Source organism: Acidisarcina polymorpha (genome assembly GCF_003330725.1).
In the GTDB taxonomy this organism is placed as follows: Bacteria; Acidobacteriota; Terriglobia; order Terriglobales; family Acidobacteriaceae; genus Acidisarcina; species Acidisarcina polymorpha.
Window position 1 is genome coordinate 5,983,132 of sequence record NZ_CP030840.1, and the last position, 115,343, is coordinate 6,098,474.

Annotated in this window: 83 protein-coding genes and 3 pseudogenes (2 of these 86 only partly in view); 38 read left to right on the plus strand and 48 right to left on the minus strand. The window is 56.3% G+C overall.

Annotated features, from left to right (window positions below):
- On the plus strand, nucleotides 1-418 hold the 3' end of the coding sequence (gene truB, locus ACPOL_RS25540; protein WP_114209555.1) for a tRNA pseudouridine(55) synthase TruB. Its footprint begins 458 nt before the window's first position; the window shows 418 of its 876 coding nt (coding positions 459-876); its start codon lies beyond the left edge, outside the window; its stop codon occupies nucleotides 416-418.
- A gap of 57 nt (nucleotides 419-475) precedes the next feature.
- Here the strand turns inward: truB and ACPOL_RS25545 are convergent, their stop codons facing one another.
- The gene (locus tag ACPOL_RS25545) at nucleotides 476-1,195 is read right to left on the minus strand and encodes an arylesterase (RefSeq protein ID WP_236657028.1); all 720 of its coding nucleotides are present in this window, start codon (nucleotides 1,193-1,195) and stop codon (nucleotides 476-478) included.
- 42 nt (nucleotides 1,196-1,237) lie between these two features.
- Between ACPOL_RS25545 and ACPOL_RS25550 the strand changes: the two genes are divergently transcribed.
- Together ACPOL_RS25550 and ACPOL_RS25555 are read left to right on the plus strand one after the other, a co-directional pair.
- Nucleotides 1,238-1,936: an ABC transporter ATP-binding protein gene (locus tag ACPOL_RS25550; protein ID WP_114209556.1), complete on the plus strand. Its 699-nt coding sequence runs from the start codon at nucleotides 1,238-1,240 to the stop codon at nucleotides 1,934-1,936.
- Complete coding sequence (locus ACPOL_RS25555) at nucleotides 1,933-4,653, plus strand: ABC transporter permease (protein ID WP_236657029.1); 2,721 nt, start codon at nucleotides 1,933-1,935, stop codon at nucleotides 4,651-4,653. The genes ACPOL_RS25550 and ACPOL_RS25555 overlap by 4 nt, the downstream gene beginning before the upstream one ends.
- On the opposite strand, the gene ACPOL_RS25560 is transcribed toward ACPOL_RS25555, so the two are convergent.
- Nucleotides 4,632-5,126 (minus strand): DoxX family protein, encoded by a 495-nt coding sequence (locus tag ACPOL_RS25560; protein WP_114209557.1) that lies wholly within the window; start codon nucleotides 5,124-5,126, stop codon nucleotides 4,632-4,634. The genes ACPOL_RS25555 and ACPOL_RS25560 overlap by 22 nt on opposite strands.
- Before the next feature lie 31 nt (nucleotides 5,127-5,157).
- Entirely contained in the window at nucleotides 5,158-6,501 is a 1,344-nt protein-coding gene (locus ACPOL_RS25565) for an FAD-binding protein (protein ID WP_114209558.1), read from the minus strand.
- A gap of 435 nt (nucleotides 6,502-6,936) precedes the next feature.
- On the opposite strand from ACPOL_RS25565, the gene ACPOL_RS25570 reads away from it, so the two are divergent.
- The 3 genes from ACPOL_RS25570 (at nucleotide 6,937) to ACPOL_RS25580 (ending at nucleotide 13,134) form a co-directional block, all read left to right on the plus strand.
- Nucleotides 6,937-7,248 (plus strand): co-chaperone GroES, encoded by a 312-nt coding sequence (locus ACPOL_RS25570; RefSeq protein ID WP_114209559.1) that lies wholly within the window; start codon nucleotides 6,937-6,939, stop codon nucleotides 7,246-7,248.
- A 115-nt stretch (nucleotides 7,249-7,363) separates the two neighbouring features.
- Nucleotides 7,364-9,034 (plus strand): chaperonin GroEL, encoded by a 1,671-nt coding sequence (gene groL / locus ACPOL_RS25575; RefSeq protein WP_114209560.1) that lies wholly within the window; start codon nucleotides 7,364-7,366, stop codon nucleotides 9,032-9,034.
- A gap of 365 nt (nucleotides 9,035-9,399) precedes the next feature.
- Nucleotides 9,400-13,134 (plus strand): TonB-dependent receptor domain-containing protein, encoded by a 3,735-nt coding sequence (locus tag ACPOL_RS25580; RefSeq protein ID WP_114209561.1) that lies wholly within the window; start codon nucleotides 9,400-9,402, stop codon nucleotides 13,132-13,134.
- A 56-nt stretch (nucleotides 13,135-13,190) separates the two neighbouring features.
- On the opposite strand, the gene ACPOL_RS25585 is transcribed toward ACPOL_RS25580, so the two are convergent.
- A complete protein-coding gene (locus ACPOL_RS25585) occupies nucleotides 13,191-15,710 on the minus strand; it encodes a TonB-dependent receptor plug domain-containing protein (protein ID WP_114209562.1) in 2,520 nt (839 codons plus the stop codon).
- Nucleotides 15,711-16,161: 451 nt separating this feature from the next.
- Between ACPOL_RS25585 and larE the strand changes: the two genes are divergently transcribed.
- From larE to ACPOL_RS25605, 4 genes are all read left to right on the plus strand, one after another.
- Complete coding sequence (gene larE / locus ACPOL_RS25590) at nucleotides 16,162-17,046, plus strand: ATP-dependent sacrificial sulfur transferase LarE (RefSeq protein ID WP_114211059.1); 885 nt, start codon at nucleotides 16,162-16,164, stop codon at nucleotides 17,044-17,046.
- Nucleotides 17,043-18,425, plus strand: a complete 1,383-nt coding sequence (gene larC, locus ACPOL_RS25595; protein ID WP_114209563.1) for a nickel pincer cofactor biosynthesis protein LarC — start codon at nucleotides 17,043-17,045, stop codon at nucleotides 18,423-18,425. Before larE ends, larC begins: the two co-directional genes overlap by 4 nt.
- Nucleotides 18,422-19,177, plus strand: coding sequence for a nickel pincer cofactor biosynthesis protein LarB (gene larB / locus ACPOL_RS25600; protein ID WP_114209564.1), 756 nt, complete (start codon nucleotides 18,422-18,424; stop codon nucleotides 19,175-19,177). The genes larC and larB overlap by 4 nt, the downstream gene beginning before the upstream one ends.
- Before the next feature lie 65 nt (nucleotides 19,178-19,242).
- Nucleotides 19,243-20,265: an aldo/keto reductase gene (locus ACPOL_RS25605; protein WP_114209565.1), complete on the plus strand. Its 1,023-nt coding sequence runs from the start codon at nucleotides 19,243-19,245 to the stop codon at nucleotides 20,263-20,265.
- 38 nt (nucleotides 20,266-20,303) lie between these two features.
- Here the strand turns inward: ACPOL_RS25605 and ACPOL_RS25610 are convergent, their stop codons facing one another.
- Both ACPOL_RS25610 and ACPOL_RS25615 read right to left on the minus strand, forming a co-directional pair.
- Nucleotides 20,304-21,179 (minus strand): aldo/keto reductase, encoded by an 876-nt coding sequence (locus ACPOL_RS25610; protein WP_114209566.1) that lies wholly within the window; start codon nucleotides 21,177-21,179, stop codon nucleotides 20,304-20,306.
- Between the two features lie 198 nt (nucleotides 21,180-21,377).
- The gene (locus tag ACPOL_RS25615) at nucleotides 21,378-22,436 is read right to left on the minus strand and encodes an LLM class flavin-dependent oxidoreductase (RefSeq protein ID WP_236657030.1); all 1,059 of its coding nucleotides are present in this window, start codon (nucleotides 22,434-22,436) and stop codon (nucleotides 21,378-21,380) included.
- A gap of 149 nt (nucleotides 22,437-22,585) precedes the next feature.
- Here ACPOL_RS25615 and ACPOL_RS25620 point away from each other — a divergent pair, with 149 nt between their 5' ends.
- From ACPOL_RS25620 to ACPOL_RS25630, 3 genes are all read left to right on the plus strand, one after another.
- Complete coding sequence (locus ACPOL_RS25620) at nucleotides 22,586-23,587, plus strand: aldo/keto reductase (protein ID WP_114209567.1); 1,002 nt, start codon at nucleotides 22,586-22,588, stop codon at nucleotides 23,585-23,587.
- Nucleotides 23,588-23,662: 75 nt separating this feature from the next.
- A complete protein-coding gene (locus ACPOL_RS25625; protein ID WP_414633392.1) occupies nucleotides 23,663-24,826 on the plus strand; it encodes an aldo/keto reductase in 1,164 nt (387 codons plus the stop codon).
- Between the two features lie 119 nt (nucleotides 24,827-24,945).
- Entirely contained in the window at nucleotides 24,946-25,854 is a 909-nt protein-coding gene (locus tag ACPOL_RS25630) for an SDR family oxidoreductase (RefSeq protein ID WP_114209569.1), read from the plus strand.
- 10 nt (nucleotides 25,855-25,864) lie between these two features.
- Here the strand turns inward: ACPOL_RS25630 and ACPOL_RS25635 are convergent, their stop codons facing one another.
- The 4 genes from ACPOL_RS25635 to ACPOL_RS25650 are packed head-to-tail and all read right to left on the minus strand — an operon-like array spanning nucleotide 25,865 to nucleotide 28,874.
- On the minus strand, nucleotides 25,865-27,346 hold the full coding sequence (locus ACPOL_RS25635; protein ID WP_114209570.1) for an MFS transporter: 1,482 nt from the start codon (nucleotides 27,344-27,346) through the stop codon (nucleotides 25,865-25,867).
- 45 nt (nucleotides 27,347-27,391) lie between these two features.
- Nucleotides 27,392-27,835 carry a DUF421 domain-containing protein gene (locus ACPOL_RS25640; RefSeq protein ID WP_114209571.1) on the minus strand — a complete coding sequence of 148 codons (444 nt, stop codon included), beginning with the start codon at nucleotides 27,833-27,835 and terminating at the stop codon, nucleotides 27,392-27,394.
- A gap of 5 nt (nucleotides 27,836-27,840) precedes the next feature.
- Nucleotides 27,841-28,380, minus strand: a complete 540-nt coding sequence (locus ACPOL_RS25645; protein WP_114209572.1) for a hypothetical protein — start codon at nucleotides 28,378-28,380, stop codon at nucleotides 27,841-27,843.
- 35 nt (nucleotides 28,381-28,415) lie between these two features.
- Nucleotides 28,416-28,874 carry a DUF421 domain-containing protein gene (locus ACPOL_RS25650; RefSeq protein ID WP_114209573.1) on the minus strand — a complete coding sequence of 153 codons (459 nt, stop codon included), beginning with the start codon at nucleotides 28,872-28,874 and terminating at the stop codon, nucleotides 28,416-28,418.
- Nucleotides 28,875-29,214: 340 nt separating this feature from the next.
- Here ACPOL_RS25650 and ACPOL_RS25655 point away from each other — a divergent pair, with 340 nt between their 5' ends.
- Nucleotides 29,215-29,658, plus strand: coding sequence for a DUF1440 domain-containing protein (locus ACPOL_RS25655; protein ID WP_161557568.1), 444 nt, complete (start codon nucleotides 29,215-29,217; stop codon nucleotides 29,656-29,658).
- Nucleotides 29,659-29,756: 98 nt separating this feature from the next.
- Here ACPOL_RS25655 and ACPOL_RS25660 read toward each other — a convergent pair whose 3' ends face one another.
- The 3 genes from ACPOL_RS25660 to ACPOL_RS25670 all read right to left on the minus strand — a co-directional run bounded on the left by ACPOL_RS25660 (nucleotide 29,757) and on the right by ACPOL_RS25670 (nucleotide 34,882).
- Nucleotides 29,757-30,797, minus strand: coding sequence for a glycosyl hydrolase family 18 protein (locus tag ACPOL_RS25660; RefSeq protein ID WP_114209575.1), 1,041 nt, complete (start codon nucleotides 30,795-30,797; stop codon nucleotides 29,757-29,759).
- Nucleotides 30,798-30,951: 154 nt separating this feature from the next.
- Nucleotides 30,952-33,297 (minus strand): GH92 family glycosyl hydrolase, encoded by a 2,346-nt coding sequence (locus ACPOL_RS25665; RefSeq protein WP_114209576.1) that lies wholly within the window; start codon nucleotides 33,295-33,297, stop codon nucleotides 30,952-30,954.
- Between the two features lie 172 nt (nucleotides 33,298-33,469).
- Nucleotides 33,470-34,882: a flavin monoamine oxidase family protein gene (locus tag ACPOL_RS25670; protein ID WP_114209577.1), complete on the minus strand. Its 1,413-nt coding sequence runs from the start codon at nucleotides 34,880-34,882 to the stop codon at nucleotides 33,470-33,472.
- A gap of 242 nt (nucleotides 34,883-35,124) precedes the next feature.
- Between ACPOL_RS25670 and bioB the strand changes: the two genes are divergently transcribed.
- The 5 genes from bioB to ACPOL_RS25695 are packed head-to-tail and all read left to right on the plus strand — an operon-like array spanning nucleotide 35,125 to nucleotide 40,379.
- Nucleotides 35,125-36,339 (plus strand): biotin synthase BioB, encoded by a 1,215-nt coding sequence (gene bioB, locus ACPOL_RS25675; protein WP_236657031.1) that lies wholly within the window; start codon nucleotides 35,125-35,127, stop codon nucleotides 36,337-36,339.
- Nucleotides 36,340-36,374: 35 nt separating this feature from the next.
- On the plus strand, nucleotides 36,375-37,481 hold the full coding sequence (locus tag ACPOL_RS25680) for an 8-amino-7-oxononanoate synthase (protein WP_201758957.1): 1,107 nt from the start codon (nucleotides 36,375-36,377) through the stop codon (nucleotides 37,479-37,481).
- The gene (gene bioD / locus ACPOL_RS25685) at nucleotides 37,478-38,116 is read left to right on the plus strand and encodes a dethiobiotin synthase (RefSeq protein WP_114209579.1); all 639 of its coding nucleotides are present in this window, start codon (nucleotides 37,478-37,480) and stop codon (nucleotides 38,114-38,116) included. Before ACPOL_RS25680 ends, bioD begins: the two co-directional genes overlap by 4 nt.
- Nucleotides 38,116-39,393: an adenosylmethionine--8-amino-7-oxononanoate transaminase gene (locus ACPOL_RS25690; protein ID WP_114209580.1), complete on the plus strand. Its 1,278-nt coding sequence runs from the start codon at nucleotides 38,116-38,118 to the stop codon at nucleotides 39,391-39,393. The genes bioD and ACPOL_RS25690 overlap by 1 nt, the downstream gene beginning before the upstream one ends.
- Nucleotides 39,390-40,379 (plus strand): beta-ketoacyl-ACP synthase III, encoded by a 990-nt coding sequence (locus tag ACPOL_RS25695; RefSeq protein ID WP_114209581.1) that lies wholly within the window; start codon nucleotides 39,390-39,392, stop codon nucleotides 40,377-40,379. Before ACPOL_RS25690 ends, ACPOL_RS25695 begins: the two co-directional genes overlap by 4 nt.
- Nucleotides 40,380-40,556: 177 nt before the next feature.
- On the opposite strand, the gene ACPOL_RS25700 is transcribed toward ACPOL_RS25695, so the two are convergent.
- The 3 genes from ACPOL_RS25700 to ACPOL_RS35800 all read right to left on the minus strand — a co-directional run bounded on the left by ACPOL_RS25700 (nucleotide 40,557) and on the right by ACPOL_RS35800 (nucleotide 43,276).
- Entirely contained in the window at nucleotides 40,557-42,341 is a 1,785-nt protein-coding gene (locus tag ACPOL_RS25700) for a CRTAC1 family protein (protein ID WP_161557569.1), read from the minus strand.
- A 37-nt stretch (nucleotides 42,342-42,378) separates the two neighbouring features.
- Nucleotides 42,379-42,552, minus strand: a complete 174-nt coding sequence (locus tag ACPOL_RS33730) for a hypothetical protein (protein WP_161557570.1) — start codon at nucleotides 42,550-42,552, stop codon at nucleotides 42,379-42,381.
- 295 nt (nucleotides 42,553-42,847) lie between these two features.
- Complete coding sequence (locus ACPOL_RS35800) at nucleotides 42,848-43,276, minus strand: DUF3291 domain-containing protein (protein WP_114209583.1); 429 nt, start codon at nucleotides 43,274-43,276, stop codon at nucleotides 42,848-42,850.
- Nucleotides 43,277-43,464: 188 nt separating this feature from the next.
- Between ACPOL_RS35800 and ACPOL_RS25715 the strand changes: the two genes are divergently transcribed.
- On the plus strand, nucleotides 43,465-44,883 hold the full coding sequence (locus ACPOL_RS25715) for an MATE family efflux transporter (RefSeq protein ID WP_236657032.1): 1,419 nt from the start codon (nucleotides 43,465-43,467) through the stop codon (nucleotides 44,881-44,883).
- 669 nt (nucleotides 44,884-45,552) lie between these two features.
- A pseudogene (locus ACPOL_RS35805) lies at nucleotides 45,553-46,250 on the plus strand (glycosyltransferase family 4 protein).
- An 18-nt stretch (nucleotides 46,251-46,268) separates the two neighbouring features.
- Here ACPOL_RS35805 and ACPOL_RS25725 read toward each other — a convergent pair.
- The 4 genes and pseudogenes from ACPOL_RS25725 to ACPOL_RS25740 all read right to left on the minus strand — a co-directional run bounded on the left by ACPOL_RS25725 (nucleotide 46,269) and on the right by ACPOL_RS25740 (nucleotide 51,266).
- Nucleotides 46,269-46,754: a bifunctional nuclease family protein gene (locus ACPOL_RS25725; RefSeq protein ID WP_114209584.1), complete on the minus strand. Its 486-nt coding sequence runs from the start codon at nucleotides 46,752-46,754 to the stop codon at nucleotides 46,269-46,271.
- A gap of 31 nt (nucleotides 46,755-46,785) precedes the next feature.
- Nucleotides 46,786-48,111 (minus strand): tRNA (N6-isopentenyl adenosine(37)-C2)-methylthiotransferase MiaB, encoded by a 1,326-nt coding sequence (miaB, locus tag ACPOL_RS25730; RefSeq protein WP_114209585.1) that lies wholly within the window; start codon nucleotides 48,109-48,111, stop codon nucleotides 46,786-46,788.
- 78 nt (nucleotides 48,112-48,189) lie between these two features.
- Nucleotides 48,190-49,529: pseudogene (gene nhaA, locus ACPOL_RS25735) on the minus strand (Na+/H+ antiporter NhaA).
- Between the two features lie 270 nt (nucleotides 49,530-49,799).
- On the minus strand, nucleotides 49,800-51,266 hold the full coding sequence (locus ACPOL_RS25740; RefSeq protein ID WP_114209586.1) for a sensor domain-containing diguanylate cyclase: 1,467 nt from the start codon (nucleotides 51,264-51,266) through the stop codon (nucleotides 49,800-49,802).
- 242 nt (nucleotides 51,267-51,508) lie between these two features.
- On the opposite strand from ACPOL_RS25740, the gene pdxS reads away from it, so the two are divergent.
- The 6 genes from pdxS (at nucleotide 51,509) to ACPOL_RS25770 (ending at nucleotide 56,873) form a co-directional block, all read left to right on the plus strand.
- Nucleotides 51,509-52,474 (plus strand): pyridoxal 5'-phosphate synthase lyase subunit PdxS, encoded by a 966-nt coding sequence (gene pdxS / locus ACPOL_RS25745; RefSeq protein WP_114209587.1) that lies wholly within the window; start codon nucleotides 51,509-51,511, stop codon nucleotides 52,472-52,474.
- 41 nt (nucleotides 52,475-52,515) lie between these two features.
- The gene (gene pdxT / locus ACPOL_RS25750) at nucleotides 52,516-53,169 is read left to right on the plus strand and encodes a pyridoxal 5'-phosphate synthase glutaminase subunit PdxT (protein ID WP_114211063.1); all 654 of its coding nucleotides are present in this window, start codon (nucleotides 52,516-52,518) and stop codon (nucleotides 53,167-53,169) included.
- 125 nt (nucleotides 53,170-53,294) lie between these two features.
- Complete coding sequence (locus tag ACPOL_RS25755) at nucleotides 53,295-53,984, plus strand: cupredoxin domain-containing protein (RefSeq protein WP_114209588.1); 690 nt, start codon at nucleotides 53,295-53,297, stop codon at nucleotides 53,982-53,984.
- The gene (locus ACPOL_RS25760; protein ID WP_236657038.1) at nucleotides 53,981-55,828 is read left to right on the plus strand and encodes a cytochrome c oxidase subunit I; all 1,848 of its coding nucleotides are present in this window, start codon (nucleotides 53,981-53,983) and stop codon (nucleotides 55,826-55,828) included. The genes ACPOL_RS25755 and ACPOL_RS25760 overlap by 4 nt, the downstream gene beginning before the upstream one ends.
- A 23-nt stretch (nucleotides 55,829-55,851) precedes the next feature.
- The gene (locus tag ACPOL_RS25765; protein ID WP_114209589.1) at nucleotides 55,852-56,613 is read left to right on the plus strand and encodes a cytochrome c oxidase subunit 3; all 762 of its coding nucleotides are present in this window, start codon (nucleotides 55,852-55,854) and stop codon (nucleotides 56,611-56,613) included.
- Nucleotides 56,610-56,873, plus strand: coding sequence for a hypothetical protein (locus ACPOL_RS25770; RefSeq protein WP_236657039.1), 264 nt, complete (start codon nucleotides 56,610-56,612; stop codon nucleotides 56,871-56,873). The genes ACPOL_RS25765 and ACPOL_RS25770 overlap by 4 nt, the downstream gene beginning before the upstream one ends.
- A 97-nt stretch (nucleotides 56,874-56,970) precedes the next feature.
- On the opposite strand, the gene ACPOL_RS25775 is transcribed toward ACPOL_RS25770, so the two are convergent.
- Both ACPOL_RS25775 and thiS read right to left on the minus strand, forming a co-directional pair.
- Nucleotides 56,971-57,963, minus strand: coding sequence for a metallophosphoesterase family protein (locus ACPOL_RS25775; protein WP_150133133.1), 993 nt, complete (start codon nucleotides 57,961-57,963; stop codon nucleotides 56,971-56,973).
- Between the two features lie 56 nt (nucleotides 57,964-58,019).
- The gene (gene thiS, locus ACPOL_RS25780) at nucleotides 58,020-58,235 is read right to left on the minus strand and encodes a sulfur carrier protein ThiS (protein WP_114209591.1); all 216 of its coding nucleotides are present in this window, start codon (nucleotides 58,233-58,235) and stop codon (nucleotides 58,020-58,022) included.
- 158 nt (nucleotides 58,236-58,393) lie between these two features.
- On the opposite strand from thiS, the gene ACPOL_RS25785 reads away from it, so the two are divergent.
- Nucleotides 58,394-61,048, plus strand: coding sequence for a mechanosensitive ion channel family protein (locus ACPOL_RS25785; protein WP_150133134.1), 2,655 nt, complete (start codon nucleotides 58,394-58,396; stop codon nucleotides 61,046-61,048).
- 98 nt (nucleotides 61,049-61,146) lie between these two features.
- Here the strand turns inward: ACPOL_RS25785 and ACPOL_RS25790 are convergent, their stop codons facing one another.
- The 7 genes and pseudogenes from ACPOL_RS25790 to ACPOL_RS25820 all read right to left on the minus strand — a co-directional run bounded on the left by ACPOL_RS25790 (nucleotide 61,147) and on the right by ACPOL_RS25820 (nucleotide 69,101).
- Nucleotides 61,147-62,334, minus strand: a complete 1,188-nt coding sequence (locus ACPOL_RS25790) for a glycosyltransferase (protein WP_161557571.1) — start codon at nucleotides 62,332-62,334, stop codon at nucleotides 61,147-61,149.
- 5 nt (nucleotides 62,335-62,339) lie between these two features.
- Nucleotides 62,340-62,702: a glycosyltransferase family 2 protein gene (locus ACPOL_RS36560; RefSeq protein WP_414633410.1), complete on the minus strand. Its 363-nt coding sequence runs from the start codon at nucleotides 62,700-62,702 to the stop codon at nucleotides 62,340-62,342.
- A 126-nt stretch (nucleotides 62,703-62,828) separates the two neighbouring features.
- Nucleotides 62,829-63,212 (minus strand): annotated as a pseudogene (locus tag ACPOL_RS36565) (glycosyltransferase family 2 protein); the annotation flags it as partial.
- A gap of 67 nt (nucleotides 63,213-63,279) precedes the next feature.
- Nucleotides 63,280-64,119 (minus strand): glycosyltransferase family 4 protein, encoded by an 840-nt coding sequence (locus ACPOL_RS25800; protein ID WP_161557573.1) that lies wholly within the window; start codon nucleotides 64,117-64,119, stop codon nucleotides 63,280-63,282.
- 293 nt (nucleotides 64,120-64,412) lie between these two features.
- On the minus strand, nucleotides 64,413-65,303 hold the full coding sequence (locus ACPOL_RS25805) for an O-antigen ligase family protein (RefSeq protein WP_161557574.1): 891 nt from the start codon (nucleotides 65,301-65,303) through the stop codon (nucleotides 64,413-64,415).
- 479 nt (nucleotides 65,304-65,782) lie between these two features.
- A complete protein-coding gene (locus ACPOL_RS25815; RefSeq protein WP_114209598.1) occupies nucleotides 65,783-66,892 on the minus strand; it encodes a glycosyltransferase family 2 protein in 1,110 nt (369 codons plus the stop codon).
- The gene (locus ACPOL_RS25820) at nucleotides 66,879-69,101 is read right to left on the minus strand and encodes a GumC family protein (RefSeq protein ID WP_236657040.1); all 2,223 of its coding nucleotides are present in this window, start codon (nucleotides 69,099-69,101) and stop codon (nucleotides 66,879-66,881) included. The genes ACPOL_RS25815 and ACPOL_RS25820 overlap by 14 nt, the downstream gene beginning before the upstream one ends.
- Nucleotides 69,102-69,511: 410 nt before the next feature.
- On the opposite strand from ACPOL_RS25820, the gene ACPOL_RS25825 reads away from it, so the two are divergent.
- Together ACPOL_RS25825 and ACPOL_RS25830 are read left to right on the plus strand one after the other, a co-directional pair.
- A complete protein-coding gene (locus tag ACPOL_RS25825; RefSeq protein WP_114209600.1) occupies nucleotides 69,512-70,909 on the plus strand; it encodes an MBOAT family O-acyltransferase in 1,398 nt (465 codons plus the stop codon).
- Nucleotides 70,910-70,923: 14 nt separating this feature from the next.
- Complete coding sequence (locus ACPOL_RS25830) at nucleotides 70,924-71,922, plus strand: hypothetical protein (RefSeq protein ID WP_114209601.1); 999 nt, start codon at nucleotides 70,924-70,926, stop codon at nucleotides 71,920-71,922.
- On the opposite strand, the gene ACPOL_RS25835 is transcribed toward ACPOL_RS25830, so the two are convergent.
- From ACPOL_RS25835 to ACPOL_RS25880, 10 genes are all read right to left on the minus strand, one after another.
- Nucleotides 71,919-72,566 carry a flavin reductase family protein gene (locus ACPOL_RS25835; protein ID WP_114209602.1) on the minus strand — a complete coding sequence of 216 codons (648 nt, stop codon included), beginning with the start codon at nucleotides 72,564-72,566 and terminating at the stop codon, nucleotides 71,919-71,921. The genes ACPOL_RS25830 and ACPOL_RS25835 overlap by 4 nt on opposite strands.
- Nucleotides 72,563-73,930, minus strand: a complete 1,368-nt coding sequence (gene zwf / locus ACPOL_RS25840; RefSeq protein ID WP_114209603.1) for a glucose-6-phosphate dehydrogenase — start codon at nucleotides 73,928-73,930, stop codon at nucleotides 72,563-72,565. The genes ACPOL_RS25835 and zwf overlap by 4 nt, the downstream gene beginning before the upstream one ends.
- Nucleotides 73,931-74,027: 97 nt before the next feature.
- On the minus strand, nucleotides 74,028-74,756 hold the full coding sequence (locus tag ACPOL_RS25845) for an MIP/aquaporin family protein (protein WP_114209604.1): 729 nt from the start codon (nucleotides 74,754-74,756) through the stop codon (nucleotides 74,028-74,030).
- Nucleotides 74,757-74,799: 43 nt separating this feature from the next.
- On the minus strand, nucleotides 74,800-76,368 hold the full coding sequence (locus ACPOL_RS25850) for a glycerol-3-phosphate dehydrogenase/oxidase (protein WP_114209605.1): 1,569 nt from the start codon (nucleotides 76,366-76,368) through the stop codon (nucleotides 74,800-74,802).
- A 110-nt stretch (nucleotides 76,369-76,478) separates the two neighbouring features.
- Nucleotides 76,479-77,180, minus strand: coding sequence for a mechanosensitive ion channel family protein (locus ACPOL_RS25855; RefSeq protein ID WP_114209606.1), 702 nt, complete (start codon nucleotides 77,178-77,180; stop codon nucleotides 76,479-76,481).
- 72 nt (nucleotides 77,181-77,252) lie between these two features.
- Nucleotides 77,253-78,518: a hypothetical protein gene (locus ACPOL_RS25860; protein ID WP_114209607.1), complete on the minus strand. Its 1,266-nt coding sequence runs from the start codon at nucleotides 78,516-78,518 to the stop codon at nucleotides 77,253-77,255.
- Nucleotides 78,519-78,586: 68 nt separating this feature from the next.
- A complete protein-coding gene (gene treS, locus ACPOL_RS25865) occupies nucleotides 78,587-81,898 on the minus strand; it encodes a maltose alpha-D-glucosyltransferase (RefSeq protein WP_236657041.1) in 3,312 nt (1,103 codons plus the stop codon).
- A gap of 117 nt (nucleotides 81,899-82,015) precedes the next feature.
- Nucleotides 82,016-83,983, minus strand: a complete 1,968-nt coding sequence (locus tag ACPOL_RS25870) for a maltotransferase domain-containing protein (protein WP_114209608.1) — start codon at nucleotides 83,981-83,983, stop codon at nucleotides 82,016-82,018.
- A 37-nt stretch (nucleotides 83,984-84,020) separates the two neighbouring features.
- A complete protein-coding gene (locus tag ACPOL_RS25875) occupies nucleotides 84,021-85,412 on the minus strand; it encodes a mercuric reductase (RefSeq protein ID WP_114209609.1) in 1,392 nt (463 codons plus the stop codon).
- A gap of 170 nt (nucleotides 85,413-85,582) precedes the next feature.
- Complete coding sequence (locus ACPOL_RS25880; protein ID WP_114209610.1) at nucleotides 85,583-86,059, minus strand: DUF4126 family protein; 477 nt, start codon at nucleotides 86,057-86,059, stop codon at nucleotides 85,583-85,585.
- A 435-nt stretch (nucleotides 86,060-86,494) separates the two neighbouring features.
- Here ACPOL_RS25880 and ACPOL_RS25885 point away from each other — a divergent pair, with 435 nt between their 5' ends.
- Entirely contained in the window at nucleotides 86,495-88,393 is a 1,899-nt protein-coding gene (locus ACPOL_RS25885; protein WP_114209611.1) for a hypothetical protein, read from the plus strand.
- A 45-nt stretch (nucleotides 88,394-88,438) separates the two neighbouring features.
- Here the strand turns inward: ACPOL_RS25885 and ACPOL_RS25890 are convergent, their stop codons facing one another.
- Together ACPOL_RS25890 and ACPOL_RS25895 are read right to left on the minus strand one after the other, a co-directional pair.
- Nucleotides 88,439-89,887: an arabinose isomerase gene (locus ACPOL_RS25890; RefSeq protein WP_114209612.1), complete on the minus strand. Its 1,449-nt coding sequence runs from the start codon at nucleotides 89,885-89,887 to the stop codon at nucleotides 88,439-88,441.
- 110 nt (nucleotides 89,888-89,997) lie between these two features.
- Nucleotides 89,998-93,417: a glycosyl hydrolase gene (locus tag ACPOL_RS25895; protein WP_114211067.1), complete on the minus strand. Its 3,420-nt coding sequence runs from the start codon at nucleotides 93,415-93,417 to the stop codon at nucleotides 89,998-90,000.
- A gap of 204 nt (nucleotides 93,418-93,621) precedes the next feature.
- Between ACPOL_RS25895 and ACPOL_RS25900 the strand changes: the two genes are divergently transcribed.
- Nucleotides 93,622-94,584, plus strand: a complete 963-nt coding sequence (locus tag ACPOL_RS25900; RefSeq protein ID WP_114209613.1) for an amidohydrolase family protein — start codon at nucleotides 93,622-93,624, stop codon at nucleotides 94,582-94,584.
- Nucleotides 94,585-94,615: 31 nt separating this feature from the next.
- Here ACPOL_RS25900 and ACPOL_RS25905 read toward each other — a convergent pair whose 3' ends face one another.
- The 5 genes from ACPOL_RS25905 to ACPOL_RS25925 form a co-directional block, all read right to left on the minus strand.
- Nucleotides 94,616-96,151, minus strand: a complete 1,536-nt coding sequence (locus ACPOL_RS25905; protein WP_236657042.1) for a glycosyl hydrolase family 39 — start codon at nucleotides 96,149-96,151, stop codon at nucleotides 94,616-94,618.
- Nucleotides 96,152-96,306: 155 nt separating this feature from the next.
- Nucleotides 96,307-97,506, minus strand: a complete 1,200-nt coding sequence (locus ACPOL_RS25910) for a tetratricopeptide repeat protein (protein ID WP_114209614.1) — start codon at nucleotides 97,504-97,506, stop codon at nucleotides 96,307-96,309.
- A 68-nt stretch (nucleotides 97,507-97,574) separates the two neighbouring features.
- A complete protein-coding gene (locus tag ACPOL_RS25915; RefSeq protein ID WP_114209615.1) occupies nucleotides 97,575-101,168 on the minus strand; it encodes a TonB-dependent receptor in 3,594 nt (1,197 codons plus the stop codon).
- Between the two features lie 249 nt (nucleotides 101,169-101,417).
- On the minus strand, nucleotides 101,418-104,885 hold the full coding sequence (locus ACPOL_RS25920; RefSeq protein WP_161557575.1) for a glycosyl hydrolase: 3,468 nt from the start codon (nucleotides 104,883-104,885) through the stop codon (nucleotides 101,418-101,420).
- A 239-nt stretch (nucleotides 104,886-105,124) separates the two neighbouring features.
- On the minus strand, nucleotides 105,125-106,135 hold the full coding sequence (locus ACPOL_RS25925) for a hypothetical protein (protein ID WP_114209617.1): 1,011 nt from the start codon (nucleotides 106,133-106,135) through the stop codon (nucleotides 105,125-105,127).
- A 310-nt stretch (nucleotides 106,136-106,445) separates the two neighbouring features.
- Between ACPOL_RS25925 and ACPOL_RS25930 the strand changes: the two genes are divergently transcribed.
- Complete coding sequence (locus ACPOL_RS25930) at nucleotides 106,446-106,952, plus strand: GlcG/HbpS family heme-binding protein (RefSeq protein WP_114209618.1); 507 nt, start codon at nucleotides 106,446-106,448, stop codon at nucleotides 106,950-106,952.
- A 106-nt stretch (nucleotides 106,953-107,058) separates the two neighbouring features.
- Nucleotides 107,059-108,603, plus strand: a complete 1,545-nt coding sequence (locus tag ACPOL_RS25935) for a glycoside hydrolase family 1 protein (protein ID WP_114209619.1) — start codon at nucleotides 107,059-107,061, stop codon at nucleotides 108,601-108,603.
- Nucleotides 108,604-108,664: 61 nt separating this feature from the next.
- Here ACPOL_RS25935 and ACPOL_RS25940 read toward each other — a convergent pair whose 3' ends face one another.
- Both ACPOL_RS25940 and ACPOL_RS25945 read right to left on the minus strand, forming a co-directional pair.
- Nucleotides 108,665-109,018: a DUF6632 domain-containing protein gene (locus ACPOL_RS25940; protein ID WP_114209620.1), complete on the minus strand. Its 354-nt coding sequence runs from the start codon at nucleotides 109,016-109,018 to the stop codon at nucleotides 108,665-108,667.
- A 71-nt stretch (nucleotides 109,019-109,089) separates the two neighbouring features.
- Nucleotides 109,090-110,064: an NAD(P)-dependent alcohol dehydrogenase gene (locus ACPOL_RS25945; RefSeq protein WP_114209621.1), complete on the minus strand. Its 975-nt coding sequence runs from the start codon at nucleotides 110,062-110,064 to the stop codon at nucleotides 109,090-109,092.
- Nucleotides 110,065-110,274: 210 nt separating this feature from the next.
- Between ACPOL_RS25945 and ACPOL_RS25950 the strand changes: the two genes are divergently transcribed.
- The 4 genes from ACPOL_RS25950 to ACPOL_RS25965 form a co-directional block, all read left to right on the plus strand.
- Nucleotides 110,275-110,601, plus strand: coding sequence for a PadR family transcriptional regulator (locus ACPOL_RS25950; protein WP_114209622.1), 327 nt, complete (start codon nucleotides 110,275-110,277; stop codon nucleotides 110,599-110,601).
- Between the two features lie 9 nt (nucleotides 110,602-110,610).
- Nucleotides 110,611-113,253: an ABC transporter permease gene (locus tag ACPOL_RS25955; protein ID WP_114209623.1), complete on the plus strand. Its 2,643-nt coding sequence runs from the start codon at nucleotides 110,611-110,613 to the stop codon at nucleotides 113,251-113,253.
- Nucleotides 113,254-113,349: 96 nt separating this feature from the next.
- Nucleotides 113,350-114,498: a WD40/YVTN/BNR-like repeat-containing protein gene (locus tag ACPOL_RS25960; RefSeq protein WP_201758959.1), complete on the plus strand. Its 1,149-nt coding sequence runs from the start codon at nucleotides 113,350-113,352 to the stop codon at nucleotides 114,496-114,498.
- Between the two features lie 194 nt (nucleotides 114,499-114,692).
- Nucleotides 114,693-115,343: the 5' portion of a type II secretion system F family protein gene (locus ACPOL_RS25965; protein ID WP_114209624.1), read on the plus strand. It continues 549 nt past the right edge of the window; the window shows 651 of its 1,200 coding nt (coding positions 1-651); its start codon is at nucleotides 114,693-114,695; its stop codon lies beyond the right edge, outside the window.

Consider the following 115,343-nt stretch of genomic DNA (forward strand, 5'->3'; position numbering starts at 1 on the left):
CTGCTCGGGCGATCTGGCGGAATTTGCGATCCGTGTTTCGGCCGGCGGCTATGTCCGGTCGGTCGCGCACGAATTAGGGCAACGGCTGGGTTGCGGCTCCCACCTCGCCAGCCTGCGGCGAACCGCGGCGGGCCGGTTCACGCTGAAGGACGCCTTGACATTAGATCAGCTTGCCGAACTCGCACAAGACAGCAATCTGGAGGCATGGTTGCCGCACCCTCGATCGCTGCTACCGGATCTGCCATCGGTGACCGCCGACCTGGTCACCGCTGGGCGACTACGGAATGGGGTCGCTGTAAATCTCCCGGATTTTTCCGCCGCTCCTCTGGTGAAAGTATTTTCCAATCAGCGCAATCTGGTCGCGATTGGAAAAAGGATTGCGGGAACCCTGTTTCAGCCGATGGTGGTGGTCGGGTGATGCTCTAAGACCCGGGTCGCCTCATCAGGATTTCTCTCGGGTCCGTTGCCAACGGGATCACTTCTTGAGCAGTGGTGTGATCAGCGGCAAGAGGTTTTTGGCGACTTGTTCGTTGCCCTGCGCTGTGGCATGGATCCCATCCTCCTGCATGCCGCCAGGTGTGCCGTAGACTTTGATCAGGAGAAAAGGCAAGAGCGGCGCATGGAACTTACGCGCGAGCAGTGCGTAAGTGTCATTGAACTGGCGAATGTAGTCGGGACCGTAATTTGGCGGGAGAGTAATGCCACCGAGCACGACTTTGACGTTCGAGGTAGTGAGAGTGGAGACGATCTGGTCGAGGTTGTTGCGGGTGGCCTCGATCGGGAGGCCGCGCAGGCCGTCATTGCCGCCAAACGCGACGATCACCACCTTCGGCTTAAGGGCGAGAACGTCTTTGAGGCGGTCAACGCCGTCTTTAGTAGTGTTGCCGCTTACCCCAAGGTTGGCGACTCTATAGTGGTAGCCGCTGCGATCGAGCTCGCGCTGGAGGTAGTCGGGATAGCTTTCGCCGGGAGCAGCGCCGTAGCCAGCGGTCAGGCTATCGCCAAATGCGACGATTACCGGGCGGCTATCCCGGGGGTCAATGATCCTGCTGTCGGCAGGCGGACTGGATGTGTCGGGTTCGTCCTCAGCGCTCTTCGGCTTGGTGGAGCTGCAACTGGCCAGAACAAGAGCGAAGACGAGCAGAATCGAAAGCAGTGAGAACCGGCTTGGAGTCGAGAGCGAGCGCAAGGTCACAAGGCCACTGTAGCAACGGTAACAGCTAGGGATGGGCGGAAGATGATTGAAGTTCGGCAATTGAAGAAGTCTATCCGGAACGGAAACCGGACTGTCGACATTCTGAAGGGAATTGACCTGACGATCCCGGCCGGGCAGTTTGCGGCGATCATGGGCGCCTCTGGCAGCGGGAAGAGTACGCTTCTAGGACTGCTGGCTGGTCTTGATTCGCCCAGTGAAGGGGAAGTGCTGCTCGATGGCACCGCGATCAGCCACATGGCGGAAGATGCACTGGCCCAGGTGCGGGGACGCAAGATCGGATTTGTCTTTCAGTCCTATCAGCTTATTCCTACTCTTACCGCCTTCGAGAATGTTTTGTTGCCCTACGAACTTAACGGAGAGGGCGACGGGAAGCCTCGGGCGCGGACGTTGCTTGAGTCCGTGGGGCTGGCGGACCGAATGAACCACTACCCCGTGCAGCTTTCGGGTGGGGAACAACAGCGGGTTGCTCTGGCGAGAGCGTTTGTCCTGGAGCCGCCGATTGTGCTGGCGGATGAGCCGACCGGAAATCTTGATTCCGTGAATGGCCAACATGTTCTTGACTTGCTCACCAGCCGAAATCGGGAGGCTGGAACAACCCTGGTTTTGGTGACCCATGACAAGCAGCTGGCAGCGATTGCTGACCGGACAATCGTTCTCCGCGATGGATTGGTCGTCGCCGATGAGTACCGGGCGGTCGGTGAACTGCAGGTTACGTTATGAGCGATTTCGATGAGGACGGCGGAATCACTTCTTCCCAGTCTAGCCGCAATGAAGCTGCTTTCGAATCGGGGCACCCTGATCCGCAGGTGCGTCCCGATATGCTTGGCGGGACCGTGAGACATTCGAATTCGTCACATGCGTTGCCCCTGCGGACGGCGGCTACGATTGCGTGGCGCGAGTTGCGGGCTTCGAAGGCGAAATTCTCTTTTGTAATTCTGTCCGTTGCAATCGGCGTTGCTGCATTAATCGGAGTGCGCGGCTTCAGTGAGTCTTTTCAGAAGACCATTCTCGCGGAGGCGCGGACGATTATGGCAGCCGACCTTTCGGCGCGCATGTTCCGTCAACCGACACCACTCGAAGCAAAGCAATTGGACGAGCTCGCTACATCGGGCATTCGACGCACCTGGATCACGGAAACGGTCTCGATGGTCTCCGCTCCCGGCGACCCGGTGCCATTGCTCGTCTCGCTCAAGGCCGTAAATCCAGCGGAATGGCCTTTTTACGGCTCCGTACAGCTACTAACTAGCGGAGGTACACAAAGCATTGATCTGAAGGGCCTTCTGAATGATTCGACGGTCGTCGTTGGCGACGATCTACTGATTCGCTTGCACGTGAAGATCGGCGATTCGTTAAAGATAGGAGCTCAATCCTTCCGGATCGCGGCGATCGTTCAGAAGGAACCGGACCGCATGAGTTCGTCGATGGGGTTAGGGCCGCGCGTTTTGATTTCTCGAGGAGGTCTGGAAAAGACCGGGCTCTTGCAGCCTGGCAGCCGTTCCGGCGAACGATTTCTCTTCAAGCTGACTCCGCAAAGCGGCAGCATTGCCAAGATGCGGGCGCAGTTGGAAAAGATCCTGCCCGAGGCGCAGGTTACCGATTTTCGCGAGACCAGCCCGGCGCTCACCGAAGGGCTTAACCGGGCTACTGGGTTGCTGAGCTTGATCTGTCTGGTGGCGATGGTGCTTGGCGCGATCGGGGTTGCGATGGCGATGCGCGCCCACTTGCAACAGCGCATCGACATTCTCGCGATCATGAAATCGATCGGCGCAAGGTCGTCCGACATTTTGCGAATCTATCTGTTGCAGACCCTCTTTCTCGGATTGGCTGGCGGACTGCTCGGCGTGTTGCTCGGCGCCGGCGTCGAGTGGATCTTCCCGGCGGTGCTGGGTAAGCTTTTGCCGATCCACGCTCACCTGCGGCTGCCGGTGCAATCGATCTTTGCCGGGCTTGGCACGGGTATTCTCACCACGCTGTTGTTTTGCCTGCCGCCGCTGCTCGACGTGCGCAAGATTCGACCCAACCTAGTGTTGCGGCGTGCTGTGGATGACGGTAACGGGGAGGGTCCTGTCTCTTTTTGGACCAAGATTCGTCAGAACAAACTGCAGTGGTGGACATCGTTGCTGATTGTCTTTGGACTCGGCGGAATTGCCGCCGCGTTGACCGATTCTCTGACTGTCGGCGCATGGTTTGGCGCCGCTTTGTGTGCCTTGCTGTTGTTCACGCTGGGATTATCGGCATTGACACTGCGCGGTCTCCGGGCGTTTCTGAACAAGACCCGCCTGCATCTGCCCTCGGCCGTGCGCCATGCCCTGGCAAACCTATACCGTCCAGGCAATCAGTCTTCTGCGGTGCTTGCGGCGTTGGGTACGGGCGTCATGTTGATCCTCGTTGTTTTTCTAATGCAGGAGTCAGTACTTCGCGAAATGAAACAAGGCGCCGCTCCCGACACCCCTAACATCTTCCTGATCGATATTGCCAGTTCGGAGCTGGATGGCGTTCGCGATCTGCTGAAGAAGCAGCCCGGCGTGCAGGGCAAGTTCGAGGCGCTGCCGGTTGTTTCCGGTCGAATCGAATCGATCGACGGCATTCCGGTCGAGAAGCTGAAGGTAAAAAACTATCCCAAGCGGCTCCTGCAGTCCGTCTCACTCACCTGGTCGGACCAGCTTCCCGAGGGCGCCAATATGGTCTCTGGCCATTGGTGGGCGCCAGGCGATGGCGAGAACGGCCCCGCTGGCCTGGCGGTTGTCGACCATGCGGCGGCACGGCTGCATCTGCACCCAGGCTCGGAGGTCTTCTTCGACTCGGATGACAAACTGATCAAAACGAAGGTAGCGGCTATCTACCGGAGCGATGGACAACACGTCTACGGCCGCAGTGAGTTCATTCTGCCGCAGGCTGCGCTGGCCGGCATGCCGGTGATTTGGTATGGAGCAGCGCACGTTGATGGGCCGCAAATCGCTGCCATGCAGAGGGCGCTCTACGCCATCTATCCGACCGTGACGGTCATCAATATCGCCGATATTCTCGACACGATTCAGGGCTTCGTCGGCCAAATTACGCAAGTGGTTCGGTTCCTCGCCGGCTTCTCAATGTTGTCAGGAATCGTGATCCTGGCATCCAGCATTGCGAGCACGCGGTATCGCCGGATTCGCGAAGTCGTAGTGCTTAAGACCATCGGGGCGACGCGTGGCCGCATCGCGACCGTCTTCAGCGTAGAGTTTGTGGTGCTCGGGCTGCTCTCCGGCATGGTGGGAGTCATCTTTGCGAACTTGCTGACGCGTGTCTTGGTGCACAAGCTTGATGTGGCCTTCCATCTCGATTGGCTGGCTGGGCTCATCGCGCTGGTTTCAAGCGCTTTCCTGGCGATCGCAACGGGCTGGGTGGCCAGCATCCGTATCCTCGGCCAGAAGCCGCTTCAGGTGCTGCGGGAAGAGTAGTTTGCTTCGGTCTTCTTTGCGTTCCCTGGAAGTCCGTAACCAGCGAGCAAGACCATCCAGATGAAGATCACTTGCATGATGAGCCGAACCGGGACGCCCGGCATTTGCAGGCCCATATAGGTCTGGCCTGCGACAAAGACGTTCACCGGGAAGATCAATACCATCATCACCGCCAACCAGAACGCCGCAGGGCGCTGGGTTCTAGCCACGAGGAGGCCAACCGCACCGAGAACCTCGAGCACCCCGGTAGCCAACACCCAGAAGGCGGGCCCATGAAAGATAGGGGGAAGCATGCTGGTCGCTTCGTTGGTCCTCAGGAAGTGCAATGCCACGGCCGACCCCAGGAGCGGGAGTGCAACAACGATCCGTAAGACGACCTGAATCGCGCCGAAGCTCCTGCAGCCGTTCCGTGACAAAGCGAAGAACAACAAAATCGACGCGACCAGAACGATGAAGGAAATCAGGTAGCTCATTCGACGGTCCTCGGGAATGCGTTTCAATCAGTTAAGCGCCGAAGATATTCGAATCGATGAACTGGTTGCGGAACTTGCCCCCCGCGTCGTACTGCTTCAGGAGTGCTTGATATCGGGGCGTATTTCCGTAGACCTGCTGAACGCGAGAGGGCGGCATGGTGAAGACCTTGCCCCAGTGCGGCTTGGCATTGAACGGCGCAAGCTTTGCTTCAATCAGTGGCAAGACAGCGTGGATCTCGTCCGACTCCGGCTTCCAGGTGAAGTGGATCGCCATGCAGTCCTGTTGATAGGCGGGGCTCATCCAGAGGTCATCCGCCGCAATGGTGCGAAGTTCGGTGATGAAAAGGTGGGGAGTGATCTTGTCCTTGAGTTGCTCGACCGCGAGGATGGCTTCGTAGCCTTTGGCGCGAGGAACGAAATATTCCGTCTGGATCTCGGCGCCGCTCGAAGGAGTGAAGTTCATCCGGAAGTGCGGCAGCCGTTCGTACCAGGGGCCGGGAATGCCCATCTGCTCGGTGCATGGGGTGGCATCATGGCCGGGAAGGGGATGAAGCTTCTGCTTCGCGGCGGTGGCCCCGTAGAACAACGGAGGAATAGCTGAGGAATCCGACTGGTCGACACGGCTCTTGATCCAAACCTGACTGATCCGATGGTCCTGCCAATTGGTGAACAGGCTGACGCTGTAGCCGCTCGAAAAGATGGCGTCGAGGTTGTGCTCCAACTGGCCCATCGAGAGGTTCTCGTAAACCACCTGCTTTACCTGATAGGTCGGCTGGACCTTCAAGGTAATCTTGGTGACCACGCCGAGGCCGCCGAGATGGACGACCGTGCCAAGGAAGCTTTCGCCGTCCTTGTCTTTCGATAGGTGAAGGAGCTGTCCATCGGCGCTTACGATTTCCATGCCGGAGACGGCAGTGGAGAGATTGCCGTTCTTGACTCCAGAGCCATGGGTCGCGGTCGCACAGGCGCCGACGGCGGTGATGTGCGGCAGGGAAGCGAGATTGTGCAGCGCGAAGCCCTGCTGATCGATATAGGGCGCGAGAGTTCCGTACCGGACTCCTGCTCCGACAGTGACGGTCTTCGCCTGCGGATTGAGCACCATGGAATCAAGAGCAGTGAGCGAGATCTGGGCTGCGGTGCTATCGGCGATGGTGTTGAACGAGTGCCGGCTGCCGAGGGCGCGCAGCTTTGGCGTGTTCTTGACCATTTGTTGGACTTCTTCGACCGTCTCGGGGGCCAGCAGTTTGTCGGTGTGATAGGTGAGGTTTCCCGCCCAGTTAGTGCGTGGCGTGGCGCTGTCGGCGGAAGCCAGATGGGACAGCAGAGAAGTTGTCAGAAATGCGCCGGAGGTCTTCAAGAACTGTCTCTTGTCCATATTGTCTACCAACGGTACGCGAGGACGTTTGGCTGAGGCAATAGGGACATCGTCGAACGAGGTTCACCGAAACCTGGAGAGCTTTAGGGTAGGTGGCCTCCATGTCATCGAGTACCTAGGGATGCGGGTGTTACCTACCGCTTTGGGATGTGAGGGTTAGACTCCGCTCACTGCTTGAAGCCGCCCACTGCAGCACAAGCTCCGACAATCCGACACTCAAGAGAATCTTAGCGGATCACGCTCAGATAGTTTCTAGAGCTGCTTGACAAGCCCCCAAAGGCTGGCCTACATTAGCAATCGAGAGGCGACACTGCTAATGAGCGTTTTGAACGATCCGGCAGCCGCCTTCGTCCCTTTGAACAGTAGCAGCATTCACTAGACAAAGTTCAGCAAAGCAGACGCGTGGTGAAACCCGCGCGAAGGAGAAGCACCGAAATGGCAACAGCTACCGTAGCAACCACCTTCACTCCTCTTCACGACCGTATTCTGGTCCGTCGCGTGGAAGAGGGCGAAACCGTCCGTGGCGGCATCATTATTCCTGACTCGGCTAAGGAAAAGCCGCAGGAAGGCGAAGTGATCGCCGTAGGTAAAGGAAAGTCGAACGACGAAGGCAAGGTTTTCCCCCTCGACGTTAAGGCGAAGGACCGCATTCTCTTCGGAAAGTACTCGGGCACGGAGATCAAGATTGACGGCGAAGAGTTTCTCATTATGCGTGAGGAAGAAGTTCTCGGAATTCTGAAGTCGTAGTTGTTGCCTCCTAATGGAGGCATTTTTGTTTCAGCAGGGAAGTATGTGATTCCACTTCAGCCATGGCGGCTTGAATGGAACACCAAATGATTTGAGTACTAAGGAGATTTAAGCAATGGCAAAGCAAATTCTGCATGGAGAAGATTCCCGTCAGGCGATTCTGCGTGGCGTGAACACCCTGGCCGACGCGGTCAAGGTGACCCTTGGACCCAAGGGACGCAATGTGGTCATCGAGAAGAAGTTTGGTTCGCCGACCATCACCAAGGACGGCGTGACCGTCGCCAAGGAAATTGAGCTCGCGAACGCGCTCGAGAACATGGGCGCGCAGATGGTCCGCGAAGTCGCTTCGAAGACCTCAGACGTTGCCGGCGACGGCACCACGACTGCGACCGTGTTGGCGCAGGCAATCTATCGCGAAGGCGTCAAGACAGTTGCCGCCGGTGCGAACCCGATGGCGCTCAAGCGTGGCATCGACAAGGCAGTTGCCGCCATCGTTGGCGTTCGCGACGAGCATGGAGTCGTGACCGGTGGAGCGTTGGCCCGCTTCTCGAAGCCAGTGACCGGCGAGATGATCGCCCAGGTCGGCACCATCTCGGCGAACTCCGACTCGACCATCGGCAACATCATTGCCGAGGCGATGAAGAAGGTTGGCAAGGACGGCGTCATCACCGTTGAAGAGTCGAAGACCCTGGAAACGCTGCTCGAAGTCGTCGAAGGCATGCAGTTCGATCGCGGCTACCTGAGCCCCTACTTCGTCACCGATCCCGATCGTATGGAAGCTTCGGTCGAAGATCCCTACATCCTGATCCACGAGAAGAAGATCAGCTCGATGAAGGACCTGCTGCCGCTGCTCGAGCAGGTTGCCCGCAACTCCAAGCCGCTCGTGATCATCGCTGAAGATGTTGACGGCGAAGCGCTTGCGACCCTGGTGGTCAACAAGCTCCGCGGCACCCTGAATGTGGCTGCAGTAAAGGCCCCTGGCTTCGGAGATCGCCGCAAGGCCATGCTCGAAGACATTGCCAAACTGACCGGCGGTAAGGCCATCACGGAAGACCTCGGCATCAAGCTTGAGAACGTCAAGATTGAGGATCTGGGCCGTGCGAAGCGCGTGACCATCGATAAGGACAACACCACCATCATCGAAGGTAAGGGCGAAGCCAAGGCGATCGAAGGGCGCGTCAAGGAGATCCGCAACCAGATCGACAAGACTACCTCTGACTACGATCGTGAGAAGCTCCAGGAGCGTCTGGCCAAGCTGGTTGGCGGCGTCGCCGTCATCAAGGTCGGTGCGGCTACCGAGACCGAGATGAAGGAAAAGAAGGCCCGCGTTGAAGACGCCATGCACGCCACCCGCGCTGCTGTTGAAGAAGGCATCGTGGCTGGTGGTGGTGTTGCGCTGGTCCGCTCGTCTAAGGAAGTCGATGCGCTTATCGCTACGCTCGAAGGCGATGAGAAGATCGGCGCCCAGATCGTTCGCCGCGCCATCGAAGAGCCGCTTCGCCAGATCGTTGGCAATGCGGGCGTCGAGGGTGCAGTGATCGTTGGTAAGATCCACGAGAGCAACGACGACAACTACGGCTACAACGCTGGCACCGACAAGTTCGAAGACCTGGTTGCGGCCGGCGTCATCGATCCGACCAAGGTGACCCGCACCGCTCTGCAGAACGCAGCCTCGATCGCCGGCCTCATGCTGACGACCGAAGCGATGGTCTCGGAGATTCCTGAGAAGAAGGAAGCAGCCGGCGGTGGACATAACCACGGCGGCGGCATGGAAGGCATGTACTGAGCTACGCGCTCGGCGACACGCTCCTTCGGAGCAAAAAACAACGGCAGAAAGCCCCGCAGCGATGCGGGGCTTTCTGTTTGTGGGATCTTTCATCGTTCTGACGTTTATCTTTTCATTACTCTTCTGACGCATGGCGTTTCCTGAATCTGTCCTTAAGACGCTCTTAAGTTTCGGTGAGAAATAGCGCTCGGATTAACAGCCACGCACCTTTTGTTGACCCATCGACATCTCTCATTTCCGAGCGCCAGGGTTTTATTTTTCGTTAACAGTTGCACTGATAAATAGAGGTGGGAGGGTGCGCTCCTGAGAGCCCCAGAAGCGCAGCCAAATTCATCACCCAATTGTTCCAAGAGGAGATCGTTTTCATGCGATCCAGGCAATACATTGCGGTACTTCTTGCAATTCTCGCCAGTGTTTCCGCGTCATTTCCTAAACGCGCTTCAGCGCAGCAGACTCTGGGGACCATTAACGGAACGGTGACAGACGCTTCCGGCGCCGTCATACAAGGTGTTCAGGTCAACGCGGTCAACAGCGGCACCGGTTTAGCTCGCCAAACCTCAACATCGGGAGCAGGCACTTATGCCTTTCAGGATCTCCCGATTGGCACCTACGCCTTGAGCTTCATTCGCGATGGATTCGATACTCAGAACTATCCGGCAATCGTAGTCCAGGCAGACAGAACGGCCACACTCAATGCGCAACTCAAAGTAGGTGCGACGAGCACCTCAGTCCAGGTGGAAGCCACCCCGCTGCTGAACTCTACTGACACCACGAACGGTTACGTTCTGGACAGCGCTCAGATCCAGGAAACTCCGCTCGGAACGGGCAGCTTCACTCAGCTGGCATTGTTGAGCCCGGGCGTGAACGCGGACTTTCTTGCCGATACCGGAACCAACACTGGACTAGGCAACCAGAACATCTGGGCGAACGGTCAGCGACTGAGTAGCAATACATTTACGATGAACAGCGTTCTTGCGAACAACTTATTCAATGGAGCCTCATCGAGCCAGGTCGCAGCGAATCGCGCAGTGTTGAACACGGGTGAGAACTTCCTCCACCGGGGCGGAACTATCCAGACGAATACGTCCATCTACGATGCGATTGGTCAAGCGCTTCCTTCGCCGCCACAGGAAACGATAGAAGAGATCCGGGTCAACACATCGATGTTTGACGCACAGCAGGGAACCACTGCCGGTGCGCACATCGATGTCACCACCATGTCGGGGACGAATGCCGTCCATGGCTCTCTCTATGGAAAGCTTGCTAATGCCTCGTTAAATGCGGCCCCTTACTTCTTCAATCAAGATGTCACCATCCCAGAAAATCAAAAGGTTCCGGATCTGCACCGGGAGCTCTTCGGCGCTACTCTAGGCGCGCCGATCATCAAGAACAAGCTGTTCTTCTTTGGCTCGTATCAGATGACGCGAGTACGTGACAAGCTGAACTCCATCTCGTCGGCTTATGTACCCACCGCGTTGACTAACGATCGGAGTACGGCAGGTCTCATCAATGCCGCGAATACCTACTGTGCCGCAGCCTTCAATCCGAGCAATCCTACTGCGATACCGACATGCTCGGCAACGGGATATACCGGCACGGTCGATCCAATTGCCGCGAAGTTGCTTTCGACTCAGCTGCCAGGCAACCAGTTTCTGGTTCCATCCTTCCAGTCGGCGGATATCAATGGAGGCAATGCGAATATCTTTGGACCGGCGTCAACCTTCGATGCCACCCAGATTAATGGAAACCTCGATTACAACGTGACCAGTACCGATGTTCTCTCGGAAAAGTATTACTTCCAGCGCGACCCGACAACCACGCCATTTCCCAGCCAATCTACTTCGCTTTTGGGCTTTCCGCAGCGCTTTGGCGTAGGCAGCCAGGTAGCGTCGATCGAGAACAACAAGATATTCTCGCCTAATCTTTCCTGGGACCAGAAGGTCGGTTTCATTCGCATGAACGTGCAATCCACAACTGGTCAACCTTTCAATGCGGCTGACGCCGGCATTAATGTCTTCGGCAGCCCCTATTTTCCGGGGATCAATATCAACGACGTAGATGGAAGTGGCGATAGTCTCGGGATCGGACCCACGTCCAACTTCGCTAATACGGGCTTTGTTCAAAATACATTTGAGGGGACGACTGATCTCAATTGGGTCCTGGGTAAACACACCCTCTCCTTTGGCGGCAATGGGGATTTCACCCAGATGAACATCATCAACCGTGCCAGCCAAGTCGCGAATCTCAGCTTTTCAACTTTCAGCGACTTCTTGTCGGGAACGCCGCTTCGCCTGGGGGAAGGCAATAGCGTTTACTTCCAGGGAGCCAGCAATCGCTATTACCGAGCGCCTCAAGTTGGATCGTATGCGCAGGACAGGTGGAAGGTCCTCGATAACCTGACCGTGACTCTCGGTCTGCGGTACGACTGGGACGCAGGTCTTTATGAAAAGAACGGCAACCTGGTGAACTTCAATCCAGCACAATATCAGTACAACCTGAGCACCGATACAGTCGCAGCCAGTGGTTTGGTGGTCGCCGGCAACAACAAGCTGTATCACACTGCCGGCGCCAGCGACTCAACATTGACGGCCCGCCAGTGGGGATTTGGACCGCGCATCGGCCTGGCATGGAGCCCCAAGCAAAACCATGGCTCCGTCGTCTTTCGGGCGGGGGCAGGAATGTATTACGATCGCGGCGAGTTCTTTACGAACTTTTCGCCGAGTGCTGGAGACGGCTTCAATGGGCCATTCGGAGTGACGCTGCAGCCGCCTTTTGTGCAGCCTGTGCTGGCGACGGCCAGCAGCACTCTTGAGAATCCTTTTGGCACGACGCCCCCACCGATCGACACCAACCCCGCCGACTTCATCAACAACCTGCCCAATCAGACCGAACTCATTGCGGGTACAACCCCGTATCTCTTCGGGGCCTATAACGCTGCCAACAAGCTACCGTATACCGAGAACTGGAGCCTCGATATGCAGTGGCAGGCGCGTCCGGATCTCGCCATCACCATTGGCTACACCGGCAATCATGGCGTTCATCAGACGGTCCCATTGCCGTTCAATCAGCCCCTAATCGCAACGACCGCAACTCCGGTTAATGGACAGACCTACTCTTATGGCTATCAGGTGACAGACGCGAGCGGCAACCCAATCCCGAACGAGCCAGTTAACACACCGACCGGTGGCAACACGGATTTGCGCGTACCCTACATCGGTTACAGTCCTAACTCGGTGTTGTGGACGGCATCCGGGATCTCGCACTACAACGCATTGTTGACGTCAGTGAAGAAGACCTTTAGTCACGGTTTGCAAGGCGGCGTCTCCTATACGTTCTCTCACGGTCTCGACGAGAGCAGCGGCTACGGTCTCTTCTACAACGGCAACAATGCTCGGGATCTTCGCTCTGGATATGCCACCTCGGACTATGACCGGACGCATGTACTCACACTTAACTACGTGTATCAACTGCCGCAAATGAACATCAACAATCGCACATTGAGCAAGGTAGCGAACGGTTGGGGCTGGGTCGGATTGGCTACTCTGGAAAGCGGTCAGCCCTACAATGTTTATGACTTCAGCGGTTCCATCGGAAGTCTTTATTTCTCCGATAATGACTTCCTAACAAATCCCGTGCTTCCCTTGGCGCCCGGCTTTTCACCACGACAGGCGCTCACCGGCCACAGTGGAGCCACGCTGGGAGTTTCGGCCTTCAATCCGAACGCGTTCGCCTTGCCTCGCGTCGCCCCAGGGACCGAGGGTGTTCCTCTCGGTGATGATACCGAGTCGGACTTCGGAGTTGGAGGGAGGAACATCTTCCGGGGAGACTTCCAGAAACGCGCCGATATGTCTCTTGTCAAGGAGACCCAGTTCGCCGATCATTATGACGTCCGGTTCAGTTTCGACGTCTTCAACATTACCAACACGCCCAGCTTCGACACCCCGAACAACAACGTTTCTACCAACTACAACTTCAGCGCGCCACCGACGAACTTCAACATCGGCACGGCGTTTTCCCAAAGCAGCCAACAGATCGGCATCATTCAACACACACTGGGCAGCCCCCGGCAAGTACAGTTCGCCGCTAAGCTGACGTTCTAAGTCAGCCCTGCTTCGAGAAGGAGCCAGTCTCGGCTGGCTCCTTCTCTTGGATGGCGCTATTGTTTCGAGTGTCCGCCAATAGCTACCTTCACCCCTGACTGTACGGTCAATGGTTGTGACGGGTAGCCGATGGGAGCGATATGGCTCTGGTTCAATATGTTATTTGTCTGGGTGTATATGCTGAGCCACGAACTGACCCGGTAGGTGAGTCCCACGTCGACTTTCTGATAGCCATAATCCAGATTTCGATTTGGCAGCAGCAGCGAATTGCCCGCTGCTAGATCGTATCCGCCGAGAAAAGTGCTGTCATCGCTCCGGCTGCTGTAAGCACTCATCACTGTTGCGGTCAGGTTGGACCGGATGTAAGTGGCTGTCAGGAAGCCGCTATGCGGAGGACGGCGAAAAGGGCGTGCTCCCACCAGCGGAGAGATGGAACCGATGGGGATGTTGGCAAACGAAGGCGGAGCACCTCCAGGCAAGCCGGTATTAAAGCTGGGACTCAATGCATCTGAAGAAAAGGACCGCTGCACCTTGGCGTCGAGATAGGTGTAGCCACCGCGCAGAAAAAGATGGGCCACCGGTTGATATTGGATCTCCGACTCGAATCCCTGGGCCTTGAAGTCGAGTGAGTTTGCGTAGGCGCCGCCAGTGTTCTGCAAGACTGTGATAAGTCCCTGCTGTTCGGCAGGCGTAAGCGTCGGCAGCAGCTGGGGCAACGCAAACGGGTCAATGAATTCAATCTGGTTACCGAACTCATTATGGAAATAGGTGCCGCGAACCAGCATCTTTTCGTTGAGCAGACTTTGTTCGACTCCGCCGTCATAGGTGCGGGTGCGCTCGGCGCCAATCTGTGCAATCTTGTCTTGAGCGATAGCTTCCGGTCCTCCAGGTTTGCCGACCAGTATTCCATACAGAGAATTGAATTGTTCGGGAAGCGACGGCTCACGAACTCCTTGAGCGAAACTGAAGTTCAATTTTGTTCCCTGAATAGTGCCAGCGCCGGGCCGCCGGAGGTAGTACACAAGCGACGCCCTGGGAGTGCCCTCTAGGCCGTACAGGTGGTTCTTCTGGATCCCGCCGCCTAACTGATAGAACATCCGATTCCTGAAGTCGCCGACCAGCTGCGTGGTGTAATCAAAATTACTGCGCTCCAGCGACTGCCGGAGATGGTACGTAGAGTAATTGCTGGAGCCGCGCTCATCTTCGTATCGAAAGCCACCAAGAGCGGTGAGATGCCCGGTCAGCCTGTAGTTTGTCTGTCCGGAGACCTGGTCGCGGTTTGAGGCAGAGTCTGCCGAATTCGGGTAAGTGGCAAAGCCGGAGTTGAGCTGCGCCCGGCCGCTCACAAAGAAGCCGTTGGCGCCCTTGATCTCCGCGGGTTCACCATAGTAATTGAGTGTCGGAGCGCCAAATTGTTCGGTGACGATCGGGATGCCGGCCGGGTACCACTGGGCGCTCTGTTCGCGTTTCCTAGCCAATGCGTAGCGCACCGTGTTGTGCCAATTCTCCGAAGTCTGGTTATCGACAACGGTGCTCGAGTACAGGTTTTGATCGGACTGCTTACCATCGTTTGGAATCAGGAAAAAGTTGTAGGCTCCAGGTAACCCGACTGCAGCGGTTGTATTTCGGGCCGTCGAGCGGATTTGAGTATTCGCGGTCGGGAACCAGCCCAGGTTCAGACTTGAGGCGACATTATGGTATTGATCCATCGCGATATCGTTCGAGCTGTTCATCCGCGAAAACGCACCATAGTAGTCGACTTTATTTCGCGTTCCTCCGGTCTGAAATTCGTTTCGATAGGTGTAATAGTTGCCGGCGTCTCCCTGATAGAAGAACGAGGGCGTAGGCGTGCTTCCGGAGGGAGTAGTAATGCTCAAGACGCCTGCCTCCGCATCCGAACCGTACAGGACGCTGTCGGGTCCGCGAAATGCCTCGACCGAGGCAATGCCCGTCGTGGATACGTTGCCGAGATCGAAGCGGCCGCCAATGTCTTCGGCTGGCGCGCCGTCGATCAGGACCTTATTGGCGTCGGAGTTTCCACCGCGCGAGAAGATGGAGGTGACACTGCCATTCTGCCCGTTGCTCACAACGTTCAGGCCGGCCACCTGACGCAGAGCATCAATCAACGTAAATCTGTTTTCCAGGTCACCTGCCTGCAACACCGTGACCGCTGAACTGGTCTGAGCCTGGGGAGTTGATAGTCCGGTCGCAGTGACAACCACGTTCTGGCGGACGGGGTCCGGCTCAAGAACCACATTCTGCTCAACGCTGTCGAGCCGGCCAGCATAGAAGCCGGTACTGGTCACTTGCCGGAAGGACCGGCCCCCGGCAAGCACATAGAAGCGGCCACCGCTGCCGCAACTCAAGGTGAAACCACCAGCAATGTCGGTGTGAGTATTCGTCACCACCTTGCCGTTTTGAACGAGGGCCACCGCGGCGCCCGCAACCGCCGCTCCGAGCGGGTCGGTCACCGTACCGTGCACGATGGCAGCAGCCGCATAGCCGGAGTACGTGAGCAGCATCAGGAAGCAAGCGAACAGATCAATGCGGCTAATCTTCCCGCGGCGAACACGCATGACACTCCTTCATCGCCCTCGGACGGATGTCATTCAAACGCAAAAGCACTCCTCCTGAAAGGCAGACCCGTGCGAACTGCTGCTTCACGCTTATCTCCGAAAACCAGTTTTAGATTAACCGCATGGCTCCGCCTACTCACCAGACGCACGACCAACCACTTTCAGTTGCGGACTAACATCGATCTTGAGTGCGACTCCCTGGCAGAGAATCCCCATGCACCCAAAATTTTGTTTATAGAAGAATGAAGCAATATAGTCAAAGATGTTGATGACATGAAAGATCGCCCCGTCTTCCTCGCACTCGGATTGCTTGAATAGACAGCAGGTGGGGAAGTGTCTCCTCTCGTAGCGCGAGGGAGTCGAGCTTGATGACCGTCTGCCGTGAATGCGGCATCCTAACCGAGAAAGCGAAACGGAAAGCTTTACTATGGAAGTGTCCAGAGAAGGGCGCATGGAAGAACACTCTTTTGAAGAAGCGCTTGAACGCAAACGTGAATTCCTTTTTGCCCGGCTGAGGGAAGTGGGCCGGGTGATGATCGCCTATTCCGGAGGAACTGATTCAGCGTATCTCTCCTATGCTGCTCATCAGATTTTGGGAACCGAGATGCTCGCGGTTCTGGCTGACTCGCCAAGTCTCTCGCGCAGTCATCTGCGCGACGCCGTCGCCTTCGCTGAAAGTCAAGGAATGCCCCTCAAGGTGGTTGATACCTTTGAGATGGAGAATGCCGACTACGTCAAGAATGACAGCACTCGCTGCTTTCACTGCAAGGATGAACTCTTCCGGGTGATGTCGGAGGTCGGTACCCCATTGAACTTTGCCGCCGTGGCTTACGGAATGAATGTGGATGACCTTGGCGATTTTCGCCCGGGACAGAAGGCCGCGGCCCAACACCGGGTGCTGGCTCCTCTCGCCGAGGCCGGTCTTACCAAAGACGGTATCCGGCAGCTGGCCCGGGCGGAAGGCCTTCGCATCTGGGATAAACCAGCTTCGGCTTGCCTTTCTTCTCGCATCGCGTATGGGTTGCCAGTGACCCGAGAGACCCTGGATTCCGTCGAAAGAGGAGAAGAGGCGTTATTCAGGCTAGGCTTTCGAAAGTTCCGTGTACGGCACCACGGTGAGCTGGTTCGGATTGAGATTGCCCGCGACGAGTTAGGCAGGATGCTCTCTCTGGCAATGTTCGAACAGGCAAGCGCCGACCTGAAAAAACTTGGGTATAAATACGTGACACTCGATCTGGAAGGTTATCGCTCCGGATCCATGAATGCGCTTCTTCCGATCTCGGAGATCGGGTTTGGCAAGCCGGAGCAACCCGTCTTACGCGAGAGTGCGAAGTGAAGATAGCTTATCTGGACTGCTTTTCTGGAATCAGCGGAGACATGTTCTTAGCTGCTTTGGTGGATGCCGGCGTGCCGATCGGCGTACTGCAGAGTGCCGTGGATTCATTAGGGGTAGACGCACACCTCGTGCTGAGACGAGTCGACCGAAGCGGTATCAATTCCGCCAAAGTCGATGTCCTTACTGCGGGCGGCAAGCTTGCTGAGACCAGCGAGCACGAACCTTCCGCGGTGGAACACACCCATGATCACTCTCACAGCGTAGAAGGGCACGAGCATAGCGGAGAGCCTGACCACGGTCATTCCCAGCCTCATGAACACTTACACACTCACGCTGACGGAACCACCCACTCCCACAGCCATTCCCACGATCTGGACCATGCACACGTGCATGGGCGTTCGTTGACCGATATCCAGGGCCTTATCCGTGGCTCTGCATTGCCAATCGAAGTGCAGACTACCGCGTTGCGTGCGTTTCAACTATTAGGCGAAGCGGAGTCGAAGATCCACAATGTTCCGGTAGAGACCATTCACTTCCATGAAGTTGGATCGGTCGATGCGATATCGGATATTGTTGCAACGGCGGCAGGATGTCACTGGTTGCGCGTGGATCGCTGGATTTGCTCGCCGCTCAACGTCGGCGGAGGCCATGTGCATTGTGCGCACGGCAAGTTTCCAGTTCCGGCGCCTGCGACGCTGCAGCTTCTCCGTGACCTGGCAATCTACTCTTCCGGAGTGCAGAAAGAACTGGTCACACCCACGGGCGCTGCGCTTTTGCGCGCACTGGACGCTCAGTCCTCCGTGTTCCCAACTATGAGCATGACTTCGACCGGCTACGGAGCCGGGTCCCGAGATATTCCTGGGCAGCCGAATGTGTTGAGGCTGGTCGTAGGAGAATCGGCGGAACGTGTGAGTGGATCCGGTTCGCAGGGGCGAGTAGGCATCATCGAGACCACCATCGACGATGCCACGCCCGAGGTTCTTTCCTATGCGGCTGACAAACTGCTCGCGGCCGGAGCTTCTGATGTATACCGAATTCCTGTTCAGATGAAGAAAGGCCGCATCGGCATTCAACTGACCATATTATGTTCGCCGGAGCGCGCCGAGGAATTGCAAAAAATCGTATTCCGGGAAACAACTACCCTAGGACTTCGTTACCGGGAAGAAGAGAAAACGTCGCTGACGCGCAGCTTTATTTCGGTCGACACGGAATGGGGAGCAGTGCGCATCAAGGTCGGATCTCTGGAGAACGGGGAAGTCGTTAACTACGCCCCCGAATACGAAGAGTGCCGATCGATCGCGGAGAAACATGCGGTGCCTTTGAAGCAGGTCATGCAAGCGGCCGCCAACGCCTATCTTGCCCAGGGAATGAGCGCGTGAATCCTGAGCAACTGCAAAAACTGATGGAGGCGGTTCGAGAAGGAATGGTCTCTCCGGAGGAAGCTTGTGGCCGTCTCAAGACCCTTCCATTCGAAGACTTGGGATTTGCCAAGGTCGACCACCATCGCTCGCTTCGTACCGGCATGCCGGAGGTGATTTATGCGAAGGGGAAGACATCCAACCAGGTCGCCCGCATCTTTCTCAGCCTGACTGCTTCGGGGGTGAATGTACTCGCGACTCGCGCTACCAGAGAACAGTATGAAGCGGTGAAGCAGGTTGAGCCCAGAGCTGAATTTCATGAGATCGCTGCCTGCATCACCTTGAACCAGAAGGGCGATCCGACGCAGACCGGGATCATTGGTGTCGTGTGCGCCGGCACCAGCGATTTGCCGGTAGCCGAAGAGGCCGCAGTTACCGCCGAGTTGATGGGCAATCGAGTAGAACGAATTGTAGATGTGGGCGTCGCCGGGCTACACCGGCTACTGTCTCAGCATAGCCGCCTGCAGGAGGCATCCGTGCTTATCGTCTGCGCCGGCATGGAAGGCGCGCTGCCTTCCGTAGTGGGTGGTCTGGTCGGAGTTCCGGTGATCGCAGTTCCGACGAGCGTCGGCTATGGCGCGTCGTTCTCCGGACTGGCTGCTCTCCTGGGTATGTTGAATTCGTGCTCTCCTAATGTAACCGTGGTAAATATCGACAATGGCTTCGGCGCCGCATACGTGGCGACGCTAATCAACCGTCGGCAATCAAGCTAGCGTGCCTCCCTTGTGAAGCACTGGTACTGGCCTCTTTATGAAACTTGGATGGACGGGAGTTACCCATGGAACGTAGAAGTTTTCTCAAATCAGCTGCAGTTGCAGGAGCCGGCCTCGCAGCGGCAAACAGCGGTCTGGGTCAGTCCTCGGCAGCTCCTGCTGGGGCGACAACACGACCAATGTCACCCGACATGCAATATCGGGATCTGGGCAAGACGGGCGAAAAAGTCTCGGCAATTGGGTTAGGCGGTTATCACATTGGCAAGCAGCAGGATCCACAAGAGAGTATTCGCCTGATTCGCTCTGCTCTCGATCGCGGAATCACGTTTCTCGACAACTGTTGGGACTATAACGACGGGCTGAGCGAAGTACGCATGGGGCAGGCTCTGCGCGACGGCTATCGCGCGAAGGCCTTCCTGATGACCAAGATGGATGGCCGCACAAAGGATTCCTATAACAAGCAGCTGGAGCAATCCCTCGGTCGCCTGCAGACGGATGTGATTGACCTCGTCCAATTTCATGAGATTATCCGGATGGAAGATCCCGACCGGATTTTCGCGGAGGGCGGAGCCATGGAAGCTGCGGTTGCTGCGCGCCAGGCAGGAAAGATTCGATACATTGGCTTCACCGGACACAAAGACCCTCTCGTCCATTTAAGGATGCTCGAGGTAGCCAAGCAGCATAACTTCCACTTCGACACGGCCCAGATGCCAATCAATGTGATGGATGCTCACTTCCGCTCGTTTGGAAAGAATGTCGTCCCAGTGTGCGTTGAGCAGGGAATTGGCGTGTTGGCGATGAAGACGTTCGGCGACAACTTTATCTTGAAGAGCAATACGGTTCAACCGATCGAGGCGTTGCATTATTCGCTGCAGCAGCCCGTCTCGGTGGTCATCACCGGTATGGATTCGCCGGCGATTATGGATCAGGCAGTCGAGGCGGTGCGGACTTTCAAGCCGATGAGTCAGGACCAGATAGCCAGCCTTCTCGCCCGCACCAAGGACGCTGCGGCCGATGGCAAGTTCGAACTGTTCAAGACCAGCAGCCACTTCGACGGAACTGCCGCTAACCCCAAGTATTTGGGCTAGGTCTTTCGGCAGGACACTTAGGGGCCAGGCGATGAATCTCAGGCGGCGGCGATGCGTCGCACGAGATCGTCCTGCTCTGCGCGGCTTTCCGCGCCGATCGTGAACGCGTCCAAGACACCCGTGCCAAGAGCATAGTGCAGAGCCTCGCTGGGGCGGCTGCGCATCGCACCCTGGCCGAGAATTTTCATACCCACGATGGCTTTTCCGGATGCACGCATTTGCTTGATAACACTGACGACTGTATCCGGCTCTGCATCCATGCGGGCTTGTACTGGATTGAGCCGCACCAGATCCAACTCCACCCATGGCGAAGCGGCGGCGGCCCGCAATGCCCCAATGCTGTGGCAGGAGACTCCATGAGCCCGGATCACACCCTTTTGCTTCGCCTCCGAGAGTACATCCATGGCGCCCCGATAGCGAGTCGTCCAGTCATCCTCAGTTACGCAGTGGATGAGGACGACATCGATATAGTCGGTGCCTAATTCACGGCGGAAACGGTCGAGGTCGTCCCGAACTCCAGCGGCGTCGCGGGTATCGGTTTTGGTAAGGACCGTCACCTTATCGCGCGGAACGTGTTTCAAGGCAGCGGCGATATAGGGATGGCTGCCGTAGGAGTCTGCTGTGTCATAGAAGCGAAGTCCATTTTCGTTGTAGCCATCGATCAACATCCTCGAGATCCGGTCCGTGCCCAGCCTCGTCTGGTTGGACGCACCAGCATAGCCGATCGTTCCAGTACCCATCGCTAACCTGCTGGTGCGAATGCCGGTTTTCCCCAGCACAACGTCGTCGTGAGCCTTGAATTTGGCAGGCAGCGTTGTTTGCTCGAAGGATGCGGCGGCGGGGGCAACTCGCTGGGCGAGCCACGCACTTCCGATACCGGTCGCTGCGCGACGCAGAAACTCTCTCCGCTGCATATGGGCTCCTCTAGAAGAAGTCGTAACTCATAGGGACGCGTTCCCCAGTAGAATACGCCAAGACCAAAGGCCGAACAGGCCCCTGCTCTTCGCCCGGCAGGATAGCTTCGACTATATCCATGACATTTTGGTGTGACGGAAAGAGGGATCACACAATCGCGGGCGGTGTAAATACATACTGCCGAGTCGCGAAGCCTTTCAGAGTTGAGATCTCTCCACGAGCTTCTGCCGCACCATCGGCGCCACCACCGTGCCTAAAAGCTCGGTAGCATGGAGGAGCTGGATGTGAGGCAGCGTGGCAACGCTCATCTGGAAGCTGATTCGTGCGACTCCGCCGAGAGCTTCGTGGATATACAAAATCTTCTGCGCTACTTCATCTGGATCGCCCACAAGTAGCGCACCGGTAGGTCCACGTAAGGCGTCGAAGTGACCGCGAGTCGTGGGCGGCCAACCGCGCTCCTTTCCTAGACTGGTGAAGGTATAAGCGTAGCCGGGAAAGAAGTCGTCGATCGCCTGAGTGGTTGTGTCCGCCACGTACCCGATGCAGTGAAGGCCGACCTTCAAGTCCTCGCGAGCATGCCCTGCGCGGTCACCGGCTTCATAGTAGAGGTCGATCAGGGGCCGGAAGCGGTGAGGCTCCCCGCCGATAATGGCGACCATCAACGGCAGACCGAGCGCACCGGCACGGGCGAAAGATTGGGGCGTTCCACCGACGCCTAGCCAGATCGGCAGCTTTTTCTGCAGTGGCCGTGGGTAGACACCTTGCCCAGTCAGAGCCGCCCGATGTTTGCCAGACCAGTGAACGTTGATATTTTCCCGAATGTTCAAAAGAAGGTCGAGTTTCTCCGCAAAAAGTGAGTCATAGTCGTTTAGGTCAAGACCGAAGAGTGGATAAGATTCCACAAATGACCCGCGACCCGCGACGATCTCGGCTCGTCCATTAGAAATCAGATCGAGCGTCGCAAACTGCTGGAAGACTCGTACGGGATCGTCTGCGCTCAATACAGTCACCGCGCTACTAAGGCGAATCTTGCGGGTTCGCGCGGCAGCCGCGGCGAGGATCACCGTTGGCGCCGAGTCGAGGAATTCGGCGCGATGATGCTCCCCGATGCCAAAGGCGTCCAGGCCCACCTGGTCGGCTCGCTCGATCTGCTCCAGGAGATTGGCAATTCTTTCCGCAGCGCTCAACGTGACTCCGTTGGTCGGGTCTGTCATGGCAGCGGCAAAACTATCAACACCTATCTCTATCGGGTCCAAGCCACGTCCTCCTTACATCATCAACAAACACGGATGCAAGCACAGAGAATTAGTTTCATCCGGCTGCAATCGGTGTCGTTGCTGGACTTCAATCATGAGGATTGACTGCCCACATAGGCAGTTTTGCATCACACGTTTAAGAGACAAACATGACTGGAACCATCCCCCCCCTAAGAAACTTTGGAAAAACTGACGCGAAGATCTCCGCCATCGGTTTGGGCGGTCACCACCTTGGCGCGGCAAGCGACGAGAAAACTGCTGTTGAGATTATTCACCGCGCCGTGGATGGCGGGGTCACGTTCTACGATTGCTGCTGGGAATATAACCGCGGCAAATCGGAAGATTGGCTGGGAAAAGGGCTAAAGGGGTATCGGGACAAGGTCTTCTTAATGACCAAGGTCTGTACCCATGGGCGCGACGCGGCCTTAGCTACTCAGATGCTGGAACAGAGTTTGCGCCGGCTGCAGACGGATCACCTCGATCTATGGCAGATTCATGGCGTTGGATTCGAAAACGACCCTGAACTCTTCATCCGTCCCGGAGGGGCCGCTGAAGCCCTTACCAAAGCAAAGAAGGATGGGAAGGTCAAGTTTGTTGGCTTCACCGGGCATAAGGATCCGGACGTGCATTTGGCGATGTTGAATACCGGCTTTCCATTTGACGCGGTACAGATGCCCCTAAATCCCTTCGACTCGCATTTCTTCAGCTTCGAGAAAAAGGTGCTTCCAATCTTGAATCAACGCGGCATCGCGGCACTGGGAATGAAGCCTATCGGCGGCCACGGAGAACCAGTACAAAAGGGTGTCTTCAGCGCTGAGGAACTGCTCCGGTATCAGATGTCCCTGCCGGTCGCGACGACGATCACGGGCGTCTCGGAGATGCATATCCTCGAACAGAACTTGAAAATCGCCCAAGGCTTCACTCCGCTATCCGAAGCCGAGATGCAGACGCTGCGCGATCGCGCAAAGCAATATGCGGGGGACGGCCAATTCGAGCTATATAAAACATCAATCAAGTTTGATAACCCTGAGGCGCGACTTGCCCATGACTTCCCCCTTGACCTGGCACAGGTAGAAGTCAAACAGATGATCTATGCCACTCAAAATTCCGGACGTCCGTATCCGCAGGTAAAAGATTCGCCGGGAGTTTAGCGAATCTCGCTTCAAGCCACGAACTGCAAATCTGCCTAAGAGAGAACTATGTCGAAATACGACTCGCCCAAGCTCATCAAAGATCCTCTCGTTAATCATCTACAGACGCCTGAAGAGAAGTTACGCTTATCCGAAGTCTCTAGAAGGCACTTTTTGCAAGGAGCAGCTATGACTGGGGCCGCTGCCGTTGCAGGTCCCCGCGCTGCCCGTGCCCAGGCGACCTATCCAGCTCAATCTGGTGCACGAGCCGAGTTACAGCTGCCAAACCCAATCGTCCCTAATTTCCAGGGGCGATACAGTGGACCGCCATTGCCTCCATTCCAAGTGCCCAAACGCCCAATGGGCAGTACCGGTTTGCAGGTCTCCATCATTGGTATGGGCGGCTTTCACTTAGGTACGGCTGCTGGACAGGAAGAGGTAAATAACATGATTGCAAAGGCCCTCGATCATGGCATCAACTTCTTCGACAATGCGTGGGAGTACCACGGGGGTATGAGCGAGGAACGTGTCGGTTCGGCCTTAAAAGGGAAGCGTGATCAAGCCATCGTTATGACCAAGGTCTGCACTCACGGACGCAAGAAGGATGTAGCGATGCGCATGCTCGAAGAGTCACTTACCCGGCTTCAGACCGATCATTTAGATGTCTGGCAGGTGCACGAGGTCATTTACTACAATGATCCGGAAAAGGCGTATGCGCTTGATGGAGTGCTCGAAGCGTTAACTGCCGCGAAGCAGCAGGGAAAGGTTCGATTTGTTGGCTTTACTGGCCATAAGAATCCATCCATCCACCTTGATATGCTTAATCGCGGCTTCCACTTCGATACCGTGCAGATGCCGATTAATCCCTTCGATCCAAGTTACCGTTCTTTCGAGAAGACCGTGTTGCCAATCGCAGTTCAAAAAGGAATGGCGGTCTTTTCGATGAAGAGTATGAGCGGATCGGGAGAACCGATCGTGCACGGAGCGCTCACTCCCACAGAGGCGCTCTCCTACGCTATGAGTGTTCCCGGCGTCTCCACGACTATCTCAGGGATGGACTCGATGGAAGTACTTGATCAGAACTTAGGAATACTGTGTAACTACGAGCCACTCACTGACAAGCAGATGGCGGATCTCCGCGAACACGGACGGCAGTTCTACGACGGCCGGTACGAGTTGTTCAAAAGCACGTTAAAATATGACGGAGACCTGGGCCGGGAGCAGCATAACTATCCGAGCGCCGCCGATTTGCCAGCCTAGGAGCGCGGACAGGATCTGCATTGAACCTCAGAGAGATGCATCTCACTTGGGAAAGCATGCTGTTTTCTGGCGAGCTGTCGGCTCGTCCGAATTCATCGCTTGATCCTGAGGAGATATGAATGACCACAAGTAATGTAGCTGATCAGACCACACTGCAAGATCCCACGAAGCAATATCCGCGGCCTAAGTTCGAGGAGCAGAGTCAGGAAGCTCCAGGCCTCGCCAAGAAGATGAATCCGAAGCCAGATCACGGTGAAGAGACCTATAAAGGGTCGGGACGTCTCGCCGGTCGCAAAGCTATCATCACGGGAGCCGACTCTGGAATCGGTCGGGCTGTCGCCATCGCTTTCGCGCGCGAGGGAGCAGACATCGTTCTCAATTACTTACCAAGCGAAGAAGAAGACGCTAAGGAAGTAATTTCATTAATCGAGCAGGCCGGAAGGAAAGCTATCCCCATTGCCGGTGATCTGAGTGAAGAAAAGTTTTGCAATCGGTTGGTTGAAGATGCGGTCCATCAACTGGGTGGGCTCGACATCTTGGTCAATGTTGCTGGAAGACAGGAGGCGGAAGAGGACATCTCCAAGCTCACTACCCAGCAGTTTGAGATGACATACAAGACCAATGTCTTTGGACTGTTCTGGCTATGCAAAGCGGCGCTGGCTCATCTGCAAGCTGGTGCTACGATTGTGAATACCGCATCCATTCAGGCATACCAACCATCCCCAACGCTCTTAGACTATGCCTCGACCAAAGCAGCAATTGTCGCCTTCACCAAGGGATTGGCCAAGCAGGTAGCATCTAAAGGTATCCGAGTCAATGCGGTCGCGCCCGGTCCGATATGGACTCCTCTTCAACCGAGCGGAGGTCAACCGACCGAGAAGCTGCCAGAGTTTGGTGCCAAGACACCTCTCGGCCGGCCCGGACAACCAGCGGAACTTGCACCTATCTATGTTTTGCTTGCTTCTCAGGAGTCCAGTTATGTCACAGGCGAGACGTACGGAGTAACCGGCGGCAACATGCTTCCGTAGTTTGCCTCGATTAGCCCCTGCTCTGGAGCGGTTTAGAGACCGACTCCAGAGATTTGTTCGCCGCTTCGACGCCAATTGTCCATTCGCAAAGGGCGGCGAGCAGCATTAGTACCGCTCCCAGGGCGTAGCCTAGGGCTACACGACTCTTAGAGCCGGTCGCAATGAGCACTCCGAAGAGCACGGGTGCTCCGGCACCGCCGATGAGCGTCCCTGCGGCGTAAAAGATGGCGATCGCGAACGCCCGAATCTCGAGGGGGAATATTTCGCTGACGGTCAAGTACGCAGCGCTCGCTGCGGACGAAGCAATAAAGAAGATCACTGCAAATAGAATCCCGAGACCTTTGGCTCCAATCATTCCGTGCGAGAAGGGATAGATGCTGGCGGCAAGAAGCAATCCCGAGATACCATAAGTGGCTGTAATCATCGGCTTTCTACCTATTGTGTCGAATAGGCGGCCAAGCAGGATAGGACCGAAGAAGCTTGCTATTGCGAAGGGCAGCAGATGAAGAGGCAGGTCTTGGTCAGAGACATTGTAAAACTTCTTGACCACCAGTCCATAGGTAAAGAACACAGCATTGAAGAAGAATGACTGGCCTATCATCAGCACCAATCCTAGAAATGAGCGTTGGCGATTCTCTCCTAACATGTTGGCGAAGATTTCTTTCCACGGCGTGTGGTCTCGCACTGAGAGCTGCAATTTGTCGCCCTCCGGCCGGGGGAGTTCGCCCGCTCCCTTTGAAACTTTATCCTCAATGTCCTTGACGATCTTCTCCGCCTGTTCCTCGCGACCGCGTAGCATGAGCCACCGCGGGCTTTCGGGAACAAAGAGTCGCAAGGCCAATACCGCAATGCCCAAGCTGCCGCCAATCCCAAAGGCATATCGCCAGCCGCGCTCTGGCGAGAACAGATGCCCGTGGAGCAAGTAGAGAGTGGCAAGAGACCCGATCGACGCCCCTACCCAGAAGGTCGCGTTGACCGCAAGATCTACAGTACCGCGCACCTTACTCGGAATTAGCTCATCAACGGCGGAGTTGATGGCGGCGTATTCGCCCCCGATGCCTAAACCTGTAAGAGAGCGGAACAGCATGAACGTGAGAAAGTTGCCGGAAAAGGCTGTCGCCACCGTGGCGATCGAGTAAGTGGCGAGAGTGACCAGAAATAGCCGTTTCCGGCCAAGTCGATCGGTGAGATAGCCGAAAAGAATGGCTCCCAGGACGGCACCTGCGAGGTACGCACTTGCAGCTGCAGTTACTTGCTGGTTCGACAGGGAAAGGCCTTGTCGGCTCTGTAAGATGCCGGACAGCGACCCCGTGAGAGTGACTTCCAGGCCATCAAGCAGCCATGAAGTCCCCAGGGCAACGATGATGCGAGTATGCCAGGTTGACCATGGCAGCCGATCAAGTCGCGAAGGAACATCAGACTCGACGACGCGATCACCGCCTGGATGCGGCCCTTGCGATTGGGGCCACGCTCCTGCTTTTTGTGCAGACATAGTCTTGGTGGTTCCATCCCTTCATTCATGACTAGCGGCCGAGCACTAACTTTGCGCTTTGATGATGCTTATGGCTCCGTTGCGCTCTAGAATTGCGTACTTAATTTCATGGATTGATGTGATCCCTTTTGTGCGCCCGGCAGCCATGATGTCTTCGGGGTCTATTCGCATTCCCCGCATTACTTCTACTTGATATTCACCGTTCTTCAGCAAGACGAGTGGAGTTCCGTCGATGATCTCACCCAACTTGGGAGATCGCGCTTTTAACCAAGTGACAAAGCGATGCATCAAACCGACGGCAATGATAGCAGTCACGCAGTTTGTGACCGAACGATCATTCCCTACTGTAGAGAGGATGATGACACCGCCTATAAGGAATACGATGACGAATTCGAACAGAGTCAGTTGGGCGCCAGGTCTTCTACTAAGGACCCGCACGGTAAGTAGGAGAAAGAAGTAGCCGATAATGGCATGAATAATGGTGTACATGGCAGCTAAGGGACCACCGCAATATCTGCTTTAACTGGAGCAAATCCAGGCACTTGAACTACGAAGTGCCGGATGCCCGGCCCCGTCGGTTCGAGTGCGAACTCAACTGACGCCGGAGGAGTAGTGGCAGGAAAAGTATAGGTCAAGCCATCCTGACCTAATGTTGTCGTCTTAGGGGAGGGAACTACCCGCTGAGCGCCTAACTCTTTCACAACGCTCCCGCTGGTATACAACTCTACCTCCCCGTGTTGGATCGCAGAGCTGCCAAATTTAACAGTCAGAATTGAAGGGGTGCTGGTCCTCTCAATCCTCTCAAATTTGACATCAATGGAGCCGTCGGTCGCTATAATCTCCTTCTTGGCTACCCAACCGCGGCCGAAGAAACCGAGAACATCGAGAAGCAGGATGAGGTAGAAGACAATCCAGACTCCTCGCTCGAACTTCCACCACTTACGCTGGAATTCCAGATCTTCGCCGACGGCGACCTCGTTATTGACCTTCGCAACGGAATCTTCGACGGGTTTTTCAGCGAATGCTTGTGCCACGGACTACTCCTCAGCTGGTTAGTGATGGTAGAACTCTATCGCTCGCTTGACGGCTCTTTCTTTGCCGCCGTGCTGATCTCGCCATTTCTTTCAAGCACTGCGCTTTGAAGACCCTCGAGATTTTGAATCCCTGAGTCGCGGGCGGAAGCCATAATGTCGTCGTCCGCAATGCCCATCTCTCTAAGAGTCTCGCTTCTCCATTGCCCGTTTTCGAGCAGCAGCAATGGAGTTCCATCCACCAATCGAGCAAATCTCTGAGATCGCTGCCTACCCCAGGCAACCAGATAATGCCCTAATGCAATCGCAATGATCTGGCAAAGTGCGTTGGTGAACGAGACCTCGTTTCCGACAATGGCCGTAAGCGCCAGGCCGCCCATGAAGAAGACAAGCACGAACTCGAATGGCGTCATCTGCTTGCCTGGGCGCCGACCGACCACCCGCACAATGAATACCAAAAACAGATAGCCTAGGAACGCTCGAAGCACCGCTGCCATAACATTTGACCTTCGTTCCCGAACAAGCAAGTTCATAGGAGTACTGCCGGCTAGCACGGGAGTGACTAAGAATACGTAAGTAACAATGTCTACTATTGGTGTATGAGATGCGTCCTGAGCGGCCTAGGTTCTCTGCCACCTACTCCTTAGGCTGTTTTACCTGGCTGAAATGTTTGCCGCACACATCATGCCTCGAGTCGGGAGAGAAAAGCATCTACTCGAATGAGCCGTCAACGACGAGGAGGTAGGAAACAGAATGAGTCACCAAAGGAATTTATTTCGGGGGATAGTTGCAGGGGCTGCCGGAGGTCTTGCAGCCTCTTGGGTAATGAATGAGTTTATGACAGGACCTGGTAAGAAGCTGCAAGAGGCGCTTCAAAGTGAAGCGGAAAACCAGAAGCAAGAGGCTGCAAGCGGTGAACCCAAAGAAGACGCGACGATGAAGACGGCGGACGTCATCACCCAAACAACGACGGGAGGACAGCACTTGTCCTGGGAGGGCAAACAGAAGGGCGGTCCGATCGTCCATTATGCCTTTGGTGCAATCATGGGTGGCCTTTATGGCGGACTCGCAGAGTACTCCTCTTTTGCCAGGTCCGGCTTTGGGGCAAGCTTTGGCAGCACTTTGTTTGGCGTCGCCGACTTGTTCGCCGTGCCCGCGCTACACCTATCGCCGCCGGCTACAGATCAGCCGCCATCGTCGTTAACTTCCCCTTTTGCCGCCCACATCATCTATGGCGTGACAACCGAACTCGGTCGACGCATCGTGAGAGCCGTCCTCTAATCGGGCAGCCCTTTTACCTGCGACCGGCATGCGCAGGGCAGATCGCGCCGGCGCATGCCCGGTTCGCACGGCGGCGCACTACCTTTTAAATGTTCTTGTTAATTGTTCTTGTGTTCCGGCAGGACGTTCCAGATTGCGTCGTCTTCCTCACCGAGGACCCAGGCGCAGATACCTTGGAGATTCTTGTCCTTGGCAAGATCATAGCGATCAGCGAAACCTCTTTTTTCGGTATAGAAGATCCACTCTCGCATCTGATCGCGATAGAAGAAGAAATATGCAGTGTGGTCTTGAACGTCCCACATCTCTTGTCCTTGATAGGTATCTCTTAATGTTTGGGCGTCGATTGCGCTGATGTAATCAGCGGTGATGTTAGGCTTCTGCTCTCTTTCGTTCAGCCCTGGATCTCCGGCGTACCAGTGGTAGCCATAAAGGGCGATGCCGAGGGAAAGCTTGTCTTTTGGTACGGACTTCAGCGCATAATCTAGATTTTCATTCGTCCAATTCCATCCGCCAACAGGCCCAGGTGTCGTCCAGCGCGTGTGTTGATCGTAGGTCATGAGGCAAAGAAGGTCGACTGATTCGCCGAGGGCCTTGAGGTCAAAGACTCCACGCCAATCAGAGAAAATCCATTTGCTGAAGGCGCTGTGCCCAGGGTGTCCAGGGGCATTCGGAACGACCGCAATCTGAAGTTGTAAGTGCGCCTGGTGCATCTCGCCGGCGATGCGTTTCACAGTACTCGAGAGTGCATCACGGTCAGTCCAAGCGATATTTTCAAAGTCGAGTTGAAAGCCGTCGTACCCATTCTGCTTGCATTGGGAGATAAGTGATCCGATCATGGCTGTCTGCGCCTTATCGTTCGTCAACAGCGAGTGGATGCCTGTCTTGTCGAAGATGGCGACGATCGGGAAGAGTGCAATGTGGCGTTGTCTCACCACCCGCTGCACCGCCGGATCAGGTTCGCCGTAGACCAACCCGTTGGCGTCAACGCCATACCAGGTCGGCACGATAATATCGATCTTGTCTTGGTGCCGCATGAAGTCACGGACAGAATCCGGATGGTCCGTCATATAGAAAAGGGCCTTCGGTTGGGCGAAAACGCTGTGAGCGCTCAGTAAGAGACAGAGCAGGAACTTTTTCATGTGATCTCATTTCAAGGCAGATGTTTATTTGGATTCGGGCGCTTTGACGTAATTCAGCCGGGTTCCTTCTATGAAAATCGCACCGGCGTTTCGGCAAGCGGAGGATGACTCCGCCTCATTTGGCAGAATCTCCTCGAATCACCTAAGTAGATATCTACGCCCCATCGAGCGTCAGGGATGGCGGGAAGTCCTCTGGCTGCGAGCCGAATTCTAGATTAGGCTCACTTCCCATCTGGAAAACAATGCGCCCACCGGTGGCGATGTCCCGATGATTAAACCAGGACCGGGTATAGGGCTTGCCGTTGAAGGTAACGCTCTGAATATATTGGTCCTTTGGTGATTCGCGGTGCGCAATGATCTCCAGCTGTTTCCCTTCGCCGAGTTGCAACCGGACATTGTCAAAGAGCGGAGTGCCGAAGATGTAGTTGCCGCTGACAGGATCGACGGAATAGAAACCCATCGAACTCATGATGAACCAGGCTGACATCTGACCTACGTCCTCGTTCCCCTGAAGACCGTCTGGGAGCGCCTTGTACATAGTCTCCATCAGCATTCGCACACGGGCTTGCGTCTTATGAGGCTGGCCCGCGTAGGTGTACAGATAGGCTATGTGATGGGACGGTTCGTTTCCGTGAGCGTACTGCCCCACGAGGCCAGCGATGTCGGGCGGAGCATCCGCGGGCAGCGTAGACGGCTGATCGAACAGTTCATTCAGTTTGGCAAGGAACTTTGCCTGTCCGCCCATGATCTCGATCAAGCCTGCGGCGTCGTGTTGGATGCCGAAGCTGGTTTGCCAGGAGTTTGACTCGGTGAAGTCGCGCCACTTCTTTGAAGTGCCCATCTCAATGGGGCTGAATGGCGTCGCCCACTCCCCGCTCGATAGCCGGGGTCTGGCGAAGTTCATGGACCGGTCATAGTAGTTCCTGTAGTTACGCGAACGAGCTACTAGCATTTTTGCATCGTCAAGGTGACCGAGCTTGTTCGCAACATGGGCTATTGCCCAGTCGTCATAGCAGTATTCAAAGGTCTTGCTGACTGACTCCTCTTCCAGGTCGCAAGGAATATAGCCCTTCGACCGGTAATAACCAAGCCCACGGTAGTCGTCGACCATGGCGCGTTTCATCATTAATTTATAGGCTTGCTGATAATTCACGCCGGCGATGCCCTTGTTACACGCCTCGGCGATGACAGCGGCAGAGTGATAGCCAGTCATGGTCCCGGTCTCGCAACCTTGAAGCGGCCACACAGGCATCCCGGATGGACTCTCTTCAGCCATGCGAATTAGGGTGTTGGCGAAGTCAGGCACACGTTCGGCGTTGATCAGCGTATACAGTGGATGAGCAGCGCGATAGGTGTCCCAAAGAGAAAAGGCGGTGTAATTGCGCTGATTAGGATCGAGTTGATGGATCTGCTTATCCATCCCGCGGTACCGGCCGTCGACATCATCGAAGAGCGAAGGACCAACGGAAGCGTGGTATAGCGCAGCGTAGAAGATTCGGCGATGAGTTTCATTCTCTGTCTCAATAGCAATCCGCGAAAGTTGTTCGTTCCACTTCCTGCGTGCGTTGCGCCGGATGCCTTCGAAGTCCCACCCCGGAATTTCGACCTTAAGGTTGTTGGCCGCTGACTCCGCATCCACGCCAGAGATACCAGTCTTAACCAGGACGACTGGATCGCGGCTGAGGTCGAAGAAGAGGACGCACTTCAACGACTTCCCAGTAAGTGGCTGCGTCCCTTGTGCAACCACATTGCTATCTTGATAGAAGACGGTACGAGTAGGCTGCTGCGAGAACTGCATGGTGAAGTAAATCTGTCTCCCGTCGCCCCAGGCCTTGGTGGTATGGCCTCCGGCAAGCGTGGCTGGCGCGACATGGGCGAGCGAAGCCGTGACCACGGCAGAGTGGCCGTTATATGCGTAGCTGTGCTCCAGATCGACAATGATGTGTCCGGTCGAGGGAGCTCCATTGCCGGCAGGAAAGGTGTATCGATGCAGGCCCGCCCGCTCCGTAGCTGTCAGCTCCGCGCGAATGCCGTAGTCCTTCAGCAGAACGGAGTAAAACCCTGGTTCAGCATGTTCGTCATCGTGACTGAAGCGGGAGCGGTAGCCGGCATCCGGATTGCTGCGAGGGCCAGGTACGATCTTGGACTCTCCAGTGCCAGGCATTACCAGGAAGTCGAGCAGATCTCCGCATCCCGTCCCGCTCAGGTGAGTATGGCTGAACCCCATGATCGAGGTGTCACTGATGTGATAACCAGAGCACCAGTCCCATTGATCATTAAAGGTGTCGGGGCTAAGCTGGACCGCGCCAAATGGGACGGTTGCTCCCGGGAAAGTGTGTCCGTGCCCACCGGTACCGATCCGGATATCGACAAACGGGGACGGATCGGATGTTCCGGCTGTCCTCTCGGATCGCTCGCCCATCTTGCCAAGTGCAGTTTCCGTTGCTCCCACCGCGCATAGTGCAGAGACACCTTCGAGGAACCTTCTTCTTGAAATCACTCATACTCCATGGATCTACATCGAATTTTTTGCCGACCGAATCCAGCCGTTACTCTATTTTGACGCACATGAAACCGATATGACGGCCTCTTCACAGAAAGTGAGCGTTTGGCGTCGAAGGAGGCACACTGCATGCAGATGTGATCGTGAAGCCGCGAGGGACATCTCGACCTCAGGCGTTGATCTCGTTGACTACGCGATGTGCCGACTCGATAGCACCCTGCATCCATCCGTTCCAGCGCGAGGTGTGCTCACCAGCAAAGAAAATCCGGCCCTCTCTGCGTGCATTGACAGGAATGAAGCTCAGTTCGCCGGGATCAAAGCGCGAAAGACCGCCCCGCTGCCACGGATCCTCGCTCCAGCTCTTCGCTCGAGCCGCCTCGAAGTGCTCTCGCGCCCCCGGAAACACTGCTTCAGCATCGGCAATCGTTTGTTGTACACGGCTTTGTAAATCCATAGCGTCGAGTTTCACTGCGTTCCCGCCGATGACGTATGACAGCAGCAGGCCTCGCTCTTCCGAGGATTCCGGTCCGAGCGACCAAAATCTCTCTGATATCAAATCTGTATTCGCAAATCCGCTTTGCCCCTTCGGCTTCCAGAACTGTTTCTGCATCTGCAGAAATATTTTGTCGACTGGAAAGTATTTCTGCTCGCGGATGACGCGCTGCTTCTCCGCCGAGAGTCTGGCCTCCGCAAACAAATTTCTCGCCACTGAAAATGGCAACGCCGACACGACATAGTCGCCCCGAACCGCCTCCTGACCGCCGGCATGTTCCATCAGCGCCCATGCGCTGCTGTCATCCTGCCCAATGCTTGTAACCCGACATCCGTAGCGGATCGCACCGCCCATCTCCAACTGCTTCGCCAACGCGCCTGGAAGCTGGTCGTTGCCTCCGCGAATGTGGAAGTACCCGCTGGTGACCTGCTCATTCAGCTCCACCAGAAGCAGCAGGGCTGCGCTCAGCGATGTGTCGGCACCCACGAGGACGAGCTCGATCGCGTCAGTCGACAGACCCTGCTTCTCCAGGAACTGCCGCAGCGTATAGTGGTCCAACTCCAGGAGCGGGCGGGGCACGATCGGCGAACTCCCACTGCCTTTCAGCTGCTCCAACGGCCCGGCCAGGTAGCGCTTGGCCATGCCGGCGCGGCCCAGGCGCCGCTCCTCCGGAGTCAGTTGCAGGGGCCAATCCGGTTCGGGCCCGTGCCCGGCCACATAGTTCTGTCCACGCAGATGCACAACATCAGCGAGATCGTCGCCCTTGAAGGGCTCCAGAGGCAGTCCAAATTCCCGCACATAGGCCAGGGTCATCAGGTGTGTATCGGGAATGCGCGTCGCTCCGGTCTCGGCGGAAAGCCCCGGATCAAGCCCCTCGCGAAGCGTCTGGACTCTGCCGCCGGGACGCCCCTGGCCCTCCAAAACAATCGCCTCAAACCCGAGCTTGCGAAGCTCGTAGGCGCAGGAAAGACCCGCCAGCCCACCGCCCACGATGACCACCCGCCGTTTCGCCTCGACCGCACGCAGGAATGGCGCAGGAGCAAACGCCGCAGCGGCCGCTGCAGCCAGGAAATTCCGCCGATTCATCATCCTTGATCCATACCCTCTTATCTTTGGACAAGGAGCAACAGCGCCACGAACGGCAAATCAGCCGACAAATTGGCCAGGTACCATCTCGTTGCTTTGTAAGCTATTCCAGCTTGTTCAACTAAGCTAGAGAACACCCCATCCGCCGCAATATTCCCGGGTCTCGCGGGACTAGGTCAGCAGAGACGCTAGGACCGTTGCGGGCGGCAACTGACGGACCGTGAATTGCCTTCGGAGCGGCTGGAATGCTTCTCGATCCGGCGTTCGAGATCTTCAGTGCGATGGACGGCGGCCCAGCGGGGCGGCAAAGAAATCCGCTCGGAGGCATATGCACAATTCGTCCGCCGCAGGTTCGATCATTCAGCCTCAGCGTGATTATCTATAATGGGCTTTCACTCAAATCTATTTTCTACAACTCGCAGCACCAATACCAGTTCACGCCGAAGACAGAAATTCTTATGACTCCTGAAACAGCAGCCCATCCAACCGCCACAGCAACCATTACCTCATCGCCTCGTTGGACGTCCGAAAGCGCGCGCAATCTATACGAGCTACCCTTCAATGACCTGCTCTTTCAGGCACATTCCGTGCATCGGGCGAACTTTGATCCGAACCGGATCCAGCTCAGCAAACTACTCAGTATCAAAACCGGGGGATGCCCAGAGGACTGCGGCTATTGCAGTCAGTCGGCGCGCTATCCGACCGGCCTCAGAGCTTCAAAGCTGATGGAGGTTGAGCGTGTTGTAGCCGAAGCGCAGAAGGCCAAGGAGGGCGGAGCTACCCGCTACTGCATGGGCGCCGCCTGGCGCAGCCCCAAGCAGCGCGACATGGACACAGTAGTAGCAATGGTGCAGGGCGTGAAGGCCCTCGGCCTGGAAACATGCATGACGCTGGGGATGCTTTCGCCGCAGCAAGCTGAGTCCCTCTCTGAAGCTGGACTGGATTACTACAATCACAATATCGACACCTCCAAGAGATTCTATGGGGAGGTCATCACGACTCGAACTTTCGGAGATCGTCTCGAAACGCTTGAAAACGTCCGCCAGGCAGGGATCAAGGTATGCGCCGGAGGCATCATTGGCATGGGCGAAGCCGCGGAGGATCGAATCGATATGCTGGTGACGCTGGCCAATCTGCCGTCGCCACCGGAGAGCGTGCCAATCAACATGCTCATTCCTATTCCAGGTTCGAAGCTTGCCGATGCACCGCCGGTCGATCCGATCGACTTCGTTCGGGTGATCGCGCTCGCCCGTATTCTCATGCCGGGATCGCATGTACGGCTTTCGGCGGGGCGAACCAACATGACCGACGAATTGCAGGCTCTCTGCTTTTTTGCGGGAGCCAATTCGATCTTTGTCGGTGACACCCTTCTGACCGCTGCTAATCCAGGAGATGACCGGGACAGCGGCCTCCTGCGGCGCCTCGGAATAAGACCCGAGGCAAGCGACGCCCAAAAATGATGCCCGAAAGGCTGACTCGGTACCAAGCCAATCTTGTGCAACTCGAACGAAAAGGACGCCGGCGCGCCCTGGCGCGGCAGTGCGGCATCGACTTCACTTCCAATGACTACCTGGGCCTTGCCGGATCACCTCGGCTTGGCTTGAGTGTGATCTCCGCCATCGAGCGCGGTGTTCCAGTTGGAGCTGGCGGTTCGCGACTGCTTCGCGGCAACGATCCCGAGCATGAGTCGCTGGAAGAGGAGGCAGCCGCATTTTTTCATGCTGAGCGGATGCTGTATTTCGGCAGTGGCTATACCGCGAACCTCGCAATCCTCGCGACTCTTCCTCAGCGCAATGATCTCGTCGTCTATGACGAGTTGGCGCATGCGAGCGCGCTTGCGGGGATCGCTGCCGGACGCGGTCGCGCGGTAGCCGTGCCGCACAATGACATCGGAGCCTTTGAAGATGCGATCTGCAAGTGGCGCCGCGGGGGGGGCACTGGCCATCCCTGGATCGTCGTTGAAAGCCTCTATTCGATGGATGGCGACAGGGCTCCTCTTGCCGCGCTTGCCGGCGTGTCCGACCGCTATGATGGGTTCCTTTTCATCGATGAAGCTCACGCGACGGGTGTTCATGGCGCCGGTGGTCGTGGATTCGCGTTCGAGTTGGAAGGACGCGAAAATGTTGTCGTGCTCCATACCTGCGGCAAAGCGCTGGGCGTATCCGGCGCGCTCGTCGGAGCAAGCCGCGTTCTTTGCGATTATCTGGTAAATCATTCGAGCCCCTTCATCTATGCAACCGCGCCATCTCCCCTGGCAGCAGCCAGCGTCCGTGAAGCCCTGAAAATCGTGTCGGACGAACCCGAGCGGCGGCAAAAGCTTCAGAGCAGGATCGCGTACGCTAACGAACAGATCGCCGTTCATCTCGGAATCGAAGGCAGCGGTTCACAAATCCTTCCGGTCATCCTTGGAGACAATGCGCGGTCCCTGCGAGTTGCGCAGAAGATGCAAGCGATTGGATTTGATATACGGGCCATCCGAACCCCGACGGTCGCTCCAAACACGGCGCGTCTACGGATTGCAATTACGTTGAATGTTGATTGCCCAACCGTGTTCCGCATGTTCGAGCGCCTCGCCCAAGTGATGGCGGAGGAGCAGCCATGAGCTTGCGGTATGTGATCACTGGAACTGATACGGGGATTGGCAAGACCGTGTTTTCTGCCGCGCTGGCCGATGCACTCGGCGCCTGCTATTGGAAACCTGTTCAATCCGGCCTCGACGAGGAGACGGATAGCGAGATCATTCGCCGCCTAGGCCGTATACCGTCGGCGCACATAATTCCCGAGGCATGGCGGCTCAAAACGCCGGTATCTCCGCACTTGTCGGCAGAAATCGACCACGTGACACTTGCTCCCGATTCCCTCGATCCACCCGAAACGAATTTGCCTCTGATCATTGAGGGAGCCGGCGGATTACTCGTTCCTCTAACCCGCCAACAAACCTTTGCCGATGTTTTTGCGCGGTGGCAAATTCCGGTCATCCTTTGCGCCCGAACCAGTCTCGGAACCATTAACCATACGCTTTTGTCGCTCGAAGTAATGCGGCAACGCCGGGTCCCGGTCTACGGAGTTGCATTCATTGGTGGTCCCTATCCTGACACCCAACGGATCATCGGAGAAATGGGAGATGTCCGCATCCTCGGCAGGCTACCTCTTCTGGATCCGTTGACGGCGGATACCTTGCGTGGAGCGTTTCGCGAACACTTCGACCCTTCTTCCTTCGAGAAGGGAATTGCGTGATGACTTCTCAGGGGCCGTCACCTGTCTGGCATCCCTTCACTCAACATGCTCTTGAACCAGTGACCACCCGGGTCATCCGGACGGAGGGCGCCTACCTCATCGATGAACATGGTCACTCGATTCTCGATGCGATCTCTTCCTGGTGGGTGATTACTCATGGTCACCGGCATCCGGCGATCGTGGCCGCGATACATGCAGCAGTCGACAGATTCGATCAGATTATTTTTGCCGAGTACACCCATGAACCTGCGGAGGATTTGGCGCGAGGATTGATCCGGGTTGCACCGCCCGGCCTCGCGCACGTCTTTTATTCAGACAGCGGCTCGACCGCGGTCGAAGTAGCACTGAAGATGGCACTGGGCTTCTTTCGTAACTCAGGCGCTCCGCGCTCGAGGATTGTCGTGATGGAGCACGGCTACCATGGCGATACGATCGGCGCGATGTCCGCCGGCGAACGCGGCGTCTTCAACGCGGCCTACAGCCCGCTGCTCTTTGATGTAGACACCATCCCCTTTCCTGCCGCTGGTGCTGAACAAGGGACCCTGGATGCATTCGAGCAGATTTGCTCCGGAAGGGAGGTCGCGACGCTCCTGGTGGAGCCGCTCATACTGGGGGCTGGCGGCATGAAGATGTATCCTCCGCACCTGCTGACAGAGTTGAAGCGCATCGCCGGGCGCTACGGAACCCTGCTGATCGCCGATGAAGTCATGAGCGGATGGGGAAGAACCGGAACTCTTTTCGCCTGCGAACAGGCAGGCGTTTCACCGGACATTCTATGCATATCTAAGGGCATCACTGGCGGTGCGTTGCCTTTGGCTGCCACCCTCTGTTCGGCCGAGATCTTCGACGCGCACCTGTCATCCGACCGCAGCCGAACATTCTTCCATTCAAGCTCCTATACGGCCAACCCGATTGCTTGCGCGGCAGCGCTTGCCAACCTCAACATCTGGCAGAGTGAACCGGTTCTAGAGCGTCTTAAATCTCTGGAGCATATGCACCGCGAAAGACTAGCGCCATTCCGCTCTGATCCGCGCTTCCTTAATGTCCGGCAGACAGGTACGATCGCTGCACTCGATCTCAATGTTTCGAGTTCAGGATATCTTTCCGAGGTTGGACCGAAGCTAAAACATTTCTTCCGGCAGAGAGACCTGCTCATTCGTCCGCTGGGGAACGTGATCTATCTGATGACGCCCTACTGTGTCACTCCTGCCGAGCTCGACCGGGCTTATGCAGCGATCGATGAAGCAGCCGATGTGATTGGCATGGCCAATAAATGATGCCGTTACGCTCGAGCCGGATTGCGGGTCTAGGACATTATGCCCCAGAGCGTCGTGTCGAAAACGCCGAGATCGAGAAGCGGCTTGGACTCGAGGCCGGCTGGATCGAACGTCGGACCGGCATCCGGGCGCGAAGATGGGCTGCCCCCGCAGAAGCACTCACAGACCTTGCCGCGAAGGCTGGCGCCATGGCCCTTGCGGATGCGGGTATAGGGCGTGACGAGGTCGCATTGACGCTGCTCGCCACTTCGACTCCCGACCACCTGTTGCCCCCATCCGCTCCACTCCTCGCCTATCAACTAAAACTCTCGAACTCAGGCGCTGTCGATCTCGCTGGGGCCTGTTCAGGTTTTCTCTATGCTTTAGCGCTGGCCGATGGTTTCGTTAGGATCCAGGGCAAGCCTGTCCTCATCGTCGCCGCTAATATTTTGAGCCGGCGTATTAATCCAGAGGAGCGCGGCAGCGCGATTCTGTTTGCCGATGCAGCCGGAGCCATGGTTCTTGCTCCTTCAGATTCGTCAGTGACCGGCGTTCTTGGGGTCGATCTGGCCTCCAATGGGAGCCACTATGGTCTGATTTCGATTCCTGCCGGTGGGAGCAAGAGGCCCTTCGTTGCCGGCATGGATCCAAAAGAGTTGCTGATGACGATGAGTCAAGGCAAATCAGTATTCTCGCAGGCTGTGCGTATGATGACCGGATGTTCCCTTCGCGCCATGGAGCGGGCAGGGGTGACAGCGGCTGACATCGATCGTTTCGTACCCCACCAAGCCAACGTCCGCCTCTTCGAGGCCGTCGGCGAAAACCTCGGGCTGGCAGACCACAAGACGATTCGGACAATCGAGGAATTTGGAAACTCCTCGGCTGCGACCATTCCATTGTCCTTGTCTATCGCTAACAGAGATCGGCCTTTCGCCTCCGGCGAGCGATTGCTTCTAACTGCAGCGGGCGCTGGTCTCGTCGGCGGAAGTATTGTTTTGGGGATCTAAGAATAGTTGGCTCATCATCGTCTTACAAGTCGTCCATTCAACGAGACTTCTTGGTAACAAGGGGGAGAAAAACATTCCGTTTAGATAGAAGGGCGCATTCAGGCGACGTGATTTACAAGGAACCGGAGGGTCAGTTCGAAGAGGGATAGCCAGATCTCTCCATGCCCACACGTCGAGTTAAGCATTCTTTAGCTTGAGTGGACAAGGTTGGTAAGACGTATCACTTACAACACGACCGCCATGAGCAATAGTGACGAAGCGCTTCGCGGAGACGTCCTTTAGGGTGTCTTCCTTACCATCAGGCCAGCGGACCACGACCTTGTCAGCCGCACCTGCGTTTCCGAGGCCAAAGCGCAGGCGAAGATCGTTTTGCGAAAGATAGCTGCCGCCGCTGCGCACCTCATTCATCATGTGGAGTTTTCCGGCAGCGACAGTTACTCGCGCGCCAAAGCCAAATACATTCGGCGGCTGTCCTTGAAGTCGTATGGTCAAGGACGACGCTTTGTACGACATGGTGTTGCGTAATAGCGTTGGCGTCTCATTCATGTTGGAGATTAGGATATCGGTGCTGCCAGTGTTGAAGAGATCGCCAAAAGCGACTCCGCGCGAAGAGCGTTTCAGACCGATGCCCGCGCCGCTACGAACCGAGACATCCTCGAAAGTCCCGTCCCCGCGGTTTCTGTAGAGGATTTTGCGCTGTTTGTATGAAGTGTCTCCGAGTGCTTTGTCGACCTCGGGGTAAACGTGGCCGTTGGCCATAAAGATGTCTGGCCAGCCGTCGTCGTCGAAGTCCAGGAAACCACACCCCCAACCGACGAAACTGGTATTCACGCCGAGACCGCCGCGAAAGGTCACGTCGTCGAAGGTGCCATCGCCGCGATTGTGATAGAGCGTGCTGGTGTCCTGCTCGAAATTAGTCTTGACCAGGTCGAATAAGCCGTCGCCATCATAGTCGGCAGCATCGGTTCCCATGCCGCTCTGTTCGCGGCCGTCTTCGTTGTAAGCGACTCCTGCAAGCGCTCCCACCTCGCTGAAGGTGCCGTCACGGTTGTTGCGATAGAGCAGGCTGGCGGTCGAATCATTGGCGACGTAAATGTCCGGCCAGCCGTCGTTGTTGTAATCGACAACCAGAGGCGTGAAACCGTAGTGCTTGTCATTCAGAATGCCGGCCTTTTCAGTAACATCTTCAAATTTGCCGTTTCCGGTATTTCGATAGAGCGTGTTCTTTGCACCCCTGAGTCCACGCGGTCCGCACATCACGGGTACGCCGCGCCACTTGCAGGTCTCTCCGTGTCCGGCATCGTGGCTCGTGGCTTCGGCGAAATCGACGTAGCGGGTCACAAACAAGTCGAGGTGTCCGTCGCGATCGTAATCAAGAAAAGCCGCGCCGGTACTATAGCTGTTTTCAGCGGTAATCAGGCCACAGTCTCGAGTCACGTCGGTAAATGTTCCATCACCGTTGTTACGGTATAGCGCATTCTGACCGTAGAAGGTAACGAAGAGATCGAGCCAGCCGTCGCCGTTGTAGTCGCCGACGCACACACCTTGTCCCCATCCATGACGTGCCAGTCCGGCTTTCGCGGTTACGTCGGTGAAGGTGCCATCGCGGTTATTCTTGTAGAGCTTGTTGGTGGGGGCGGGGCCCGTGATAGGAGACAAGGTCGAGCCATTCACCAGGAAGAGATCGAGCCAGCCGTCGTTGTCGTAGTCGAACATGGCGACTCCACCGCCGGTGGTCTCGAGGATATAGCGCTTTTCATGGATGCCGCCGACAGTTGTCCGCTCATTCAGCCCGGCTATAGAAGCAAGGTCTATAAAATTGGCTACAGGTGCGCCGGTCTTGGGTTGCACCTGTGGCTGAGGATGCGCAGACGCAATTTGGGCCAGCAATTTCGGCGGCGCGGATCCGGCCATGCCCGCGCCACAAAGCAAGCCGAGCATTCCGCCCCGTGAAAGTCTCATTGGAAGAAGCCTCTCTGGACCGCGATGACGCGATGCTTCATGGAGCTTCAGTCTCCTCGCTGGTGATCGGTGCATCCTTCAACAACGTCGACGAAGGAACCGCCTTGTTCATCTTCTGAGCGGTCTTCTGCAAGGTGTAGCCGCGCTCGCGTTTCTGCTTCAATTCGGTAAGCCTGGCATTCCACTCCGTCGCCTGAGCGGTATCGCCCATCCTCATCGAAGCGCGGGCCAGCAGGTAGTATGGGCCGTCCAGGTCCGGGCTATGCCCACAAATTCGCCGGGAAATATCAACACCGGGACGTTACAGGCGGTGTGGGTCACAACCTTCCGCAGGAGTCCCCGAATGCTTTTGCTCAAGCTGTAATCGACGTTGATGCGAGGTGACGGTGCACCGTGCAAGCGCAAGCCCTGCCATGGACTTGCCTACATGAACTTTGACAACCAAAAACTACTTAGCGAAGTGAGTAATGGCGAGCCATCCACACATGAAGATCAAATGGCGCAACTCAGGCAGGCCGTATCGCTTTCGTACGCGTAGTACGCGGCGCCTCGTATGTCAAGCTCGAATGATTGGAAGTCGGATGCCGAACCTTCGAGGCGCGTCCGCTCTCGCGCATTCGTCGATCGGCTTCCAACCAGGAGGGTAGTTCTTCTTCGGGCTGAGTCCAGTGCGCGACCGAAGCTTCGTCACACCAGTTCAGAAGTCGCGGCATGACCTTCTTGTGTGGTCCAGTCGTCATGTACTCTCGCATGCTTTCCGCATCGTTCCAGGCAGTAAGTGTCCAGAAGGCCCAGTGCCGGTCAGCCAGTACCGCGCCGCGCCGGAATCCACGAGATCGCTGTACCTGCCTCAAAGTGCTCAGCAGGGAAACAAAGAAAAACGGAAGAAATCGCGGTGACCGGATTCTTAAGCGGGTAAGGCTGACAAACATCATGCGCGACTCGTGTCTCCGGCTAGGGACCAGTTCTGAAAATATTTAACCAAAGTTCAAGGCTTGCCGCTGACGCTCAAGCGTCCAAGTCCGCAAAGGTTATACGTCAAAAGGCCGCCGGGCATAAGTGAATGGCCGCTGGCACAGTTCAGCGCGCGTACTTCGGGCCAGACTGTCTAGAAGTTGCTGTGATGATTGCGAGTATCATCAGTTGGCATGGAGTGGCGATGGAGGCGAACGTTCAACTCGTCGAAGACAGCACTGCCTCCCCGTGGAATCTTAATGCCGAGATCCGCACGCTCCTAAGAGTCGCGATTCCTGTCGTTCTCTCCGAGCTTGCCTGGATGCTGATGTCGGTGGTCGACACTATCATGGTGGGCAGGCTGAGCCCGGAAGCAATCGGCGCGGTCGGCCTCAGCAGCGGGCTTTATTATGTTCCGGCCCTCTTCGGAGTCGGGCTGTTGCTCGGCCTCGACGCTCTCGTTTCACAGGCATACGGTCGGGGCGATGATCGGGACTGCCGGCAATGGCTCACCCAAGGCCTTTACATCGCCTTATTCGTGAGCCTGCCGATCATGGCTATCGTCGTCTGTGTACCCACAGCCTTGCCACATTGGGGCGCCAACCCCGTTGTCTCCACCGAGGCTTCGGCTTACCTCAAGCTTTTGAATTGGGGAACGCCTTGCCTGCTGGCGTATGCCGCGTTACGCCGCTATCTTCAGGGAATGAGTGTAGTCAAGCCGATCACCTTTGCTCTAGTGTCGGCTAACCTCATTAACCTGGCAGGGAACTGGGCTCTCATCTACGGGAAGCTCGGTCTGCCTACCTTAGGAATTCAAGGTTCCGCGATTTCCACCGTCGCCGCGCGGCTCTATATGGCCCTCTTTCTGCTCGTCGTTGCTTGGAACCATGAGCGAAAACGAGGCTTCGCCCTGTTTCGTGGCTGGCCGGGACCGGACCGCCTTCGCATTCTTCGGATCCTAAGACTCGGCGTCCCGGCGGCGACCCAGATGATCTTCGAGATCGGAGCGTTCAGCGCTGCGACTGTCATTGCCGCAAAGCTGAGCCCGGAAGCCCTTGCCGCACATATGATTGCATTGAATATCGCAAGTGTTACTTACATGGTTCCGTTAGGCATCTCTGCGGCAGCGGCAGTCACAGTGGGACACGCCATCGGGGCGGACATTCCTGCCCAGGCACGCCGCGCGGGTTGGCTGGCGGTCAGTCTTGCGGCGGGGTTCATGGCAATCATGGCGCTTCTACTGACCATCTTCCCACGCTCCATCATTCGGATCTACACGCCCGACCGGCCGGTGATCTCTATCGGAATCTGGTTGCTCGCGCTAGCTGCCGTGTTCCAGATCTTCGATGGAATTCAGACAGTAGCCACCGGGGCGCTGCGCGGCTTGGGCCACACTAAGATGCCTATGATCTTCAATCTGCTAGGATACTGGGCCATCGGGCTACCGTTGGGCTATTTTCTCTGCTTTCACGCAAAGCTGGGCATTTACGGCGTGTGGATCGGCCTTACTCTGTCGCTGATGTTCATCGCCTCGCTCGTTCTTCTCGAATGGAAGAAGAAGTCCGCGGAATTTCGGAGAAGAGCCTGATAAAGGCCGGGGAGCACGGCATGATGAAAACCGTGCTGCTATGTCCGATAACAGATATTCTGTAAACCAAACATATAGACGCAAAGTAGAAATGTCCCGCTCTCTGCAAAGTTGAAATGCCCGGCCTCCCCTTCGAGGAGTGCTGCCACGCCATCGAGAGCCGCCTGCTACGCTGACAGCATGCTGTTCTCCTGAACGGAGTGCGACTTCCCTTTGCAGGTAATTCAGTCCGTCAATGGTACCTTCCATCATTTCGACTTGGCCCGCGAGCTGGCAGCGCGCGGGCTGCTGAAGCGGATCTACTCGAGTTTTCCCTGGCATCGGCTTCGCCGGGAAGGTCTCGCACGGCAATATGTCCGGACGTTACCGTGGGTGCACACGGCCGCCGTGCTCGGAGAACGCCTGTGCAAACTCCCTCCCAAAATGACCCAAAATCTGGCCTCCCTCGATATGTGGCTGTTCGATCAATGGGTATCACGGCGAATCGAACCCTGCGACGTCTTTGTGGGTCTCTCCGGCTCCGCGCTAGAAACCGGTCGAACGGTGCAGCGTCGCGGAGGCAGGTACGTCTGCGATCGAGGATCCTCGCACATCCGCTATTACAACGACATCCTGAAGGAGGAATATCAGCGTTGGGGCGTCCCGTTTCAAGCGGTAGATGCCCGCGTCATGGAACGCGAAGAAGCCGAGTATGCACAGGCGGACGCAATCTCGGTTCCTTCAAACTTTGCCCGCCGCACATTCCTCGAGCGAGGAGTTCCTGGAGTCAAGGTCGTCCAAATACCTTATGGCGTTCGATTGGACCGATTTCGTCGGACCGCGCCGCCGCCGACCGACGGATTCGAGGTTCTCTTTGCCGGATCCGTTTGTTTGCGTAAAGGATTTCCGTATCTTCTCGAGGCGTTTCAGATGTTGCGGCACCCTCGGAAACGTCTACGACTTGCCGGAGCCGTCGACGCATTATCGAGACCAGTCCTTGATCGAATGGATCTGACCAATGTTGAGGTTCTCGGTGCTGTATCTCAAGCGGCGCTCGCCGAATGCATGAGCACCAGCCATGTGATGGTCCTGCCATCCATCGAAGAAGGTCTGGCGCTGGTTCAGGGACAAGCGATGGCTTGTGGCTGCCCCTGATCAGCTCCCTTCATTCCGGTGGCGAAGATCTCTTTGTGGATGGCGTTGAGGGTTTTCTGGTGCCGATCCGGTCTCCTCAGGCTATTTACGAACGGTTGGTCCAGATCGCCGACGATCGAGAACTGCAGCGCCGCATGAGCGAGGCCGCGATTGCACGGGTTGCCAGGAACCAGGGCTGGACCGCGTATGGGGAGAATTACTCCCAATTCCTGCAGAAACTAATTCAAGGATGAGCTCGCGGGTAGGCTGAACTACATCTTGTATCGGCCCATATCCTCATCGTTGAGATTTTCCAACCATCGGCGAAGCTCTTCCGAGGAGGCAGAATCGGCTGTGTTCGGGATGACCTTGGCGATCTTCAACACATCTTCGCTGACGTAAATCGGGCAATCGGTGCGCAGCGCCAACGCAATCGCGTCCGATGGTCGAGCGTCAAGCGTTACAGCTTCTCCATTCTGCTCCATCCAGATGACAGCATAAAACGTGTCATCCCTAAGCTCAGTAACCACTACACGTTGCACCTCAGCGTTTAAGCCATGGATGAGGTTTTTCAGCAGGTCATGAGTCATCGGACGAGGGGTTGAGGACTTCTCCACTTCGAGCGCAATTGCGTTTGCTTCATAGAGCCCGACCCAAATTGGCAGCACGGTGTCGCTGGCGACATCCTTCAGGATTACGATCGGGGCGTTGGTTGAAGGATCGACCATCAATCCGCGAATCTTCATTTCAATATCCATGGTATCTACCTCCTTCGAAGCAATCCGTGGTTCATGAGACTGCGATGCCAACGAGACTGTTTGGGAAAGCTGCCGTTATGCGGACCGCGACATAACTCCCGGGAGCCGGCAGGATCGTGCTGCTTGCAGTAAAGTTCAAGGTCTTATTCTGAGTCGTCCGCCCGATGACCTGGCTCCGCTGTTGATTGTGACCTTCGACCGCAGCTTCATAGGTCTTCCCTATCTGTAGGGAATAATTGATCCTTTGGATTTCGCGCTGGCGCTCTAGTAAAGATTGAAGCCGCCGTGATTTCTCTTCATCCGGAATCGAGTCGGGCATGTGGATAGAAGGCGTATTCGGCCGGGGTGAATACTTGAAGGCGAAGACCGCATCGTACTGCACCTCCGCAAGAAGATCCATAGTCTCTATGAAATCGTCAGCCGTCTCTCCTGGAAAGCCGACAATGATATCGGTCGTCATACTGATTGAGCGTTTGGCGGCGCGAACCCACGAAACCCGTTCAAGATACTGTTCCCGGGTATATTCCCTGTTCATGCGTTGAAGCACGCCCGAAGAACCACTTTGCACCGGCAGGTGCACGTGATCGCACAATTCTGGAACCGAGTCGATGGCCGCGACAATATCCCGGGTAAAGTCTCGGGGGTGCGAAGTAGTGAAACGCACCCGCCGGATTCCTTCCAACTCTCCGATAGCAGCCAACAATTCTGCGAAGCTGCGCTTCCCTTCCGGATCGCGGTATGAATTCACATTCTGACCAAGCAGCTGGATCTCGGAGTATCCGCTGTCCGCCATCCGCCGCGCCTCCATCAGCACCGAAGTGGACGTGCGGCTGCGTTCTTTACCCCGCGTATAAGGAACGACACAGTACGCGCAGAACTTGTCGCAGCCTTCAATGATCGTGATATATCCGCGGTAAGGGTTGGTGCGCGCGGTAAATTCAGTTTCGAACGTCTCTTCGGTCTTCCGGTCATCGAGACCCGTAATGCGGGTCTCTCCTGCTTCGAGACGGGCGATCATCTCGGGCAGTTTGCGGTAAGAAGCCGATCCCGAAACGAGCGAGACATACGGGGCGCGGTCGAAGATCCGCTCGCCCTCTTGTTGCGCCACACACCCGAGAACCCCAAAGCGCTTGCCTTGTTTATGCAACTTCTTGTAGTCGTTCAGCCGATTGAAGACTTTCTGCTCAGCTTTGTCGCGGATCGAGCAGGTGTTGTAGAGGATCAGGTCTGCCTCTTCCTCTACATGAACCTGGGCGTAGCCCTGCTGTTCCAGCGTCCCCACGACTTTCTCGGAGTCGTGGGCATTCATCTGGCAGCCGAACGTCTCCAAGTAAAATGTTTTGCTCTTCTCGGTCAATTGCCTGTCCAAGCCTGAGTATACAGCGTGCGTTCTCCGCTAAAAAAGCAGTGACGCAAGTGAACGCTCCACCGTTGGTCAGGGATGAACTTGAACGGTGGTTCTCGCCCGAGCACTTAGCAAGATAAGGCTGCCCATAACTCCAGCCGCCAAGGACGCGGCCAGAGTGCCAATCTTCGCGATGTCAACGATTGTGTCCGTTTCTATTGCCAGACCCGCGATAAAGAGCGACATGGTAAATCCGATGCCGCACAGACAACTGGCGCCGAAGATCTGCTTCCATAGGATCCCGGCTGGCGCCGAACCTAGCTTTGTCTTCTCTGCCGCCCAGGCGAAGCTGATAATCCCCAGTGGCTTACCGGCGACCAGTCCGAAGAAAACTCCTAACGCCACGGGATGACGCAAGGAACTCTCTATCTGACCAAGGATGTGGACGCCCGCATTCGAGAACGCAAACACCGGCATGATCAGAAAGCTGACCCATGGCTGCAAGGAATGCTCAATGCGATGGAGTGGCGTGTCCACCTTCTCGCATTGGCTGGCCAAGGTGTGGATGACGGCGTGGGCCTCAGCCGAGTTGACATCGGCACGCTCGAATCGATCTAGAAGTCGACGGCATTTCTCGACAAAACCGGTCTTCTCGATCTTGCTTTTCACCGGTATGGAGAAGGCCAGCAAGACGCCGGCGATCGTGGCATGAACTCCCGATTGCAACACTGCGAACCAGACGAAAACTCCGATAAACGCATAGACTGCGGGCTGGCGGATCCCCGCCCAATTCGCAAGAAAGGAAATCCCCACACCGGCCAAACCGAGACCAAGGCTGACATAAGAGATATGCGCCGTGTAGAAGAGGGCGATCACCAGCACGCCGAAGACATCGTCAACAATCGCCAAAGCCGCAACAAACACCTTGAGCGAAGCGGGAACCCGGCTACCCAACAGTGCGAGCACTCCGAGCGCGAAAGCGATGTCCGTCGCCATCGGAATGCCCCATCCCCGCGCATGGATGGTGCCCCGGTTCAGCGCTAGATAGATAAGCGCCGGGACGATCGAACCGCCTAGCGCAGCCATGAACGGGAAGGCCGCCTGGCGGAAGGACGAGAGTTCGCCGATCAACACTTCGCGCTTGATTTCGAGCCCTACCAGGAAAAAAAGATTGCCATCAGCCCGTCATTCACCCAGAGATGCCGGCTCCAGGAGAGAACGTAGTGGCCCACTCCGAGGGTGAAAGTGGTGTGCCAGATGGCATGGTAATTTTCCGCCCACGGAGAATTAGCCCAGACCAGCGCGGCCAGGGTCGCCGCCAGCAACAGGATGCCTCCGGCTGCTTCCATCCTGGCGAAACGGGTGAAAGGACTAATGATGATGTCGATCGGGGCACGTGCAGCAGTCGAGGTGGATGTCGTCGGCGACATTCAGATCCTTTCAGGCGAGACACACTTTCTGGACACCCAGCGAGTGCCTGACGCGGGCCTGCACTCGCGACTTTAGCACGATCCAAGTGGTGAAAAGCGTTTGAATTCAGCCACGCTGCAGAAGGGACGGCTTCGCTGCCAGGAAGTTGGCGAAGTAACGGACGTAGTAGAGCGATATTCTCGCAAGCACGGCCAGGCGGACCGGAGCTGGCGCCGGTCTCGTAGAAGGTGTTTCTTGCGAAGAGCCGTGCTGACGCTTAGCGGCATCGATCAGCTAAGGCAAACCTGGTTTTTGCCCTCGCACTTGGCTTTATAGAGCGCGCTGTCGGCACGGTGAATGAATTCTTCCTTTGTCCAGGTCTCGGCTTCGACCAAGGTTGAGACGCCGATCGAAATTGTGATGAACCGGTCGTCTACTCCGCAATCGGTGACTGCCAGGCGCAGACGCTCGGCCGCCTCTGAAGCGGCTTGCCTCGTGGTACTCGGCAAGAGCACTGAAAATTCCTCGCCTCCAAAGCGAGCGACAGTATCGCTTGCACGAAAACTTTTCTTCATGATCTCGGCAACGCTCTTCAACACCAGATCGCCTCGATCGTGCCCCAGGGTGTCGTTGACCGACTTGAAGTTGTCGACGTCGATGATCATTAACGAAAGTGGCCGGCTGTAGCGGATCGCTGTCGACAACTCGGCCTCGAGCGCCGCATCGAAAGCGCGCCGGTTTAACAGATTCGTAAGACCATCGGTAACCGCCAGCGCTCTCAGCTTTTCATTTGCTTCTTCGAGCGCTCTCTGGGAGTTTTGCAATTGCCGTTCGGCATATTTCTCCGCCGCGATATCCACTGCCAGTCCGGCGACATACTCCTGCCCGTGAGAGTCTTTGAACGGAAACTTGTAGGACCGCCAGTGCGCGGAGGATCCACCTTCTCCGGGGTCCGCTTCCTCGTCAAAGGTCAGCATCTTCCATTGCCGCAGGACGGAGAGATCGTTGGCTCGGAGAGTGGCTGCCGTCTTCATCGGCCACAGTTCCGAATCGGTCTTGCCCAGCCACTCCTCCCGGCTGATGTGGAAACGGTCGGCGCATCGTTGGTTGTAGTACACAATCCGGCCTTCGGCATCCTTCATGAGCGCCAGAAATGGTGAACTATCCATAAATGCATGAAAGAGGCCTTGACTCGCGCGCAACTCCTCTTGGATCAGTTTTCCTTGCACAGCAGACCTACGCCACAATGCCTGGAAACGTCGCATGCTGATCTGTTTGACCGCCTGCTCGGCGAGCAACCGCAATGCCTCGATCTGGGCGTCGGATAAGACGCGCGGCTTCCGGTCGATGACGCACAACGATCCCAACCGAACTCCATCCATTAGCTCCAGGGGTACTCCGGCATAAAAGCGGATGCCTGGGTCGCCGGTCACCAACGGATTGTCCGCAAAGCGGGTGTCGCGGGTGGCATCCTCCACCAGCATCAGATCGTCCTGAGCGATGGTATGCGCACAGAATGCGACCTCACGAGGAGTCTCTCTGACCTCCATTCCGATGCTTGCCTTGAACCATTGGCGCTGGCTGTCCACCAGCGTGACCAAAGCGATCGGCGTCTCACAGATTACCGAAGCAAGACGGACCAGGTTGTCAAACTCATCTTCATGACCGCTGTCCAGCAGTTCGGTCTCCTCAAGCACGCGAAGACGTTCGAGCTCGTTCTGGGGCAAGTTCTGAGGCAAGGCCGGGATTCTCTGCACAGGAACTCCATGTGTGAAGCTTCAGGCTACTTCATCGACAGTTCATTCTCACTTGCTTAATCGCGTGACGGCAGAATCCTTAGCCTTTCCAGGGAAGTCCTTTCCAGGGAACTTATGCTCTAGGGAACGTATGGATGCGCCCGGTCAACGGCCATGGTTGGTCGAAACTGTTAAACTTAGACAGTGCGATCGATTCGATGGGATGCGGGTGATTTCATCCGCGGGGTTATAGGAGAACAGCCATGGCAGAACCGGCTATCAATGGGAACAACGGAAACTACGCGGGTGCAAGTCAGCTCCGGCTGAAGCTCGGCTTGGCTGAGATGCTCAAAGGCGGCGTCATCATGGATGTGATGAACGTGGAGCAGGCGCGCATCGCCGAAGAAGCCGGAGCGGTCGCCGTAATGGCCCTCGAGAGGGTCCCGGCGATGATCCGCGCCGAAGGCGGCGTGGCTCGCATGGCCAACCCAAGGCTGATCAAGTCAATCATCGCGGAAGTCTCCATTCCAGTCATGGCCAAGGCACGTATCGGCCACTTTGCCGAAGCTCAGGTGCTGCAGTACCTGGGCGTCGATTTCATCGACGAATCCGAGGTACTGACGCCCGCTGATGAGACCCATCATATCGACAAACACTCGTTCACAACTCCCTTCGTCTGCGGAGCCCGCGATCTAGGAGAAGCGCTGCGCCGCATCTCGGAAGGGGCAGCGATGATCCGCACTAAGGGTGAAGCCGGCACCGGAGATGTTGTCCATGCTGTCAAACACATGCGTCAGATCGTGAAGGAGATGAAGGCCTTGACGGTGCTCGGCGAAGAAGAACTTTATGCCGCTGCCAAGGAACATCGCGCTCCCTATGAATTGATTCGCATGGTAGCGAAGACCGGCAGGTTGCCCGTTCCCAACTTCTCGGCCGGCGGTATCGCCACCCCCGCCGATGCAGCCCTGATGATGCAGTTGGGTGCCGAGGCCGTGTTTGTCGGCTCCGGCATCTTCATGAAGGAACGGGCAACGCCGCTCGATGTCGAAAACAATCCAGCGGAGCGGGCCGAGGCAGTCTCTCGCGCCAAGGCGATCGTCATTGCGACCACCCACTATGACAATCCCAAAATCCTGGCCGAAACCAGCGAAGAGTGCACCGGAGCGATGAAGGGGCTTGCTGTTGCCGCCCTGGAAGAGTCTCAATTGCTGCAGACCCGAGGCTGGTGAAGACGGCTCAAATCGAGAGCGCCGTTCGCGACGGAGGATTTTTGGAAAATGGCAAGCACCCCCTGGTCGGCGTCCTCGCCATTCAAGGCGACTACGCTGCTCATGCCCGGGCACTGATCGACTCCGGAGCGGAACCCGTGATGATCCGTACCGCGGAAGAGTTGGTCGGCCTCGATGGTCTGATCATTCCCGGAGGCGAATCGACGACCATGCTCCGTTTTCTGGAGCGGGACGGCTTTCTCGGCGAGCTCAAGAAGTTCGTGGAAACGAAGCCTGCTTTCGGCACTTGCGCAGGGTGCATCTTGTTGGCCAAAGAAGTCCTTCATCCCGCCCAACCGAGTCTCAGCGTACTCGATGCGGCGGTCGAGCGGAACGCCTACGGGCGTCAGATTGATAGCACGATCCTCAGTGCAGAGACAAGCCTCCCGGGGGGACCTCTCGAAATGGTATTTATCCGTGCTCCGCGAATGACCAAGGTGGGCGATGATGTCGAAGTGCTCGCCGACCGGGAGGGCTTTCCGGTGTTGGTGCGGCAGGGCCACCTGATGGCTGCCACCTTTCACCCTGAACTCTCGGCCGATCGCCGCGTCCATCAGCTTTTTGTCGACATTGTGAAGCGCAATCTCAATGGTCGACGCTCATCTCAGCCCGTCGAGGAAGCCGTCTATACTGAGCTAGACGTGCGGACCCAGTAACGAACCGGACGCGGAGCGAGGCCATCGCTGACACCGGATCATCCTTGATAGAGCATCTTCTTCCCGCCAGAATTTGGTTGCCGCCTACTAATGGTGCGCTTCACGGCATCCCCCTGGATCGATTGATGAAGTTCAATCTTGTGACGATCTTCGTCCTGTTCTTGCTCGCGCAAATCCTGCTGATCCTCCCTATCTTTCGCCGCCGCCCTCGTGACCAGCAACCCCGAATCTGGCTCGCCGAGTCTCTGCCGTTACTCTTATTTGGCGCAGTCTACGTATGGATGGCAATGACCGCGCAGCGCCTCTGGGCAGACGACCGCTACGAGGGGCCATCTCTCACCGCGATGCAGGTCGAGGTTGTGGGGGTGCAGTTTCAATGGTATTTCCGCTATCCCGGCGAGGATGCGACCTTCGGCTCGACTCGGCCGGAGCTGGTCAACGCCGCGGCCGGCAACCCCCTCGGGCTCGATCTGCGCGACTCTGAAGGAGACGACGACATCGTCAGCAGCGAATTAGTTTTGCCAGTAGGACGTGAAGTCGATCTTCGCCTGCGCGCCCACGATGTGATCCATGGCTTCTTCATACCCGGCATGAGGCTCAAAGAGAATGCCGTCCCCGGGCTGACCTTGCATGTTCATTTCACCCCCGAGACGGCCGGAACATATCCGATCCTCTGTACCCAGGTCTGCGGCTTGGGACATGGACACATGCAGGCCCGCCTGCGGGTTCTGCCCGCAGCGGAGTTCGCCGATTGGCTGCAAGCCCGGGAGGGGAAACGGCGGGCAGAAGAAGCCGCGATCAAAGGCGGCGTATGAGCACCGATCCAGAGATTGATCCGGAGACTGATCCAAATGTTGACCCCGAGATCGACCGGGCAAGCTGGGGCGCCAGGATGGATGCCGGTTCGACTACGAGCGATCGTTTACCCCGAAGATGGCGGAACGCGCTGCGCCCGATCTTTACCACCGAACACCGCGTGATTGGCATTGAATATTTAGTGTTATCGCTGGTTGCGGTCGCGGCGGGCACGGTGCTCTCTTTGGTCATGCGCATTCATCTCGTCTGGCCGGAGCTGGCTGTCCCTTTCTTCGGTCAGGTCAAGCCGGAAGACTATCTCGCTCTGGTGACCATGCATGGCACGCTCATGGTCTTTTTCGTCCTCACCACGGCGCCCCTCAGCGGCTTTGCCAACTTGGTCGTGCCGGAACAACTCGGCGCCAGCCGTATGGCGCTCCCTACCCTGAACGCCGTCTCTTTCTGGATGACCGCTGGCGCGCTTCTCATCCTGCTGGCGGCTTTTGCCGTCCCCCAGGGAGCGCCGATCTCGGGTTGGACAAGCTACCCCCCGCTCAGCGCCGTGGCCGCTGCCGGCCCAGGACAGGCCTTGGGCATGGATCTCTGGCTGGCCAGCCTTACTGTCTTTTGTCTTGCATCCTGGCTTGGCTCCCTCAATCTTCTCGCCACCATCCTTAATGAACGCTGCGAGGGCATGACCCTGATGCGATTGCCGCTGACGGTATGGTCATGGCTGGTTGCTTCCCTGCTGGTGCTGATTTCCTTCAGCGTCCTTCTAGCGGCGTTGTTGCTGCTCTTTTCCGACCGACATTACGGCACCAGCTTTTTCATCCCCGCCGGCGACCTGGTGGCTGGCCATGTGCGCTCTCGCGGAGACGGCTCGCCGCTGCTTTGGCTGCACCTTTTCTGGTTCTTCGGGCACCCGGAAGTCTATATCGCCGTTCTTCCCGGAATGGGAATCACCTCTTCCCTGCTCGCGAATTTCAGCCGAAGACCCATCGCCGGATATCCGATGATGGCAATGACTACGGTGCTGATTGGTTTGCTCGGTCTGGTCGTCTGGGGGCACCACATGTTCGTTAGCGGGATGAACCCCTACGCGGGAACCGCCTTCGCGCTCACCACGATGGCCATCGCCGTGCCAAGCACCGCAAAGGTCCTCAGTTGGCTGGCGACCATCTGGGGCGGAGGACTGAGGCTCACTACGCCTATGCTTTTCTCGCTGGGATTCGTCTCACTCTTTATCGCCGGCGGCCTGACCGGTCCCGTTCTTGCGCAACCGGCCCTCGATGCTTACTTGCATAACACGTATTTCGTCGTTGCTCACTTTCATCTGATCATGGCTATGGCGGGTGTTTTCTCCATCTTTGCCGGCGTGTACTATTGGTTTCCGTTGATGACCGGAAGGTTGATGAACGGGACGCTCGGCAAGCTCCACTTCTGGATCACCCTGATTGCCGCCTACGGTGCTTTTTTTCCCATGCACTTCGCCGGCCTGGCCGGAGAACCGCGGCATTACTCCCAACTAAGCGGAACGACACCGCTCCTCGAAAACCTGCTTCCACTGCAGCGAGGCATTACCTTTTCGGCCGTCATCCTGGCATCCGCCCAACTCATTTTCCTCGCCAACCTGCTCTGGAGCATCATGAGAGGCGAAGTGGCGCCCCCGAATCCGTGGCAGGCGACAACGCTTGAGTGGGCGCCTTCGATGGCGAGAATTGTGAAGACTTCCACATCCGGGCTCGACCCTTCGGCATCGAAATTTCATCAAAATATTGCGTGTCGCGCTCCATATGAATACGGACTTCGTCCAAATGGATTGGACTTCATAATGCAGTGTGATCCGAACACAAAAGCGGAGTAATCTCTTAGACAACGGAGTTCGTGATGCCCGCCACTTTCACTCGTACGACGCAGGTCGAGCCGGAGCGCAGAGACACAGGAATTGGCGGTAAACCGCCGGTCGACCGACGGCCTACCGGTGGCGGAGGCGAGGGTGATAATTGGGACAACCGCCAACCGGGGCGCCGCGGACCGCGCGAACTGCTTACCCGTTACCGATTAGCGATGACCTTTGCGCTGGCTGGCGACCTGATGTTCTTCGTGGCGCTGGTAAGCGCTTTTTTTGTGCGCCAGGCCTCCGGTCACATCGATGCCAGCAACAACTACATATCGGATTGGCATCCGCTTTCCGTGCCGCCAATTCTCTGGCTCAACACCGCAGTCCTGGTGCTTAGCAGTCTTACCATCGAAATGGCACGGCGCCAGCTCTTCCATGAAATCGATGTCATGGAAGAGTGGTTTGGACTGGGTAAGCCAACCGTGCGTCGCGCGACTCCCTGGCTACTTGCGACCGTCTTCTTGGGGGCTCTTTTCGTGATTGGCCAGTGGATCGCCTGGAAACAACTGTATGCCCAGGGGTTCTTCTACACGACAAATCCGAACAGCAATTTCTTCTACCTGATTACCGGAACCCATGCTTTGCATCTGCTCCTCGGCCTGCTGGCGGTCGGCGGTGCTCTTTGGGCATTGTTTGTACTGAAACGGATTGAATACCGCCAGATCGCCGTCGACTGCACTGCCTGGTATTGGCACGCGATGGGTCTCTTTTGGATCTTCCTCTTCGGACTTCTCGCTTTCTCGCAATGATATTGAGGCTTCCGGCCGCCGGCGTTTTGGCGTTGGCTCTGGCCGCTCCCGCAATGTGCAAGGCCCAAGGCTGCACTCTCTGCCGGGATGCGACGGCCGGCAGCCCGCCGCAAGTACGCAAAGCTCTCCGCCGCGCCATCCCGCTGCTTGCCGTTCCAGCGCTCGCCATCTTTTCAGGAGTCTTGGTGATCGCCCGCGCGATTCCGCCGAAACGGCGGTCAGAGACCGGGCAAAGCGATCAGCCCTTGGCTGGCGGATAGGGTGGTTGCGTGCTTCAACCGAAGTGGATCCCGCGATGGTGATAAGAGCCTCGACCGCACGCAGGACCGCGCGATGCTGCGACGTCCGTGCATTTGCCTACTTGGCTGTAAGCGTAAAGCGCTCCTTCACTTCTGTTGTTAATGTCCCCGCTTTTGGATCCGCGACGCGGTACATGGTCGCCTCCGCCCGCGTCCCGCTCACCTCGAGAACAACGTAGTTGAAGTTTGGGTTGGCTGGATCCCGATAAAGGTCTTGCGAACTTCGCAAGTAGAGGGGATAAGGCTTCGCTCCCCCGCCTCCGCTGACGATATAGCTGATCCCACCATGCTCAAATCTCTCGTAATTGTGGACGTGCCCCGAGACCACGATGAACTTGGCGCGCGCCAGCGCCGCCTGCCCCTCAAGATAGCGCCGCAGCTTGATCTCTGCCGGCTGGGGAATATCCGCGATAACCTCGCTCTGCAAGTCGTTGATCAGCGGCATATGAGTCAGGAAGAAAACGAAATTTATCTCGGGGGGCAAGTGGGCCAACTGGGAAGCCAGCCACCGCTGTTGCGGCGCGTCGTCGTTGAACGAGCGGCTCGGATGCCCAGAGTTCGTGTCCAATGCGATCAAATAGACGCTGCCGATCTGGACGGAATACCACCGTCGATCTCCGAGCCAGGAAAACTGATCAAAGTAGTTGGCCAGCCCCGGGCGCTCCAAAGGAACTAATTCATGGTTCCCAAGCGCCGGATAGACCCGCAAATTCGCCGCTATCCAGGGCGCTGTCTCCTGCCTGTAGACCTCCCAGTCCTTTTTCAATCCTCCCTGAAACGGCAGATCTCCGGAGACAAACAAGGCATCCGGCTTTTCCTCCGCGATCCGATCGACCAGCCACTTCCGCACTCGTGGGTTGGTGTCCGTGGTATTGGATGGAGCCGTAAAACGCATGTCGCCATAGACAATGATCTTGAGATCTTGTCCCGGGCGAATGGCGCCGACCACAAAGGTGGGCTTTCCAGAGAGATCGTCAGCAGGAACATCCTGGGCGAGCGATCCGGCTCCGGCGATGAATGATAGGCTGCAGAGAAACAGACGTGCTACCAACAAGCTCCATTGTCGCGCTGGCCCGTTCGTAGGACTCGCCGTCAGGAGCCGAACGATCAACAAACGCCGCCACCTACGAAGTGCACGATCTCGAACCGGTCTGCAGCACGGATCGGCGCTGTTTCCCAATTCGAACGGGCGACGATCGCGCCATTGTGTTCCACGGCAACACGATCGCTCTTGAGCCCCAGGACCTCGATCAGATCATTCAAATAGACGCTTCCCTCGAGTTCAGGGAATTCTCGTTCCTGCCCATTGATTGTCACCTTCATGTTTCGCCAGCTTACCACTTCGGTGAGAAGCGATTCCGCGGCGGCCTTCTAAATGCCGTGCCCCGCCATTGAAAATCTCTCTTTCGCCCGTCTTTGGTATAACTGTTCGAGGTGCCCGAATCCCCATTGTCAAGTTATCTCTAGAGCAGTGGTCGAGGTTGAGAAGCAGTAGCGGTAAGTTGCTACCGTTGCCCGATCTCTTCGCGGTCGAGCTAGTGTCTTTGACCCGCGCTCGCATGAGGCCCTGGAAAATAGTTCTGACTATCTGGCTCCTTTGGACTGCGAATCTGGTCCAACTTCCTTCCGCGTTGGGTCAGGCTTCGCTGCAAAAACTCGCAGTCGTTCCCGAGCAACCGCCGCCGAAAACAGAAATTTCGCAACCGATCCCGTCGTCCAATAAGGCGATCCCCTTACCTCAGGTCGCCGACCAGGCGGAAGAGCTTGATCGCAAGCTCGCGAAGATCAGCAGCCATTTGCAAACCAAGCCGGAGGAGATTGCGCCGGATGCCGTCATCGAAACCCAAGCCAAAGAAATCAGGGAGCGTGCTCAGCGACTCGATAGCTTCCTCGATGGTTTGTCGGACATCCTTGAACTCCGGGATGAACTCGTCTACTGGCGCGCCCTTGATCATCGCTCCAGTGAACAACGCAGGCTTCTCTCGGCCCGTGCCAACGAACTGCAAAGCCAGATCCTACAACTCGACGAAGAAGAATCTCGTTGGCAAGCTACAGGAAATCAGATCGACGACGCTAGCGGAATTGAAGTAGTCGCGGCACGAGTGCAACAGGAACTGAGTGCGATAAAGACCATCCGCTTACAGGCGCAGGAGCAGCTGAACCAAGTTCTTACCTTGCAAAATCAGCTTTCCCAGACGGGACGTCAAGTCTCCGACGCGCTCACCAGGCTCGTCGAGGCCGAGGACCGGTTTCGCGGTCATCTCTTCGAACGCGACAGTCAGCCGCTGTGGGCCCCGCTCCGCTACCACCAGCTCGACCAGCCGTTCGGCGCTCTACTCCGCCGTTCAGGCGACCAGGATGTCCGGACCGCCGGCGAATTTCTCCGTGGAGGCGGCGCAGGACTGATTGTTCTGCCCGCTCTTTACTTCCTCGGTCTGATCGGAGCACTTCGTCTTAAGCACTATTGTGCCGTAGGTCCAGCTGCAAAACTCCCTATCGAGGCCTTCCGGCTATTGGAGCGCCCCTATTCGCTGGCACTGCTAGCCATGCTGTTAGGCAGCACGACCCAGACGGGTTCGGCGCCAGTGAGTATTACCATTGGCCTCTATCTGCTCTGGCTCGGTCTGGTATTTCGCCTCATGCCGCTGCTCATCAAACCCGCCCTGCGGCCTTTGGTCTACCCCCTGTTGCTACTGAATTTACTTGAACTGCTGCGTGCCGCCATGCCTTTGCCGGTGTTGGCTAATCGGCTCATTCTTAACCTGATACTACTTGCGGCTCTGATTACTTACGGGCTACTCGCCCGGCCTTCGAGATTGCTCGCGCTCGATCTCTCAAAAACGAATTTGGCGTTAGTGCGGAGTGCGACATCCATAGGCTTGCTTCTGTTGGCTGTCGCATTAGTAGCTAACGTCTGCGGCCTCGTTTCGCTTTCGCACGTGCTCGGCATCGGCACGTTGTTAAGCGCATTCTTCGGCGTGGCGTTCTACTGCGCAGTCCGCGTGTTGCTCTTATTTCTGCGTATTTTTCTGGACAGTCCCTGGGCCGCCCTGTTTCCTGTCGAAGAGCAGCAAACGATCGCGGTCTGGGGGCCGCGGTTGCTAATTGCGGCTACTGTGTTTGTGTGGCTGACGCACTCAGAGCTTTACGTCTTCCTGATCCATGACGGCTTAGCCGAATTTCTTTCCGAGTTGTTAGCAGCCCCGATCGGATTCGGATCGCTTCACGTCACTCTCGGCAATGTGATCACAGTCCTCCTTATCGTGGGGATAGGTTATAGCTTTGCCAAGGGCTTCAGTTCCCTTCTAAGAAGCATCTTGATTGCCAGACTGCCCCTGCAACGCGGTCTGCCCTATGCCATCTCCAAGGTGACCTATTACTTCCTTGTTCTGCTCGTCTTTGCGGCTGCTCTGAGCAGTGCGGGGGTGGAGCTGAACAAATTCACCGTCATTACTGGCGCTCTTGGAGTCGGCGTCGGCTTCGGATTGCAAAATATCGTCAGCAACTTCGCCTCAGGGCTCATCCTGCTCTTCGAGCGGCCAATCCGGATCGGCGATGTCATTGATGTTGGAGGATTGGTTGGCAGTGTTCGCCGGATTGGCGCAAGATCCAGTACGCTCACTACAGGCCAGGGCGCCGAAGTCATCGTGCCTAATAGCAACCTACTCTCGAACCAAGTCATCAATTGGACGCTGTCCTCTCCCTGGCGGCGCGTCGAAATTCCGGTGGGAGTTGCCTATGGTTCGGATCCCGAAGTGATTATTCAGTTGCTCACCGCCGTTGCCTCCTCAATCCCGGACGTTATGGAGACTCCTCCCCCAGAGGCTTTCTTTCTCGGATTTGGTGATAGCGCATTGAACTTCGAACTCCGCTTCTGGTCGGCGCGACAAGAAATGTGGTTCAAACTGAAAAGTGATGTCGCCATTGCGGTCTCTCGGGCTCTACGGGATGCCGGGATCGAGATACCCTTTCCGCAGCGCGATCTTCGCGTCCGGTCCGTCGATCTCTCGACGAATAAGCTGGAAGACCTGACCAGATCACCTGCAGCGACCGCCCAATCGAACGGTGCAGCATCCAACACCACCGAAGCTCTGCACGATCCAACAACCCAACAAAGCTCCTCCGAAGTCCGTTAACCATTTTCAACACGCGACGGGGAAATGTAAGTGGTCGCCTGTAAGTTCGCAGGGAGAGGTCAGAGTCATGACTTCCACAGTGAGAAAGGCGTCGAGCCTCATTCCACGACGGTTGGTGAATGTTTGTGGCGGTTCTCGCTCTGCTGGCTAACATAACTTAGGAACTTAGACACGAAGACAGTTGTGTCGAAGGTGGCTGCATGTTTCTGTATCTCCACGGGATTGAAAGAGCCCTCGATGGCCTCGAATCGCTGAATCGCCGTCTCCACGGAGAGTGTAGTCTGTTCAGCAAAGAAGACGCCGGTGAACGCTGTGGACCCATCCATGCTATTGCCTATACCACGGTAGGTCTCTGGCGGCATCCCGATGACTGTCTCTCGGGAACCACCGCGGCCATACGCAATAATCGGTCGCCCGCATGCCTGCGCCTCGATGGCCACCAATCCGCAGTCCTCGTCGGCAGCGAAGAGAAGCGCCCAGCAATTCGCATAGGCATGTAGTAATTCAGACTCAGTGAGTCTGCCAAGAAACTTGACTGAAGATCCAGCCAAAGTCCTCAACGCCCCTTCTTCCGGACCAACTCCCACGATTCGCAACTCGCGTCCAAGGCGGTTACACGCAGAGATTAGTAAATCGACCCGCTTCGCCGCTATAAGTCTGCCAACACAAAGATAATAACTGGCTGGTCGCTTGGAGAGATATGCTGCGCTCGTATCTACCGGAGGATAAATCACCGTACTCTCCCTGCGATAATATTTCCAGATCCGGTTCTTGACATAGTCAGAGTTTGCGATAAATCCATCGATCCGTTGAGCCGCAGAAAAGTCCCACAACCTTAAATACTGCGAAACTGGCGTGAATAGGAGGCGGGAAAACCACGACATCTCTCGCCGGAAAGCCGCATACTGATCCCAAAAGGAATGTGGTGGGCTGTGGCAATAACAAAGGTGTAAAGCGTGTTGATCCGTCAATACTCCCTTGGTGGCAGCACCGTCTGCGCTGATTACCAGGTCGTATCCGGATAGGTCTAGACACTCGACCGCAAACGGATAAAGAGGGAGGAGGTGGCGATACATCCGTTTCGCCCCAGGAATTCTGTCTAAGAACGAAGTGGTGATCTTTCTATTTTTTAGCTTAGCGGGCAAGCATTCTTTTCTTACGAAAAGGGCAAAGAAATCGGCCTGCGGATACATCTCAGCGAGTACTTCCAGCACGCGCTCCGAACCTCCAAACGATAAGGAGTAATGATAGGTAATTGCGACACGCGTCGCCGATCGTTCTTCCATCGCGTTCACTTTGAGACCAGATATCCCTCGAGCACGCCCTTGCCATGCGAGCTGCACAACGAGGCTAAATCCGATCTTCCACAAAGGAGACTGAAAGTCGCGCGAAGAAGGTCGAAGGCTAAAAATGCGGGCAATAGCGGCAGCTTTGACCGCTTCCGGATGACCCTCCCCATTCCGCATCCATAGCTATAGGCACGAACCTCATCAGCATGGCTGCTCATCATATCTCTTCGCGGATGGAAAACTGTAAGCCCTCGATCAAATCTACCGCGAACTCCAGCCTCAAGCAGCCGGAAAACATAATCCGTATCTTCGCCTGAGGCAAACGGGGTGCCTGCCCCCACGCCCAGTGATTCATCGAAGCGCATTGAGTTGGCCTCCCGCCCCCGTCGAACAAAGAGTCCGATGCCGACAGAGGTCCGAAAGAGGTTCGTTGTGGCCAGCTCGCAGGAAGATCGAATCCAACGATTACCGCTTACCCGCCCAGAAAGATCCCGAATCCCAACGCTTAACATTCCGTAGTGTGGATTCTGCTTAAAGAAAAGAACCACTCTTTGCAAAAGGTCAGGCGCATACCAGCAATCGTCATCAGGGAATGCCAGGACGTTTCCCGAGGCGTAGCTTAGACCCACATTTCTTGCCCGTGATAGCCCCTGCGAAGATCGAACGTGCTTGATGCTTACGCGATCGGCCCACTCCTCAAGCACCGGCGCAAGACGATCATCGGAATTCTGATCAACAACGATACACTCACACCGTGTGTAGCTACTCTCGTTTAAGGCTGCCAGAAAACGGCGCAGCTCTTCGGTTCGCTCACGCGTCGCCAAAATGAGAGAGAACGTCGGCTTAATAGATCCCACTCTTGATTCCGTTTCCATCACTTGATGAGCACCTCTTCAGGGACAATCCGGCATAGCCGTGAGAACGAAGCAATGGTCATGCCAATTATGCTAAGGATGAGAGCACCTCGCGGTATCGGTGATGCACGGTGCGCCAAGTAAAGTTTTTGTGGAACGAGTTATAGCCATCGGCGGCAAGTTGGAGACGGAGCCCCTTGTTGCGGATCACCCTCTCGATTGCGTCCGCCAACTCCACTGCGGAGCCGCGGGCAACAAGAACCGCACCGCCTTCGGCAAACACCTCGGGAACACCACCTCCCAAAGTCGATACTATGGGTAGTCCGCTGGCCATTGCCTCCACATTTACAAGTCCGAAGGGCTCGTGCCAAACAGATGGAGAGCAAAAGACCGAGGCACGCCGAAACTCCTCGGCTAGTGCTCTAGACGACTGGTAGCCTCCGAACTCCACGTTTCGAGGCGCATGCTGCATGACCTTGCGCGAATAAGCCGTTGCGCCATTACTCGAGCCGAATCCAGTGGCTCCTATCAGACGACCGGTTACCTTGACACCGCGCGCCTGCAAGAGCCACATTGCCTCCACAAATACATGTGCTCCTTTCTCGGGCACTAGCCGTCCTGCAAATAGCACCACCGGTGTGACTTGATTGCTTTGTGATCCTTCCGGGGTTACCTTCGGGAAGAATCTATTTTCATCGGCCCCGTTGTGAATAACGGCCATCTTGTCTAACTTGGGAAATGCGCTCGCCGCCTCCGTCGCGAGATAGTTGCTACAAAAGACCAACTTGTCAGCACGAAAAGAATTTGCAACTTCAGAGGGAAACGAAACCAACAGTGAATTGTGAAGATGGACCACCAGACTCGCGCCTGCGGCTCGCACATCCTTCTCGATGGCCCCGGCGTAGTCAGGGCGGTTGTGTATCCACACTACACAGCCCGGGCTAAGTGCCGTTATTATCGGACGAAGAACTCTCCGCAACAATGGTCGCCTCACACCCCATGGCAAACGGTATCTTCCTCTCAACTTGCTATAATAGTTAAGTCCTGACAGGTGCAATCGCCTTACATGAGGCAAATCCCAACTAGCGTCGCCCCTGGCACACGCGACAACCGTCTCTTCAGCTTCGAACCGAAGCACATTGGCGACCCAACGCTGAAGGGCAGCACCATGGGTATCGGAGAATGAATCAGTCTCCGTAAGAACATGAAACACCGTACCATTCATGCCGTTTCATCCTCTGCAGCCAAGAAAGTCGTATTGTTCGTAACCAGGCGGGAAGCTTTCTTGAGCCCAACGCAAGCCAGGATGTAGAGGATCCATGGAAGGTACTGTGTCGCCATCAAGGTGCGCTCGTCGAGATTGTAGACAAGGGTCAAAAAGACGATGCCAATACACCACTCAATATAGCTTGAGCGACCTGGCGCAAACGCTATAGCAGCATGCCGGAACACGGCGACGAAGGTGCCAGAGACCAGCACAAGTCCGACAATTCCAAGCTCAAGCGTCACATTAAGGAAACCGTTGTGTGCACTTGTTACCACCCAACCGGTAGCGGCGAATATGTGGGACGCCTCCCCGTAGAACAGTGACCAGAATGCATCGAATCCATAACCGCCGATCGGATGCCTTAGAATCGATTCGGTAACTGCCTTCCATATCTGCGTACGTCCGGACACATTGCCTGCCCGGGAGACGAGAGATAGTACCACCGACGGATATTCCTGAATCGCAATCGCGACCCCGCCTACCACGGTGAACGAAACGAACGCAACTTTAAGTATATCTTTGCGCGCTACTCGCCGGAGCAGACGAAGCGTACTAACGAATGCGAAGTACAGCAAGCACATCGCCCATCCGGTGCGAGATTGACTCATCACGATGATGAGCAAACACGCAGAAATATAGCCATAGCGCAGCACCTGACCATAACGAGACATGCTTGTTGTTGTGAGTGCCGGGGTCAATAAGAAGAGCGTCGATTCGGCACAAACATTCTTTTGAGTAAAGAGTCCTTGCCATGCCCCCTCATGCAACTGATGATCTATGCCGTATTGCGGAAACACAACCGCGAGCAGTATGCTCAAGGCGACAACCCCTGCACCGGTCAGCATGATGAGCTCCATTTGCTGCTGTTCACTGAATCGATCGCTGAGATAAAACGCCAGCAGAGTACAGACTACTAAGACGGCACCGCTGCGGAGACTAAGCCCCGCGTCCTGTGACCAGATCGACGAAGCCATTGCCTACAGCGGCAACAGAGACATGAGTGGCATCTGCAAGCAGACGTCGAGGACACGTCTACAGTACGGCAGCATTGCAGAGACACAGAGTAAGACCGCTATCCATGATTGGAGGCTGTCGCGCAAGCCCTCTGAGCCGGAAGTAGTGATGGCGATCTTCCCTTCTCTCGCCCCAAGATCGCTATTCCAGGATGGATGCGCAAAAGAAAACCCGCCATGCACTGCGAAAATGAGCAAAGGGATCAGCAGAATGTAAGACACGGCCAAGTTAGTTACCGGCTGCCCCCGAACGGAGAGGGAGTCAACGCCGGCATAGCGTGCGCTGGTTTGCCACCCTACGCCTGACACGCTCAACTCGACCTTCGTGAAAGCTGATGGTTGACCCATACGGCTGGGCTTTTCTCTCTGGTCTCCAAGCGCGTAACGACAATTGCACGAATATGGCGTCTGTTTGCTTCTGGGATAAACCAACAAACCAGAAGGAGCAGAAGACACTTGGCGCTTGAATACTCCCCAAAAATACCTTTCTTCAGCAGGAACAAAAAGGTTCGCCAACCCTCCCGCTGTTTTCTGGCGGCCGGTGCACAAAAAGTCGCAACAAAGTACGCGAACGCCTTATGGGAAAAAAGCGATCTATTTGCGATCGCCCAATCGTAGAGAAACTTCCAGTCCGATGTGCGACTTACTCGCTCATTTCGCTCGTCATGATGAAAGATCGCAAGAACTTCCGTTAAGACTTCCACTTGGGTATCCGGCAAAGACGTAGCGTGTAAGAGCCAATCCAGATCCTGACACCGTTTAAGCCCGGTGGTGAATGGCACTCTTAGCATTAACTGGCGCGAGACAAACCACGTGGAGGTTTGCAGAAACGCTTCACCCGACGTCCATCCTTGCCTTGCAAACAGGTATTCGCTGAACTCCTCATTTTTTGAGGGGGACCTTTTAGGCAGAACTCGTTCGGCGTTCTCCGTTCTCTCAATAAATCTGCTCGCGATGAACACCTGCTCTCCCGACATTTTCTCCGCAGCCGCCCATTGGACGGACAACTTCATTGGAAGCCATTCATCATCGTCATCGAGTAGCGCAACCCACTTCCCCCGGGAGTAACGAACACCTAAGTTGCGCGCATCCGCGCCGCCGACAGAATCACGCAAACATAGAACATGCAGTCGCTCATCATCGAGATGCTCGAGTCTTGTTTCAGTATCAGCATCGGATCCGTCTACTATCACTATTACCTCGATGTCTTGAAAGCTCTGGCCGAGAGCACTCCGAATTGCTCTTTCTACTAGTACAGGCCGATGATGTGTGGGAATGATTACACTCACTTGCGGCCGTGCATGAATGGAAGTTCCGGCAGGGCTAGGGCTCATCGATGAGCAGTTCGGGCTCCCACCCGTGCTAGCGGGGATGCTCAACACACTTGATGGCTGCGGCGGTTTCGGATTATGCGTCAACATGTTTTCCTCCGTGAATTTCTGGGTATCCTAGACTGCCTGAGTGACCATAGTATTCATAGTGGAAAGGGGATCCCTGTGATACACCATTGAGCACTATCCCTACCCGGTCCTGCGTCGACTGATCCATCAACGTTCGATGGGAGCGAGCCAATGACAAGCGGTTTGTCATCCCGTAACGGGCCACTAGCAGCGTCGCATCAGCAAGGCTGGCAAGAACGACCGGATCGGTTACTAGCAACACAGGTGGGCTGTCGAGAACGATGAAGTCGTAATACCCTCGCCATCTGTCAAGGGCTTCCATCATCCGTAAGGAACCTAAAAGATCCGCAGGATAAGGAGGAACTGGTCCCGAGGTTAGTAAATGTAGTTTAGGCAGCCTTCCCACCTCCAGAATATCTTCAGGAGACCGTTCGTCTGTAAGATACTGACTTAGCCCTGTCCTACTTTCCATTCCCAGTCGGTCGCCGAGCGATGGCTTGCGCAAGTCAGCGTCCACCAGCAGGACGCGCCTGCCACTCTGGGCCAGTACAGCAGCGAGATTGGCGCTCAGAATGCTCTTTCCTTCTCCTGCCACAGAACTGGTGATTAGCAATAGCTGCGGCGGAGCGGAGCTTTTTGCAAGCAGGAGCGCCGTGCGCAGCCCTCTCAATGCCTCTGTATATGGCGAGTTTGGGTGCGCAAAGATCGCTAGTGAATTAACGCCAGAGGATGGGCTCCGTGCTCGTGATAAGGATGGTCCTCCCGGACGCCGGTACCAATTCGGCTCGCCTAAGTGCGGAAGAATCCCGAGAGGCACGAGTTCCAGGTCACGCTCTATCTCCTCAATGGTCTGGATCTTGTCATCGATTGAGTCGCTGATGAAGGCTCCACAAACCCCCAGGAAAAGCCCAACACCGGCCGCAATTGCCAGATATACGGGAATATTCGGCTGTTTAGGCGTCGAGGGAATTCGCCCCGGATCAACGACCGTAATGTTGGAGGAGCGGAGGCCTTCCAAGACCCCGGCCTCTTTAAGGCGCTTCAATAGATCTTCATAAAGTCCTCTGCTGTCATCGGCTTCTTGGCGGACAATCGCATACTCTATCGCTTTATCGTTCAGGCTATCGGCTTGATGCTTCTCGGTTGCAAATTCCGTGCGGGATTCGTCTTCCTCACGCCGCGCTATCTCGTAGTCATTCTTGGATCGTTCAGCAACCCGGTGAACTTCGTCTTCAATGGCACTCTCCATACCGCTCAGATTTGCTCGTGAATCCATGAGTCGCGGGTATGATGGGCCAAACTTGGAAGTGTCCTGGGCAATTTGTCCCTGCAAGGCTGCCTCTTGCATACGGAGGCTCTGAATTAATCCTAAAGAAGTGCTCAATGTAGGAGATCCACTTACAATCCCATTGGCGCTCAATCCCGAGATCAGTTCCGCGTTGCCGGATTGAACGATCTTATAGACGGCTCCTTTGAGGATCCGATTGGATGTAGCTTGAGACAGTGTAGCCGTAGCTTGTTGTAGCCGGTCCACAATCACGCTATACGCTTGATCTCTCCCTTGCGCATCCTGTACACCCAGACTAACCACCCCCGATTGCCGCTGCAGTGCGATCACTCGCGCCTGAAGCGCCTCTGCCTGTTTCTTCAGATCGGAGAGCTGTCCAGTCAACCACTCTGATGCTTGATTTGTCGCCGTAAACCGCGTCTGGAAGTTGTACTCAACCAGCCCGTCCATTAACTGATTCACAACCTTTGCTGCGAGCACCGGATCTGAGCTCAGGAACCTGACTTCGATCAGTCTCGTTCCCGAGACTACTTTTACGTTTAGGTTCGCGTCGAAGATCTTGAGTGCCCGAGTGCGACGTCGAGGAGAATTCTCTAAAGATGCATTCAACGGATCAGCTGGCCCGCTTGGCGACAACAGCCGAAAGATAGACCCAAGCGCATCATATCGAGGCTGATAATCTCTCGTCGTTTCGAGTTCTAGCGCTTCAATTACCTGCAAGGCCAACGTATCTGACTCCAGCAGGTCCGCTTGTGTCTGCAACGTTATGTTCGCATCGAGCGCGTCAGAGGCATCCTCTGCACCACCCATCATGCTGTCAAGACCAAGCGCATCGCTGCTGTCTTTCTGTACCTGGATTTCGCCGAATGCCTGATATCGCCTGGTACAAAAGACGCAAACTAAGACCGCTAGAGCGACACACCCTCCTACGCACGAAACCATCACCCGCCTGCGGCGCCGAAATATGTGACGCAGATCGCCCAGAGTAATTGGGCGCTCCCTCACATCGGCACGTGGTCCCATCAGAGCTCTCAACCTAACTCCCTCACCGCGATCCGTTCCACGCCTTCATAGTTCATCATTTAGTTCAGAATCTGGCTATAAATCAAATATGTAGATAGCGTGCGAGGAGCCCGCAGCATGACGACACAGATAGCAATCGGCTACCGTCGGAGATAAAGCAAATCGTTTGTAAACTCTTGGAATTTGAATGAAGCGTACCGGCCCACCGAATGGCTGTCAATGCCATTCTGGCCAACTAGGAAGAATCCTAGAGCTGGAGTCTGATAGCTCTCCCGAAACGGGTCTATACTCAAAGCAATCCATCGATTGACAATTCAGATTGGAACAGAATGCTTTTGGATAGCGCTGTCTACTTGGTGTTTCTGACACTAGTGGTTGTTGTTTATTGGCGTCTTTCGCAGTTCATGCAGAACTGCTTCTTACTGGTCGCAAGCTATTTTTTCTATGGATGGTGGGATTGGAGATTTCTGGTCCTCATCGCTGCATCCACATTGCTCGATTACTGGATCGCGAGATCACTTGCTGCTTCGATGAGTAGGTTGCTTCGGCGTACATTACTTGTTTTGTCTATTATCATAAACGTATGCTTCCTTGGTTACTTTAAATACTGCAATTTCTTTGTCGATTCTTTTGCTGTCGCTGCAGACGCATTCGGTCTCCATAACGTGCCGCATATTCTCTGGAAGATTGTTCTTCCGCCGGCCATCTCCTTTTATACCTTCCAGGAGGTTGCGTATATCGTGGATGTCTATCGACGACGGATACAGCCCGCACATTCACTGCTCGACTATGCTCTTTTCATCAGCTTCTTCCCCCACTTGATCGCAGGTCCCATCCAGCGTCCTAGTCATCTTCTTCCTCAGGTTCAGAGCGTCCGCCAATTCAACGCTAAAGCTGTCTTCGATGGCTGTATGCTCATCTTACTTGGCATGTTTCGTAAGTGCGTTCTCGCCGACAGTTGCGCGCAACTGGCCAATGCCTCCTTTGACGGACGAATGGGCAGAAGCGGGTGGGTGACTCTGATAGGCGTTTACGCCTTCGCTGGACAAATTTATGGGGATTTCAGCGGATACAGTGATATTGCTCGCGGCAGCGCTCAGTTGCTGGGCTTCCACTTCATGCTTAATTTTCGCCAACCGTATCTGGCAACGTCCTTGCAGGAGTTCTGGAAAAGATGGCACATCAGTCTAAGTACATGGCTCCGAGACTATCTTTATATTCCTCTTGGAGGGAGCCGGCTGAGCCCTTCAAGAACCTACATCAATTTGCTTCTGACCATGTTGATCGGAGGACTCTGGCACGGCGCCAGCTGGAACTTCGTTCTCTGGGGAGGCCTTCACGGAGGTATGTTGAGCATCGAGAAATCAGTCAATCTGCGTCCTCCTCGATCGAAAGTTTATATTATGATGTCCCGGATCTTTGTCTTTCACTTCGTATGTCTCGCTTGGCTGTTCTTTCGTGCGCCTACACTTCGCTCCGCTATTAGCATGTTCATAGGATTGGCCCGGTGGTCGTGGAACCCCGTATACGGCACCGCACTCACATATTTGATATGTTGCACCATACCCCTGATTGCAATTGATCTGTATTTAGAACGCAGCGGAGATGAATATCCGAGTCAATCCGCATCCTTTATGTGGCAACTAAACACCGCTGCCGTTGCAGTTGCCTTCGTTGCTTTCGGCGCTGCTTATGAGTCTGCTCCATTTGTGTACTTCCAGTTTTAAATAGAGGGGACAAGATGCCGACGCCCGTTGCGATGCTCAGCGCAAAGGATCTTGAAGCGAAGTCGTCGCTGCGAAGGTTATCGGGGCTGCTGCTCTGCATCCTCATTATGCTGATACTCGGCGAGCTAGGCACCGGTCGCATCCACGATCAACGAAGAGTGACGCTCACCATTGAAGATGGAGTGCGGGATGCCCTTGCCATCCGCCATCGCGATACGCGCCTCCAAATATTGGTTTCGGGTAACTCACTCGTCTTCGAGGGGATCTCCAAACCATTCCTGCAACAGGGATTGGGTGGTGAGTTCCAAGTGCATACGATGGGGATCCCAGGTTCAACCTTTGACGATTGGAGATATGGGCTGGCCTCTCTGTTCAAGAGGGGGAGTCAGCCAGATATCGTCCTCTTTAGCATTAGTCCTACTCAGTTCCTTCGTCCTCCCGCAGTCACCTCGCTGCCACTCTCGCAGCTCTGGGGTACTCGCGAGATTGTCTCCTACTTTCGAGAGCAGCATCTTAGTCTGAGTACTTTGAGCAATCTTTTGCTGGAGCACTACAGCGTGTTTTTCTATATGCGAAACACCATTCGGATCTATGTTCGAAAAGCAATCCCTGGCTATGAAGTTATGGTTCAGCAGTGGGCGGAAGCCGCTGCTCCGGCTTTAAATCCGGCTCCTCACCAGGCCGAAGCAAAAGCAATCTTCTTGACTCGTCTCCGGCAGATCCAGATCGCTTGCGGACCGCGTGCTCGTTTTTTTCTGTTGATCGTTCCCACCGGCCAACTTGACGATGCGAGAGAAGAAGCGGCGCTGAAGGCCGCCGCTTACGAATTGGGAATTACGGTTGTCGCTCCAGTCGGCGAGCAGCAGTGGCCGGTCGGTCGCTTCCAGAGTGACAAATATCATCTAAACGCCGAAGCAGCCAGGGTGTTCAGCTTGCTAGTCGCAGCCGACCTGGCAAGGGTACTACGGCCTCAGGGTCTGCAAGTATCTCTGAGCGCAGTCGCAAAAGACTAATTACGCAATTTTGGCCTCTCCATCTCAAAGCGATCGAGAGTCCGAATATAGGTTGGGCCGCCCATGCGTCCAATGGCGTTGAACTTGTCCGGATCTATCTTGAACTCGTTCATCAGACCCTCTCGAACATGGAAGCGAATGATCTCACCAATGACGATGCTCGCCCCGCCTACTTGTTCGCTGATGGTAACGACATTGCGCAGCTTACATTCCATTTGAATCGGACTTTCTGCCACTCGTGGCGCCCGAACCACGGCACTCGCCACGGGTGTCAACCCGGATAGTTCGAACTCGTCAACCTCAAACGCAACTTCCGCGGAAGTTACGTTCATTTGGCTCGCTATATCCCAGGAGACAACGTTGACGACAAATTCCTCAGTCGACAACACATTGCGCAGTGTATCTTTTCTTCCTTGGGTGGATGCACGGACCGCCGGACAAAAGAGTAGTGTCGGAGGACTCGAGCATACTGCCGTGAAGTAGCTGAAGGGGGCAAGATTTCGTATCCCATTCTCGTCAACGGTAGATACCAGAGCAATCGGCCGAGGCACGATGGCGCCTACCATCAGTTTGTAGATATCGCTGTGCGAATAGTTCTCTGGGTCAAACGAACCCATATGCTGCTCTTCTACATTCGTTGTCATGTTGGATCTGTCCAGCCACCATGCTCAGCAGTTAGTTTTGCAGCCTCTTCAGGGCCCCAGCTATTCGGCTTGTATACGATGGCCGGCGGTGGATTATGCAACACCGGATCCAGAATCCTCCATGCCTCTTCGACATAGTCTTGCCGCGCAAACCAGGTCTGGTTCCCAACCATCGCATCGCCAAGAAGCTCCTCGTATGGCAGTAAATCTTCATCGCCGCAATCTTGGGTCGCCGTCAACTCTACGGAGCATCCTTTTAAATGTTCACCGTTCTCCTTGACGGAAGTGCCGAAGGCGATCACCGGCACCGGGCTCAATCGAAACCGGATGTAGTTTGCGACCGGCGGATAGTCGGGAAAGATCATTGGCGGCTTGTGCAGTTTTGCGACGACCTCAGTTGCGGTGATTGGCAGTTCCTTTCCCGAACGAATATAGAAAGGTACGCCTTCCCAACGCCAGGAATGGATGCGCAATCGCAGTGCCACGAACGTCTCTGTGTCCGACCCCGGCTTAACTCCCGGAACGTCGTGGTAGCCTGCAAACTGGCCGCGCACGATATCCTCAGGTTGGATTGGGGCAATGCTCTTGAGCACCTTGACCCGTTCATCGCGCAGTGTTTCAAATGCAATACCTGGGGGTGGTTCCATGGCAATATTGCTCAAAACCTGCATGAGATGGTTCTGCACCACGTCTCGCGCCGTCCCCACGTCGTCGTAAAAAGCGCCTCGACCTTGTAGATCCATCTTTTCGGCCATTGTGATCTGGACGCTCTCCACGTATTCGCTCTTCATGATGGGTTCGAGAAAAGAATTGGCGAAGCGAAAGAAGATCACGTTCTGCACGGCGTTCTTGCCGAGATAGTGGTCGATCCTGAAGACATGTTCCTCATCAAAGACATTGTGGACAGTTTTGCTCAGGGCGATCGCCGAATCCAAATCCCTGCCAAATGGTTTTTCGATGATGACTCGAGCGCCTTCTGAACACCCTGAGCTCTTCAACTGCTCCAGGACTTTTCCGAACAGGCTTGGGGGTATGGCTAGATAGTGGATCGGATGCTTCGCTTCACCGAGAAGCTGGCGTACTTGTTGGAAGGTCGCCTGATCGTTGTAGTCGCCATCGACGTAGCGCAGACGAGCATCTAATTTGGCGAACCCCTCTGGATCGAGCCCGCCGTGTTTTTCGACGCTATCTTTCGCCCTCGCTTTCAGCTGTTCCAGCGTCCAGCCGGCTTTGGCGACGCCGATAACCGGACCATGCAGCTTATCGCGTTTGGCCAGATGCTGCAGCGCCGGGAATATTTGCTTGTAGGCAAGATCGCCGGTGGCTCCAAAGAAGACCAGTGCGTCTGAGGTTACGATGCTCACGTTTGCGGCTCCTGAAAATTGGCTTATCTATGAATTGATTGCGTATTTGTTCAGTTAGATCATCTAGAACGATAAGAAGTGGCAGGATTTGCAATTTCTAGGCGCCGAGCCATCGAAGAAAAAATCCTGTAAGCACTCCACCGACGGCAGGCCCGATTACAGGCACCCATGCATAGCTCCAATCCGACTTCCCTTTTCCGGCAATCGGAAGAATAAAGTGCGCCAGGCGAGGGCCAAAATCCCGCGCGGGATTGATCGCGTATCCTGTTGTTCCCCCCAAAGACAGACCGATCCCCCAGACCAGCACCCCTACGAGCCATGGTGCGAGTCCTGCTGACGCACCCTGCGCGAGCACCAACTTCGAGCCCACTGCTCCCGCGATCAGGACCAGCACAAAGGTGGCAACGACTTCGCAGAAAAAGTTGGACGGATAGTTTCGGATCGCCGGAATTGTACAGAACACCCCCCGCTTCATCTCTGGGTCTTCGGTTATTTTCCAATGAGGCAGATAAAATAGCCAGACCAGCACCGCACCGGTAAAGGCGCCGGCGACTTGCGCAGTGACATATGGCAGCAGCTTGGAATAGTCCCCGGTCTGCACCGCGACTGCGAGCGTAATTGCGGGATTCAAATGGGCGTCCGGGCTTCCGCAGAGATTAGCCGCAAAGATCCCGCACAGCACGGCGAAGCCCCAGGCGGTCGTAATGACCAGCCAACCGCCATTCTCCGCTTTGGACCGCTTCAACAGTACCCCGGCGACGACTCCATCTCCTAGCAGCATTAAGATCAGCGTTCCCATGAACTCCCCTAAGAAAGGCGATCTCATCTGCGTTCACGATCCTTTGCGGCAGCTTCTCTGCCAGAGTCGTCTAAACTACTTCGTATTTGTGAGCGAATGCCTGGAACCTGGCAACCTCATCATTCAACCAATCTTCGCCTAGACCAAGCTCGGCAGCCATAATTCTCGCCACAGCCGGCGCCATATCAATCGCGGCTTTGGCATTCAGAAACAAAGCGCGTAGACGGCGGGACAAGACATCATCAAGGGTCCTCGCCATCTCCTCACGGACTGCCCAAACTACCTCCGCGCCAATGTAAGGAAGTGCAGGATGCAAGGCCTCAGATAGTGTAGGATCTTGCGCGGCGATCGCGCGGACCTTCTCCAGATCCGAACCATACACTGCAAAGGAATCCAGATCGTCTACTCCTTCCAGATAACCATGGATCTTCAGCGTCCTGGTCACACATTCCTTGTCAGGCAATTTGCCGAGGGTGATGGCATGATTCACGCAATCTTCCGCCATGTGTCGATAAGTAGTCCACTTCCCGCCAACGATTGTCAGTAATCCGGATTGGTCAACATGAATCGTGTGATCGCGCGACAGCGCCGACGTGGACCCGCTCCCGCCGCCCGCCGCCTTGACCAAAGGCCGGATCCCCACATAGACACTCAGGACATCGCTCCTCGAGGGAGGACGGCTCAGGTATTGGCCGGCCGTTTCAAGCACAAACTCGATCTCCTCATCGAATGGAAGCGGATCATAGGATGGCCCCGGGATCTCGGTATCTGTCGTGCCAACGAGCGTGTGACCATGCCATGGGATTGCAAAGAGAACTCTGCCGTCGCTCGTATGGGGCACCATGATCGCAGTATCCCCGAGCAGGAATGACCCATCAAAGACGAGGTGGATGCCCTGGCTTGGCGCCAGCATCTTCGCTGCTGCGGGATCCGCCATTTGGCGCACGGAGTCGGCAAAGATACCCGCCGCGTTCACGACCACCTGAGCTTTGATCTCGAACCGCTCTCCGCTCTCCGCGTCTTCCGCTATCACGCCGGAGATATAGCCTGCGCTGTCCTTGGCGAGTTCGGTTACTGGAGCATAGTTCAGTAGGGTTGCACCATGGTCGGCTGCTGTCTGAGCCAGGTGCATCAACAAGCGGCTATCGTCGAACTGGCCGTCGTAGTAGACAACGCCGCCGCGCAACCCATCCCGCTGCAGATTGGGCAGCTTCTCCAGCGTCTCCTCCAGAGAAAGGATGCGCGAGCGTCCGAAGCCGTACTTTCCTGCCAAAAGATCGTACACCTTCATGCCGATGCCATAGAAAGGCGTCTCCCACCATGAATAGTTGGGAACGACAAAAGCCAGGTCGTGGACCAGGTGAGGAGCATTCTGACGTAAAATTCCTCGCTCCTTGAGCGCCTCCATTACGAGCGAAACGTTTCCTTGTTCGAGATAGCGAACCCCACCATGCACCAGCTTGGTGCTACGGCTCGATGTGGCTTTCCCAAAATCTTCGCGTTCGAGCAGCAGGACGTCGAGTCCTCGGCTTGCACCGTCGACGGCAATGCCTACCCCAGTCGCGCCACCGCCGATGATGACCATGTCCCAGGGCTCGCTGTGGCTCTGGAGTCGAGCCAGCATATCGTTCCGCTTCATCGTCTCCCACTTTCTTCGCTGGCCCTACCGGCGTTCCTTTCAGATTTGTCTTTACGGTCAAGGAACATCGCTGTCAGTCACTCTCGGCAAGCGAGCCCTAAGCAGCGATTCTAAAAGTGATGGAGGCTCTCTGGGGCGGCGGGCTCGGTCACGCGGGTCGCCTCGCGCTCAAGCGAGCGCGTTACCAGGTCCCTCGATCCCAAGCCCACGGCCAAGGCCAGCGCCAGCACGATCCCGCCAAAAAGGATGCCGAACGCGAGTTCGACAATCGCTCCCCCCACCGCCAGATGGTCGAGCACCATCGCAGCCGTCAGCACCAGCACAAGCCACTTCACCCCCGTACTCAGCAGACGAGCATATTGGAGGTTCAGGTTCACCGCTCCAATCAGCACGCTGCGGGACAGGAAGCGGGCCACTACATTTCCCGCGAAGAGCAGCACTACGGCTCCGATAATACGCGGCAGATAAGCCAGCAGATATGCCGCCAACAGAGATGTCGACGATGCATCGAAGGCGGTGAGCCCGACCAGAACTCCTACGACGACACAGCCCCAGAACAAGGTTCGGACCACCAAAGAACTAGGGGTGCTGGTGGGAGCCCACTCCGAGATGCTGTTCGCGCTCTTTCCCATCCGCTCGTCGAACTTGATGGCCGTAAGTAACCGGGTTACCAGGAATGCAATCAGCCATGCGATACCCGTGAAAATGATGACGGCCAGCACGAATGCAAGAATCCCCGGCAGGAGCGTAGCGATCTTGGTTATCACTCGTCCCATCGAGTCTTGGAGGGATTGCGTAGCCTGGTTCCACATGGTCATCTCCTTGCAATTCGACTTCTATCAGCTGTGCTTACTTATATAGCCGGTTAATTCGCCGCCATTTTTTTAAGGATTGAAGCGATCCGGCCATCTCCAGCGCGAAACAAAATACGGTTTCGCCTCCTCAAAGGCGACTGCGAGCCGTTCAATCCGTTTTTCCGCGGCGCTGGCATCGAGGCTCTTTACCTCTGCAGCGTACGAAGCCACCCATCCCAGATACAGCGGAGTGAGCGCTCCCAGGAGGTGGGTACGGCTAAGCGTCCGGAGTCGGTGCGCCAATGCAAAATCATAGACAATCCTCGCCCATAAAGGATCTGGAAGATGGAATTGTTCGGGGCTGAGCCGGGCCATCCTCTTCAATTCGAGCAGCGCCACCGGAGGCAACACCAGGCTCCAGACCTCTTGAAGGTTGCGCGACCCCAGCAGGAAGGACTCTATCAGCGGTTTCACGTCCACTGCGCCTTCGCTCCCCGTAAAAGCAAACGGCGCCCCGACGACAGGTATTGGCTGTGAGCCCCGCAAGCGCTGCCAGATTGCAGCATTCTTCTCCGCTCCCTCGAACAACGAACCGGCCAACTGGCTAATGACCGTAGTAAGATTTACCGCGTCGCCCTGGGTGACGTGCACTGCGTCGACGTGTGCCTGGACCGTATCGCAGTCGATCATCGTACCCTCGATTCCTGGCCACATGATTGACTCGGCCGCAGCAGCGCGGTTGTTACTAGCCACGTCGGCAGCCATGCGGCTCAACATCTTTCCTGAAATCCCGAAATCGACTGGGAGCGGAAAGCGGATCTGCCTGCCGTATAGCGCCCGTGTGAACGGATAGAGGATGCTGCTATTCAACAGCCCCTCATATTTCCCAATCGGATAAACCGGCATCGTTAGAACGCACTTGTTCTCCAGGAGCGGACGCGCCAGGGCGGAAAGCGAAGCTTGAGTAACTGCAGCTAGATCCGGCGCAAGCAGAATACACGCTTTCGCCTCGGTCTTCTCCGCCAACTCAGCAATTCCGCGATAGGCTGCAACCGCTGGAAGCCAGGGTAGCGCGCCCGTTCCCGAGCCGGATAGAGGATACGCGAGAAAGCGGATGCTGCTTCCTGCTTGCTCTCGGTTCGCCGCGTCGGCTCCGTTAGATCCAGGATAGGCGACAGCCACTCTCAAGCCGGCAACTACCGAAGACAACTCCGACACAAGAGAAGTCAGGCTCTGCCCCAGACGCGAGCGTAACTCCTCATCGCTGACTGGGCCGGCTATCCCAATTAGCACATCGACGCTTCCCACTGGAGGCGTACTTGCCTCCGCACTCGCGATATTCCCCAAAGTTGCCATCGGTCTTTCTCTCTCGACTTACACTGTTTGCCGATTTTTGTTGCCATGACAGAACGTATGCATCTCTGTCAAAGCGTCAAAGACAGGATGCCGTTGAGCGGAATACGTACCCAGGTCGGTCGATTGTTCAACTCATATACCAATTCATAGAGCGCCTTATCGAGGACGTAAGCTTTCAGAAGCGCCTCAAAACTCCTGGCATCATTCGGGACGATTGATGATTCTGACACTGCATCCCGGTATGCCTTCAAATACTCGGCGGTCACGGCCTGTTCCCAGAGATGCGTCCATGGCTCCAGCTTTTCCGCGTCTTGTGGCCGCCGGGTCGTGTAGCGACTTAACGATGCGAAGGCCGCATAGCTGAAGGACCGCAGCATTCCTGCTACATCCTTGAGAGGCGACTGCTTTGCCCGGCGCTCCTCGAGCGATCTGGCGGGCTCGCCTTCAAAATCGAGAATGACAAAGTCTGATTTGGTCCGCAAGACCTGTCCCAGATGATAGTCCCCGTGGATGCGGGTCTGCATGCCGCCAGCTACGCCCGACACCAATTTCCTGAGCCGGTCGAAGAAGGCTCGCCGACGGCTTAAGATAAGGCCTGCTGCCTCCACCGTATCATCGGGTAGTCTAGCCAGGTTGTCCTTCAGCGCGTCGAAAGCACGGGCCGCGTTCGTGAGTAACTGCTCTTGGAGCGCTTGCACATCTGCGGCGGCAATCGGAAGCGGTGCGAACGCCTCGTCTTCCGTATCCGATGCGAGCGCGACATGGAGCTCGCCGGTTCGCCGGCCTAGTGTCGCCGCAGCATCCAGAGAAAATCCAATGTCGTCACGTACCCGTTTGGAGATCACGAAGTGCGACAGCGACTGAAAATCTTTGGGGAAAGTTTCCGCTTCTGCGTTTGGAAAGGGCTCAGTCAGCCGGCTTTCGTAGTAGCGGTCAAGCTCTTCGAGGGTCCACTGCCAGCCGTCCCCTTCATTGGCGACTAGGCCTTGTAGCATCGCGAGCGTATAAAGATCCGATCCCGATCGATATTCAATCGAACCTCCGAAAGGAGCAATATTGCGAAAACCGGTTCTTTCCGTAAGAAAGCGGCCTATCTCAGTGTCAGGGTTTAATCCCGATTGCTGCCGCCGGAATAACTTCATGATCAACTTCTCACCGAACAAGATGGACGAGTTACTTTGCTCGGCTGAGCTTCGGCGCGGGCGCAGATCCGAACCTTCTCCTCGCAGGGAGCCTAGAACGCTGCTCGGCAATCCCTCCGCTGTTCCCTGCTCCCATTGGATCTTGCCTCCACCCGAAATCAAGGCCAGGAAGGCGGATAGATTATCGTCGTTGTACAAGCCATCGTATAAGACACCGGCGGCGCCGGCGAGCGTTAATGGCGACACCACCGCACTGGGAAACTTCTCCTGTAGCTCGGTAGCGTTGCCGCCGGAAGCCATGCCTAGAGGCATCAAGTAAGTATCAGGCTCGCCGCTCTCATAGCTGACTGCCAGCAAAATCAAGGCTGAATTGTTCTCGTTGAACCTTGCAGTGTCGACGATCGATGTCGACACAATCCGCCGCGACTTTCCACCAAACCAGCGTTGCTTGGGAAGGAATTCCGGCAGCAGGTGCTTTTCTAGGAATGCGCGGCCGGAGCCAGTGAGGATTTGATGCCAATCTTGCGGACCAGCCACCACCAACTCCTCTTCGGCTGGGCTCTGATGCTCAGGGGACGCAGCTTGCCGAGTGCCTTGCAGTTCTAGCCAGAGAAATCCATACGGCGCCAAAGTGAGCGGATAATGCTGCTTACCGATCGCCGGGAATTCGACATAGCCCAGCATCTCGACCGGGATCATTCCTTCCAGCTCCGACAGATCTAACTGCACTGGCTGTGCGAATCGAGATAGATTCGCGACACACAGGACGATTTCGCCATCTAACTCCCGGAGATAAGCAAGGATCTTCCGGTTTTCGGGCTCTAAGAACTTGAGCGTGCCCCGCCCAAATACCCGGAACAGCTTGCGGAGGGCAATCATATTGCGCATCCAGTTCAGCAAGGAGGACTGGTCGCTCTGTTGCGCTTCCACATTGACTGCTTCGTAGCCCCACACCGGGTCCATCACCACCGGGCTATACAGCCGCGCTGGGTTGGCGCGCGAGAATCCTGCATTGCGATCGCCGCTCCACTGCATTGGGGTACGCACCCCGTTGCGATCGCCAAGATAAATGTTGTCGCCCATCCCGATCTCGTCGCCGTAGTACAGGATTGGCGTTCCTGGAAATGAGAAAAGCAGGCTGTTGAGTAACTCGATGCGCCTACGATTGTTATCGACCAGGGGCGCAAGACGGCGGCGGATGCCTATATTAATCCGCATCCGCGGATCGGCGCTATATGCCAGGTACATATAGTCTCGCTCTTCATCCGTCACCATCTCGAGCGTCAACTCATCGTGATTCCGCAGAAACAATCCCCATTGGCAGTTGTCCGGAATCTCCGGCGTCTGCGCCAGAATATCGGTGATCGGAAGACGATCTTCCTGCCGCAATGCCATATAGATTCGCGGCATCAGTGGGAAGTGGAATGCCATGTGGCACTCGTCCCCATCACCGAAGTAGGCCCGAACATCGGTCGGCCACTGGTTTGCTTCCGCCAGGATCATGCGGCCCGAATACGATTCATCGATCGCAGCGCGCACTCGTTTCATCACCGCGTGGGTCTCCGGCAGATTCTCGCAACTGGTGCCTTCACGCTCAACCAGGTAAGGGATGGCATCCACCCGCAGGCCATCGACCCCCATATCCAGCCAGAACCGCATGATGTTCAAGACCTCATGCGTGACTTGGGGATTGTCATAGTTCAGATCTGGTTGGTGGGAAAAGAAACGGTGCCAGAAATACTGCTTGGCAACTGGATCCCAGGTCCAGTTCGATTTTTCAGTGTCGGTGAAGATGATACGGGCGTCTTCGTACTTCTTGTCGGTGTCGCTCCAGACGTAGAACTCCCGCTCTGGCGATCCAGGAGGGGCCAGTCGCGCCCGCTGAAACCATGGGTGCTGGTCGGAGGTATGATTGACGACCAACTCGATCATGACTTGCATGTCACGTTCGTGAGCTGCGTCCAGGAATGCCTTGAAATCCTCGACCGTCCCATAGTTGGGGTGAACGGTCATATAGTCCGAGATATCGTAGCCGTCGTCGCGAAGCGGCGAAGGAAAGAACGGCAGCAGCCATAAGCAAGTTACCCCAAGATCCTGCAGGTAATCCAGCTTCTGCATGAGTCCAGGAAAATCGCCGATCCCATCATTGTTGCCGTCCATGAATGCCCGGACGTGCAATTCGTAGATAATCGCATCCTTGTACCAGAGAGGATCCTGCATGCTACCGGCTTGCTTCAAATCGTGCTCCTACCATGGTTCTGAACGGCCAGATGTGCGGCCGCTCCGTTATTCGCTTCGCCAGTCTTCCAACTCCCGGATGCATATCCCGCATGCATATCTCTGATGCATGCGCTTTCAGATAAGCTCATCTGAAATCCTAAAGATGTGCGCGGGTAGCTCGGCGGGACGAAGCTCAACATAATTCCGTTGCCCCGACCAGGAATAGCGTCGATCAGTCAGCAGATCGTGCACCACAAAAGACTGATCGTCCTTCAGCCCAAGGGCTGCCAAATCGAGGGTCACAAAACCCGACTGAACCCTGGTCGGGTCGAGATTCACAACTACGAGGATGCGGTTCAAGCCATCCTTCGTAGATTTGCTGTAGGAGAGCAGGTATGGATTATCCGTCGGATGAAATCCGAGCCCGTCGTTGGCCTGCAGCGCCTTGTTTTCGCGGCGGATTGCATTCACCTGCGCGATATAGTTCTTGAGGCTGACAGGCGAGTCCAGATCCCAATGCTTGATCTCGTACTTCTCAGAATTGAGATATTCTTCGCTGCCGGGCTTGAACGGCACGCTCTCCATCAACTCGAAAGCCGCCCCATAGATGCCGTAGTTCGACGTCATCGTCGCCGCCATCACCAGCCTTGCCAGAAATGCGGGCTCGCCGCCACTCTGCAGACTGACTGGCAGAATGTCCGGAGTATTCGGCCAGAAGTTCGGCCAAAAATATTCCTTCAGCGGATATTCGTTCAACTCCTCTAAATACTCGGTCAATTCCTGCTTTGTATTTCGCCAGGTGAAGTAGGTATACGCCTGCGTGAATCCAACCTTGGCCAGCCGTTGAGACACTCGAGGCCGCGTGAAAGCTTCTGACAAAAACAGCGCGTCAGGGTACTCGCGTTTGATTTCGGGGATCGCCCATCCCCAGAATGGAAATGCTTTTGTATGCGGATTGTCCACCCGGAAGATGCGTACCCCTTGCTCTGCCCAATACAGAAAAACATCCCGGAGAGCGTCCCAAAGTCCCGTCCAGTCGCGGCTCTCGAAATCAAGAGGATAGATGTCTTGATACTTTTTGGGAGGATTCTCGGCGTACTGAATGGTTCCATCCGCACGATGCTTGAACCAAGTCGGATGCTCGGTAACCCAAGGGTGATCGGGGGATGCCTGAAAAGCGATGTCTAGGGCGATCTCAAGACCGAATTCCTTTGCTTTCGCCAGCAGGTGCTTGAAATCGGCGAGCGTTCCCAGATCCGACAAGATCGCGGTGTGGCCACCTTCCTTCGCCCCGATTGCCCAGGGACTTCCAACGTCGCCCGGCTCTGCCGTTGTGGTATTGTTCTTCCCCTTGCGAAAGGCCCTTCCAATTGGATGAATGGGCGGAAAATATAGAACATCGAATCCCAGTTCCGCAACATACGGCAAACGTGCTTCGCAGTCGGCGAAGGTTCCGTGAACGGTCGCCGAAGGTCCCTGCGAACGCGGGAATAGTTCATACCAGCTGGAAAACCGTGCCTTTTCCCGCTCCACAACAATTGCCAGCTCACGGTCGTAATTCGTCTCGAAAGCCTTGTCAGGGTACTTCCGGACCAGCGCCAGAACCTCGTCGGAGATCGCCAGAACCCTGCTCGATTCCTCCGTGCTCTGGGTTCTCAGGACATCGGCCCATGCCGTCAATCTCGCCGCCTCCACCCCGGTAGCCAGCCCGGCAAAATGATCGAGAATCAACGCACCATGCAGGAGCTCAATCGCGACGTCTTGACCGGCCGCAATGCGTTTCGTCAAATCGCTTCGCCAGGTACCGAAGCGGTCAATGGCACCGGCCACGGTATAGACGTAGCGTCCAATCTCCGAAACCGGGAATTCGCCGCGCCAGCGGTCGTTCCCGAGAGCGGTCATATAGACGGACTGCCACTCGGTGGCATCTTCCCTTTTGAAGAGTAGGCGGGCGGCCACCAGGTCGTGTCCATCGGCGAATACATCCGCTTCGATGGTCACAACATCCTCCAAAACCCTCTTGATCGGAAAACGGCCTGAATCGACCTCCGGCGTCACTCCTTCAATGACCACTCGCTTGTATCCGTAGATCGATTTCGCCATCCCCAAACTTACCCTCTCCCCCTCGGTTGCAACTTCATCAATGTTGAAAATTGAAAAATACAGTATTGAGCGCTTCTGACCAAGTGGGATGCGACCAGATGCCGTCGCGTAAAGCCGTGAACGGCAGCTTCCCCATCATAGCGATCTGGATCATCGAAGCCATCTCTCCACCCTCGACTGCCAGGATCGCGGCGCCCAGGATCTGATCTGTCTCAGCATCGACGATGATCTTCAAGAATCCCCGGGACTCATCAGTCTCAAGCGCACGCGCGACAGAACTAGCAGGCATCTTGGCAATCCGTACTTTCAAACCCTGGGACCGCGCTTCGGCTTCCGTCAAGCCGATGCGTCCCAACTCCGGGTCGATGAACAAGGTCGAAGGAACCATGCGTCCAGCTATGCTTATCCGCTTCCCCTCGAGGACGTTCGCTGCTGCCACCCGGTAGTCGTCATATGAAATGTGGGTAAATGCTGGACCGCCCTTCACGTCGCCCAGCGCATAGACCCCTGACACGTTTGTCTCTAAAAATTCATCAACGCGGATATACCCGCGTTCATCCAACTCGATTCCCGCCGCCGCGGGGTTCAACTTGTCGGTATTCGGCACGCGGCCCACCGCTAATAATAGATGCGAACCGTTGATTGTGCGTTCCCCCTCGGAACCGCTGACGGCAACCGCGATACCGCCGTCATCTTTCCAGACCGAGTAGGCCTTGGTATTGAGCAGAACCCCCACTCCGTCCTGGACAAGAATCTTGCGAACCTCCTCCGCAACATCGTCATCCTCGCGGCCCAACAACTTCGTCCCGGATTGAACGATGGTGACCCGGCTCCCCAGTCTCCGAAAAAGCTGCCCGAATTCCAACCCGATATAGCCGCCACCGAGCACCACCAAGTGCTCGGGAACCTCTCCAAGCTCCATCACGGATGCGTTGTCGAGATACGGCACGTCTGCGATTCCTTCGAGCTCAGGAACGCTCGATCGAAGTCCGGTGTTAATAAAAATCAGTTCCGCAGCGATCAGCCGCTCCGCGCCATCTTTGGCCTGTACTCGGACCAGCTTCGGGCCGGCGAAGGAGGCTTCTCCCATAATCAGCGCGTCGCAATCCGTTGCTTTTATCGCTCTTTCGCTCCCTTCGCGAAAGCTTTTAACAACGGCGCGTTTTCGCTCTCTGATCTTCTCCATATTGATCGTGATTGGACCGGTCGCCACCCCATAGTCGGCGCCGCGCCGCGCCAGATAAGCCACTCGGCCGCTTGCTACCATGGTCTTCGTCGGGGTGCAGCCTTCATTCACGCATGTGCCGCCAACATGCTTGCTTTCGATGACTGCAGTCCGCTTACCGGCCTTCGCCAATGCCTTGGCCAGAGGATTACCAGCCTGGCCACTTCCAATCACAATCGCATCAAATTGTTCGATTTCAGGCATGGCTCTCGAACTCCCTCGACAAGATCTTCTCCTGCTTCATCGAAGCCCGCTGCAACTCTACCAGATGCAGAGCAGGTTCTTTGATGACAGCCGCACAAGAACCAGCTCTTATGCTCAACAAAAGCCTACACAATGATCGCCATACTCTCTCGAGTATCAGGGCATTTGCTCTAAAAGCGCGAAACGATCAGCAATCCGCCGCCAATGGCGACCACATCCTCAACCAAAGCGACGACAATGTCCGGGAGTCCGCTCGCGGTTGTAAGCCGATAGCGAAGATGGTAGCCGGCATAGGCTCCAGCTACGGCGCCAATGCCGCCGAGGATCGCACCCAGAAGCCACGCCGCGCCACTGGAAACGCAAAATGCGACTCCACAAACGGCACCGAATAGAAACCTCACCACCAGCGGGCCTGGCGTTATCCTGCTGGGAATGAACGGGAGTTTGTCCGCAACCAATTCGCCGAGAGCCAGCAGGGTAAAGACCGCCAGCGAGATGTTGTTGTGAAGGAAGCCCAGCTTTGAGCCATCCAGTTGTAGCCACCCGAAATGAGCGCCCCAGCAAACCAGTGCGGGACCAGTCATCGAGCGCAAGCCGCAGACGCAGCCGATCAAAAACGCCAAGGCCAAAACCACTGTCAGAGTCATCGTTAGCTAAGATGTCGTTCGATAGCAAAAGATGTCAAATCCCGGTGGCCACTTAGGAGGAAGTCCGAACTTCAGGCGCAGCAGTGCAAATCGAGAGAATCCAACCCGCCATTCAGCACACCCCGTTCGGCAATCTACTCAAATCGCCAGGATGCGCCTTCCCTAGATCGGTCTTGAATCGCGACCAATCCTTGACATATTGCGACCAATCTTTGACATGTGGGACATCATTTTCCGCTCTCCCGTTCATGCGCAGGCTTCCCCCTGAAGCGCTTGCCGCATCTATGTCTGCAAGTTTGTCGCACTTCGAATATAACTAAGTAGTAACCCTCGGCCGATTCCTTTCGTCAGGCTATTGCATTGCTTCAGCTAGAAGTCGAATCCAGAGACTTTTATGTCGAAAATGGCGCCGTTACGGGCTCCAAGAGAGACGTATTGCTTCCATCTCTGCTGAAACTTCCTCCCCTAGTTCAACAATTGTTGATCGTCATTTCCCTGGTATGCGCCTTATGCGCTGCTCCTCTTAACTGGGCGCAGTCCCAGGTGGGTTTTGGATCGGCTCGCTCAGTCTTCATCCCACGTACCTTCCTTCTCGAGTCGAATGATCCGCTATCGACTGACCTTGTGGAAGCCGATTTTGACCCCAACGTCGTCGCACTGCCCGATCTCCCGCATCCTGACCACTTCTTGAAGTCAGCGGCGCCCCTGAATCTTTCCCTGAGTTCCTCTTTCAATCAGCTTCCCGCGTACCATCGCCCGAACGCCCTTTTGCCCTCAAAAAGCCTCTTGCCCCGAAAACAACTTGAGCCGCAGAACCAGAGCTCATCCGACCCTACCCAATCAATTGACCCGGCCACCACCGTGGCTCAGGAGAATTCCGACTTTGGCAATATGTCGATCAATGGTGTCGATGTGGGGGAGGCCTGGAACAATATTCAGCAATTCATGCCGCCGGCGTTCAACCTCGAAGCCCATGAGGTTCCCATCGTCGACCCCGCTTCCGATACTTACGCCGCCGCTGGCCCCTACAACTGGCGAGGCTTGTTTGCCCAGTCGCTCTTCTTTAATGTGGTGGAAAATACCTTCCGTTCGGCCAGCGACGACCAGATCCGCAATATGCTTGCGCACAAGCCTTTCTGGCACGACTGGCTCGCTTCCACCAAGCAGTTCAACATGCGTCGTTGGAATGACGGAGATGACTTTCTGGTCAACTACGTCGGCCACCCTATGCAGGGCGCCGTCAGCGGCTTCATCGAAATACAAAATGATCCGGTGGGGCGGCAGCTTGAAATTGGAGCGAACCGCGCGTATTGGAAGAGTCGCTTCCAGGCTCTAGTCTGGGCCACCCTCTACAGTGCTCATTCCGAGATCAGTCCGATCGGCGAAGCCGGCATCGGCAATGAAGGCGGCTGGACGTATCCGATCGTCTGCAAGCAGAAGGGGTGTCAAAGTTGGCACCCTGGGATCCACTACACCAACAACACGGGATGGGTGGATTTCACAATCACACCCACCGTCGGCACGCTGTGGCTGATTGCCGAAGACACCCTGGATCGCTATATCAGTGACCGCATCCAGGTAGGCGACCGCTTCAATCTGATGTACATGTTCCTTCGCGGCGCTCTGAACCCCAGCCGCTCGATGGCAAACGCCATGAGGTTTAAGGCGCCCTGGTATCGTGACTTTCAGCACGATCCCGAAATTGAGGACTCTTACGCGGTCCATTTACAGCCAACCGAGGAAGAAATCGTCGAAGCCGGACCACTGCGCAGGATCTCAATTGCCCCCAACGTGCACACGATGCCATTTGGAAGCCCTGGAGATCCTTGTGTGCTTTGCTTTGGGGAGCCCGGCCTCGGCATCGGCGTAGACATCGCGTTCAGCCGTTGGCTCAGCGCCAGCTTCGCCGCCGACCGCCAAGGAGGTCTTATTCCCAAGCGGTCCGTAGCCACGGCCTCAACGACCAGCTACGGGTTCGGATTGAGGCTAGTTCATGAGGGACGTACCGGCAGTCTGTCCTTCGCCGTGCGCCCCGGCCTGATAACCGATGTTACGGTTCTTCCCCTGGAACTCGATCCCATGCGGAACACTTACTTCCATCCAGTACAGACGGAAAACCGCGCTGCCGTTTCCCTGATGCTGTCGAACGACTATAAGATTTCAAGGGCGCTGGCAGTAAGGTATTCGGTAGAAGATACCATTGTCCGCTATCGCAATGCGGTTCAGGATCCACCCGGCGTTGGCAAACCGCCTTACCTTAGTTGGCTCTCTAAAGACGAATACACCAACAAAAGCAACTGGAGCTGCCAGGCAGGGCCGGTTTTTCATTTTTAGCCGGCTGAAGCTTCGTAGGCGGCTCGAGATCGCTCGCCTGGAAAGCTAACAAACGCGCACACATTCAATACCGAGGAGACGCGCAACCTTATGTAATTGCTTGAAGCGGTGACCAATGCCAATAGCGCAATGGTGCGCTGGACCTTGTGCGTTCCATTCCTCTAGAAAACGCCGGCTCCCGATTGAAAAACGATACCGGCTGTTCGTGTTGCCGATTTCAAGAATCGGTCCCGCGACGGACTCTCCCTCCGCCACGACCAGCTTGAGCGAGCCTTTTCCGTCTTCAGCAACCGACAGCAGGGTAACAGGCCCATGCCTGACCGACATCTCGATGGACAATCCGCTACCGACTTTGCCGTGATAGACGCCTAGAGGACGCAACTTTGGCTTACCGTCCGCGATGGCAATATGGCTAGGCCCATCATGTCCCATGAGCACAACGTCATCCAAGAAGTCATTGGCGTAGTACTCGGAAAACGAACCGCCCGCCCCGAGACAATCAAGGATCTTCATGGCTTGAACGTTCTTGATCTCGAGCTCGCCCGCAACCGGAATGCCGCGTCCGGTAAGCAGGCTGTTGCCGACGATGATTGAGCTTATAGAGTCTTCGTTTTCGGGAATACCCACACCCTTGTAGTAGTAAGCGAGTGAGCCTAAACGATAATCTTCAACCAGCTTGTCGAGCGCGAGAGAAGTGCGCGCAGCACGTTCAAGCTCGATCAAGGAGCAATCCGGCTGTACTTCGAATGCCCGCTGAATCTCAGCGACTCGACCGGCAATTGCATCGGCGCAAACCGCCCTCCGGCGTGCCGAAAGCTCGTCTACCTCGACAATCTCGATATGTGTGCCGAAGACCCCAGATTGCAAGGTCATGTCCGCATAAATATCGAGCATTCCGCTGTAGTAGTGTCCCATGACCCCCAGGCGATTGTGTTCCATCTGATGGACTACCCTTGAGGCCGCGAGCCAGTCTCGGACTTCCTCCCATGCCTCGTCTCCATCAGCCAACATCCCTGTGACTTGATGAAAAGGAATTTCACAGCGGCGAAAGACATTCGCGATCTCGGGCACCGAACAGGACTGGCAATGGGCAAGCCACTCCCCGGTCATCTGGGTGCGATCTTTCATCTGGTTGAATGCGGCATAATCGATCGCCGCCAGCGGCGAAAGATTCAAGAGGATGACCGGAGCCTTTGAGCGACGCACCACCGGAAGCACGGTGGAGGAGAGTGCGTACGTAGCGACATGAAGGAAGATTAGGTCGACATCATGCTGGCGGAATGCGTGGCCTGCGGCGACCGCCTTCTCCGAGGTGTCGATCATCCCGAGGTTGAGGACCAGAACCCCCGAAGACTCTAGACGGCTCGCAATCTCTCGGTTGTAACCCGCCAGCCGATCGCGAAGTCCCGGGAACTGGTTCCAATAAGTCTCCAGACCGATGCTGAAGAGACCAACTCGATGACTCTGGCTAATTTCGCCTGGAATGAAGTCCATGCTCTGAGCTCATGAGAGATGTCGATCCTTACTAACTTACACGCGGCTAAAGGCAGGAGCAGTTCCTGAGTTCCTGCCTTAGTCGTTCATGTCGCATCGCTGGTGAGATTCTATTGCTTCATTGCCGACGATATCCGCACTGGTCCTAGTAATCCAGAGGCCAGCAACGGCGAGTTCGCCTTATAAGGATGGATTACGGTGAAGGTGTATTTCTGGGCATTCGGCTGCTGGTCCCCGATGAGCCGGTTGACCCAGGCGTTGGTGACTTGGATGGAGATTTGGTTAGCGCCCGGCTTGAGCGCGCTGGTTGCGTCAACCCGGTAAGGCGCATGCCACACGGTTCCCAACTGTTTCCCATTCACCGTAACGACAGCAAGGTTCTTCACATCGCCTAGGTCAATCCAAAGCTGAGCGCCAGGCTTGAACCAGTCAGCGGATGCATTCACCGTCTGGGTATAAGTTCCATTCCCGGAGAAATACTTGACGCCATCGTTGCTGCTCTCGCTCCAGGAAGCGAGCTTCTCCATGGTGATCGACGCCGGAGCTCCGCGGTCGGGCTGGAAGCTGACCGTCCACGGACCGTCAATCGTTGCAAGGTCGGTCATCGCCGGTTTTGGAAGGGTTCGCGTGGATCCATCCGCCGGTTTGCGGAAGACGACAAACACCGTACCCCAGGGCTCGAGGTGAAGCGGCACGGTCGTGTGGCCATCGGCAATTTTGTAGGACGCCGGCTCCGAATCGCCGCTCTCTCCGTGCCAGAGTTCCGCTTCCTTGCCGGTCACGCGGAAGGTGGCATCGACTGTTTCGTCTCTGTCGTTGCGGTTGTCGATGTAATAAAGGTCGCCGTCCGCAAGCTTACGATGAACAAACAGGATATTCGTATCGCTCTCCGGCTTGGAATAATCGAAATCGGGCGGCAGCTTCATCGCTGTTACCGCGTCGGTCAGCGACATTCCGGCATAGACCTTTCCCTTGCCCACCGTGCGGATGCCGCTGCCTGTGCCCCAAAGTTCTGCAGCGATGCTGTTGAACTCCTTAGGGTCATCCGCGAGACTGGGCGTATCGACAGGCTTCGCGCCGGCGACGATGGCGCCACTCTTCACCAGATCGCGAATGCTGCGCAACACCGGCAACGACATGTGAACGCTATATGGATCGAGCGCCAGCAGCTTGTAACTCATTCCGCTGGCAGTCGTGATGTTGCCGTCTTGCACCTTGAACATATGGATCAATGCATCGGCATTCACGTAGTCGAAGCCGTAGCCCGCCGGTACATCCGGTGATTTCTTGTCGAAGATTGCGGTGACGTTCGAATCTTCTCCATAAAAGTAAAGGATGTCCGCGCCGAAATGCCCCTGTTGCAGCAGGTAAGAGCTTCGGGCCAGATAGTTGACCCATGGACCAGCCTCCTCCGCCCAGGTCTCATTCCGAGTGAACCATTGACCGAAGGGTCCAAGGCCAAGTCCAGGGACCTTGCCGACCAACGGCTGGTGCACGGAGCAGTGGATGACGAAGCGATTGATACCCTCAGCCATTTCCTTGTCGGCCGTCGGCTTGAGCGTTGCCGGGGACCACGCCCAGGGTGCCGCCGCTGCCGTCATCGACTCCGCTGCCGCAAGATTCTGACCATAAATATGACCTACCGAGGCGGATTCGCGATCATCGGCGTTATAGCCATATTGCTCCTTGTTCACGCCCGGGGTTTGCGTCCACATGGCGCTCATTGGAACTTCATTGAGCTTCTTGACCTCCATGCCATCAGCGATGAGTGCCCGGCCGCTTTCGTGCGACTCGCCATAGTGCCCCATGCCCCGCGCCTTCAACGAGGCTTCGACCTGGCCATAATGCTCATCGGCAATTAAGTCGGCGATCGTCTTGCGCAGGTCCCACAGAAATCTGTCGCTCGCCTCGGCACTCTCGACCACTCTTCCGGTGAGCACTGGCATCCACGGCACTGGATCGTAGCCGCGCCGCTTCTTGAACTCGGCGATCATGTCGTCGGTCCAGTTCTGCGCACCCGCCTCCCAGCTATCGGTGATCACGAACTTCACACCCTTCGAGCCCATCCAGTCCGCGCCTACGGCGCTCTTGTAGTTGTCCAGATAATGGTCGAGGTAGTTCTTCACGTAGGACCGGTTCAGCTTGTCGACCTCGAGGCCGGTCGCCTCCGCAGTCGCCGGATGATTGGTAATCCCCAGCAACGAATAGCCAAATCGAAGCACTACCCACTTACCCGCTGGCGGCGTCCACTCTAGTGTGCCGTCCGGATGCATCTTCGAGGTGAGGTCGACTACATCTGATTTCGAAACCACATCGGCCGCAGGCACCGGAGCGGTTGCGAACTGATAGAGATCCGGCACCGGCACAAACGCTGCTTTCTCTTCGAACCGGTTCACCCGCGCGCCGCTGTGCAGAACCAACTCGGCAATCTCGTAGTCAGTTGGTGGAGGGCCGAGTTTCATACCGAGAGATGCCGGATCCATATCGCCCATCCAGGGCGGCCGCGGCGGCGGCGGGCTGCGCTTGAAGGTCACTCGAAAGTACCTGGCAGTCACGGGAGAAAACGAGAGGGTATGCTCAGGCGCGCCGCTCCCTGGGAGCGCAACGATCTGATGGAAGTTCTGCCCATCGTCACTCGCTTCGAGCGCCTTATCTGGGGCAGAAAGGCCTGAGATCAGCGACTCGATCTCGCCTGGATCCTTGGTCACGATGGTGACCGCCCGGATCGTTTGCGGTTGCGGGAAGTCGTACTGAATCCACGAATTCTTGCCCTCTTCCGGGATTGGCAGTTTCGCGGTTTTGTCTAAATCTCCGTCGCTGAGCAACGTCAAATCGGGGCTGCCCGCGCTAACGGTTAGCTTGGCATGAAGCGATTCGGCGTCAGCATCAGATGCCGGCACTCGGTAGGCAATCACCGCTGAGTCGGCATAAAACTGCGGGGTGGATTGTGATCCGTCCGGGGCCGGAAGCATGTCGTGGACCGCGAGATTTTGGAAAGCACCGGTATTGGATGGCGGCTTGGCCAGTGTTCCGGTAAACGGAGTGCCGCCCTCGACCTTCGTCTCACTCCAGACGTATTTCTTCATGCCTTGCGAAGCTGGGACCCAGGGGCCGCCAGTCTCGCTCCACCCCGGCGATCCGGCAATCGCTTCTTCGAGGCCGAGTTGATCGGCGAGCTTGGTGGCATAAAGAAATGTCTGCTTCCACTCCGGCGTCATATACGCCAGCCGATGTTCGACCACCTGCGGAGTTCCCAGAGCTGCATCGAAGTTCTGAAAGCCCCCCAATCCGACGCGATGCATCCACTCAAGATCGAGCTTGATACCCTCTTCGGTAATATTGCCGTTCATCCAGTGCCACCATACGCGCGGGCGGGCGCCGTTGGGCGGATTCTCAAAGCCGCTCTTCAGCGGATCCTGGGTGCTCTGCGCCAAAGCCAGCGTGCCGGCCAGCAGCAGCGTGGTGGCGATCATGCTCTTCGATCGAGAACGAGTGAATACCGGACCGGTGAATTTTGTGTTTTGCTTCATCTCGAAGTGCATTCTCCTGGTAAGCGCCCTTGTCGCCACAATGGTTTGGCAGAGCTTTTCGAAATAATCTGGTAGCGCGGAGGATCATAGCATGAAGAACATCATTCGATACAGAAATAATTCTCTATTGAATCCTTGAGTCCCCGGCACTACATTCTTCTAGTTGCTCTTCGAACGCATCCCCTTAGCAAACGAGAGATTGAGATGAACCGGCGTGATCTGATCAAGATGTCAATCGGCAGTGCAGCCAGCTTTGTCATGCCGAGGTGCGTACTCTCCGCAACTTCGCCGATACCCATCGTCGATGCCCACATTCATCTGTTCGATACCACGCGTGCCGAGGGTGTACCCTGGCCTGAGAAGAGTGACACCGCACTCTACCGGCCGGCGCTTCCTGCTCGCTACAAGACCGTCACCGAAGGGCTTGGGGTCGTAGCCGCTATTGCTATCGAAGCCAGTCCGCTTGCCTCCGACAACGATTGGCTGCTCGGCATCGCCGCCGCCAACCCCATCATTGTGGGAGTTGTCGGCGACCTCATCCCCGGAGATCCGGGATACTTCAACGACCTTGACCGGCTTCATGCAAATCCTCTCTTTCTCGGCATTCGCTACGGAAACCTCTGGAAACGGAACCTGCTCATGGATCTGCAGAAGCCCGGATTTCTCGCTGGCTTGAAGAGGCTTGCCGAGGCCAATCTAGTTCTTGAAAGTGCCAACCCGGACCTGGATCTACTTCGAGCTTTATCGACCATTGCCGACCATCTTCCCGATCTAAGGATCGTCATCGATCATCTTCCCAATGCAACTCAACCGCGTGAACAGAGTGGTCGCAATGAATACTGGGTCGTACTCCGTCACCTCGCTGCTCACCCGAGCGTCTATGTGAAGCTGTCTGAAATCCCCGCCATTGTGAATGGCCGCCTAGTCACTGCTCCCAGCCACTACAAGCCGGGACTCGACGCGCTGTGGAACATCTTCGGTGAGGACCATGTCTTCTTCGGCAGCGACTGGCCCAACAGCGATCACGTAGCCACTTACCGCGACACGCTGGGCATCGTCCGTAGTTACATCTCGCAGCGGAGCGCGTCTGCACAGGAGAAGTACTTCTGGAGGAACTCCATCGCTGCGTATCGTTGGCAACGGCGCCTCCCGAGCCAGCCAGCCTGAGCGCATAGCCGTTTCTTCATCTGACTAAGATTCATGGCCAGCTGACGAGAGTGACAGAAAAGGGAGACACTTTCAGAGCATCTCCATTTTGGCTGGATGTGCGGGCTGGACCATCCCCACTCGCCTCATCGACCGTCGCGAGCGTTACACTCTGCGTCCCAGCCGGCAAGTGGACATCGAGGCTGCGGTTTAGCTTGTTGATGAGCAGTAGCTTCTTGCCGGAAGGTGTCACAAATCCTTGCGCCGAGATGTCGGTGCTATCTTGCCCAAGCTTGGTCTCTACCAGCTTGTCACCAGGATGTAAGTTATCTTTGATTAACTTCAACACCCAGTAACGCGCATTCGGTTTGCCATTCGTCCAATCCATCATCGAAACACTTGGAAATTGGGATGGATAACCCACTAGCTGCGACTCTCCTATGACGTCGATGCCCATTTTCGCCAACTCGATGTAGAGGTAGGCATATAGCGCTCCTGCTCCCGCCCAATAGGCGCTGGGAATCCGATTGGGAAGCGCCTTCGATGCCGCAATCTCCAGGCCGTCCGTAGGCAGGATAATTCCGAGCTCATCCGTATCCGTCTTGGTTTCTGGAGTGAGCCGCTTGCGAATGGCTTCAATGTACCTGGTGGTCGCAAGGAATCGGTCTGCCTGGTCGAAGAAGGTGTACTGCCAGTCATTGATATCTTGATCCAGACTCGGCGTTGCGTAGAAATGGTAGGACACATAGTCGAGCGGAATGCCCGGTTTATGGTGTCTCGGATCAAGAAAATATTCAAACCATTTCGGATCGTTCGAAGGTTGGGCAAGCGCTAAGCCCACGAATTTCGTATCCGGGCTAACCGCATGAATCGCACTTACGATTGCGTCATATCGCTGCGTATAGCTCTCGGGAGTGGTCGAGTGCTCGAAGTCTACCTCGTTAAGAACCTCCCAGTAAGGAAAGCTATAATGGTAGCCCGAGGTATGCCGTTTACCGTTTTCATCCGTGAATCCGCCTTTGGTATACCAACTCACCAGACGAGCGAAGTAGTCCCCGACCTCTTTCCCGGAAGGGTCATTCAACTCAGTTCCCTGGGTATAAGTCCAGAAAACCTGATCCGGATCCGCAGGATACACAACCGGTTTCTCTGTCTTGAAAAGCCAGGCAGGTATCGTGCTGAAATTCATGATCGTGCTGTGACCGTCAGTAGCGTTCAGGAAGTCCTTGGTCATCGGATCGATCAACGAGAAATCCCAAGACGTCTTGTCCTTCGTAGGGGCGTCCAATTCCGCAACAGCGAGCTTGGGATAAGGTTCCCAGGGAACGTATCGCACGTAGTCGGCGCCCAAATCCTTGAGTGCCTGGAAAGAACCGTCGTGGATAGGCGATCCCTGCCGCAGCATTGGATTCACAACGACCTGCAAGGTCGGCGTCGACTTGGAAACTGAAATCGTCTTACCCCAGTCAACACTGATCGTGTCGGCAGCAGTTGGAGTCTGAGCATTGGCAATAACACCGCTGAAACAAACTGCTGCAAGAGCCATTAGTAGGCTTGTATTCTGTTTTCGCTGTTGGGCGATTTGCATAAAATACCGATATCCGAATCGACTCGTTTGCCCCGCATTTCTCTTCACGATGGCTCCATGGGATAACGCTTTCGCTGATCTTTTAAATAGGATTGTTCAGTGCAGCAGAGTCACGCCGTATTCGACAGAGACGGAGCTGTAACCGATGAACGACTTCAGCGTCCGGCCTCCTCATCGACCTTTTGCTTGGTCACTTCGCTCTGCTCTGCCTGCAGCGCGGAGGATGGTGAACTCAGTCGTGCTTGATGAAGCCTGCGAAACTCGGTCATGGCTTTGCTCTGCTCTCCTGCATCGCCGAGGGATCGTTCCGCCTGAGAAAGGCGATACCAGGAAACCTCGTTTGAGGGATCGACACTTATGGCTTTACGAAGTGCAGCGACCGCCGGCTGCGCCTTCTCCTCCGCCAGATATACAGCGGCGAGTCCAATGAGAGCGTCATCAAAGTCCGGATAACAATCGATCGCAATCTGAAAATATTTTTCGGCGTTGGGATAGTCTGAGGTACTACGATAGATCTCACCCGCTTCATAGGCTGCATTCGCATTTGTCGAGTCGATAGCAAGCTCAGCGAGAAACTCGGTTAAGGCCTCGCTCTGTTCCTGCTGTGCACCAGAGCGGCGCGCTTCTGCTAAGAGGGTCCTGCCAATGCGATAGTGGATGCCCGGGCGATGCGGATCGATCTCAAGAACCTGGCGATACTGTTGAATCGCAGCCGCCGTTGCGCCCTGGCTCTCATTCACTTCCGCTGCGGCAAGATACCTCCATGGTGAGTTCGGTGCAACCACGTTCATCCGGCGTACAGCTTGATAGGCCATATTTCCATAGATTTGGGAGCTGTGGTAAAGCACCTCAGGATCGTCCGGGTAAAGTTTGTCCATCTGCAGAGCGACTTCCACCGCCTTCTGGTCGAGCTTGAGGCCCGTATAAGCCCGCTCCAATTGAAGCCCACACATCTGCTTCTCGGCACCCTGCGCGCTGTGCTGGAAACAGTCTTCCAGGCCGGGGATTGCTGGACGATAATCGCTCATCTCCGACAATGAGATTGCCAATAGCGTGTGCACCTTGGGCAGAGTTGGCTTCAATTTCAAAGCAGCCTTGAGCTCTACAGCAGCCTGATTGAACTTTCGCTCCTGGTAATAGATCCGGCCTAGGATTGCGTGGACCTCGGCGACATTCGGCTGCATAGAACGAAGTTGCTCAAAGTTGCGCTGAGCTTCATCCAGATGGCCAGAAGCGAGCGCGGCTTGACCCTGCTCGGCATAGTGGCCGGCGTCCGCGGTCTGCGAAAACATCACACTCTGTCCCAATGCTGAAGCCAGCAGCAAGCCCACCCAAACTTTGCGAGAGAATTCCATGAAGGGCAGTCTATTCCGTAAGTCGCGGGAGCGTCAGCGGTGCGCGCCAACGCTCCCGGACAAAGTTCCTAGAATGTCAACTTCCCTCCAAGCTGAATGACACGCCCTGGTCTGGCAGAGACAACCCGGCCGAAGTTGGTGTTCGCACTGCCGAACTGGGCCTGATCGTTGACGTTGTTATCTACCGGAATAGATCCTGGCCCCACACCCGGACTCGATGGATCAACACCAAATTGAGTGTGGTTGAAGACATTAAATCCTTCCACGCGCAATTGAAAGTTGACCCGTTCCCCGAATCGGACATTCTTCGCCGCGCCCATATCGAAGTTTTCAATGCCCGGTCCAGTCACAGAATTACGCCCGCTATTGCCAAACGCTCCCGCCAGAGGTTGAGCGTAGGCAGAGGTATTGAACCACTGAGCCAGGTGCTTCTGAGGACCGCCATACGGATTGCCAACTACGTTGGCCCGCTGATTCGGCGCCGAGAGCAAACTGTAAGTGTCCGCGGCCAGAATCGAGAATGGAAAGCCCTTCTGGAATGTTGCGATCCCTGTAACTTCCCATCCGCCCACGGCCAGGTCGGCTGCCTTGTTCACGCCCCCAAGATATTTCTTGCCATGACCAAAGGGCAGGTTCCATACATAGCTCGCGACAAAACGTTGACCAACATTGAAATCAGACGGGGCATAATCCAACTTTGGATTGTGATCGTCAAGGTGCCCATTGTAGGAGTTGGTTGCCCCAACACCGGCGGCTGCTGACTTATCATCCATGTCCTTGGCGTAGGTATACACCGCGACTAGAGCTAGGTCAGCGGCGCGATGTTCCAGCTTTACGTTCCCCGCGTTGTAGTTGGAATATCCTGACCAACTGCTGTTTAGTGTCGTATCGCCAGAGAAGTTGGCGAACGGCGTTCTATCTTTCACTGGGCAATCGCCAGCCGTGGGATCCGCTTGGCAGAGCGTTGGGTCCGCCGGCTGGAATGGTTGATTGATGTTGATGCGATCTAGGTTATGCGTTCCCTTGTTTCCGACATAACTTACTTCCAAGGTCGTGTTTTTGGCCAGTTCGCGCTGCACCGAGAGCTGCCACTGCTGCACATACGGGTTGATCGGATGGTCGGAGATAATGACCGCGATAAATTGGCTGCCTTGGTTCGCGATCGTTACCGGCTGGAGTGCGCTTTGCGCCGGAAATAAGTTATCGGTGAGCTTCGGGGCGGTCGCCGGCACCTGGATTTGCGGGTTCAAACTTGCCCGGGTGACAAAGGGATAAAGATCGCCTGAGTCATCGATCTCGCGCGTTTCAGATGAGTCGAAGAAGACTCCATAGCCGCCGCGGATCACCGTCTTGTCGCCGCCGCCTAGGAACTCAGGACGATACGCAAAGCCGAATCGAGGCGCGAATGGCGTCTTCGAACCGTCGCGCGGGTTCCGCCGTCCACAGTAGCGGTAGAAGCCATTACCTGCCGGAGCTATGCCGTCCGTTAGTAGCGCCTGGTCGCCGAAGCACAGACCGCCGCCCGCGTTTTGATCGTCGATCCAGAACATCTTGTTGTTCTGCTCATACGGGACATTCCGGTAATCCCAGCGTAAGCCGAGGTTCAACGTGAGCCGCTCGGTTACCTTCCAGTCGTCCTGAATGTAAGGACCGACATAAAGGAAATGATACTGATTCAAATTCCCCGGTTGGCCACCAGTGGAACTGAACGGACCAGGCTGGTAAGTGCTCGCTCCGGCATAGTAGCCCAGAAGAAAGTCTGCCACGGCATTTCCCGTCCCGCATAGACCGGAGGGCGTGAAGCACGTCTGCACCGAGCTGGTCTGACCCGTCGCGGGATCTGTCACCGTGGTCTGGCTATTGGTGAGCACCAGGTTGTTGTTAAAGGAGTAGCTGCCTAGGAAGTTTGTTGAGAGATCCCGCTTCTGCACCCAGCGCCTGTAATCGAAGCCAAAACCAATAGTGTGCTTGCCCCTGATGACCGTGACCGAGTCCGCGAATTCCCAGAGCGGAATGTTGCTGGTCGTAGGATTGTTACCCGGGCTTCCGAAACTTCCGCTGAGGTTCTGAAAGCTCACCCCGGGCCAGCCGGAAGCGTAAGCAGGCAGATTAGTAAAGATCCCCGTCAATCCCAGCGCGGCGACTGCGCTTGCCGGTGCGGCATTGGCGAACTGGAGGGCATTCGCCTGTAAGTGGCCGAAGCGGAAATTATTCACAAAATTGTGTGGCAGCGTGATCGTATGGTTGATCACCCAGCTGGTCGATTCCTCAGTGAAAAGGTTGTTCCCTGCCGGGAACGACGAGTTGCTGATGCTCGAGTTATTGTAAGTCGCATGTGTCCAGCGGAAGAAGACCGAACCGTAGCGGCCGAGTTGCTGGTCGCCGCGATAGGTCTGCTGATCGGTCGTATTAGGTAAGCTCTCCCGAAGCAGAAAGTTATTGCTGCCATTACACGCTCCGCTGGCAGGGTCGCAGTTCGGCGCAGGAAAAAGCCCGCCGGCCAAAGTAGTTGCAGCTAGCCGCGAGAAGCGTGCGGCCGGAATCACATTCCCGGGAAATGGTTGACCTGTGTTAGGGTCGATCGGCTGGCAAGGGTTTCCACTACTCAATACGGCGGTGCAGGCCGTGCTGCCGAAGGCCGGTAGTCCTGAGGCAGCAAAGTTTCCCGTTAATTGGTTCGGATCCGGAACGTTCGCATAGTTATTCGATCCATTGACGATTCGCCATCCTTCATAGTTGGCTAGGAAGAAGCTCTTGTTCCTGCCGTCATAAAGTTTCGGAATCCAGATCGGTCCACCCAGCACATATCCGAATTGGTTCTGCCGTAGCACCGGTATGGTCGTCTGAAAGTAGGACTTGGCGTCGTAAGCATCGTTCCGGTTGAACTCAAAGACAGAACCATGAAACTGATTGCTTCCGCTCTTGCTGATCAAATTGACCTGATTCGCGCTAAAACCATACTCCGCCGAGTAAGTCTCGCTCTGTACCTTGAACTCCTGAATCGCGTCCTGCGAGAGAATGACTGCCGGCGTCTGCAATGCCGTGTCTGTATTCGTAATGCCATCCAGGGTGTAGTTGTTCGATTCCGGACGCGCGCCATTGATACTGATGGCGTTCCCTTCTCCCTGGCGCATCTGCCCCATTTCTCCGGTCGTCTGTACTGCGCCGGCGCCGATGAAAAGCAGGTTGATGAAGTTGCGGCCATTGAGTGGCAACTGGTCAACCTGTTTCTGAGTTACAAGCTGGGCTATCTCAGAAGTGTCGGTGTCGAGCGTCACCCCGCCGCTCGTCACGGTCACCGTTTCACTGGCTGCGCCTGCCTGCAGCACAAAGTTGACTCGAACTTCCTGCGCAACTTGCAAGGTGGTGTTATTCACTTGCTCGGTGCTGAAGCCGGGCGCTTCCGCGCTTGCTTGATAGGGACCAGGCGGTAGATCGGGCACCGTATAATCGCCCGCTCCGGTGGTAATGGCTACACGAACAGTGCCTGTACCGGTATTGGTGATCGTGACTCGCGCGTTCGCTACCACCGCTCCGGTCTTATCTGTTACCGTGCCCACGATAGTGCCGGTGGCGCCACCCTGGCCAAATGCCGCGCCCGAGGCGAACACAAAAGCCAATAGCAGGTACGCCAGAACGGAACGACCACTGAACTTCCGCATAACTAGTTCCCTCCAAAATCTTCCAGCATCCGCGGGGAATTTCTTGTCGGGTGAAATCTCCCGAGCCCCAAAATACAAACTCTCACCGGGTATCTGTTCCCATTCGGTACGACTTTTGTATTGGAGGCGAACGCTAACAAGTCGCCTAAACAGTTGTCAAGATAAAATGTTCCCTTATTGAACTCTGGGTTTTAGGGTTCATTAAATAACGCGCTCTGCCATCGAATATGCCATCAACTAAATCGCTTTTTAGTTGCCGCTGACCGTCTGCCGCGTAGTTGTTCGCTCGCCGATAAGGCGAACCGGCCCCAGTAGACCTGACTCCGTCAGCGGCGAATCTTTCTCATACGCCTGATAGTCGGTGAAGGTGTAGTGCGCTGTCGCGTCCGGCTGTTGATCGCCGATGAGCCGGTTCGGCCAGAGGTTCGTCACCTTCACCTCGAGGTGGTTTACTCCTGCTTTCAAAAGGGGTGATAAGTTGACTCTGAAGGGCGGCTTCCAAAGGACCCCACCCACCGGCGTTCCGTTGACGGATACCTCCGCGATCTCGCGAACTCTCCCAAGGTCGAGTACCACCGAGGAGCCCGCCGGAAACCAGTCTCGGTCTACATTGAAATCCTGAGAGTAAGTCGCCGTTCCCGAAAAGTACTTCACTCCCGGATCGGCCGAGCTAGTCCATGAAGTCAGCGAAGGCAACTCAAGTACCGGCGGCGCACCTAGATCAGGTGGGAACGCAACCTTCCATGGCCCCGGCAGTGTTGCCAGTTCCGTCTCCGTCGTTGCCGGCACTGTTCGTGCAGGCTCATTCGTCGACGAGCGGAAGATTACAAAGACCGAACCTTCAGGGGAAAGGCGGAGAGTGATCAGGGTGTGTCCATCTCTGACACGATACGAGACCGGCTCCGTCTTACCGGTATCCGGATACCAAAGCTCGGGCGCCTTCCCGGCTACGCGGTAGGACGTCTCCACTTCCTCGGTCCGCACCATCTGGTTGGCGACAAAGTAGAGATTAGCTTCCGGAGTTCTTCGGTGTGCCCAAACCAGTTCATCCGTCGCGTTGGGTACCGGATAGCTATAGCTCGAGAGAATCTTCGGGGCCGCCGAGGTGAAGTCTGGCTGAATGCCTTGTTCGGTAAAGACTCGCTCGAGAGATGTTCCCCAATACACCTTGCCCTTGCCGTACGAGTGCGAGCCGGAAGCAGACGCCTCCGCGCCCCAAAGCGTATTCACCAGAGAATGAAGTTCCGCGCTTTCGTGAAGATCCGATAAGCTCGGCGAACCAGCCATCCGAGGCGCCACGACAACGGCGCCAGCCTTCACCAGCATCGTCAGTTGACGGACTACTGGAAGCGAGAGCGCCGTCATCTCGTCCGGAACAACCAGCACGCGATATGTCATACCCGATTTCAGCGTCAGCTTCCCTCCCGATACCGAGGTCTGGTGAAGCAGCACATCGGAGTTCAGGTAGTCATAGGAAGCCGAGACCGGGACCGCCGGAGAAAAGTGCTTCCAGAAAGGAACCGTTACCGGCGCACCTTCCCCATAGAAATACGCCACGTCCACCACCGGCTTGCCTTGCTGCAGGAGATAGGAGCAGCGGGCGAGATATCCATTCCACGCCACCGCCTGTTCGGCCCAGGTGATGTTCCGCGTATAGTGCTGTCCATAGTAGCCCAGCGTGATGCCGGGCTTGTGCTTTCCATCGACAAACGGCTGATGGTCCGAGGTATGAAAGACAATCCGGTTCACGCCGCGAGCGAAATTCTGGTCGGCAAGCTGTTTCAGATAGAAGGGCGTCTGGGCCCAACCTAGCGTTGTGGGGTTCGAAGTAAAAGATTCCGTAGCAATGATGGGCTTTCCATAAATATGCCCCGCCGAACTGGCCTCGCGGACATCCGCCTCCCGAGTAGGCAGGTCCAGCTGGTCCGGCATTGGCGTCCAGAACTCTCCCATCGGAATGCTGACCTGACCCTTGTTCAGCAACCCGTCTCCAGTCGTGGGCATGTAAATTCCCATGGCCTCGGCATAAAGCCCTAAGCCTTGTTTCGCGAGGAAGTCGTTCGCGAGCTTGTAGTGGTTCTCAGCCAATAACTCCGAAAGAGTGAGCCGGTAATCCCACAGAAAACCGTCGCTGGCCTCCGAGCTCTCCACGATCCGCCCGCAGAGTACCGGCAGCCACGGGATTGGATCGTAACCGCGGCGGTTGCGAAACTCAGTCAGGATCGATTCCGTCCAGTTCTCCTGCCCGGCCTCCCAGCTATCCATCAGGAAATAGCGAAAGCTCTTGCTGTAATAAGGCGAGACCGCGCCGGAAATCATGCCGGTATAGGTCTTCACGTAGTCGGCGACATGACTTCGACTCAGCTTATCGACTTCATAGCCAGTCGCCTCCGGGGTCGCCGGATGGTTCTTCTTCCCCGTCAGCGAATAGCCCATTCGCAGGATCACCCAATTTCCCGCCGGGACCTGCCAATCGAGAGTCCCATCCGCTCGCATCTTCGAGGTAAGGTCGACCACATCCTGGACCGGGATGGCATCTTCTTTCGCGACCATTGGAGTCGCCGTATTCGCAGTTGCCACAAAGGTGCCAAAGCTCGCCTTGTCTTCAAAGAAATTCACCCGCGGCGAAGAGTAGAGCCGAAGCTCCGCTATCCGAAACAACTTCGGCACCGACATTCCGCGTCTCACCTGGTCTTCAGTAAGCTTTGGCTGCTGAAGCGTAACCCGGAAGTAGCGGGCCGTGATGGGAGCGAACGAGAAAGTCCTTACGGAAAACGGGCGTATCCAGGTCGGCGTATCCGGAAGCGCGACCACATCTGTCCAGTGTTCGCCATCCGTGCTCGACGAGAACCGTCCGTTTGGGAGCGCAGGAAAACCACGGATCGGTGGAAGCCCCATCCCCAGCGTGAACGAACGCAGCGTGAAGTTCTGCGGAAATTCCCACTGGATCCAGGCGTCAGACCCATCGGCATCGCTCCCGAGATCGGCGGTAGTCGAGTAATCTCCATCGCTGAGCGCTGCTGGATTCAAGGCCGGGTCGCTCGAGGTGATTTTCGCCTGCTTCTCGAAAGCGGGTGCTTCGCGCGCGGGCAGCCGGTAAGCCAGCACCACGGAATCGGCATAATAAGTCGGGTCTGGAGCTGCCTCTGGGGCCGGCGGCGGTGTATAGGTTGCCGGCGCGCCGCCAAGATGGGGAGCCATCGGTTGCTCCGTCGTCACCAAGCCCTGAAATGGACCATTGACCCGCGGCGGCTCCGCCAGCTTTCCCGAGAATGCCTGCGGACCATGAACCTCCGTCTCACTCCACACCGCTTTCTTCATCGCCTCCGAAGGCTTCACCCACGGACCGGCCGTCTCACTCCAACCTCCCGATGCCGCCATCGACATCTCCAGATGCAGCCGATCGGCCTCCCCGGCCGCGTGTTGCATCGCCGCCTTCCATTCCGGAGTCATCCAGATCACCGGCTTCATGTAATGAGGAACGCCCAGATCGCCATCGAACATCTGCATCCCGCCAATACCAACCCGGTGCATCCACTCCAGGTCGGCGGTAATGCCTGCCTGGGTGACGTTCCCACTCATCCAGTGCCACCACACCCGCGGCTTTGCGGAGTCCGGGGGAGTCTTGAAATTGTCTTCCAAAGATGTGGAAGACGAAGATGTGATCGCCTGCTGGGCCATCAGCGAAGTAGCGCCGCAAAGCAAAGCGAACGCCATCCTCCTCTTCCACAAGCCTGACAGGCTGCGAATCATCAAGGATCCCTCAAGAAGCAGCCGAACCGCACGATCAGCTACCGACGTGCCTTTGTATCGGAGCGGGAGGATCTCTGTCAATCCGCAAATAGTTTCGACTGAGGAATGATGCATGTTGCGAGGGGCAGAAGCCACCGTTCAGGCGACCTTCCGGCTCGACTCGCTTCGTCTTTGGGCCTACATCGTCAGTCCGGACGACCGACCTAGGTGACTTGTCGTTTTCGCTCAATCCGGGATTTCTTGCCAGGCGGAGAGCCAGAGTGACCTCCATCCACCCCCGCGCGAAGCGCATGCACCGGTGGGCGCCGGCGACGGTGCTTCTCGACAGGCGGGGGAAGCATGGCATTTACGAGCCTTATCGCCCTGCCGGGATCCCGAGCATAATCAGGATCGAACATCGCGATCACGGTCTGGGCGCGCGTCGTGTACCGCCTCGCCCACTGGCTCTCGACGAGTGTACGTTGCACCAGTCTCCAGGTCTCCGCGTCCGTTGCTCTCACTCCGTCAGGCATGGATAAATCTCGATAGCTGGTGTCCCCATTCAGGGCACTCAGAAACTCGACAAACCCCTCCAGGTTCACCCCCATCTGGAAAACCAGCTGACTCAACGCAAGTTGCTGCGGTCCGGACAACTCGTCAAAATTACGACAGTACGCTCTCGCGTTGTGGATCGCCTCGATTGCGGAAATCCGGAGAAGCCTCATCGCCTCCTCTTCCGTCAACTCGGGCGCTAGGGAGTGCTGCATCACCTTCCTGCGATACCGTTTCTTCGTCCAGCTCTCGAGATCGCGGTTGAAGCGCTCAAGGATCCGTTGCAATCTTTCCGGCTCAAGCCCCGCCGCCTGCCAGAGTTCAGCCGACGAAGGCTCCAGAAACAAATTCTCATTCAATGGATCCGTCTGCGGATGTTCGGTCGCCGCCACATCCAGACTGAATCCTGCGCCAATCAGTGGGCGGCTGGTCTTAGGATCGGGATAAGCCGCCAGCACCCAGCCTTCATGCCGGTTATCCCGAAGAATGTTCATTAGAGTTTGCACACTGAATTTGACATCACTGTCCTTGAAGTCGAAGAGAGTCTTGCCGGGCGGGTGCGCCGTGGTTTGTTCCGAGCTCTGTCCGATGGCTGCGGGAACGCCAAGCAGTATCCCTAAGAAGCCAGGCAGCATCGCCAACGAAATGGCTCCAGCTATCCAGGGTTTCTTCGCGTCCGTCATGTCGCTGGCCGCCTTCTGGCTTCACCATAGCGGAAACCGGATCGCACATCGACAAATATCTACACCGGCCAATCCAACGCAGCATTTGCCCGGCATTTTTCTACTGAGTGGACGTCTCTCTTCTTGAAGCGCGGGGTGAGGATGCCTGGGGAAAATGAATTAGTGCCTATCACTTTGACCCGACTGTCTTAGGCGAAATCCGCACGGCAGACACGACCGTTTTTCGCAGAGAAGAAGTGTCAACCTGGAAGAGCGACTAACCGATCTGAAATAGAATCGCTCGAGGGGGCGATCCATGAGGTTATGCGCGATGAAAGTCGCATATTTCGTCTTTCTTGTACTTCAGGTTTTTGGGGTCTTCCGAGCCAGGGCTGCTGATTCGACACTTCCGGTCAGAGTGATCAGCGAGGCCGGCGCTCAGCGGGTCCTTGCGGCAGCCGAACAAGCGGCAGAAAAGCTCCACGCCCCCTGCGCCATCGCTGTCGTTGACAGGAGCGGCACGCTTGTCGCCTTCCTGAAAATGGACGGGGTCCGCGACGGCAGCCCGGATCTTGCGATAGGCAAAGCCCGCACCTCTGCGCTGCTGCAGCGGCCGAGCGCTGAGACGGAGAGCAATGTCGATAGCGGACGCACTGCCTTTGTCACCGCGGGATTTATGACGCTCCGCGGTGGTATGCCGTTAATGGCGCAGCAGGAAGTAGTGGGGGCTGTTGGCATCGCCGGCCTCAATAAGGACAACGACGTAGCCATCGCACAGGCAGCAGCAGGAGCGTTCACATCCATGTCAGATGCACAACCACCTCCACGCCAGCCCTAGAGCCAGAAGAGCTGAAACAGCCAGAGTCACTGCTCGAACTTTAGAATATTGCCCCTTTGATGTCCCGCTTACTCACCGACAAAGCAGGTCGAATGAGGTACTAATCGTGAATCGCAGACGTTTCCTGGCTCATTCCCTTGCACTGGGCGGAGGCTCACTGCTTACAGGCGCATCCTCTTCCCTCTCGCAGCCATCCGCTCCTAAGCCCGTCAACCCACCCCAGACCTCGTCGGCAGGCAGCTCACATTTCCCGGACGGCTTCCTTTGGGGGCTCGCAACCGCGTCATACCAGGTCGAAGGCGCGTGGAACGAGGATGGTAAAGGCGAGTCTATCTGGGATCGGTTCACTCACACGGTTGGCAAGATAAAAGGTGGCGCAACCGGCGACATCGCCTGCGATCAGTACCATCTATACCCGCAGGACATCGCTATCCTGCAGCGCCTCAACCAGAAGAGCTATCGCTTCTCGATCTCCTGGCCGAGAATCCAGCCAACCGGAACCGGTGCAGCTAACCAGAAGGGACTCGACCACTACAGCAAGTTCGTCGACACGCTCCTTGAGGCCGGGATTCGGCCTTTCTGCACTCTCTATCACTGGGATCTGTCGCAAGCTCTAGAAGATCGTGGTGGCTGGCCGAACCGCGATCTTGCGGGCTATTTCGCAGACTATGCCGGAATCCTGGCAAAGAATCTTGGCGACCGCGTCACCGTCTGGGCGCCATTCAATATGCCATGGTCATTTACCAATCTTGGCTATGGAACCGGAATTTTCCCGCCCGGCCGCGCGAACTACGCAGACTTCCTGAAGGCGGCTCACACCGTCAACCTAGCGCAGGGTGAGGCATTCCGGGCGTTGAAAGCTGCATCCTCGAAGGCAACTGTCGGCAGCGCCTACGGCATGGCTCCAGCTTACCCAAAGACAGCCAGTGAACGGGACCGCGCCGCAACCGAGCGCTACCATGCCATGCACAATATCTACTTTCTGGAAACCGCCGTCCATGGCAGATATCCGAAGGCATTTGTTGGCGAGACGCCCTACGAGACGATGGGATATCGCGCGGGCGACGACAGGATCATGAAGGTCCCGTTGGACTGGATCGGCTTCCACTACTACACTCGTCGCATCGTCTCCGATGCCGGCGACGCATTTCGTCCGGGCGCCGGCGGCAGCCTGGCCACCGAAACAGCAGACACCGCGGGCGGTGCCGATCGCGACACCCAAACCGGCGCGGTCATGCCCACCGAAGGACCATTGACTGATGGAGGACTCGAAGTCTGGCCGCGGGGCATCTATGACCTCGTCATGCAGATTAGTCGCGAGTATAACCATCCAATCATCGAGATTACCGAAAGTGGATGCGGTTACCTTGATTCCCCTTACGACAAGGCCGGCGGACGTGTGCCCGATACCAGACGCATCAGCTTCTTCCGGGACGAACTCGCGGAGCTGGCCCGCGCGATCGCAGACGGCGCCAAGGTGCGCGCATTTCACGCCTGGAGTCTGGTCGATAACTTTGAGTGGGCTGACGGTTACACTCAGCGCTACGGCCTGACTTACGTGGACTACCGTGATCAAAAACGGACTGTCAAGGACTCGGGACTCTGGTATGGAAAGCTTGCGGCCAGCAACCGACTGGATCATGACTCTTAACTCCCATCGACGGAGCTAGCTCTACCATGCTCAGTCTTCGGTTCGCCAGGACGAAGACGTTTCAACCGGCCGACGTGGTCTCTTTCCCAGGCGAGAGCGCGATGAATGCGAATCCGATGATTACGAGCACGGCCACACCAATCAGCTCTCCGCGAGCAACCATGTTGCGCAGTGCCTGCGTACCCATCAACGCAGCATGAGCGAGACTGGACCAGGCTGTGAAAGCAATCAAGCTGCGATTCGCCCACGGATTGCGGATCGCTAAAAGCAAAAAAACGCCGAGGATCACATACAGGCAAAGCATCATCGACAACGCGGGCTCTTGTCGGATAAAGATTGCCGTCGGATAGCTTAACGCCAAAAAGAGCACACCTACGATCCCCAAAACAATCTTCAGAGCCAGCTGCCGGTTCATAAGAGTTCTCCCGAGTACGGTAGGATTGCGGTTGTTTCCGCCGCCTTCTACTAAGGTTGAGCCATGCAGACTTATTCAAAGAACAAGGCGACTTTGCCCTGCGCGTGTCCTTCTTCTAAATAAGCGATGGCGGCTGCCGCATCCCGCAAGGAGTAGCGTCTATCGATGACGGGTACAATCCTTCCGTCTTCGAGAAAGCCCGCCAGACAAATCAGGTCTTTTTGTTTGAGCTTGGCGATGAATGAACATACCTTCTTGCCCGACATCCGGGAGAGTATTGGCGCGATCAGCAGGTCTTCGAAAGCCCCCTGCAAAGTTGGGTTCCCTCCGGCTTTGACTAAGACGCCGCCCCGACCCAGAGCTCGCATGTACGCGAAGATCGAATGGCGAGCGTTGGCGGCGAGGATGAGGTCGTAGCGCTGCCCGTTGCGTGTGAAATCGTCGCGAGTGTAATCAATGACGTGATCAGCGCCAATCGATCTCGCAGTAGCCAAATTCCTGGTGCTGCAAACAGCCGTGACTTCCGTTCCGAACGCCTTGGCAATCTCTATGGCGAAGGTGCCGACGCCCCCCGACGCTCCATCAACCAGGACCCTCTGGCCTGCCCGGATTCGTCCATGGTCGCGAAGACCTTGCAACGCAGTAAGACCGGCGACAGGTACGCACGCTGCGTCTTCATACGAGATCCCAGCTGGCTTCAACGCCAGTTCCTCTTCGCTCGCGCAAACATATTCGGCAAAGGCAGACCCGGCAAATCCTTTTGCGCCGAATACATCGTCGCCCGTATGAAACTGGGTCACCTTTCCTCCAACCGCCTCCACTTCACCCGCGAAATCGGAACCGAGGATCTCGCGCTTCGGCTTCAGCAGCCCAAAGAACAGACGAACAAAAAATGGTTTACCTCGCATAATGATGTAGTCCAGAACATTCAAAGACGCCGCATGTACCCTGATCAAGACCTGGCTGTCTGTGGGTTCAGGTTTGGGCATCTCCCTGAACTCCAGAGCATCTGGCGGCCCGTACTGATCGCAAAAGGCGGCTTTCATAGGAGATACCTCGTCCCATCATGCGAAAAACCATAGCACGCACAACCGGTTGCTGGTGATAATTCTGCTGGCTGAGCGTGACCGGCGCGCTGAGTGGTCGCCCTTCGAAACGTCTACCCCAGCCATGTAGCGGGCGATTCGCTATGCTTTCTTGACATACCTCTACTTCTAGGCCTACTCTTCCCTATACCAAGAAGTACAGGGATACAAATGGCTAGAAACGATTTTCAAGGGAGTCTCGACCTTCTCGTGCTGAAGACGCTCTCGCAGACAGGAAAGCTGCACGGCTATGGGATTGTTCTGCACATCCAGCGCGCCTCCGATGAACTGCTCCGTGTTGAAGAGGGCTCGCTCTACCCTGCCCTTCATCGGATGGAGCAGAGCAAATGGATCAGCTCCGAATGGGCGCTAACAGAGACTAACCGCAAGGCCAAGTATTACAAGCTCACGGCCGCCGGGCGGAAACAATTACAGGAAGCCGAAGCAAGTTTTGAGCAGCTGGTAAAGGGTATTCGCGCCATAATGCAGTTCGCGTGAGGTGGTCCGATGTCGCTTGTTCGCCGCATTGCCAATCTCTTTTCTCGGGCCCGTGTCGAGCACGACATCGACCTCGAGCTGGAGTCCCACATCGCCATGCGCATCGACGATAACATCGCCTCGGGAATGTCCGCTGCCGAGGCTCGACGCGACGCGCTATTGCGCTTCGGCAATGCAACCTCGACCCGAGAGAGCGTCGCATCAACGGAGATGGCGCTGAGCCTCGACAGTCTGTGGTTCGATGTTCGTTACGCGGTGCGCCAGCTGCGCCGCTCGCCCTGGTTTGCGATTACCGCCGTTGTTACACTCGCTCTGGCGATCGGGGCCAATGCAGTGGTCTTCAGCGTACTGAATGCGTTTCTCCTGCGTCCCTTGAATGTGCCTCATGCGGAGAGCCTCTATGCTCTCTTCCATCAAGGGGATGCGGGCTTGTCCTACCTTGACTATCTCGATCTGCGCGACCGCAACCGCAGCTTCGAGAGCCTGGCTGCGTATAACGTCGCTCAGGCCGGCCTGGACACCGGCAAAGAGCCATCCCGCGCCTGGATCTACGAGACCAGTGGGAATTACTTCGACGCTCTCGGTATCCTGCCATCGATTGGCCAATTCTTCCACTCGTCCGATGAGCAGGGCCTCAACAGCGCTCCTTACATCGTGCTTGCCTATGCTTACTGGCAAAGCCATTTTCAAGCGGATCCAAAAATTGTTGGCCGAGTCGTCCTCGTGAACAAACATCCATTCACGATCCTTGGCGTCGCTCCTGCCGGTTTCCATGGAACTCTTTTATTCTTCAATCCCGACTTCTTCGTACCGCTGGTAAATCTGCAGGAGGTGCAAGGCGTGAATAACCTCACCGCCCGCGGAAAAACCACGGTCTTTATGACCATCGGGCACCTGAAGCCTGGAGTCACTCAGACACAGGCAGTGACCGATTTGAATTCAGTTGGCTTGTATCTGGAAAAGACCTATCCGAAAGAGCATGGCAAGTTTACCTTCACGCTTGGACTACCCAACCTTTACGGCGACTACATTGGCCGGCCCGTAAAGGCCTTCATGACCGGATTGATGTTGCTCGCCGGCCTCACTCTGTTAGCGGCGTGCGCCAACCTGGGCAGCCTCTTCGCTGCGCGTGCTGCCGACCGTACCCGTGAGGTCGCTCTGCGGCTCGCGCTTGGGTCAAGCCGTAAGCGGATCTTGCGTGCTCTCTTTACCGAAGCCGTCTTGATCTCCCTTCTCGGAGGCGCTGCCGGTCTTGGTGGCAGTATCGTGCTGTTGCACGAGCTCAGCGCGTGGCAGCCTTTTTCCCGATGGCCCATCCATCTGACGGTGAATCCAGATGCCAATGTATATGCGGCTGCATTGCTGCTGACTTTGGTGAGCGGGTTTCTATTTGGCGCCGTTCCCATCCGACAGGTTCTGCGGACTAACCCCTACGAAATCGTCAAATCCGGTCATGCAGGGACCGGCGCGTCCCCTCGGCGCTTCAATATACGAGACATTCTGCTGGTGGTGCAGATTGCCGTCTGCGCTCTGCTTGTCACTTCCTCGATGGCTGCGGTGCGCGGGTTGGCGCGTTCCTTGCATAGCGACTTCGGCTTTGAGACCGAGAACCGGATGATGCTGGATACCGATCTGAGTATGGCCAATTACACCGGCGACCGGGTTCCCGCAATGCAGAAGCGCATTATCGAGGCGGTAAAGGGAATTCCAGGGGTGGAGTCGGTGGGGCTTGCGGATACAGTGCCACTCGGCGATGGCTCGATCGACGCAAATGTCTTTGCCGACACGACAGCCGATCTTCGGTCATCGAACGCTGCTGCCGATCCATATGTCTTTAAGGTCTCATCCGATTATTTCGATGCCGCCGGTACACCCTTGTTGTCCGGCAGGGCCTTTTCCGCCCACGACGACAAGAACGCTCCGCGGGTGGCAATCGTTAACCGCGAGTTCGCTCGCAGACTCTTCGGTTCGGCCCCCCAGGCGCTTGGCCGGTACTACAAGACCTCCGATGGGACCCGCATTCAAATCGTTGGCCTCGTGCAGGATGGCAAATATGCCAGTCTCACCGAAGACCCTGCGCCGGCAATGTTCCTCCCCATTCTGCAAGTTCCAAGCAGTCAGACCTACCTCGTCGTGCACTCCAAACGCGATCCAATACAGTTGGGGCCGTCCATACGGTCCACCTTGCTTAAACTCGATTCGGGGCTGCCGGTCGAAATTCAAACCCGGTACAGCGGTCTGGATGCGCTACTCTTTGGGCCGAGGATGGCCACCATCTCGCTCATCGTGCTCGGCCTCATGGGCGCGATGCTTTCGATGATTGGAATCTTCGGCATGGCCGCCTACTCCGTGAGCAAGCGTTTGCGCGAACTCGGCATACGCATGGCCCTCGGCGCGCAACGACGAGAGGTCCTTCAGGCAGCTCTGGGTCGCTCCATCAAATTGCTCTCAATCGGCTCCGCGGCCGGACTGGTGCTCGGGATTCTTGCCGGCCGAGTCCTCGCCTACGTCGTCGATCAGGCAACGGCGCGCGATCCGCTCGTCTTAGCAGGAGTCGTCATGATCATGGCGATACTCGGCGTATTGGCTACCTGGGTGCCGGCGCAGCGCGCCTTGTCCGTGGAACCCATCTCGCTTATGCGCGAAAACTAAGCAAGAATCGCTCTTGCTACTGCGACCGGCTTCAGATCGCCTTAGCCACTAAAGGGCTGAGGGTGGAGATTTGCTACTCCCATCTACAATCTCAACATGAAGCCGGCTGCGGAACGGACCCTACAACTTTTCCTCGCATTTGTTCTCTTCGTAAACGCAGCTGTCGCGCAACCACCAACAACTTCCCCAACGTCTCCCTGGGAACTCCAGAACTCCACCACCAAAGCCAGCCTCCGCGGCATCCACGCTGCCGGTGGCGGAGTCGCGTGGGCGAGCGGCACAAATGGCACGATCCTCCGCACCGAAGACGGCGGATACATGTGGCAATCCTGCGCCATGCCACCTGGAGCTGAAAAGCTCGACTTTCGCGGCATCTGGGCATGGGACGCGAACACGGCGGTAGTCATGTCGTCAGGATTCGGCGATCTCTCGCGGCTTTATAAGACTACTAATGGATGCTCCAGCTGGACGCTGCTTTATACCAATCCAGACAAGGATGGATTTTGGGATGCCATGGCGTTTTCCGACCGGGAGCACGGCTTCCTCTTTGGCGATCCTGTAGATGGGCGATATTTCGTCGCCTTCACCTCCAATGGAGGAGCCGCGTGGAGCCGCATTGACTCCGGCGACCTCAAGCCTGCCACAGCCAACAGCGGCGGATTCGCGGCGAGCAACTCCTCCCTTGCCCTGGCTGGACCGATTCTCGGTCCGGTGAACGCGCCGTGGTTCGGCACGAGCGGTCCGGGGGGCGCTTACGTCTACAGTGGAGGCATCGATTGCGGCATGGGCATGGCACACGAGCATCCGGAGGAGTGCCTGAAGCACTGGGAGTTCGACCGGACCGCTGTCCCCCTTGTCGGGGAAAGCGTGACGGAAGGCGTCTTCGCCGTTGGTGTGCGGTACGGAGAAACCGGAGTCTGGGGGGCGGTCGTGGTAGGCGGAAATTACAAGAAGCCCAACGAAGAACAGCAGACGGCAGCGTTCTGGCACGACGGCGACAAGACTTGGACGGCAGCCAGCATCCCGCCCCATGGATACCGGTCTGCCCTCGCCTGGGACGAGGCGGAGAAGGCCTGGATCGCCGCCGGAATTAACGGCTCCGATGTTTCTTACGATGACGGGAAGACCTGGCAGTCGCTCGATACCGGCAACTGGAATGCTCTCAGCCTCCCCTGGGTCGTCGGCCCCGAAGGCAGGATCGCCAAACTGGTATCGTTGAAGTCAGCAGGAGTAGCTAATAAGTGAGCGTCTCGGAGCGCACTAGTTCATTGAAGGGGCATGGCTTCAGCCGCGCCGGTGTTAGGAGCAAGTAGGAGGGCCTAAGCTTAGTTCGGGTAGTTCCCTCGGCCTCCGAAGCCGCGCCACTTCAAAGAGCTTCAAGATCAGAGAAAAGCGGATGCCCACATCTCAAAGTGGGATGTGATTTCCAAACTAAACCAATGGCAGAATTCGTAATCAAACTCGCCGACGAACGTGGTCATATCCAGGAGCAGACCCAGTCCGCCTCCTCGGCCGAAGAATTGCGTTCAAAGTTCACGACCGCCGGCTATTACGTCTATTCGGTGAAGCCGCGCGGTTTCTCGACCAAGCGCAAAAAAGCCAAGCTCGAGACCTTCATCATCTTTAACGAGCAGTTTCTGACCCTAGTCCGCGCCGGACTGCCGATTCTCGGCTCGCTCGACATGTTGGCCAAGCAGCAGAAAAATCCGGCCTTCGCCGCGCAACTGCAGAACGTCGCCCAGCGGGTGCGGACCGGCGAGTCGATCTCCGCCGCCTTCGAGGCCCAGGGTGGATTTCCGCTCATCTACACCACCACGCTGCTGGCCGGCGAACGCTCCGGCAACCTCGAAGAGGTCCTCAGCCGCTTCCTTTCCTTCCAAAGGATCTCACTCAGCTTTCGCAAGAAGCTGCAGGCCTCGCTGGTCTATCCAGCGCTCCTGCTGAGCATGGTAGGGCTGCTCTTCATCTTCCTGATTACGTTCGTTGTGCCGCAGTTTGCCAAGCTCTACGACTCCGTCGGCACCAAACTGCCTGGCATCACCCTGGCTCTGCTTGCGCTCGGTACGGGCGCCCAGAAGTACGCCCTCTAC

Excerpts from the sequence above, each read along its gene's own strand:
- ACPOL_RS25565 (WP_114209558.1), bottom strand. The coding sequence starts at position 6,501 with ATGGACAAGAGACAGTTCTTGAAGACCTCCGGCGCATTTCTGACAACT.
- ACPOL_RS25930 (WP_114209618.1), top strand. The coding sequence starts at position 106,446 with ATGAAAGTCGCATATTTCGTCTTTCTTGTACTTCAGGTTTTTGGGGTC.
- ACPOL_RS25640 (WP_114209571.1), bottom strand. The coding sequence starts at position 27,835 with ATGTACACCATTATTCATGCCATTATCGGCTACTTCTTTCTCCTACTT.
- ACPOL_RS25790 (WP_161557571.1), bottom strand. The coding sequence starts at position 62,334 with ATGGAAGAACGATCGGCGACGCGTGTCGCAATTACCTATCATTACTCC.
- ACPOL_RS25920 (WP_161557575.1), bottom strand. The coding sequence starts at position 104,885 with ATGGCGTTCGCTTTGCTTTGCGGCGCTACTTCGCTGATGGCCCAGCAG.
- ACPOL_RS25765 (WP_114209589.1), top strand. The coding sequence starts at position 55,852 with ATGCCCGCCACTTTCACTCGTACGACGCAGGTCGAGCCGGAGCGCAGA.
- ACPOL_RS25650 (WP_114209573.1), bottom strand. The coding sequence starts at position 28,874 with ATGGCAGCGGTGCTTCGAGCGTTCCTAGGCTATCTGTTTTTGGTATTC.
- ACPOL_RS25715 (WP_236657032.1), top strand. The coding sequence starts at position 43,465 with ATGATTGCGAGTATCATCAGTTGGCATGGAGTGGCGATGGAGGCGAAC.
- ACPOL_RS25870 (WP_114209608.1), bottom strand. The coding sequence starts at position 83,983 with ATGGCGAAATCGATCTACGGATACAAGCGAGTGGTCATTGAAGGAGTG.
- larE (WP_114211059.1), top strand. The coding sequence starts at position 16,162 with ATGGAAGAACACTCTTTTGAAGAAGCGCTTGAACGCAAACGTGAATTC.
- ACPOL_RS25910 (WP_114209614.1), bottom strand. The coding sequence starts at position 97,506 with ATGGAATTCTCTCGCAAAGTTTGGGTGGGCTTGCTGCTGGCTTCAGCA.
- ACPOL_RS25955 (WP_114209623.1), top strand. The coding sequence starts at position 110,611 with ATGTCGCTTGTTCGCCGCATTGCCAATCTCTTTTCTCGGGCCCGTGTC.
- ACPOL_RS25890 (WP_114209612.1), bottom strand. The coding sequence starts at position 89,887 with ATGGACTTCATTCCAGGCGAAATTAGCCAGAGTCATCGAGTTGGTCTC.
- ACPOL_RS25605 (WP_114209565.1), top strand. The coding sequence starts at position 19,243 with ATGGAACGTAGAAGTTTTCTCAAATCAGCTGCAGTTGCAGGAGCCGGC.
- ACPOL_RS36560 (WP_414633410.1), bottom strand. The coding sequence starts at position 62,702 with ATGCGCTTCGATGAATCACTGGGCGTGGGGGCAGGCACCCCGTTTGCC.
- ACPOL_RS25555 (WP_236657029.1), top strand. The coding sequence starts at position 1,933 with ATGAGCGATTTCGATGAGGACGGCGGAATCACTTCTTCCCAGTCTAGC.
- ACPOL_RS25880 (WP_114209610.1), bottom strand. The coding sequence starts at position 86,059 with ATGACTCTGACAGTGGTTTTGGCCTTGGCGTTTTTGATCGGCTGCGTC.
- ACPOL_RS25585 (WP_114209562.1), bottom strand. The coding sequence starts at position 15,710 with ATGCGTGTTCGCCGCGGGAAGATTAGCCGCATTGATCTGTTCGCTTGC.
- ACPOL_RS25915 (WP_114209615.1), bottom strand. The coding sequence starts at position 101,168 with ATGCGGAAGTTCAGTGGTCGTTCCGTTCTGGCGTACCTGCTATTGGCT.
- ACPOL_RS25845 (WP_114209604.1), bottom strand. The coding sequence starts at position 74,756 with ATGAGATCGCCTTTCTTAGGGGAGTTCATGGGAACGCTGATCTTAATG.
- groL (WP_114209560.1), top strand. The coding sequence starts at position 7,364 with ATGGCAAAGCAAATTCTGCATGGAGAAGATTCCCGTCAGGCGATTCTG.
- ACPOL_RS25925 (WP_114209617.1), bottom strand. The coding sequence starts at position 106,135 with ATGACGGACGCGAAGAAACCCTGGATAGCTGGAGCCATTTCGTTGGCG.
- ACPOL_RS25940 (WP_114209620.1), bottom strand. The coding sequence starts at position 109,018 with ATGAACCGGCAGCTGGCTCTGAAGATTGTTTTGGGGATCGTAGGTGTG.
- thiS (WP_114209591.1), bottom strand. The coding sequence starts at position 58,235 with ATGAAGGTGACAATCAATGGGCAGGAACGAGAATTCCCTGAACTCGAG.
- ACPOL_RS25550 (WP_114209556.1), top strand. The coding sequence starts at position 1,238 with ATGATTGAAGTTCGGCAATTGAAGAAGTCTATCCGGAACGGAAACCGG.
- ACPOL_RS25960 (WP_201758959.1), top strand. The coding sequence starts at position 113,350 with ATGAAGCCGGCTGCGGAACGGACCCTACAACTTTTCCTCGCATTTGTT.
- ACPOL_RS25830 (WP_114209601.1), top strand. The coding sequence starts at position 70,924 with ATGCCGACGCCCGTTGCGATGCTCAGCGCAAAGGATCTTGAAGCGAAG.
- ACPOL_RS25855 (WP_114209606.1), bottom strand. The coding sequence starts at position 77,180 with ATGTGGAACCAGGCTACGCAATCCCTCCAAGACTCGATGGGACGAGTG.
- ACPOL_RS25635 (WP_114209570.1), bottom strand. The coding sequence starts at position 27,346 with ATGTCTGCACAAAAAGCAGGAGCGTGGCCCCAATCGCAAGGGCCGCAT.
- ACPOL_RS25660 (WP_114209575.1), bottom strand. The coding sequence starts at position 30,797 with ATGAAAAAGTTCCTGCTCTGTCTCTTACTGAGCGCTCACAGCGTTTTC.
- ACPOL_RS25850 (WP_114209605.1), bottom strand. The coding sequence starts at position 76,368 with ATGAAGCGGAACGATATGCTGGCTCGACTCCAGAGCCACAGCGAGCCC.
- ACPOL_RS25805 (WP_161557574.1), bottom strand. The coding sequence starts at position 65,303 with ATGCTGACCGGTGCAGGGGTTGTCGCCTTGAGCATACTGCTCGCGGTT.
- ACPOL_RS25610 (WP_114209566.1), bottom strand. The coding sequence starts at position 21,179 with ATGCAGCGGAGAGAGTTTCTGCGTCGCGCAGCGACCGGTATCGGAAGT.
- ACPOL_RS25655 (WP_161557568.1), top strand. The coding sequence starts at position 29,215 with ATGACAGGACCTGGTAAGAAGCTGCAAGAGGCGCTTCAAAGTGAAGCG.
- ACPOL_RS25860 (WP_114209607.1), bottom strand. The coding sequence starts at position 78,518 with ATGGCAACTTTGGGGAATATCGCGAGTGCGGAGGCAAGTACGCCTCCA.
- ACPOL_RS25825 (WP_114209600.1), top strand. The coding sequence starts at position 69,512 with ATGCTTTTGGATAGCGCTGTCTACTTGGTGTTTCTGACACTAGTGGTT.
- ACPOL_RS25690 (WP_114209580.1), top strand. The coding sequence starts at position 38,116 with ATGACTTCTCAGGGGCCGTCACCTGTCTGGCATCCCTTCACTCAACAT.
- ACPOL_RS25760 (WP_236657038.1), top strand. The coding sequence starts at position 53,981 with ATGAGCACCGATCCAGAGATTGATCCGGAGACTGATCCAAATGTTGAC.
- ACPOL_RS25895 (WP_114211067.1), bottom strand. The coding sequence starts at position 93,417 with ATGAAGCAAAACACAAAATTCACCGGTCCGGTATTCACTCGTTCTCGA.
- ACPOL_RS25630 (WP_114209569.1), top strand. The coding sequence starts at position 24,946 with ATGACCACAAGTAATGTAGCTGATCAGACCACACTGCAAGATCCCACG.
- ACPOL_RS25695 (WP_114209581.1), top strand. The coding sequence starts at position 39,390 with ATGATGCCGTTACGCTCGAGCCGGATTGCGGGTCTAGGACATTATGCC.
- ACPOL_RS25755 (WP_114209588.1), top strand. The coding sequence starts at position 53,295 with ATGAAGTTCAATCTTGTGACGATCTTCGTCCTGTTCTTGCTCGCGCAA.
- ACPOL_RS25815 (WP_114209598.1), bottom strand. The coding sequence starts at position 66,892 with ATGTTGACGCATAATCCGAAACCGCCGCAGCCATCAAGTGTGTTGAGC.
- ACPOL_RS25725 (WP_114209584.1), bottom strand. The coding sequence starts at position 46,754 with ATGGATATTGAAATGAAGATTCGCGGATTGATGGTCGATCCTTCAACC.
- ACPOL_RS25560 (WP_114209557.1), bottom strand. The coding sequence starts at position 5,126 with ATGAGCTACCTGATTTCCTTCATCGTTCTGGTCGCGTCGATTTTGTTG.
- ACPOL_RS25905 (WP_236657042.1), bottom strand. The coding sequence starts at position 96,151 with ATGCAAATCGCCCAACAGCGAAAACAGAATACAAGCCTACTAATGGCT.
- ACPOL_RS25670 (WP_114209577.1), bottom strand. The coding sequence starts at position 34,882 with ATGATGAATCGGCGGAATTTCCTGGCTGCAGCGGCCGCTGCGGCGTTT.
- ACPOL_RS25700 (WP_161557569.1), bottom strand. The coding sequence starts at position 42,341 with ATGAGACTTTCACGGGGCGGAATGCTCGGCTTGCTTTGTGGCGCGGGC.
- ACPOL_RS25945 (WP_114209621.1), bottom strand. The coding sequence starts at position 110,064 with ATGAAAGCCGCCTTTTGCGATCAGTACGGGCCGCCAGATGCTCTGGAG.
- bioB (WP_236657031.1), top strand. The coding sequence starts at position 35,125 with ATGCTTCTCGATCCGGCGTTCGAGATCTTCAGTGCGATGGACGGCGGC.
- ACPOL_RS25820 (WP_236657040.1), bottom strand. The coding sequence starts at position 69,101 with ATGGTTTCGTGCGTAGGAGGGTGTGTCGCTCTAGCGGTCTTAGTTTGC.
- bioD (WP_114209579.1), top strand. The coding sequence starts at position 37,478 with ATGAGCTTGCGGTATGTGATCACTGGAACTGATACGGGGATTGGCAAG.
- ACPOL_RS25875 (WP_114209609.1), bottom strand. The coding sequence starts at position 85,412 with ATGCCTGAAATCGAACAATTTGATGCGATTGTGATTGGAAGTGGCCAG.
- pdxS (WP_114209587.1), top strand. The coding sequence starts at position 51,509 with ATGGCAGAACCGGCTATCAATGGGAACAACGGAAACTACGCGGGTGCA.
- ACPOL_RS25950 (WP_114209622.1), top strand. The coding sequence starts at position 110,275 with ATGGCTAGAAACGATTTTCAAGGGAGTCTCGACCTTCTCGTGCTGAAG.
- ACPOL_RS35800 (WP_114209583.1), bottom strand. The coding sequence starts at position 43,276 with ATGATGTTTGTCAGCCTTACCCGCTTAAGAATCCGGTCACCGCGATTT.
- ACPOL_RS25835 (WP_114209602.1), bottom strand. The coding sequence starts at position 72,566 with ATGACAACGAATGTAGAAGAGCAGCATATGGGTTCGTTTGACCCAGAG.
- ACPOL_RS25570 (WP_114209559.1), top strand. The coding sequence starts at position 6,937 with ATGGCAACAGCTACCGTAGCAACCACCTTCACTCCTCTTCACGACCGT.
- ACPOL_RS25900 (WP_114209613.1), top strand. The coding sequence starts at position 93,622 with ATGAACCGGCGTGATCTGATCAAGATGTCAATCGGCAGTGCAGCCAGC.
- ACPOL_RS33730 (WP_161557570.1), bottom strand. The coding sequence starts at position 42,552 with ATGGGCGATACCGCTCAGGCGACGGAGTGGAATGCCAGGCTTACCGAA.
- ACPOL_RS25770 (WP_236657039.1), top strand. The coding sequence starts at position 56,610 with ATGATATTGAGGCTTCCGGCCGCCGGCGTTTTGGCGTTGGCTCTGGCC.
- ACPOL_RS25620 (WP_114209567.1), top strand. The coding sequence starts at position 22,586 with ATGACTGGAACCATCCCCCCCCTAAGAAACTTTGGAAAAACTGACGCG.
- ACPOL_RS25580 (WP_114209561.1), top strand. The coding sequence starts at position 9,400 with ATGCGATCCAGGCAATACATTGCGGTACTTCTTGCAATTCTCGCCAGT.